We start from the raw sequence: 96473 nt of genomic DNA on the forward strand, positions 1-96473 counted from the left end.
TCTTCCTCCTTTCTTTGCTGCATCCTCGCAAAACCCGCCGTTTTTCTAATTAAAGCCCACCAGTCTCCTTGCCACGTTGTAAGCCAGAGAAGAAATCTTCCTTCCGGAGCTTCCGGGAATGTTCATCGTCTGCCCCAAAATCCCATAACGGATCTTAAAATAAGTACGCAGATCCTTTCGTTTCAGATACTGCCACAATTCCTTTTTTTTCTGCAGATTTTCTTCATCCTTGGATCGGATCAAAAGAATGGAGGAGATGGTCATCATGATCGCCAGATAGTTGGTCATATACCGCCGCAACTTTTTATTTCGGATTTCCCCCATCTCATATTGATCGATCATGGACTTGGTCACAAAGATCTGCTGATCCACACGCCGGATCATGTTTGCCTCATTGACGGACTGGTCCTCCCGTCCGATAAAATACCGATAAAAATCCACATCCAGATAATACATCCTGCGTACCCATGGTAGCGGATAATACACATAGATATTATCCACGTAAAACGTGTGCTTGGGCAGTCTGAGCTGTCCTACCTTCAAAAGATCTGTCCTATAGATCACGGAGTGCATCAGAATATACTGATCCAGGCGGAACCTGTTGGTGTCCTCCCACTTAAAGAAGGTGTCCTGAGGCAGAGCATTTCTGTAATGGATGACCTTTTTCCGGGGCGCACCCTCTTTTTCATACACATAGTTGGAGATCAGCATATCTACCGACTGTCCGTTTGCTTCCAGCTTCCTGAAAAAGTCCAGGATCGTAAAAAGGCTGTATTCATCTACCCAGTCATCGCTGTCAACCACTTTAAAATATTTTCCTGTTGCATTGTCAAGACCTGCGTTTACCGCATCCCCATGGCCTCCGTTTTCTTTGTCGATCACCCGGACGATTCCCGGGTAGTCTGCTTCATACCGATGCGCGATCTGCGAAGTGTTATCTTTGGAGCCGTCATTTACGATAATGATCTCAACCTCTTCCCCTCCTTTGAGAATACTTTCGATTGCCTTTTCCATATAAGCTTCTGAATTAAAGCATGGAATCGCAAATGAAATATACTTCATACCTTTCCCCTCTCTCTTCTTGTTCTGTCAAAGCCTGTCCCGCTCAGGGACATCCTTTCCCCGACGCCTGTATTCTTTTCATACAAGGTGTCTCCGTTTTCTGCTCCTGCCGAAACTGACGTCTGCTTCCATGACAGTATAAAACATTTTCTCTTCCTTTCCAATCCCCATGAAAAAGATTTGTCATTTTTCCCTTCTTCCGTTATAGTAGAGGACATAATGCAAAACAGGAGGATTCTTATGAAAAAGAATATGATCGTAGGTCAGTCCGGCGGTCCCACCGCCGTCATCAACAGCAGTCTGTACGGAGTGATCACCGAGGGACTAAAAAGCACTTCTCACATTGATAAGATCTATGGAATGATCAATGGGATCGAGGGGTTTCTCCACGACACCGTTGCAGATATCCGGAAGGAGGAACATCTTCATCAGCTGGATCTGATTCGCACCACTCCCGGCGCTTATCTTGGTTCCTGCCGGTATAAGCTTCCGGAGGATCTCACCGACCCTGTCTATCAAACATTGTTCCAGAAATTTTCTGCCCTGGATATCGGATATTTTTTCTATATTGGCGGCAATGATTCCATGGACACAGTGAGCAAGCTTTCAAAATATGCCGCTTCTGTGAACAGCACCATCCGCTTTATCGGTATCCCCAAGACTATAGACAATGATCTGATGGAAACAGATCATACGCCGGGGTACGGAAGCGCCGCAAAATATGTAGCCACCACCGTCAGGGAAATTGCTACGGACGCTAACGTCTATGATAATCTGAAATCTGTTACGATCGTGGAGATCATGGGACGGCATGCCGGGTGGCTGACCGCCTCCTCCATCCTTGCCAGAAAATTCAAGGGAGATAATCCTGTGCTGATCTATCTGCCGGAATCGGACTTTTCCACTGAAGATTTTGTAGCAAAAGTAGAAGCTTCCTTAGCGTCTACGCCTAATCTGGTGGTCTGTATCTCCGAGGGGATCCATGATAAGAACAAGACCTTCATCTGTGAATATACCCAGAGTGCAGGCGTAGATTCCTTTGGCCACAAGATGCTTGCCGGCGCGGGAAAATATCTGGAAAATCTGATCCGGGAGAGATTGCATGTCAAAGTACGTTCCATTGAACTGAACGTCTGCCAGCGCTGTTCCTGCTCTCATCTTTCCCGCGTAGATCTGGACGAAGCAGAAAATGCCGGAATTTTTGCACTTCACTGCGCCCTCCAGGGGCAAACCGGAAAAATGATCACCTTCTGCCGGAACAGAAGCATCCCTTATGAACTCTCCTATGGGACTGTCGATGTAAATCTGGTATGTAACCGGGAAAAATCCGTTCCTTCCGAATGGATCACCCAGGATGGCTCTGACATCAGCGATTCTTTTATCGACTATGTCCGCCCCTTAACCCAGGGCTATGTGGAGCTTCCTACAAAAAACGGGATCCCGCTTTTTGCCTATAGAAAATAATATCTTTTTAATTGAAAACAATTCTCAATAACTCTTTTTTATGCTATACTTCCCTCAAGGAGGGAAGCATCATGATTAAGATTACAGATTTACACAAATACTATGGAACCAGCAAAAATCGTGTAGAAGTATTAAAAGGACTCAACCTGGAACTCCCCGATGGGAGGCTCATCTGCCTGCTTGGACCTTCCGGCTCCGGAAAATCCACTCTGCTGAATATTCTTGGCGGAATCGAAGAGATCGATGCCGGAAGCGTCCAGGTAAACGGGGAATCTCTGGAACATATGACCCGGAAAGAGCTGAGCCTATATCGCCGAAGGCATCTGGGCTTCGTCTTTCAATTCTATAACCTGGTCAGCAATCTTACCGTGAAAGAAAATATCGAGGTAGGCGCCTATTTGTCCGACTCTCCGCTTCCTCTGGATCAGCTGACCGCTTCTCTGGGGCTGAAGCAGCACCTGTCTAAATATCCGAATCAGATTTCCGGCGGACAGGCTCAACGGACTTCTATCGGAAGAGCCATGATCAAAAACCCTTCTCTTCTTATCTGTGATGAGCCCACAGGCGCACTGGATTACGAGAGTGCAAAAGAAGTTCTCCGCCTGCTCGAACATCTAAATCAGACCTATCACACCACCATCATCATTGCGACACATAATGTCCAGATCGCAAATATGTGTCATCTCATACTAAAGCTTCATGACGGAACTCTTCAGTCGGTTTTGCAAAATGACCATTTGATTTCAGCGAACGAGGTGAATTGGTAATGAAAAATCCTGTAAATAAGAGAATCCCCCGAATCTTCCTGACCCAGCCCGGAAGATATTTCCCTATATTTTTCCTGCTGTTTTTAACCACGGTAATGATGTCATCCTTTTTTATCGTCCAGGGCTCCATCAAAAAATTGTATGAGCGAGATCTCCGGGAGAAAAAAGTGGAAAGCGGCCAGTTCACTGCCGCGCAAGAGCTAAACTCCGATACGATTGCTTCTCTGGAAAAAGAAAACATCCGCCTGTATCAAAATTTTTATGTAGAAGAAGCTTTTTCTCCAAATAAAGTCCTGCGGATCTACCAAAACAGAACTTCCATCAACCTGCCGTCTCTTTTTCAGGGAAGACTGCCCAAAAAGGCGGATGAAATTGCCATTGCTCAAAATATGGCTGCCGCCAACCACCAGCGCATCGGCGATACCATAAAGCTGGCAGGAAATTCCTTTAAGATCGTAGGATTTTTCTCTGTTCCGGATTACAGCTCTCTGCTGAAAAACCGTTCGGATCTGGTCATGGACACCGGCTATTTCGGGATTGCTCTGGTATCTGCCTCCGGCTTTCGCACCTTTGATCCCGCTTCCCTGAAATATTGCTATTCCTACCACACACAGGAAAAGCTCTCTGCTTCCCAGGCACACGAAAAGCTGAATACCTTAACAAAGATTGTTCACCAAAGCACCGCCGTTACAGACGGTGTGACCCGGTTCGACAATAAGTGTATCACCTATGTCATGGATGATATGGGAGGGGATGTCCCCATGATGATCACACTGATGACTCTGATTCTGATCTCTATATCTTTTGTGGTCACCATGCAGGCCAGAACTCTGATCGAAGACGAAGCTCCTGTGATCGGTACTCTCCTGGCTTCCGGCTATACGAAAAAAGAACTTCTTTTTCACTATCTTTGTATTCCTCTTTCCCTGACCATTCTTGCCTCAGCTTTGGGGAATCTCCTTGCTTACACCAAGGTCTATCATCTGTTTTCTGCTTTGTATTACAATTCCTTCAGTCTGCCTCCGTTTACTCCTGTATTCAGTCTGCGCGCATTTATCCTGACGACTGTCATTCCCGTTTCCATTATGTTTTTTGTGAATCTGCTGATGCTGTCCCTAAAGCTGAACCTGACTCCTCTGCGATTCCTGCGAAAAGAATTTGTAAAACAGAAAAACCGGAAAACCCTCTCTCTGGAAAAACTGGGCTTTGTTCACCGGTTCAGGATCCGCGTCCTTCTGGACAACAAACTGAATATCCTGACGCTGTTTTTGGGACTGTTTCTTGCAAATGTCATGTTGATCTTTGGACTGTCCTTTAAACCGATCTTTCACAAATACACGGATGATATCCAAAAAGAAATGAAATATAATTATATCACTTTGATAAAATCCCCTCAGCCGGTTCAGGAGGATGCAAAAAAAGCTGTCGTTGCCAAACTGGATCTGGATTCTCTAGGGAAAGAAATCTCCTTCTATGGGATGGAATCCGGCAGCAAATACGAATCCTCCGCCCATATCCGACGGCTGGCTCCCGGAGAAGTTGCTGTTTCCAGAGGATTTTCCAGAAAATACCAACTAAAAACAGGCAGTCGGATCCAGGTGAAGATTCCCTACACCTCCCGATCGGAAAAGTTGAAGATCGCTGTTATCATGGAGGACGTCCACGCCGTAGAGGTCTATCTCCCCTTGAAACACCTGAATCGCCTTCTTGGAAAAGATCCCTCTTATTACAACGCATATTTTTCTGATACGAAACTGTCCCTCAACAAAGACCTTCTGATCACAGAAATTGACAGAGCCGGCCTTTCCAAATATATGGATCACTTTTTGGATTCTTTCCAGTCAGTCAGCACAACTTTACTGGTAGTCTCCCTTTGTTTCTATCTGATCCTGCTTTATGTGCTTAGTAAGCTGATCCTGGATAAGTCCCGCACCGACATTTCTTATCTGAAGATCTTCGGGTTCCAGACCGGCGAAATTTCCCGGATCTATATTGCTTCTGTCAGAAATGCGGTGATCCTATACCTGCTCCTTCTGATGCCTTTGCTGGATATTTTTACAAAAAAATTGATACAGATTTCTTTCCGTAAACTGGACGCATACATTGAGGCTTCTATTCCCTTTTATATGTATCTGATCGCCTTTGTTCTTGGCATCGCCGTCTATGTGCTGGTACAGTTTTTACAGGCCGGAAAAATCTCAAGGCTGAATATGGCGGAAAATCTGAAGGAAGTCAGCGGATAAGCTTCGTTCACACTTTGTTCATCTTTCCTTTAAAAAACTTTCATTTGTAAAACACTTTTTTTTCATAGTTGCTCTTTATACTGAACGTATCAGTTAAGATTGATTTCATTCTTCTGATACGTTCTTTTGACCACTGACCAATAGTGCAAACTATTTTTCGAATAAACTTTTTCATAATACGTGCCGGGTGTCGCAAAGTCGATTACCCGGCATCCTCCCTTTTATGAGCCGGTTTTTTTCTCTTTTTATAAAGAACCGTTCCCCAGATCCCCCAAACCAGTGTACAGATTCCTGCAGTCCAGACAATTTTATTCCATTTTCTTTTGACAGGCTTTCCTGTTTTTCTGTTTGAGTTCTTATTTTCCTGCCAGACTTCCTCCCCTTTCGAATATTTCAGGCTGCGAATCGTTCTTTTCAGCCACCCTGCTCTTTGGACCACTGAAAATGACCGTGTCTGGACGGAAGTATTGCCTGCTGTATCCTCCGCCTCCACAGTCACCTTATAGGTCCCCGGATCTTGAAACCGCAGATCTTCTCTTTCTTTTTTCCCTTTTCTTTTTTGAAGTTCTCCATTGATCCAAACCCTTCTGATCCGGTCTGCCATCTTTTCTGTCCGGATCTTCAGATTTACTGCTTTTTCGTAAATCCCTTCCTCGTTTGCCCCTTCCCAGATTACGACGGGCGGTGTATGATCTATCATAAACTCTGCCTGTGCTTTCCCTGTGTTGCCGGCGGCATCCACCGCTGTTACCGTCAGTCTGTGCCTTCCTTCTTCCGTCACTTCCTCGCCTGCTGCATAGACTCTTTTGTCCAGTTCCATCACGTACTGAACACTGGTCATATCTTCTATCGTATCTTCTATGGGATATTCCCACACAAATTTTTTCCGGCAGCTTCCATTTAGCTGATCCACATATCGGATCACCGGATTTTGGCTGTCCAGGATCACGTGAAGTTCCTTCTTTGCCTGATGCCCTGCCAGATCCTCTCCCCAAAGCCTTATCTGATACTTTCCGTCTTTTTCCAGCCGGACACAGGTTTTTGTATCTTTTTTGTTTGTTTTCCAACCTTCTATTTCTACTTTTTCCTTTTGCTCTTTTCCTTCCTCTCTTTCCAGTACGCCTCCTGCTTCTTTCAGCCGGTTTTCTTCCGTGATCGTGCAGGTCAGCTCCAGCGCCCTGCTGGTGATCGTATAGTCCTCTCCTCCTTCGATAGTGATGGTCGGCGGCTTCTTGTCAACATAGGCCTCTATCCCTTTTTCCTGGATATTCCCCGCCAGATCTTCTGCTCTTATCAGGATCTGTATCGGTAATCCTTCCACCGACTCCCCTGTGACCATCCCTTTCACTTCCTCTCTCCCTCTTTTAATCTCCTTCCCGTTTTCAAAACAGATGGTTGTCTCTACCCCGCTTCCGGTGTCTCTGCTGTACGCCGTAAATGCAAACGGTTCCTTGCGCCACCCGTAAAGCTCCGGCTGCGGCAGCAGCCGTATCTGGGGCGGAACCGTATCTATCAAAAATTCTCTCTCCCATCTACCCGTTTCTTTGGAATTTCCTTCCTCTTCTGTTCCCTCTTTTTCTGTGCTTTCCTTGTCTTCTCTCCAAAGGATCAGGGTCTGCCTCCCCTCTTCCCATTCCTGCTGCGGAAATTTCATTTCTGTCAGCGCCCCCTCGCCCCCTTCTGGGATCTCTCCTTCCTTTTCCGTTTTGTCCTCCCTTATCAACCGATATCGGATCGTTCCTTCCCGGGTCTGCCTGCTTATCTTTACCTCCGGCAATGTCCGGTAATATCCGCCCTTTCCATCCGGCAAAGACGCCTCCACCACAAGCTCCTTCTCCCTTTCTTTCGCTTCTTCCTGATTTTCTTCTTCCTGATTTTCTTCTTCCTGATTTTCTTTTTCCTGCTCTTCCTCTCTCCCCTCCCCTTCCTTCCGGTCTTTTTCCTCCTGCCAATCTTCTTTTCCGGTTTCGATCCCCGACGGCTGTTGTCTCAAATCTTCCTCTAAAACCTCCATCCGGTTCCTCCCGGCAGAATCGCTACCACCCATTTCTCCCGTCATCTCCCCGCTTTTCACCACTCCTTTTCCTTCTGCTCCCAGGCTCATCAAAAAACAGACTATGATGCAAAAAATCATTCCTGCTTTTTTCCAGACGCCCTCTCTTTTTTTCCCATGTGGCGCTCTTATTTTTCTATCCATATCTTCTCTTCCTCCTCTCGTATCCCGTACTCTTCCTGCAGCTTTTGAAATCCCCTGTCCTCTCTTAACTCCGGACAATCTTGCAAATATTTTTGGATCACACCGGCACAGTCTTCCCTGGTTTTTTCCTTGCTGTCACAATACCATTTAATGTGAAGGTTCCGTAATTCCCTGGAGGTTTTCAGTTCCTCCGTGCCTTTTTCCAAAAGCTTTCCCCTCTCCTCTTCCTGCCCGGTCTGACGCATCAAAAAATCCACTTTCTTGTACAGACTTTCTTTTTTCTTTTCCTCCTTTGTCAGGCCGATCAGATTTTCATACACCTTTGCCGATTTTTCTGTTTCTCCCAACTCCTCCCAGGCAATCGCCATGGCTTCCATGATTTCCCACATTTCTTTTTCACTCCATGTTTCCTTCTGGCACTCCCGTCCGATCTCAATAACCTTTTCATATCCTCTTGTACTTTTTAACTGCAGATACCCCTGGATCAAAAATCGTCGATAATATCTGCTCCTGCTTTGCTTTTCTTGTCCTTCCAGTCTTTTTAAACTTGTTTCTATCTGTTTTCCTCCCTTTTTCCTTCGGATCCCCTCCGCTACAATCTGAATGTCTTTCCCCGTTCTTCCTCGCTCTGCCAGCATCCTTAAATACGCTTTTCCCAGCTCCTCATTCCCTTGCTCCAGCACATATGCTATCGCCATATCCCTTTCCACTTCCTGTCCGGCGTCTTTCTTCTTTTCCTTCTGTCCGGCTCCTCTGCCTTTTCTGTCTTCTCCCCTTTTTGGGTTTTGTGTTCCTGTTTCATCATTTTCTCTTACTGCCGCTTCCTTCTCTTCTCTTTTTTCAAAGCCGACCGCCTGCGGGATAAAAAGCCATCCTGCCAACAGGATGAGAAGGATCCCTCCTCCTATCCCGATAATTTTTCCTGCTTTTTTCCTCCTGGGAGAAACCAGTTTTCCTTTTTCATGCGGTATCTCTTTTTTTATCTTAGAAGAGCCCGATGTTTTTCGATGATTTTTCAATTGCCTTTTGTTTTTCCGGCTCAGCCCACTGATCCTTCGCTTTATCCGAAACAGCGCCCCATATGCAAATGCCGGAGACGGATGCAGACAGGCAGAAATGATCTTACGCAGCTGCAGTTCCTCTCTCTTCCCAAGTCCCGGTGTGATCTGTCCATAGGTCAGGATATATTGTAGCGTCCTGCCCAGTCCAAACAGATCCAGCGCCAGGCTGGGTCTGTCGTAATATGTGCTTCCTTCCGGAAGAAAAAAGTTTCGGATCTTTCTTTGATTGATAAAAAGAATAGTTTTGTGATTGGTTTCAGAGGAGTAATCTAAAAGAAACAACTCCCGGGATGTGCTGATGATGATAGAATAAGGATTTAAAAATTGATAGCAGGGCTCTTCCCTGTCTTTGTACAACTGATCCAGCTGTTTTGTCATGGTTTCCACCCACGAAAAGAATTCTTCCTTGGAAATCTCCTTTTCTTCAGACAGAAGGTCTGTCAGCCGCCTTCCTCTGACGCTGTCCATTCCTCTGTGACATGTTTTCTGACACTGGATCAGACGAAGTACATCAAATCTTCGACCTGTCTGCAAATGATACACCTCTCTGTTAAAACAATGTAGTGAGATCAACTGTCTGTCTCTCTGCTAAAATATCCCAATGCTGCAAAAGATATCGTCTCCCTCTCAAAATAACACAATGCGGCCAAATATATGCCGTTTCGCCAAAACCTTGTAAGGGGAGCAACTGTATACTGCTTTTCCAAAACCTTGTAATGAGAACAACTATACGCCGCTTCGCCAAAACACTATATTGGGAGCAACTGTATACTGCTTTGCCAAAACCTTGTAATGGGAACAACTATGCGCTGCTTCGCCAAAACACTGTGATAGGAACAACTGTACGCCGTTTCGCCAACCCAATACAAGGGGAACCAGCTATACCTCTTCATTAAGATCATGCAATGGGAACAATGATGTGCCGCTTCGATGGATCATACGGCAGGATCTGCTGACAAGCAGATAGACGCAGGTTTCCCTGCTAAGAATGAATTCATAGTATATGATTTTTTGTAAAAACACAAGGGAATTCCAGGATTTGTCAATTTTTATGAATGTTTTACAAAGGATATAAAAAAGGAATCGGCATTGACTTTGTAAAAAAAGCTCCTTCTCCCAAAGCAACCCGATCCCTCTAAATAAGTCGCCCCCCAAATGCCATGTGCACTTTGAGGGGCAATTGATCCGTCAGCGTCAGGACTTTCTGAAATGACTGCTTTCGATCCGTCCTGTTTCTTCTCTATCTGTGACTTAATTCCTTGGGAGTATACAGGTGTCTGGGGATCCCGTCTACCATAACAGGGGAAACATCTCCCTGAATCAGCGGTCTTACATAGGATATAAATTCTCCGGTCACGTAGGTTCCTTCCTCATTGACCCATGCTCTGGGAACCAGTTTTTCGTCATTGGCGATCTTGTGGACATCCTTGACCTCTGTACCGCACTGATACGGATCGTCTGAAAGTCTCTGCAACACTACCATTTTTCCGGAGTCGCCTTCATCCGCCGCCTTTACCGCTGCTCCACCCACCTGATACGCCTCCAGGATATCCACTCTGGACGCCGCATGGGAGGCTGATCTTTGCAGGGTGCTAAGCTCGATGGCTCTGGTCTTGCATCCTACTTCTCCCGCGATAAAGCTTGCCAGATAGGAAGCGGTCCCGGACAGCTGCTTATGCCCAAAAGCGTCTACAAAGTCAATGCTGCTTCCCATCTCGCAGACATACCTTCCGTCTGCCACACGGATCCCTTCGGATACGGCAACCACAATAGACGTTTTCTCCTGGAGAAGCTTCTTCACCTTCCCGCAGAATTCTTCCAGGTCAAATACGATCTCCGGAAGATAGATCAGATCCGGTCCTTCGCAGTCCTCTCCCTTGGAAAGCGCCGTTGCACCCGTCAGCCAGCCGGCATTGCGTCCCATGATCTCTACGATCGTCACCACGCCTTTTTCATATTCCAGACAAAATCCATCCCGGATGATCTCCTTCATGGAGGTTCCGATGTATTTTGCCGCACTTCCGTATCCCGGCGTATGATCCGTCAGCGCCAGGTCATTGTCGATCGTCTTGGGACATCCTACGAAGCGTGTGGAATGTCCGGTGATAATGGCATAATCCGACAGCTTTTTGATGGTATCCATGGAATCGTTTCCTCCGATATAGATAAAGGCTTCTATATCCAGCCTGTCCAGAATTTCAAAAATCTTATCATAAACCTCCCTGTTTTCATGGATCTCCGGAAGCTTATAGCGGCAGGATCCCAAAAAAGCCGCCGGTGTACGCTTCAGAAGCTCTGCATCCAGCTCCGTTTTAATATGATCTGACAGATCTATATACTTTTCCTGAAGAAGTCCCTGCACCCCGTGCAGCATCCCGTATACCTTGTTTGCACCTCTGTCCTTTGCTGTGCGGTACACTCCCGCCAGACTGGAATTAATGGCGGCAGTCGGTCCGCCCGACTGTCCTACGATCACATTTCTCTTCATGACAAACTCCCTTCCTTCTTTTCCTGTATTTTCTGATTTCATCTCTATTATTTTAGTATATTTTTATAGAAATGTCCATAAAACCGAACGTTTTTTTATTCATTTTTATCAATATGTTCCATCTGTTTTGCACGCTCTGATGCCCGGGCAAGCCCTCTCATGCAGCCGTTTCCCAACAGCTCCACCACTTCTCCCTTTTCCGCCTTTCCCCGCATTTCACACTGATTTCTACAGGCGGTGCATGTCATTACAAATTCTTCCACTTTCTCTCCTCCTTCTGTTCTGTCTGTTCTCTCGTACCCGGTCTCTTCTATCCCGTTTCCGGTTTTTATCCTGCTTCTATATCCTGTTTTTCGTTTTAACGTATCATGCTGCGGCGGATCGCTTTTGCCACACGGTTTCATACCGCTGCAGCGCGGTCCTGACAGAGTATTTTCTGTGATATGACAAAAGAGCCTACACCGGTAGGCTCCTTCCTCCTTAAAGCGTTCCGCTCCAATCGTAGGGCGTCGCCTGATACACATAATAATTCAACCAGTTCGTATACAGATTGTTGGCCGCCGCCCTCCAGGTGAGCAGCGGTTTTTCCCTGCTGTCATCCTTGGGGTAATAGTTCACCGGCATCTGAATAGCCAGCCCTTTCTCCAGATCCCTTTTATATTCTGCATCCAGTGTCACTCTGTCATACTCCGGATGTCCCATAACGAAGATCTGCCGTCCTTCCTTCGCCGTAGCGATAAACAGCCCCGCTTCTTCTGATTCTGCCAGCACCGTCAGCCTTTCATCCTTTCTGATTTCCTCCATGGGAACCTCTGTATGCCGGGAATGCGGCGCAAAAAACACATCGTCAAAGCCTCTGACCAGAGGGATTTTTCGATTTAGGACCCTGTGCTGAAATACGCCAAACATTTTCTCTTTCAGCGGAACCTTCTGGATCCCGTAGTGGTAATATAAGCCTGCCTGCGCGCCCCAGCAAAGATGCAGGGTAGACGTCACATGCTCATTGGTCCACTCCATGATCTCCTTTAATTCTTCCCAATAGTTCACTTCCTCAAAAGGCATCTGCTCTACCGGCGCTCCCGTAATGATAAAGCCGTCAAACTTTTCTTCCCGGATCTCATGAAAACGCTGATAAAACTTATTCAGATGACTGGTAGGAGTGTTCTTCGCCTTATGGCTTGCCACATTGACAAACACCACGTCCACCTGCAAAGGTGTATTGGAAAGAGAACGAAGAATCTGCAGCTCCGTGTCCTCCTTCAATGGCATCAGATTCAAAAGTCCGATCCGGATAGGACGAATATCCTGATGGACGGCGCGGTGTTCATCCATCACAAAAATGTTTTCCTGTTCCAAAATCTCTTTGACGGGCAAATCGTTCTGTACTCGAATTGGCATGTTTTCCTATTCCTCCATTTTGCTGTCCTTTTTGTCTTTGCCGTCTGCTTCTAAGTGCAGTCCTTTTTTTCCTTCTTCATGAAAATACTGTCCGGAATCATCCACATAGCTTTTCATATCGTAATAGTTAGAATCCAAAGGCAGTTCCTTCTTTTCCAGCCGCCCTTTGATCCACATATCGGCAATGTAGTACAATACCGCAAAGGTGGGCACTCCCATGATCATTCCTACAAATCCAAACATTCCGCCTCCCAGAAGAATGGATACCACCACCCAAAAAGCCGACAGGCCGGTAGAATCTCCCAGGATCTTGGGCCCCAGGATATTTCCGTCAAACTGCTGGAGTACCAGAATGAAAATGATAAAATACAGTCCCTTCATGGGATCTTCCAGCATGATCAAAAAGGCGCTGGGGATCGCTCCGATATAAGGTCCGAAAAAGGGGATCACATTGGTAGTTCCCACGATCACACTTACCAGTATAGCATAGGGCATCTTCAATACGCTCAGTCCGATAAAACACAAGACCCCTATAATGGCAGAATCAATTACCTTACCGATAATAAATCCTCCGAAGATCTCATTACTTTTTGTTGTGATGTGCAAGATCAGGTTCGCCTGTCTGAACGGGAAAATGGAATACACTGCTTTTTTGGACTGCTTCGCAAATGTTTCTTTTCCGGACAATAGGTATACAGAGATAATGACTCCCACTAAAAACTTAAAGATTTCGTTGAGGATGTTGAAAACTCCTACCGTTAAATTGGACATCACGGCATTGGCACGGCTGAGAAGATCCGTCCGGATCCACTTCTGGAACATCTGCGTTCCTTCTGTGATCCCCGTCTTCAGCAGTTTTCCCGTGGTAGAATCGTCCAGCTGGATCTCACTGACCTTCCTGACCAGCAGGTTCATTTGCCCCGGGAGATTATAAGCCAGCTTCAGGATACTCCTGTAAAGCTCCGGGATCAACAGGTTAAACAGCGTAATCACCACCACTACCATGATCAGCAGCGCCAAAAAGATTCCGGTCCCCCTGGAAAGCTTTTCTGCCCTCTTTTTGTTTTTCATCGTCTTTTCCAGAACGGGAAGCAAATACTTGTCCGTCTGCTTTACGATGGGATTGAGCAAATATGCCACCACACATCCGTAAATGACCGGCTTTAATACTTCTGCAATTTTTCTGGTCAGATCTGAAATATTGGTAAATCTAAGCAGTGCAAAATAAAACAGGATACTGGCTGCGATCACCAGAAAATAGGTCATACCTCTGGCAAACTGTTGCCGAAGCTTGGAAGGTTTTCCCCCTCCCAGCTTCGGCTTTGCCGTATAATAAGCCTTTTGCTCCTCCTGTGTCTGTTCCGTCATTTTTTTATCTTCCTGCATATCATCTCCGTTCTTCTCTATTCGTCCTTCTGAACTTCTCTTTGGATCTTTCCTTCAATTTCCTCCAGGATCCCGGATATAAAAGCTTCTGTTGATCTCTGTCCCTCGTCTCCGGCAAACCGGCTTCTTACTGCTACCAGACCTTCTTCCTCTTCCTTGGCTCCCACCACCAGCATGTACGGAACCTTGTTCATCTGTGTCTCCCGGATCTTATAGCCAATCTTTTCTGCTCTCTCGTCGATCTCTCCACGAATGCCTGCCCGGTTCAGCTGCTCCAGCACGCTTCTTCCGTATTCCACATACTTCTCCGAGATCGGCAGAACCCGCACCTGCACCGGCGCCAGCCAGGTAGGAAAGGCTCCTGCAAAATGCTCTGTCAGGATTCCGATAAACCGTTCAATGGATCCAAACGCCACTCGGTGGATCATGATGGGACGATGCTTTTCTCCGTCCGCTCCGGTGTATTCCAGTTCAAATCTTTGGGGCAGCTGCATATCCAGCTGGATGGTTCCGCATTGCCAGGTCCTTCCGATAGAATCCTCCAGATGGAAGTCGATCTTCGGTCCATAAAAAGCTCCGTCTCCTTCATTAATGACATAGTCCCGTCCCAGGTCGTCTAACGCTCCCTGTAATCCTTCTGTTGCGATCTCCCAATCCCTGTCGTCTCCCATGCTGTTTTCCGGCCTTGTGGAAAGCTCGATGTGGTATTTAAATCCAAATAGACTGTAAACCTCGTCGATCAGCCTGACCACTCCCTTGATCTCCTCTCGGATCTGCTCCGGAGTCATGAAAATATGGGCGTCATCCTGTGTAAAGCAGCGTACACGGAACAGACCGTGAAGGGCTCCCGACTTTTCATGACGATGCACCAGTCCCAGTTCTCCTGCACGCAGCGGAAGATCCTTATAGGAGCGGGGTTCCGATTTGTAGACCAGCATTCCGCCGGGACAGTTCATCGGTTTGATGGCAAAGTCTTCTCCGTCGATCTGAGTGGTGTACATGTTTTCTCTGTAATGATACCAGTGTCCTGAAGTCTCCCACAAATGTCTGCTTAGGATCACCGGAGTGGAAATCTCCACATATCCGTTGTCCTTATGCAACTGTCTCCAGTAATCCAGCAAGGTGTTTTTCAGCACCATTCCCTTGGGAAGGAAGAAGGGGAAGCCCGGTCCCTCCTCACACATCATAAACAGCCCCAGCTCTTTTCCCAGCTTTCTGTGATCTCTCTTTTTGGCCTCCTCCAGCCGGTGAAGGTATTCTTCCAGCTGCGCCTTCTTTGGGTAGGAGATTCCATAGATACGGGTCAGCATTTTATTCTTTTCACTGCCTCTCCAGTAGGCCCCTGCCAGACTGGTAAGCTTTACTGCCTTTACTGCCTTTGTTGACATCAGATGAGGCCCTGCGCACAGATCTACAAATTCTCCCTGCTGGTAGAAACTGATCTCCTCTCCTTCCGGAAGATCCTGAACCAGTTCTACCTTGTAGTTTTCTCCCTTTTCTTCAAAATATGCGACCGCTTCCTCCCGCGGCTTTGTAAACCGCCGGATCGGAAGATTTTCCTTTACGATCTTTTTCATTTCGGCTTCTATTTTTTCCAGATCCTCCGCTACAAAGGGAATCTCTCTGTCTACATCATAATAAAATCCATTCTCAATAGAAGGTCCGATAGCCAGCCTGGTATCCGGATACAGCCGTTTAATCGCCTGTGCCAGAATATGAGAAGAAGTATGCCAGAATGCTCCTTTTCCTTCTTCCTGCTCAAATGTCAGGATCTCCAGCTGACAGTCTTCCCGGATCTCTGTCCGCAGATCCACGATCTCTCCGTCTTTCTTCCCTGCTGTCGCTGCCCTTGCCAGCCCCTCGCTGATATCCTTTGCGATCTCCAGCACGGACATGCTCTGCGCATATTCTTTTACTTCTCCGCCTTTTAATTGTACTTTCATGGCTTCTTCCTCTCTTTCTTTTTATGTGTTCGGCTGTCTGGGATCTGATCCTTCGCCGTCCTGTAATGTCTGCTTTAGCTTCCTTCCGCAAAATATCGTTCCCACCGGAAGCTTTCTTGTTTCACAGGGTCTCTCTTTCTTATAAAACAAAAAAGCCCCTTACAGCATACTGCCGTAAGGGACGAGTTGACTTCTCGCGGTTCCACCCTGCTTGCACCGGAAATTCCGGTGCCTCTTCATTGTGACGATAACGGTGCCGCCGGGCTGTTTTGCAGCCACTCAGAGGTGGTTTTCAAATGGTTCCTGCCTAAGAAGCTCTCAGCCTGCGGCTTCTTCTCTCTGTAAAGATTTCCCATCCTACTCTTCGCTCTTCAACGTGTTTTCTTTTATACAGGATTATATAGGACTCATTATAGCACCGTTCCCATAATTGTCAACACCTTATTTTCCGCAGCATTTCTTATATTTCTTTCCGCTGCCGCAGGGACATGGTTCATTTCTTCCCACCTTCTTTTCCTTGCGAATAGTGCCGGACTCCTTCTGTTCCTTGTACAGTTTCTTCCGTTCTTCTTCCGTATAGATCCTTTCCCACTGGGGCAGTTCATACAGCCAGTCTGCCTTTGCTGCCACCATATTCTTATACAGCTTTTCCGTGTCAAATGCCAGGCTGACTTTTGTATCCTCGTCCATGGTCTCGATCGGATTTTCCGTTTTCAGACTTTCATTGATCCCATCCAAAAAACCTACCATGGTCAGCACTTCCTGCCCGTATTTTTCTGCCAGTTCCTTTACGCTTCCTTCGACTTCCTCCTCCGGATGCTCCAGCAGCTTTTCGTAGATCTCCTTTTCTATCTGAAAATAGGATCCCCAGAAATTCTGAAGCTGTCCCTTATCTGCCGTCTCATCATAGGCAATGCCTCTCCATTGCTCCAATAGTGTCTTGCTCATCGCTTTTTCTACGGCGGCGGTCGCCTGCCGTATCTCCTTTCATCTATTTTCTGTAAATAATGTCGTTCCTTCCCGGTCCGTTGGATACCATGGTGATCGAATACCCGATCTGCTCCTCCACAAATTCAATGTACTCTCTGCAGAGTCTGGGAAGCTTTTCATATTCCCGGATGCCGCTGATGTCACAGTTCCATCCCTCCAGCACCTTCCAGACAGGCTTTGCCTTTTCCAGCAAATGTGTGGTAGGAAATTCGGTGGTCACCTCTCCATTGATCTCATAGCCGACGCAAACAGGGATTTCTTTCAAATATCCCAAGACATCCAGCACCGTAAACGCTACGTCTGTGGTGCCCTGAAGTCTGCACCCGTACTTGGAGGCCACACAGTCAAACCACCCCATCCTTCTGGGACGTCCTGTGGTCGCTCCGTACTCTCCGCCGTCTCCGCCGCGTCTTCTCAGCTCGTCTGCTTCTTCTCCAAAGATCTCGCTGACAAATGCCCCTGCTCCTACTGCACTGGAATAGGCTTTGCATACCGTGATGATCTGCTTGATCTCATAGGGAGGGATTCCCGCTCCGATCGCTCCGTAGGCTGCCAGTGTAGAAGAGGAAGTCACCATAGGATAGATCCCGTGATCTGTATCCTTCAGGGAACCCAGCTGTCCTTCCAGCAAAACTTCCTTTCCTTCCTTCAGCGCTTCATGCAGATACAAAGACGTATTGCACACATAGGGTTCTATCATCTTTTTGTATCCTTTGAGTTCTTCCAGCAGATCCTCCGGTGTGATCGCCGGTTTGTGATACAGGTTTTCCAGCAGTACATTTTTCTGCTCTGCCACACGGACCACTTTTTCTTTCAGCAGCTCCTCATCAAACAGCTCGCTGACCTGAAATCCTGTTTTTGCATATTTATCCGAATAGAAAGGCGCGATCCCGGACTTGGTGGATCCAAAAGATTTGCCTCCCAGCCTCTCCTCCTCATAGGCGTCCAGCGCCTTGTGGTAGGACATGACCATCTGGGCTCTGTCCGATACCAGAATCTTTGGCATGGGAACCCCCTGCTCCACGATGGACTGGATCTCTCCAAACAATACGGGAATATCCAGAGCCACACCATTGCCTATGATACTTGTGGTATGTTCATAAAACACTCCGGACGGAAGGGTATGCAGCGCAAATTTCCCATAATCATTGATGATGGTGTGTCCCGCATTTGCTCCTCCCTGGTATCTTACGATGATGTCAGCCTTTTTTGCTAGCATATCGGTGATCTTCCCTTTTCCTTCATCTCCCCAGTTCGCTCCCACGACTGCTTTTACCATATTATTCCTCCTGCATCACTGCCTTGTTCCTTCATCCTTTGACTCAACGTGTGCATTATACTACATATTATTTCATCTGTAAAACAAAATTTCTCTACATCAGCGGCGCTGTCAGCCGCAGGATCCGCCCCGCTATTTTGGAAAACAGACTCATATTTTTTACTTCCATCAGCGTTACTTTATGACACTTCAGAAGTGTCCGCCCGAAATCCTCCTCGATTTTTTCAATCTCGGAATTGTTGTACAAAAAGGTTCCGCACTCAAAATGAAGATACAGACTCCTGTAATCCAGGTTGATGGTTCCCACCGTCGCTGTATCGCCGTCAGATACAAACACCTTGGCATGGACAAAGCCCGGTCGGTATTCGTAGATCTGCACGCCGCTTTCGATCAGTTCTTTGTAGTAGGTTTTTGCCAGCATAAAGGCATACCACTTATCCGGGATGGAGGGCATGATGATGATCACTTCAATCCCACTTTTAGCCACCCGAGTCAGCGTCCGCATCATCTCATTGTCCAGGATCAGATAAGGCGTCATGATGTGCACATATTTCTTGGCATGGTTCAAAATGTGGAAATACACTTCCTCGCCTACGTTTTCGTTGTCAAACGGACTGTCTCCGTAAGGGATCACATATCCCCATTCCCGCCGGAGTCCGGCGCTTTTCGGCGACAGATAGGCCTCATAGTTCTCCGTAGTCTTCTCGTCTACGTTCCACATTTCCAGAAACATCATGGTAAAGCTTTGTACCGCCTCTCCCCGCAGCATCACCGCCGTATCCTTCCAGTGACCAAACCGCTCTTTCCGATTGATATACTCATCCGCCAGATTCACGCCTCCGGTAAATGCCACCTTTCCGTCAATCACACAGATTTTTCTGTGGTCCCGGTTATTCTGAATGGTAGACAGGAAGGGTTTCAGCTTGTTTACGATCTTGCAGCGGATCCCGTACTGTTTCAGCTGGGACGGATAGTCGTATGGCAGCATGGAGATGGAACACATTCCGTCATACATAAACCTCACTTCTACGCCGGCCGCCGCCTTCTTCTTCAGGATGTCCAGCACGCAATTCCACATATATCCTGTTTCCACGATAAAATATTCCAGAAAGATGAATTTCTTCGCCTTTTCCAGTTCATGGAGCATTGCCGCAAATTTTTTCTCACCGGAAGGAAAGTATCTGGCCTCCGTGTTGCGGTAGGTGGGAAAGCCCAGACGGTTTGACAGATAGTAGGAAAGCTGGGCATTGGCTGACCGGCTTGCCCAAAGTGCTTTTACCACTTCCTCCTCCTGCCTGGTGTACTCTCCCGTCTCGATCTTCAGGGTCGTCAGTCTCCGTTTTAGAAACTGGCTTTCCAGCTGCGATTTTACAAACAGGTAAAACAGCGCTCCGAACACCGGAATGATCAAAACCACCAGCATCCAGGTCATCTTCGTCTCCGGATTCCCGCTGGAATTGATCAACTGGATCAGCACCACTACTTCCACAATGATCAATGCTCCATAAATGTACGGCGCATACATTTTCAAAAAATAGATACTGCCCACAAAGATCCAGATCTGAAGCAGAAGGAGAACGGCCATGATCCCGATACGGCTGAACACAACACGAAGCAGACCGCTTTTGGCCCGTTTCTTCATATCCTTTTCCTTTTTTCTTCCTTGTCTCTTCCTTCTTTCCATCGGTTTTTATTCCTCTTTCCAACAATCTTTCAGTCTTCGCACCGCCTGCCGGATTTCTTCTTCCGTTAAGGTCGCGTAGCCCAAAAGCAGCACGGCTTCCGTTTCTTTTTTCCTCCCGATATAAAATCCGGAAAGTCCATAGACCCGGATTCCTTTTTCCCCGGCTTTTCGGATCAGCTCTTCCTCCCTGTAGCCTTCCGAGAAACGTAGCAAAATGTGTACCCCGCTGTGTTCCCCTTCCACCTTGCATACCGGGAGCAGCGCCTTCATCTCCTCCAACAGCACGTCATGCCTGCCTTTATAGGCGGCGCGCATTTTATTTAGATGTCTCTCGTAGTATCCTTCCTCTAAAAATCTCTGCACGATCATCTGATCCACTTTGGAAACGGTAGACTGTATAAACCGGGCTTTTTTCCGGTATTCTTCTAACACCGGTTCCGGCAGGACCATGTAGCTTAACCGAATCGCCGGAGCGATGGATTTTGAAAAAGTGCCCAGATAGATCACTCTTCCTTGCCTGTCGTATCCCTGCAGAGCCGGAATCGGTTTCCCCTTGTAGCGAAATTCACTGTCATAGTCGTCTTCTATGATGTATCTTCCTTCCCGTTCTCCCGCCCATTTCAGCAGCTCCATCCGTCGTCCCAGCGGCATAATAACTCCTGTGGGAAACTGATGGGAGGGGGTCACATATGCCGTGTCCGCCTTCGTCTGCCTTAGTTTGGATACCTGCATTCCCTGCCTGTCCATTTCCACGGGAATCGTGTCATAATCCATACCTTTCGCCAGACGATAGGCCTGTCGGTATGCCGGATCTTCAAAGGCTATCACCCGATCTCTCCCCAGGATCAGGGAAAGGATCAAAAGCACACAGTCGCTTCCCGCTCCCACGATCACTTGCTCCGGTGTACATACCACGCCTCTTGCCTGATGCAGATATGTACAGATCGCTCTGCGAAATCCCGGTTCTCCCTGAGGATCTCCCACCCGGAACAGTTCTGCTCTGGCATCCAGCAGCACTTCCTTTGACAGCTTTCTCCATACCGAATAAGGAAAGCTGTTTAGATCCACGCCACTGGGGGAAAAATCAAACTCCACCGTTTCTTTTTTCTCCAGCTTCGTCCGGAAGCGGACTTCCTTTGTCGAAAGCTGATAAAGTCCCTCTATTTCTGCTACAAAAAACCCTTTGCATGGCCGCGATTCAATATATCCTTCCGACAGAAGCTGTTCATATGCCAGCACAACGGTGCTTCTGCTGACTTCCAGATACTGTGCCAAAGCTCTGGTAGAGGGCAGCCTTGCCCCAACGGTAAGCTGCCCTCTTTGAATATCTTTGCGGATATATTCGTAAATCTGTTCATACAGCGGCGCTGCTTTTTCCGGATTCAGATTTATCGTCAATTCATTCATCATCTTATTTTGGTAATTTAAAAGAAGACTTCAGGGATACGATCCTGTTAAAGACCAGATGCTCTTTTCGGGAATCTTTTGCGTCGATGCAGAAGTATCCGTTTCTCACAAACTGGAAGCTGTCATAGGCTTTTGCCTCCTCGAAGCTGTCCTCCACGTAGCACCTGCGTACCTGCAGGGAATTGGGGTTCAGGTTCAAAGAGCCGTCTTCCTTGTTGTAGACACCCTTTTCTTCGTCCACCAGATTCTCATACAGACGGACTTCCGCCTCCTTGCAGGAAGACGCCGGCACCCAGTGGATGGTCCCCTTTACCTTCCTTCCTGTAAATCCGCTTCCGCATTTGGTTTCCGGATCATAGGTACAGTGCACCACCCGGATCGTACCGTCATCATCCGCCTCATAGCCGGTGCAGGTGACAAAATATCCGTGCATCAGGCGGACTTCGTTCCCCGGAAACAGGCGGAAGTACTTCTTTGGCGGCTCCGCCATAAAGTCTTCCCGCTCAATGTACAACTCCCTTTCAAACAGAAGCTTTCTGGTTCCCAGCTCCGGATTTTCCAGATTGTTTTCCACACAAAGCTCCTCTGTTTTCCCCTCGGGATAATTATCGATCACCAGCTTGATGGGATCCAAGACTGCCATCATCCTGGGTTTCTTCATTTTCAGATCTTCCCGGATGCAGTACTCCAGCATAGCATAGTCCACAGAGCTGTTGCTTTTGGATACCCCGCACAGTTCTACGAACATCTTCAGGGATTCCGGCGTAAATCCTCTCCTGCGAAGCGCCGCTATGGACACCAGCCTCGGATCATCCCAGCCGTCCACGATCCCGTCTGTCACCAGCTTTTTAATATATCGTTTTCCGGTTACCACATTGGTCAGATACAGCTTGGCAAATTCGATCTGTCGGGGAGCCGGAGAGAATTCACATTCCCTGACCACCCAGTCGTACAGAGGTCTGTGATCCTCAAATTCCAAAGTACAGATAGAATGCGTGATCTTCTCCACCGCATCCTCGATGGGGTGTGCAAAATCGTACATGGGATAAATGCACCAGGTATCGCCCGTATTATGATGGGTCAGGTGCGCTACCCGGTAGATCACCGGATCCCGCATATTAATATTGGGAGAGGACATGTCGATCTTGGCACGCAATACCTTCTCTCCGTCCTTGTATACTCCCCTGCGCATTTCTTCAAACAGCTTCAGATTTTCTTCTATGCTCCTGTCACGATAAGGGCTGTTCTTCCCGGCTTCCGTCAGGGTACCGCGATACTGCCGGATCTCTTCTGCCGACAGATCACATACGAACGCCTTCCCTTTTTTGATCAGCTTTACGGCGCACTCATACATGGCCTCAAAATAATCGGAGGCAAAATAAAGGTGCTCTTTCCAGTCGGCCCCCAGCCACTCCACATCCGCTTTGATGGACTCTACAAACTCCATATCCTCTTTTAAGGGATTGGTATCATCAAATCTCAGATGGAAGGTTCCTTTGTATTTCTGTGCCAGCCCATGGTTCAATAAAATGGATTTGGCGTGTCCTATATGAAGATATCCGTTGGGCTCCGGCGGAAATCTGGTACACACGGTATCGTAGACTCCTTCTGCCAGATCCTTGTCGATCTCCTGCTCGATAAAATTTTTGGAAACTGCTGCTTCTCCCATACTTTTCCTCCTGAATCTCATTACTTACTGGGATTTATCTTACCACAGAAAAAAGCGTAAGACAATCTTTCCGGGATTTTTCTTGTCTTGTGAAACCTCAAAAAAATAAAGCCTCCTTCTTACGAAAAAGACCCTACTTTTGCAAGCTGCCTAGCGGACTTGAACCGCCGACCTCCGCCTTACCAAGGCGACGCTCTACCGACTGAGCCAAGGCAGCACATATGAAATCTGCAACAGTAGTACTATACAATAAATATCCGGGATTTGTCAATATCCTTTCTTTTATTTCATCTGACTTTCTTCTATCTGGTTGATTTTTTCATAGTTTCTGCCCGTCTGCTCACATGAAAACGGCACTGTCACACAGATCCCTTGCCCGTCTGCGCGACAGTACCTGTTCTCTTGTTTCTTACGATGTTTGCCAATCTGCTCTTATCTTATCTTTTCACTAATCGTATTAATTCTATTCATGGGAACAGCTTCATCTGTATCCATCCTTTTCTTTTAAAGCTCCATTGGCAGATTTCTCTTCTTCCCACTATCTTCTCCGCTATCCTAGTTCTGCAATATCCACCAGATCCATCTGCCCTTTTGTGGTACTTTCCAGGCTTCCGATCAGAGCCTCTGCCGTGTCAATGGCTGTCAGCACGTGAACTCCTGTTTCAATGGCACTTCGCCGGATCAGGAATCCATCCTCCGACCGGTCTGCTCCCTGCTGGGGCGTATCAATGATCAGGTCGATCCTGTGTCCCAGGATCAGATCCATCAGGTTGGGGGATTCCTGCTCGATCTTGTTGATCTGATCTGCCTTGACTCCCCTGTCTCGCAGGGCTTCAGCTGTTCCTCTGGTGGCAAAGATCCGATATCCAAACGCTTCAAACCTCTTTCCCAGCTCTGCTGCCTTTTCTTTGTCTGCATCCCTGACTGTTATGATCATATTTTTGTACTTGGGAAGGCGGATTCCCGCTCCCAGAAACGCTTTATACAAAGCCTCGTCAAAAGTCGGCGCGATCCCCAGACATTCTCCGGTAGACTTCATTTCCGGTCCCAGACTGATTTCCGCACCTCTGATCTTTTCAAAGGAAAATACCGGCATTTTGACCGCCACATAATCTGCTTCTTTTTGCAGGCCCGCCGTATATCCCAGGTCTTTTAACCGGTGACCTGTCATGGCTTTTACTGCCAGCGGCACGATAGGGATCCCCGTTACCTTGCTGATATAGGGAACTGTCCGGCTGGATCTTGGATTCACCTCGATCACATATACCTCTTCTTCGCACACAATAAACTGAATGTTGATCAGACCCACCACATGCAGGGATTTTGCCAGTCTCCTGGTATACTCTCCGATCTTCTCCTTTGCCTTTTCTGAAAGACTCTGTGCCGGGTAGACGGAGATACTGTCTCCCGAATGGATTCCCGCCCGTTCAATATGCTCCATGATTCCCGGGATCAGGATCTCCTCTCCGTCGCAGACCGCATCTACTTCGATTTCTTTTCCCTGAAGATATTTGTCTACCAGAATGGGATGATCCTGTGCGATCCGGTTGATGATCCCCATAAATTCTTCGATGTCATGGTCATTAATAGCAATCTGCATCCCCTGTCCTCCCAGCACATAGGAGGGGCGGACCAGCACCGGGTACCCCAGCCTGTTTGCCACTTCTTTTGCCTCTTCTGCCGTAAATACCGTTCCACCACTAGGCCTTGGTATCTCACAGTCTTCCAGGATCTTGTCGAACAGTTCCCTGTCTTCGGCAGCATCCACATCTTCGGCGGAAGTTCCCAGAATAGTCACTCCCATTTCCATCAACGCCTTCGTCAGCTTGATGGCGGTCTGCCCTCCAAACTGTACCACCGCTCCATCCGGACGTTCCAGTTCCACCACGTTTGCCACATCTTCCGGCGTCAGCGGCTCGAAATACAGCTTATCTGCAATGTCAAAGTCCGTACTTACCGTCTCCGGGTTGTTGTTGATGATGATGGTCTCATAACCTTCCTTTGCAAATGCCCAGGTACAGTGCACCGAGCAGAAATCAAACTCGATCCCCTGCCCGATCCGGATAGGTCCGGATCCCAGCACCAGCACCTTCTTTTTTCCGGATTCTGCTATCGCCTCGTTGTCACTGCCGTACACCGAATAATAGTAAGGTGTTTCTGCCGCAAATTCTGCCGCACAGGTGTCTACCATCTTGTAGGCGGCGGTGATCCCCATCACTTTCCTCTTTTGCTCTATCTCTTTTACCGTTACTCCCCGTAATGCGGCGATCACGGAATCCGGAAATTCTACCCGCTTGGCTTCCCTTAATAGTCCTTCTGTCAGTTCTTCTGTTCTCAGCCGATCCTCCATCTCCACCAGGCAGGCGATCTTGTCCAAAAACCACCTGTCCATCTTTGTAGCTTCGTAGATCTGATCCTTTGAAATTCCTCTTCGGATGGCCTCTGCGATCTTCCAGATATGCCGGTCGTCCGTGGTCCTCATGGATTCCATCAGTTCTTCCGTTTCCACCTCTGAAAAATCATAGGACAGCAAGCTGTCTACGTGTTGCTCCAAGGAACGGATGGCTTTCATCAAAGCTCCTTCAAAATTGTCACAGATGCTCATGACTTCTCCGGTTGCCTTCATCTGCGTAGACAGGCTTCTTTTGGCATTTAAAAACTTATCAAAAGGAAGCCGCGGCATTTTTACCACACAGTAATCCAGCATCGGCTCAAAGCTGGCGTAGGTCTTTTTCGTTACGGCGTTTTTGATCTCATCCAGGGTATATCCCAAGGCGATCTTGGCGGCCACCTTTGCTATGGGGTAGCCGGTTGCCTTAGAAGCCAGCGCAGAGGAACGGCTGACTCTGGGATTCACCTCGATCACACAATATTCAAAGGTGTCCGGATGCAGCGCATACTGAACGTTGCAGCCGCCTGTAATGTTCAGTTCACTGATGATGTTCAGGGCAGAACTCCGAAGCATCTGGTATTCTTTATCTCCCAGCGTCTGGGAGGGCGCCACCACCACACTGTCCCCTGTGTGTACGCCCACCGGGTCCAGATTTTCCATATTGCAGACGGTGATGCAGTTGCCTTTCGCATCCCGCATCACTTCATATTCGATCTCCTTCCAACCGGAAATACAGCGCTCCACCAGCACCTGCCCTACCCGGGAAAGCCTGAGTCCGTTTGCCAGGATCTCTTCCAGCTGCGCCCGGTTGTGTGCGATCCCGCCCCCACTCCCCCCCAGGGTATACGCCGGACGAAGCACTACCGGATATCCGATTTTTTCGGCAAAGGCCGCTCCCTCTTCCACCGACTCCACCACCAGGGAAGCTGCGCAGGGCTCCTTGATTTTTTCCATGGTTGTTTTAAATTCCAACCGGTCTTCCGCTTTTTTAATGGTTTCCGATGTGGTTCCGATCAGACGCACCTGATTTTCTTCCAGAACTCCCTTTTCCTCCAGCTCCATCGCCAGGTTCAAGGCCGCCTGGCCCCCCAGCGTCGGCAGGATGCTGTCCGGTTTTTCTTTTTTGATCAGCTGCTCTACGACTTCAAACGTCAGCGGTTCAATATAGACATGGTCTGCAATGTCTTTATCCGTCATGATCGTAGCCGGATTGGAATTTAGAAGAACGACTTCGATTCCCTCTTCCTTGAGAGAACGGCACGCCTGCGTTCCCGCATAATCAAACTCCGCCGCCTGTCCGATCACAATGGGTCCCGATCCCAGTACCAGTACTTTTTTAATGGATGCTATCTTTGGCATGACGTTTCTCCTTTCATTCTCTCGATGAATCTGTCAAACAGGTAATCCAGATCCTGCGGTCCCGGACAGGCTTCCGGATGAAACTGGACGGTAAAAATGGATTTCCCCACATACTCCAGTCCTTCATTGGTTCCGTCGTTGACATTGCAGAAGGATTCTTTCGCGATCTTTGGATCCATGGTATCCGGATCTACCGCATATCCGTGATTTTGGGCAGAGATATAAACCCTCCCGGTACTCAGATCTTTTACAGGATGGTTGCCTCCGCGGTGTCCGTATTTCAATTTGTAGGTGCTTGCCCCGTTTGCCAACGCCATCAGCTGATGTCCGAGACAGATTGCAAAAATGGGAATATCGGTATGATAGAGTTTTCTGACTTCCTCGATAATAGATGTATAAGACTCCGGATCGCCAGGTCCGTTTGATAACAGGATCCCGTCCGGATGATTTTGAATGATGAGCTCTGCCGGTGTAAATGCCGGATATACCGTCACCTCACACCCTCTTTTCTTTAAGGAACGTATCATATTTTCCTTGGCTCCGAAATCCATCAAAGCCACTTTCAGTCCTTGTCCCGATACCGTGTAGATCTCCTTGCAGGTAACCTGCTCCATTACAGAATCTATCCGGTGTGTTCTTAGCTGCCCGACCACCTCTTCCAGACAATAGGAAGAATCTGTAGTGATCATCCCGTTCATCGTCCCTTTTTCTCTTAGAAGCTTCGTCAGGCTGCGGGTATCTACTCCTGCAATTCCCGGAACGCCTTCTTTTTCCAAAAACTCCTGAATGCTTCCCTCACTCCGGAAATTACTGTGCGTTCTGGAAAGTTCTCTGACGATGTATCCGTCCGGCCATGCCCTCCCGGATTCCATGTCCGGCGTAACTCCGTAATTGCCGATCAGAGGATACGTCATAATGACTGCCTGCCCTGCATAAGAGGGATCTGTCAAAACTTCCAGATAACCGGTCATGGAGGTATTAAATACGATCTCACTGATCACGTCCTTTTTCGCCCCTATGGCCGTCCCTTCAAACACAGTTCCGTCCTCCAGTATCAGAAATGCTTTCATTCCTTCACCATTCCTTTCTGTTGTCTCCTGTTTTTCCCTAAAAGAGAATCCTGCAAGACAGGATCCTCTGCCTGCGGCAGACCATTTTTTCTAACCAGCCTGTTCCGCCGTGCCCTCTCCCCGCGGAGTCCTTTTTCACAGGGGATACTTTTCTGCAAAATAAAAGGCAGTCTGTGCAGACACAAAACCGCCTTATCCTTCCGGATGCTTCTCTGAAACAGTTATATCTGCCCAAATTGTAGAGATTATACTATAAAGCGTTTTCTTTTTCAATAGAATTTTTGATTTTTCCAAAAAACAATTTCCAAATCGCTTCCAGGCAATTTCTAAGCTGTTTCCAACAGCTTCTTCTTTGCCCACTCTCTTGTTTGTGGTATGATGGAGATAATCATAACAGGGAGGTTTTTAACATGAAAAAAGTATTAAAATGGCTGGGGATCGCCATCGGTATCCTTGTGCTGACCGTCGCAGGATACGTCGCCTACGTTTTCTTATCTTACCACAGGATTCCGGATCATCAGGACCTGACACCGGAAACAGCAGAGAGCCCCCAGTCAGAAACTGTTCTGACGGCGGGAAAGGAATATACGGCGGTAACCTACAATATCGGTTTCGGCGCTTATCTTCCCGATTACAGCTTCTTTATGGACGGGGGAAAATACTCCTGGGGAAAATCCAAAGCCAGTGTCACGAATGCCGTAAAGCAGGCCGGCGCCCTGGTAGGAGACATCCATCCGGATTTTGCCCTGATCCAGGAGATCGACCTGGACGGAACCCGCAGCTACCATGTGGATCAGTATCAGCTTTTAAAACAGGCTCTGCCGGAGTATCACAGTGCATTTGGGGTCAACTATGATTCTCCTTTTCTGATGTATCCCCTGCAGCAGCCTCACGGCAAAAACAAAGCAGGTCTGTCCACCTTCTCCAGATACGGCATTCTTTCTTCCGAAAGAAGGAGCCTTCCCATCTCCACAGGCTTTTCCAAGCTGTTTGATCTGGACCGGTGCTACACCATTTCCCGAATCCCGGTAGACAACGGCAAAGAGCTTGTCATTTTCAATCTCCATCTGTCTGCCTATGGAAACAGCGATGAGATCCGTACCGCTCAGGTAGGGATGCTCACAGAAGACATGAAGAAGGAATATGCAGCCGGCAATTATGTCCTGTGCGGCGGAGATTTTAACCATGATCTTAAGGCTGAGGAAGGACAGGCAGAAGATCGCGCCTCCTGGGCTTATCCCTTCCCCAGAACCAGTCTTCCCCGGCATTTTTCTTTCTGTATGGATACCCTTTCTTCTCAGGAGAAGGAACGCCTTTGGAACAGCGCGCGAAACGCCGACATGCCTTATGTGGAAGGGAAAACCTACACCGTCACTCTGGACGGTTTCATCATCTCGGACAACATCACCTGTATTACCTACGAGAATAAAAATACCGGATATGCCTACTCGGACCACGAACCGGTGGTCGTTACATTCCGGTTAGAAAACTAGCCGTTCAAAAACGCCCTTTCTCCGGATCCTGCATCGACTGCGGTTTCCGGAAAAGGGCGTTCTTTCAGGTTTCCTCCTGCTCCTTCCTGATTCAGTATGTGTGATCGAATATACGATTTTCTTTTCCTGTTCAGGAAAGATACCAGTTTTGTATCTGTTCTCCAAAACAAAATCCCAGGAAGATTCCTACACTCAAAAAAGGAACAAAAGGGATCTCTTTCTGTTCCCGGAAGGAAGGTGACAGAAGAAGCGCCACTCCCGCCGTCAAAATCGCTACAGCCAATCCCACGCCTGCTCCCACCGGCCCCAGCGACAGCCCCGCCGCTGCGTACAGCTTCACATCGCCTCCTCCGAAAGCGCCCGGAAACCACAGAAGGATCAGCACAAACAGCAGGAAGGCAACGCAGCCTCCCAGCAGGACATCCCACGCTTCCTTCCCCTCTCCCAGCCAGAGGCGGCTTATCCCTGCTCCTGCAATACACCAGATCCAGCCCTCCCGGACTCTTCTGTCTCGCAGGTCTTCATAGGACGCCATGCCCAGGCAGATCCACACAACAGCAAAGATGTGATTCTCCAATCGTCCTCCTTAAAAAAATATCCGGTAAATATCCTGAAACAGAACAAAGATCATCAATCCCAGAAGAAGAATGATCCCTACCAGGTGAACATACCCCTCTTTTTCCGGAGCGATCCGTTTTCCCCGTATGGCTTCCAGAATCAGAAACACCAGTCTTCCTCCGTCCAGAGCCGGAAGCGGCAAAAGATTCATAACGCCCAGGTTGGCAGACAAAAGGACTGCAATGCTCAGCAGCTGCGCCGCAACTATCTTTATCCCATAGGATTTGCTCTGTTGATAGGTATTATCTACTACATTTACGATTCCCACCGGTCCGGACAATTCTTTTACGCTAAGTTTTCCCGTAAACAACATTTTCAGGCTTTCCAGCGTATTGGAAACGCTGAATCTTACTTCGTACCAGCCATACTGGAACATGGTCCGCAGATTGGCTTTCTGGACGGCGCCTCCTCCGATTCCGATGCGGTAATACCCTGCCTCTTCGTCCAGCTTCGGCGTCAGCTGTGCCTGTTTTTTCTCCCCCTTTTGCAGATAAGTGACCGTTACCGTTTCTCCCTGATGGAAGCGGTTATAAATAGGGATCTCCCGATACAGATGGATGGTTTTATCTCCCATCTTCAATATGGTATCTCCCGCCCGGATCCCCGCTTCCGCTGCCGGATACCCCTCTTCCACCGATTTTATCACCGGCCTGTCGTAACCGGATATTCCCACCAGCACCACTGCAAGGATCATGGCAAGGATAAAATTAAAGAGAGGGCCTGCCGCAATGACCAGCATTCTGCCCCATACGGATTTCTCTTGAAAATTTCCCTGAAGCTCTGAATCGCCTTCATCCTCTCCCATCATGCAGGAGCCTCCAAAGGGCAGCGCCTTCAGACAGTACTTTGTCCCCTTGTATTCTTTGGAAAGCAAGGTAGGGCCCAGTCCCAGAGAAAATTCAAACACTTGGATCCCCTGCTTTTTGGCCGCCAGAAAGTGTCCCAGCTCATGAAACAATATAATAAAGCTAAAGATTAAAATTGCCAAGATGATTCCCAAACGCTCTGTCCTCCTTCTATCTTCCGATCCGTCTTTCCACCTCTTCGTGCGCCCATTTTTCTGTTTCCAAAATCTGTGCAAGATCCGGATCTTCTATGAATCTGTGACATGCCATACAGCCTTCGATCAGATCCGCAATGTCCAGATACCCTATCTTTTTCTCCAAAAACCGTGCAACCGCCAGCTCGTTCGCCGCATTCAGCACGGTAGGAAGGCTTCCTCCTCTTCTTCCGGCCTCGTATGCCAGCCTCAGTCCCTGAAAGGTCTCCAGATCCGGTTTTTCAAAATCCAGTCGGGAAAGCGTCCAGAAATCCAATCTCTCTCCTGAAAGCTCCCACCTGTGAGGATAAGAAAGGGCGTACTGGATGGGAAGTCTCATATCCGGCGTACCAAGCTGCGCCATCACAGAGCCGTCCCTGTATTCTACCATGGAATGGATCACGCTCTGCGGCTGGACCACTACCTGTATGTTTTCCGGCAGGACGTCAAACAGCCATCTTGCCTCTATCACCTCCAGACCTTTATTGATCATGGTAGAAGAGTCTATGGTAATCTTCCTGCCCATCTCCCAGTTGGGGTGGCGAAGAGCATCTTCCACTTGAATATGTCTCAGTTCCTCTCTTTTTTTCCCGCGAAAAGGTCCGCCCGACGCTGTCAGGAGGATCTTTTTCACCTCCTCTTTTTCATTTCCCTGCAGTGCCTGGAAAATAGCGCTGTGCTCACTGTCCACCGGAAGGATGGAAACCTGTTTTTCTTTTGCCAGGGGCATAATGATATGACCTGCCGCAACCAGCGTCTCTTTGTTGGCCAGTCCGATATCCTTTCCCGCTTCTATGGCTGCAATGGTGGGACGGATCCCGATCATTCCCACGACTGCCGTGAACAAAAGCTGTATCTCGGGCATCACTGCAACGGCGCAAAGCCCTTCCATTCCACTTTGGATCTCCACATCCAGATCAGCCGTCCGCTCTCTGAGATCTTTCGCCTTTTCTTCCTCCCAGACTGCCACCAGCCTGGGACGAAATTCTCTGATCTGCTGCTCCAGCAGCCTGATATTGCCCCCTGCCGCAAGTCCCCATACCCGGATATCGTTTCTGCTGCGTACCACTTCCAAGGTCTGCGTCCCTATGGAACCGGTAGAGCCTAAAATCCCTATCTGTTTCATTGCTTCTCCTTTATCTGTCCCGCCTTGTTTTTGTTTCCGGAAGCCGTCTTCCGTCTCCTCCTTTTCGGACATTGGAACGTTCTTTCTTCTGATACATCCGCTTCTGTCCTTCCCCTATCTTGTCAGGATGACCAGCAGGTAAAAAATAACCGGTGCCACAAAAATCACGCTGTCAAACCGGTCCAGAATGCCTCCATGTCCCGGGATCAGTGTGCCATAGTCCTTTTTTTCATAATTTCTTTTAATGGCAGACGCCGCCAGGTCTCCAATCTGGGAGATCATGCCGCCTACCCCGCAGATGAACGCACAGTGGAGAGGATCTACCCTGGATACCCCCAGCCTGATGGTCACATACCCGTACAAAAGTCCCAGAAGCGCAGCTCCTGCCACGCCGCCGATCCCGCCTTCCACAGATTTTTTGGGACTGAGTTTGGGCGCCATTTTGTGCTTTCCAAACAGTACGCCCACACAGTATGCACAGGTGTCACATCCCCAGGAGCTCAGAAAGATCAGCCATACCATCGCTTTTCCCATATGCGGGAACATTCGTGTCTGGTATACAAAGGAAAGCAGCACCGCCACATAGAACACTCCAAAAAAGGCCATTGTCACCTGATCCGCCCGGAATTTCGGGAAAGAAAAAACATAAACACCCAGTATCATTACCAGGGAAAGCACCAGAAAAAATGCCATAAACCTGGTTCCAAAGCGATACAGCATTCCATAATACAAAAGCGCCGATGCGTATCCTGCACAGGACAGAAGGCTTCGCTCCATGTCCGCCACACGATACAGCTCCCACATCCCCGTGAGACTGATCACAAGAAGGGCCCCGAATAAAATATTCCCCCCGTATCCTACCACTCCGATCAAAAGCAGCACCAGCACGATCCCGCTTAGCAGTCTTGTTTTAAACATCTCCTATTCTTCCTCCTTCACCCCGCCGTAGCGTCTGCTTCTTTCTTCATAAGCCCGGACAGCCTTCTGTAGCTCCTCTTTGGAAAACGCCGGCCACGGAACCTGGGTAAAATAGAATTCTGTGTAAGCCAGCTGCCACAGCAGATAATTGGACAAACGTAATTCTCCGCTGGTCCGGATCAAAAGATCCGGATCCGGGATCCCCCTGGTATCCAGACAGGAAGATACCGTCTCTTCCGTAATCTCCTCTGCCTTCAGATTTCCCGTCGCACAATCTGCTGCTATTTTTCTGACAGCCCGCACGATCTCATCACGGCTTCCGTAGTTGATGGCGATCTGGAATTTCAGTCCTGTATTTTCTTTCGTTGCCTCTTCCAATTCCCGGATCCGTTCCCGGATATCTTCATCCAGTCTGCTGATATCCCCGATCACACGAATCTTCATGCGGTTTTTTTCTGCCGTTTTTAGGCAGGTCTTCATATACCCTCTGAGAAGCTTCATAAGGGCATCCACCTCTTCTTTGGGGCGGCTCCAGTTCTCTGTGGAAAATGCATATACCGTCAGATATTCGATCCCCATGCGGTATGCTTCCTCACAGATTTTTTCCACATTTTTACTTCCCTGGGCATGTCCGTAGTTTCTCGGCATCCCTTTTTGCTTTGCCCATCTTCCGTTGCCATCTAAAATAATCGCCACATGCTGCGGTATACTCATACGCCTCTCCCATCTTTTTCATTGCCGGAGGTGATTGCAAAAACGAGGACAGTGCCGCACACTGTCCTGTCCTCCATCCTCTTTCCTATACAGTCATGACTTCCTTTGACTTCTCTTCTACAGCCTTGTCTACGTTCTTTACAAACTTGTCCGTCACTTTCTGCAGTTCGTCTTCCATATCCTTGATCTCATCTTCTGATACGTCCGAGCCTTTCAGTTTTTTCAGATGGTCGTTGCCATCTCTGCGGATGTTGCGGATCGCCACCTTGGCAGCCTCCCCTTTTTTCTTTACATCCTTTACCAGTTCTTTTCTTCTTTCCTCTGTCAGCTCCGGAAACACCAGACGGATCATCGTCCCGTCGTTGGTAGGATTGATCCCCAGATCCGAAACCTGGATCGCCTTTTCAATGGCTTTTACCATGCTCTTGTCCCATGGCTGGATCTGGATCATTCTTGCCTCCGGAACCGATACGTTAGCCACCTGCTGGATGGGCGTCGGACTTCCGTAATAGTCCACTACGATCTTATCCAGTACATGGGGATTGGCGCGTCCGGCTCTGATAGCCGCCAGCTCTCCTTCCAGATTCCCCATGGTTTTTTTCATCTTTTCCTCATATACCTGCAATTTCTCGTTCATTGTCCGCTCTCCTTCCTCGTCTGCCTATACAGTCACCTTCGTCCCGGAAAACTTTCCCGTCATCGTTTCCGTAATACTGTCAGGCTCATTCAGTCCAAATACCAGCATGGGCATCTTCTGCTCCATACAAAGAATCGATGCGGTCAGATCTACCGCCATCAACTGCTTGTCCAGTACCTCCTGTATGGAGATCTCCTCGTATTTCTTTGCATCCGGATTGACCTTGGGATCACTGTCATAGATCCCGTCGATAGCTTTTGCCAGAAGCATGGCATCCGCTTCTATCTCGATCGCGCGCAAAACGGCTCCTGTATCTGTAGAGAAGTACGGATGCCCGGTCCCTCCTGCAAAAAAGATGACCTTTCCGCTCTCCAGAGCCTCTACTGCTCGGTCTTTGGAAAACAACGTGGTAAACGCCCCGCATACGAAGGGAGTGAATACCTCCGTCTTCATTCCTGCAAATCTGAATATATCCGAAACATAAATACAGTTCATGACCGTTGCCAGCATTCCGATTTGGTCTGCCTTTACCCGGTCGATAGTCTCGCTGGTACGTCCGCGCCAGAAGTTCCCCCCTCCGGTCACGATCGCCACCTGGATTCCCTGATCTGTCAACTCCTTTACCTGCCGTGCCACTTCCAGACAGGTCTTCTCGTCAAACCCCGTCTTCTTTTCTCCGGCAAGCGCTTCCCCGCTGAGTTTCAGTAATACTCTCTTCATCGTCCTACTCCTTGGTCTTTTTTTCATTTTATCTGTAACAGAGTATACCATACGGAAAAGAAAAAGGGAATATTACTTATTTCTTTGGTGTAAAATTTCAAAGGCCAGCACGCCTGCCGCCACAGATACGTTGAGAGAATCAATATTTCCCTTCATGGGGATAGAAGCCTTAAAGTCGCAGGTTTCTCTTACCAGCCGGCTGACCCCTTCTCCCTCGTTTCCCAGTACCAGTCCCAACGGTCCTTTTAGATCCACCCGGTACATGGAATCTCCTTCCATGTCCGCACATACAAACCAGAGTCCTTTCTCCTTCAGCTCTTCCATGGTTTTTTTCAGGTTGGTCACTCTTGCCACCGGCGTATAGCAGACTGCGCCCGCCGAAGCTCTTGCCGCCGCTGCCGTCAGCCCTGCCGCCCTTCTTTTCGGTATCACGACTCCATGTGCTCCCGCCAGATTTGCCGTTCGGATGATCGCCCCCAGATTATGAGGATCTTCTACGCCATCCAGAAAGATCAAAAAAGGATCCTCCCCTTTTTCTCTTGCCGCTTCCAGCATCTCCTCCACCTCTTTATAGGGGTAGGCCGATACATAGCCTAAAACGCCCTGGTGCCTTCCCGTTTCAGACAGCTGATCCAGTCTCTGCCTGGATACCTGTTGTAGCGGTACCTGCTGCTTCTTTGCTTCCCGCAGGATCGTCATAACCGGACCGTCCTTGCACCCTTCCAGAACATAGAGCTTGTCCACACTCTGACCGGAGCGGAGCGCCTCCAGGACCACGTTTCGCCCCTCTATCAGGTTTTCCTGAACCGGAAGGGGTTCTTTCTGTTCTCTTTGTTTTTCCATTTCTATCCTTCTTCCTCCAAAAAGTCTAATCCCTGTTTGATTAGCAGCAGCAGCCTTTTCCACTCTCTTTTCAGATAGAGATAGCCTATCAGGGCTTCAAAGCCTGTGGCTCTCCTGTAATCTGTCACAGACTGATTTTTTGCCGTGGAAACGCTGCGGGTATTTCTTCCCCGCTTGTATACTCCTCTTTCTTCTTCCGTCAGCTCTTCCTGCAGGATCCGCATCATCTTGGACTGGGCAGACGCCTGTACCAGACGGCTGGTATCCTGATGCAGCTTCCCTACCTGCCTTCCTCCCCGGTTCAATACCAGAGTTTTAATGATAAGGTCATATACGCTGTCTCCAATGTAGGCCAGAGCCAAAGGAGAGTATTCCCGGATATCCCTGTCTTCCAGGGAAAATATCTCCTTCATGCAGTCCTCCAGCTGCCACTCTACGCTTTTTTCCATTTTACACCCTCTCTGGTATCCTCCAGGATGATCCCTTTTTCCAGTAGCTGATCCCGGATCCCGTCTGCTTTTGCAAAGTCTCTGTTTTTACGCGCCTGTTGCCGTTCCTCGATCAGCGCCTCGATCTCCTCTGCCAGAATCTCTTCTTCCTGTACCACGATCAGCCCCAGAACGTCTGTCAGTTTCAGGATCTGTTCCAGGATCTCCCGGATATAGGAAGCAGTGCTGTCTTCCGTCACGGTAGTATTGGCATGCTTCACCAGCTCAAACACAGAAGCAATGGCGTCCGCCGTATTAAAATCGTCTTCCATTGCCGCCTCAAATCCTGCGCTGTATCCCCTTGCCGTTTCCAGTAGCTTTCCTTCTTCCTCCGTCAGTCCTTCCTTCTTTGCATGCTTTGCCGAAAATTCCAGATTGCTCACAGCATTTTTGATCCGCTCCAGACCGTTTCCTGACGCTTCCATCAGATCTGCACTGAAATTCAGCGGACTTCTATAGTGAGCGTTCAGCATAAAAAACCGCAGCACCTGAAGGTCATACTGCCGGCTGATCTCCCGTACCGTTCTGAAATTCCCCAGTGATTTGCTCATTTTACGATTGTCAATATTCAGGAAGGCATTGTGCATCCAATATCTGGCAAAGGTCTTTCCGTTTGCCGCCTCGCTCTGCGCGATCTCATTCTCGTGATGAGGAAATACCAGGTCTTCCCCTCCGGCATGAATATCGATCTCCTCTCCCAGGTATTTTTTCGACATTTCCGAACACTCAATGTGCCAGCCCGGGCGTCCGTCGCTCCAGGGGGAGGTCCAGAAAGGCTCTCCTTCCTTTTTCGGCTTCCACAGTACAAAATCCAGGGTATCTTCCTTCTCATCCTGGCCGCTTACCAGAAGGGAACGTTCTCCGCTTCTTAGATCATCCAGGTTTTTGTGGGAAAGCTTCCCGTATTCTAAAAATTTTCTGGTCCTGTAGTACACTGTCCCATTCTTTTCATAGGCGTATCCTTTATCTATCAGATTTCCTATCATAGACAGCATTCCGCCGATCTCTTCCGTTGCTCGGGGATGCTTGGTGGCTGGTTTGATGTTCATGCCTTCCATGTCTTTTTTACATTCTGCAATATAGCGTTCAGAAATCTCGTCACAGGATACTCCTTCCTCGTTGGCCTTCCGAATGATCTTATCATCCACGTCCGTGAAATTGGAAACGTAGTTGACCTCGTAGCCTTTGTATTCAAAATATCTTCTTACCGTGTCAAACACGATCATAGGTCTGGCATTCCCAATATGAATAAAATTGTATACGGTGGGTCCGCAGACATACATCTTTACCTTTCCTTCCTCTAACGGGATAAACTCTTCTTTTTGCTTAGATAATGTATTGTATATTTTCATCATTTCCTCCTGTTTTCCCGGCATCTGTTCCTGACGCTCTTTTCTGTCATTTCTTTCTGCCGTTTCTTTTTCTGCTCTTTTCTTCTCCGGGTTTTCCCCCGGCCTATTCTTCCTTGGGAAGTCCGGTGCTTTCTGTGGCACGCCGTTTCTCTTCTTTCAACTGACTTTCCAGCTCTCTTACCCGCATACACAAAGTCTGATTGGATTTTCTCAGATGGTCGATATCACTTGCAATAGGATCGGGCAGGTGGATCTGATCCATCTCCATCCGGGGGATCTTCTTGTCTTTCCTCCGGACGATCCTTCCGGGCACTCCCACCACCGTGCAATCCGGCGGAACTTCCTCCAGTACCACTGCCCCCGCTCCGATCTTGGAATTTTCTCCGATGGTAAAAGAGCCCAGTACCTTCGCGCCTGCACTAACCATCACATTATCCCGGAGGGTAGGATGGCGTTTTCCCTTTTCTTTTCCCGTTCCTCCCAGCGTCACTCCCTGATATAGGGTGATATTATCTCCCAGTTCTGCCGTCTCTCCGATGATCACTCCGCTTCCATGATCGATAAACAGCCCCTTTCCTATGGTTGCTCCCGGATGTATTTCGATCCCCGTCTTGCGGACGCCTCTTTGGGAAACCCAGCGGGCCCAAAAGTATCTCTTTCTTTTATACAGCCAATGTGCCACTCTGTAGTGCAGGATCGCTTTAAAGCTAGGATATAAGATCACTTCCCAATTGGACTTGATGGCAGGATCCCGCTCCCGGATCACCTGGATTTCATCTCTGATGTAAGAAAGCACTCCCATTTTCTTCTCTCCTCTGTCCCAAACATTCTAGTCTCGGAATCCGCACTGTCACTTCTTTCGCACAGGACTTCTTAAAAGTTCCATAAAACAAAAAAATCCCGCCTCTTGCCTGAAGAGACGGGGTTCCCGCGGTTCCACTCTTTTAGAGAATCTGACATTCTCCACCTTAAGACACGTAACGTGTGTAACCCGTATCCGACTACTCGAAAATCCATCCCTTTCATCAGATCAGCTTGCGGAGGCACTTCACAGGTTTCCTCTTGGAGATGCTCTCAGCCGGCGGCACTTCCTCTCTGTCAGATTTCACGCTGCTACTCTTTCCGTTCAACGCCTTTCCCATTTTCAACATCATACGGTAAAGCGCTGCTTTTGTCAATTCTTGTGTTTGAATTGTTCTCTTTCTTCCGTTTGAAAAACAGAGAATAAATCAGCCACGCGATCAAAACACTTTGCACCAGAATACTGATCAGGCTTCCCTCTACCCCAAAGCTGCCTCCCGATATCCAGGAGTTTCCGCCGGGAGTCACTTTGATAAATGCTTCTCCCACTGCCGTCCCGCTGACCGGAAAGGCAAAAACGTTTCCCTGGAAGCAGTTCCATGCCGCGTGAAAGCCGCTGATCCCCCAGATGTCTCCTGTTTTCATCCGGTACAGCGCAGCAAAAACACCAAACAGGAACAGATCTAACAGAGGCAAGAAGGAAATTCCGTCATTGCCCAAATGAAGGACCGTAAAAAACACTGCCGAGACCAGGATCGCCAACCATATCCCGTTTTTTCTGGCCACGGAAGAAAGCAGCCATCCTCTTGCCAGTACCTCCTCTGCGTTTCCCTGAATGGACCAAACTACCAAAAGAGGCACAAGCTGCAGCACCATTCGAGGTGAGATCTGTATGCCGGTGATCCTGACGCCTCCCAGCAATATCATCAGCAGAACACAACCGGTCAGAACCGCAGCTCCTGCCGCCCATCCCAGCAAAAAGTGTTTCAGGCCTGACTTTTTTACAAATCCCAGCTCTTCCCAGGAAATTTTCTCTACTTTTCGCGCCCACAAAAGCGCTGCCATCGTAATGAACAAAAACCCGGACAGTTCAACGAGCGTTAGGATCCAGTCAGATGCCGGCAGCAGATACAGCAGAGCCATACTGTAGATGACGGTGACGATTTCCGCCAAAAACAGCAGGACTCCTCCTACCAGCGGCAAATATAAAAACCCCAGTTTATGATACTTTTTTTCTTTTATCCTTGTAAACTCCATAATTTTCTCCATTCTGCCGCTTCTTCTCTCACAGCATACGTCTTTTTATCTCCAGAAATAGAAAATGATCGAAAGTCCCACCATGTCTGCGATGGCATGCGCCAGGAAAAACGGCAGCAGATTTGCCGGTTTCATCTTCCGGTACAGCACATAGAAAATGCATCCCAGGAGAATCCCAAGCGCGATCCCGTTCCCCAGTCCCTGATACGTATGGAAGCTGCAGCGGATCACCAGTGAATACAAAAACGCCCATTTTGTGTACTGAGGCTTCACCGCCAAACAGATTCCCAAAAAGAAGATTTCTTCATAAAACCCATTTAGCAAAGAATATAGGAGTAACGACAGATCTGGCACCGAAAACAGTTGTTCCATGCTTGGTGTGACCGGTACCGCCAGGCTGAGACTGGCAAGGTAATACAGGTCCATTGCCAGTGCAGACACGGCAAAAAGTCCTATAACCTGCAGAGGGAGCCAGGGAGTCAGCCGGATTTTTTCCCGAAAGATTGAAAAGTCCACATTTCTGAAAAGCAGATACATCACGGCAAGAAACAGCCAGAGAGATTGCATGGCCAACGCCTGATAATTTTGCATGGTAGAAAAGCTTACATTTTCTTCCAGCGTTGTCGTCTGGTCTGCCAGTGCAAGATACTGCATGGTGGAATTATAAATTCCCTCTCCAAACATGATGATCGTCACGATCAAAATGTCAAACCAACGTAAGGTTGTCAGTTGTTCCCGTTTCATTTCTTTTTTCGACTCCTCTCCTTCTGATCGGCTCCGCTGCTTTTCTGATTTTTGCCTCTTCTCTGCCGTATTCCTTTGATTTCCGGAATCCTTTTCCCTTCCGGCCATTTTTCTATGGAGCCTATTCTATCAAAGCCGGCTGTCCTCCTTCTAACCACCGTCTACTTTTTTTCTGTTTTTCCCTCTTTTTTCCAGGCGGATTCCCCTTCCTTTCTGGCAAAGTCCTTGCAGATCAAATAACGAAACGGCAGAGAATTCTCCCTGCCGCCTTTTAATCGATCCAAACTCCTGTTGCCATCTACCACTTCTGTTTCCATCTGCCAGTGTGGTTTCTCCTGACAATCTGCTTTTTTCCTTTTTTATATCCCTATACCGTTTCATTCAGAAATATCCGGGAAACCGGCACAATGCTTTGTAGCCCGTCTATGGTTTCCTGCGTAAATCCTGCCTCCCCTGCCCAGCTTTCCAGGGACATTGCTCCAAACAGATAGGCTCCCAGCTCCTCGATTTTCACTCTGTCTTTCCCGGCCTTGTCACCTGGTTTGACCTGCAGCAGCCCTCCTTTTTTCCCGGACAAATACACGCTTCCGCAGTTTGCCTCGATCCAGGGATCCTCTATTTCCAAAACAAAGTCTACGTCCTGCCTCAGATACAGGGTCTCCAAAAAGCGGAGAAGATGTATGATCCGGATCATAATCTTTGGCTTCTTCAATGGCACAGGCTCTGTTTTGGGAAGAAGGATCCCATAGTCTTCCAGAATTCCATGTTTCCTGTACAGAATCAGCGCAGCTCCGTCGCTTTTATATTCCCGCAAAAGTCTCCTGTAATATCCCTCATCCCGTCTGGCATATATCTGATACCGTTCTTCCAGGCAGGCATTCACCCTTTCTGCCATTTCCCGGCAGTCCTTTTCTTCTGCAGGCTCTCCGGCTTTTGCCTCCTCCTCTGTCACATATTTTTTACATTGCTGATATACCGTACGAAATCCATAGGGAACATAGATCTTTTCCGAAGCCGGCATCAAAAACGTAAAGGATTCCCCGGATTGATACATCTCCTCCATTGCCTTTTTCAAAACCATGCCCATATAGCCCCTTTTTCGGTACGCCTTTTCCGTAGCAACCGCCACGATATAGTGAAGTATCTCCTGTCTGGGACCCACCTGCATACGATAAGGATTTAAATGCAGCATCGTCCGGATTCCTCCGTCTTCTTCCAGCACATACATCTGGTTCTCCTTTGTCTTTTCCTTGTAGTAATAGTCCACAAAAGAACTACTGTCCTCTGAAAAGACTGTTTCATACAGTTTCCTGGTTGTTCCATGCTCTTCTTTTTCTAATCTGCGCAGCCGCATCCTTCTTCTCCCACTCTTCCTGTCGTTTCCTGCTACACCTTTTTTACCGTTTTGGACAGCCGCATCCTGTACAGCCACCGCATGCCTGCCGGGGATCCACTGCATAGCTATAATTTTCCACAGTCTCCAAGCCTGCTATTGCCTGGGCGGAGATGCCTTCTTCTGCCCCGGTAAATCCCAGCCCCTCTTCCGTGGTCGCCTTAATATTGATCTGGGAGATCTGGATCTCCAAAGCTTCTGCCATGGTTTCCCGCATTGCCTGTACATATGGTTTTACCTTTGGCTTCTGCGCAATAATGGTTGCGTCAATATTGCCAATGATATACAGATTTTGATCCAGCAGCTCTCTGACATGCTTTAACAGCATCAGACTGGATATTCCCTTATAGGCCGGATCCGTATCGGGAAAATGTGTCCCGATATCTCCCAGCGCCGCCGCTCCCAGCAGGGCGTCCATCACTGCATGTACCAGTACGTCTGCGTCCGAGTGTCCCAAAAGACCTTTTTCCCAGGGGATCGTCACTCCCCCCAGTATCAGAGGTCTGCCTTCCACCAGACGATGAACGTCATAGCCCATTCCTATCCGCATCTTCTTCCTCCTTTTCTATCTCCAAGGCTCTGTTGTAATGATTTCCCATAGACTTTCTGCGCCTTCCATCTCCTTCTTTTCCGGCAGATTTTCCCGCAGGTTTCGTCATCAGTCCTCATCTTTTCTGGAAATCAGGTCTTTCACAGAGATCCCTATGGCCCAGATCCCCACCGCCACGCAGACCCCGCTGGCGATCAAAAAGAACGTGCTGTGTGCCGGATGGCTGGCCAATACCTTTCTGGCCAACTGAACCCCTGTAAAAATCAAATATCCTCCTGCCAGTATCCTAAGTAATTCTCTTCCCTTATTTGGCATAATATCTCCTCTTTCTACTTTCTTCTTTCTACTTTCTTCTTTCTTCTTTCTTCTTTCTTCTTTCTTCTTTCTCCATTCTATCTGTTTCTTCCTGTTTTTGCAATCGCTTCTCCTGTTGCCGGAAAAAAGGATTCAGACACGCAAAAAAATAAGAGAAACGATACCGTTTCTCCGAAAGTAGCGGGAACTGGATTTGAACCAGCGACACTACGGGTATGAACCGTATGCTCTAGCCAACTGAGCTATCCCGCCATATTGAAAAGATATGGGACCAATAGGGCTCGAACCTATGACCCTCTGCTTGTAAGGCAGATGCTCTCCCAGCTGAGCTATGATCCCATATACACAGTTCGTCTCCGAACCGACTCCGTAATTATACTATGGAGACTTTCTTTTTGTCAATCCCTTTTTTTCATTCCTGAGATTTTTAAACTGTCAAGTGTTAATGCGCACTTTCTTTCTGTCTTCTTGAGATTTGAGATTTCCTTAGATTTTTTAAAGGTCTGGATTTTTCAACTTGAAAAAGTGGGTTTCTTTCACCTACAGCCCGCATAGGAAAAGGCGTTTTTTGCTCTACAAAGAAAAAGCCCCGCAAACACCGGATTTACAGGACTTTCTTCTGTCATTCTTCTATCAAAAGCTTTCCACTAGCAGATTCCCTGCGCCAGCATCGCGTCCGTTACCTTCTCGAATCCTGCGATATTTGCTCCTACCACGTAGTTTCCTTCTGCTCCGTAACGCTTGGCGGCATCTGCCATGTTGTGACAGATATCTACCATGATCTTCTTCAGCTTACTGTCTACTTCCTCAAAGGTCCAGCTCAGTCTCTCACTGTTTTGCGACATTTCCAAAGCAGATGTTGCGACTCCGCCGGCATTGGCAGCCTTTCCCGGGGCAAACAGTACCTGATTGGCCTGCAGATACTCGGTAGCCTCCAGTGTGGTAGGCATGTTGGCTCCTTCCGCTACCGCCAGGCATCCGTTTGCTACCAGCTGCTTTGCATCCTCCAGATCCAATTCGTTCTGAGTTGCGCAAGGCAATGCAATATCCACCTTCACGGACCATACGCCCTTTCCCGGATGATATTCTGCATTGGGACGGTAATTCTGGTACTCTGTCAGTCTTGCCCGCTTCACCTCTTTGATCTCCTTCAGCGCCTCCACGTCAATCCCTTCTGCGTCATATACCCAGCCGGTGGAATCACTGACCGTCACAACCTTTGCTCCCATCTGCGTCGCTTTCTCTGCCGCATAGATAGCCACATTTCCCGATCCTGAGATGGATACCGTCTTTCCCGCCATTTCCTGTCCGTTTAACTTCAGCATTTCTTCCGTCAGATACAGCAGTCCGTAGCCGGTCGCTTCCTTTCTTGCCAGGGAACCTCCGTAGCTCAATCCCTTTCCTGTCAGTACTCCCTCGTATACTCCGCGGATCCTTTTGTACTGCCCGAACATATATCCAATCTCTCTTGCACCTGTTCCAATATCTCCTGCCGGAACGTCTGTATCCGCTCCGATGTATTTACACAGTTCTGTCATAAAGCTCTGGCAAAACGCCATCACTTCTCTGTCTGATTTTCCCTTTGGATCAAAATCCGATCCGCCCTTTCCTCCGCCGATGGGAAGTCCTGTCAGAGAATTTTTAAAGATCTGCTCAAATCCCAGGAACTTGATGATCCCCAGATTCACGGAAGGATGCAGACGCAGCCCTCCCTTGTAGGGTCCGATGGCACTGTTAAACTGTACCCGGTATCCTGTATTTACCTGTACGTTTCCCTTGTCATCCACCCAGGGTACCCTGAATTTGAACTGTCTCTCCGGCTCTACCAGTCTCTCCAGCAGGCCTTCTCTTCGGAATTCCTCTTCCCGTTCTTCTACCACCACGCGAAGAGATTCCAATACCTCTTTTACCGCCTGATGAAATTCCGGCTCCGCAGGATTTTTCTCTACCACTCTTTCCAAGACTTCATCCACATAAGACATAACTGTATCCTCCTAAAGTATGTATTTTGCAAAAAACAAGGTGCATGCTGTTTTTCTGTGCCTTATTGTAAAGGATTCCTGTGAAAAACACAACGAATTTCCTTCAAAAAACACATTTTTCTGCAACACGCACCTGTCATTCTTTCATTTTGCCTGTTTTTTTGGTTGTTTTTTACAGTTTTTATGTCATTATTGAAGCATTTTTATTTTTATGTTTCGTTTTCTTTTTCGCTCTACCTACTTAAAGTACAAAACTCCCGACTCAAATATCTTAAGATCCTGTTCTCCGTAAATATTTTTTGCCACGGACCGGCCTCTTCTTTCCGAATGCGCCATCTTGCCCAGCACTCTTCCATCCGGACTGGTGATCCCTTCGATCCCGCAGTAAGATCCGTTTACATTCCACTCTTCCTCCATAGACAGAACGCCTTCTGTATTGCAGTAAGCCGTAGCAACCTGTCCGCACTCTATCAGTTCCTTCAGACACGCTTCGGACGCTACAAAACGCCCCTCTCCGTGGGAAGCCGGATTGGTATAGACCCCTCCCAGCTCTGCCCCCGCCAGCCAGGGAGATTTGTTACTCATCACCTTCGTATAGACCATCTTGGAAACGTGTCGCCCTATGGAATTGTAGGTCAGCGTAGGCGATTCCTCCGTCTGTCCCGCCACTTTTCCATCGGGAACCAGTCCCAGTTTGATCAGTGCCTGAAAACCGTTACAGATTCCAAGGATCAGTCCGTCTCTCTTCGCCAGAAGATCTTCCAGCGCCTCTTTCAGTTTTGCATGCTGAAATGCCGTTGCAAAAAATTTGGCGGATCCGTCCGGCTCGTCTCCCGCGCTGAAGCCTCCCGGAAACATGACGATCTGAGCCTCTCTGATGCTTTTTTCAAATACGGCAACGGAATCCTTGATGTCCTGGGCGCTCAGATTCTTAAAGACCTTGACGTTGGTCTTTGCCCCGGCACGCTCAAAGGCTGCCGCACTGTCGTATTCACAGTTGGTTCCCGGAAATACCGGAATAAATACTTCCGGCACTGCCACCCTGTGTCTGCATACATAGACGTCTTTTGTGTGATAGAGAACCAGCTCCGGCACTTCCTGCTTCGGTGCTTCCTCTGACGCAGTAGGAAATACCCGCTCCAGGGTCCCCGTCCAAAAAGCCTCTGCCTCTTCCAGGGAAATCCTCTCTTTTCTATAGAGAAACTCCGGCGCCTCCGTAACCTGTCCGATCCTTCTTCCTCTGGAGCACAGCTTTTCCCCGGCTCCCTGTGAAACTTCCAGGATCAGATCTCCAAAGGCGGGTGCAAACAGTTCTCCCGTTTCCAGCTCGGCGTCTAAGCGCACGCCCTTCGCATTTCCAAAAGCCATTTTACTGATGGCTGCCACGATTCCGTGACGATCCACGGCATAGGCAGATATGACTCTGTTTGCCCGAATGTCTTCCGTCACCCTACGATATGCCTCTTTTACCTTTTCATAAACGGGCAGGTCGTTCTCATCTCTTGCGATCCGGATCCAAAGCAGCTCATTTCCTGCCTCCTTCAATTCCGGCGTAATGATCTCCCCTTCCCTCGCCACATCTACCGCAAAGGAAACCAGTGTGGGGGGAACGTCGATCTCTTCAAAGGTGCCCGACATACTGTCTTTGCCTCCGATGGAGGGAAGTCCGAATCCCAGCTGCGCCGCATAGGCTCCCAAAAGAGCCGCCACCGGCTGACTCCACCTTCTGGGATCTTCCGTCATCCTGCGGAAATATTCCTGGAAGGTGAACCGGATGTTTTCCGGATCTCCTCCTGCCGCCACGATCTTGGCTACCGACTCCGTCACGGCATAGACAGCTCCATGGTATGGGCTCCAGCTGGACAGATAGGGATCAAATCCATAACTCATCAAAGTAACCGTATCGCAGTCGCCCTTCTGCACGGGAAGCTTTGCCGCCATCGCCTGCACTTCCGTCTTCTGAAATCTCCCTCCGTGGGGCATCAGTACCGTTCCTGCGCCGATAGAACCGTCGAACCGTTCCACCAGTCCCTTCTGGGAGCAGACATTTAAATCTGCCAGTGTTTTCAGCCACCTGTCCTTCACTGCTCCTTCCGGTCTTTCCCGGAAAAGGCTGTCCTGCCTTTTGGGCGCCTCCACGATCACCTTCGTTTCCTGATGGGCTCCATTGGTATCCAGAAATCTTCTGGACAGGTTGACGATCTCCTTTCCTCTCCAGAGAAGTACCAGCCTCGGCTCCTCCGTAACCACCGCCACTTTGGTAGCCTCCAGATTCTCTTGTGCCGCATACTGCATAAACGCTTCTGCCTGTGCCGGATCTACTACTACCGCCATACGCTCCTGGGATTCTGAAATGGCGATCTCTGTTCCATCCAGTCCCGCATATTTCTTCGGCACCTGATCCAGATCGATCCGCAGGCCGTCTGCCAGCTCTCCGATCGCCACCGATACTCCGCCTGCTCCGAAGTCATTACACTTCTTGATCAGCCTGCTGACTTCCTCCCGGCGGAACAGGCGCTGGATCTTGCGTTCCGTAGGTGGATTGCCCTTTTGCACCTCTGCGCCGCAAACCCGGGTAGACTCTTCCGTATGAACCTTGGAGGATCCGGTTGCTCCGCCGCACCCGTCTCTTCCTGTACGTCCGCCCAGCAGGATGATCACATCCCCCGGGTCCGATGTTTCCCGGATCACGGCCCTTCTTGGGGCTGCTCCCAGCACTGCTCCGATCTCCATTCTCTTTGCCACATAGTCCGGATGGTAGATCTCTTTTACCAGTCCGGTGGCCAGACCGATCTGATTGCCATAGGAGCTGTATCCGGCAGCCGCCTCCCTCACCAGCTTTTTTTGAGGCAGCTTGCCTTTTCTTGTCTCTTTTACAGAAACGGTGGGGTCTGCCGCCCCCGTCACACGCATTGCCTGATACACGTAAGTACGTCCGGACAGGGGATCCCGGATGGCTCCTCCCAGACAGGTGGCGGCCCCGCCAAACGGCTCGATCTCCGTAGGATGGTTGTGGGTCTCATTCTTGAAATTCACCAGCCACTCCTCTTTCTCCCCGTCTACCTCCACCGGCACTACAATGCTGCACGCGTTGATCTCTTCTGATTCTTCCTGGTCGGAAAGCTTCCCTTCTTTTTTCAGCTTCCGCATAGCCATCAGCGCCAGGTCCATCAGGCAGACAAATTTATCCTTTCGTCCCCCAAAAAGTTCTTCCCTGTCCGTCAGATACTTCCGGTAGGTACCCTCCATCACTTCCCGGTAGTCCCCTTTTTCAAAACAAACCTCCGTCAGTTCCGTGGAAAAGGTGGTGTGACGGCAATGGTCGGACCAGTAAGTATCCAGCACACGGATTTCCGTCATAGACGGATCTCTCTTTTCTTCGGCAGCAAAATAGGTCTGAATATGTGCAAAATCCTTCAAAGTCATGGCCAGTCCCAAGGACTGATACAACTCCTTTAACTCTTCCGGATCTCGTTTGCAGAATCCCTCCAGGATGCTCACGTCTTCCGGCTCCTCAAACACTGTAACCAGCGTTTCCGGTTTGGTCTCCTCCGTCTGCCTGGAATCTACCGGATTGATACAATGTCCACGGATGGCGTCCATATCCGCCTCGGACACGTCTCCGCCGATGACGTAGGTCACTGCCGTCTGGATCACCGGCTTCTCCTCTTCCTTGATAAACTGTATACACTGTACTGCCGAATCTGCCCTCTGATCAAACTGCCCCGGCAAAAACTCTACGGAAAACGCCTTTTCTTTCTCTTCCATCGGAAACTTCTCCCGATAGACCGTATCCACCGGAGGTTCCGCAAACACCCCGCAGCAGGCCTTTTCAAACATCTCTTCTGTGACATGTTCCACATCGTATCGGATCAGTACCCGAACAGAGGTAACCTGTTTGATTCCCAGATAATTTCTGATTTCATGTTTCAGTTCCTTTGCCCGAACGGCAAACTCCGGTTTCTTTTCCACATAGATTCGCTTTACCTGACTCATTTTGTTCCTCCACTTCTAAACCACTGCATCTGTTTTCATTGTAGCATAAGGAATTTTATTATTAAAGTTAATATAACTTAATATTTTTATAACTTATACTTATTTATTGCTCCTCACTTTTTGTGGTTTTTCTGCAGCTCCCCCTGCGCTCTTTGCCAGATTTTTTCCTTCCTTCCGTCTGTACAACCAGGCTGCCAGATAGATGCCTCCAAAAAACAGGAAAAAGATTCCTCCGATCCGTTTTACCATATCAAAAAAGAAACCTTCCGGCAGCATTTGGATCATGTAATCAGTTTCCGGGTCAAACAGCCACAGATCGTTCCGAAAAAACAGCTTGTGAAAGATCACAAACACCTGGCTGAAATCGACGGCACACCAGACGGCAAGAATTATCGCTGCGCCTCCCAGCAGCCAGGCTGCATTTCGATACCCCACTGCTATCCGCCTCTTCCACTCCCTTTCTTGGAACCTGATCCACAGGCATCCCAGAAGCGCAAGGATCAAGCAGATGTTCTGAAGCCTCAGCCCTCCCAGAAACAGTCTTTGTACGTCTTCCATGTGGAGCCGGTCCTGGTCATTAAAAAAATCCTGCCGCTTTCCGTCTACTGTCGTCTCAATGGACAGCTTTTCCTCTTTGCCTATGAGATAGTCCATCATGTAGACCGTCACTTTTTCCAGGTCTTCTTCCCTCATATCCAATTGATCTGCCACCTGATATTTCCTGTATTCTTTTTTAAAAAACCCATATCCCCCATCTCCGTACATGGCGATCTGAAAGCTGGTAAGAAGCATGGCAAAAATCACCAGGACCATGCTTCCTGCTGCAACGCTTTTTGATAGTAGTTTCATTGCTTCCCCTTTCTCTCTTCTGCTTCCTTTTGTCCTTTTAAGACTCCCGAATGCTTTTCCACACTTTTTTCGGCTACCATTTTATCACAAACCCGGTTGTAATTCCCCGATTTTTCCCTTATAATGCATATTAGTTTTATAAGGAGGACTTATCATGGATATTAATTACGAATTATATAAGGTCTTTTATCACGTCGCTTCCACCCTGAGCTTTTCCGAGGCTTCCAAGCAGCTGTTCATCTCCCAGTCTGCCGTCAGCCAGTCTATAAAAACCCTGGAAAAAAAGCTGGATCAGACTTTGTTCATCCGAAGCACCAAGAAAGTACGCCTGACCTCGGAAGGGGAGATCCTGCTGCGCCACGTGGAGCCTGCCATGAATCTGATCCAGCGGGGAGAATCCCAGCTTCTGGATACCGGAGCCAACCGTGGGCAGATCCGCATCGGAGCCAGCGATACCATCTGCCGCTATTTTCTGGTTCCTTATCTGGAAAAGTTCCACCGGGAATTTCCCAGGGTACATATCAAGGTTACCAACGCCACCTCCATCCACTGCGTAGAGCTGCTGGAAAGCGGAGTGGTGGATTTCATCGTAGTAAATACACCCAACGCCCACCTGGGAAATGTTGTGACCACCAAGAAGATCCACAGTTTCCGGGATGTATTCGTCGGCGGGTCTTCTTTTTCTCATTTAAAAGAAAAACCGCTTTCCCTGAAACAGCTGTTGGACTATCCGCTTTTGATGCTGGACAAAAAAAGCACCACCAGTGAATTTCTTCATTCCCTGTTTCAGCAGCATCAGCTGGATCTGGTTCCGGAGATCGAGCTAAGCAGCAACGACCTTCTCATCGACCTTGCTCGGATCGGACTGGGGATCGCTTTTCTTCCGGATTACAGTCTTCCGAAAGACCAGAAGGATCTGTTTGTCGTTCCCACAAAAGAGGTGCTTCCCATGCGCAGCCTGGTGATCGCCCAAAACAGCCAGATGCCTTCTTCCAAGGCGATGGAGGCTTTCCTTTCTTATTTTTAGGCAGATTCCTTCACTTCTCCGTAGTTCCTGTCACTCACAGAGCATAAGGACAGCGGCTTTTGCCCGTCCTTTCTGTGCCTACAGCAGCTTTCCTGCACAAAAGGCTGCCCCGCAGGCCGCTTCTTCCCGATACCGTGGGATCTCCAGCTTTAGCTGAAACAGTTCTTCCGCCATTTTCTGCATCAACGGATTTTGCCGGAGACCATTGCCGGAGCCTGCCAATCGGCCGGCCCTTCTTCCTGTCAGCCGACACATACTCTCATACTGCTGATAAAGTTCCTCTAAAATCCCCCGGATCACTCCTACCGTCATAGCGCCCGGATGGAAGTTTTTGACGGTGATCCCGCTGATTTCTCCCGTCTGTCCGGGATCCTTTCGGGTTCCGGAAAAAGTCGTCCGCACCTTCCAGGCCTGTTCCATCCCCTGTTCCTGAAGAAACGTTTCAGCATCCCGGTACATGGTTTCATAGCAGCTTTCCTGCCGATTGCCTGTCACTTCCCGATAAAACTGCTCCAGCAATGCGTAAGCCCGTCCCCCACATAAGGAGGATCCTGCCAGGAGATACCCATCTTTCATGCAGGGACGAAGCTCTATTGTCCCGTCTCCCTCCACATAGTTCCTGGAAACAAAGGAGATCTGACTGCCTGTTCCCACGTTGATCAAAACAGTATCGTAAACATCCTCTACCGCTCCTAGAAAGCTTGCCTGATTATCCCCGATGGCTCCCATCACAGGAATCCCTTCCCTGGTTTTTCCCACAAGGAACTGCTCTTTTTCTACCCGGGGAAGGTAGCTCAGATCCATGCCTGTCTGTGTCAGTTTCTCCCTGCAAAACTCTCCTGCTTCCAGCTGAAAGCCTCCCCAACTTGCCGCCATATCCATCCCAATGGCAGGTTCTGTCAGACCGCAAAGCTTCATGGCCACATAGTCGCTGATTCCGGCGATCCTTTTCGCCTGTCCGGGGATCTGCCCCGTCTTTTGCAGATACAGGTGGGTGACCAGTCCATAGCCGGCCGCTGCCGACCCTGTTGCCTCCCGCAGGATATCCACGCTGCTTTTTCCTTCTTCCAGGGGCCTAAGTCCCCTCTCATCCTGCCAGGTATACAAGGGAGTGACCGCTTCTCCTCTGCCATCCACATAGAGGATTCCATGCATTTGTCCTGTCAGCCCTATCGCCTCCGGCTGCCCCTGTTGACAGATCAGCTCATCCAGCGTTTCTTTTACCAGACGCCAGATCTTTTCCGGATCCTGTATTTTTTCTCCTGGTTCTTTTCCCTCCAAAAAGGACTGATGATGGATCGTCCTGCTTGCAAGTAACTCCCTTTTTTCCCAGTCTATCAGTACCATGCTGATACTGGTCGTTCCTATGTCAATTCCTATGATTTTCACGATATCACCATCCTTTTACTTTCGTATCCCATCTGTTTTTCCACTCTTTCTCATTCACTATCGCATCAAACACAGACTCAAGGAATGTCTGGATTTCTTCCATGACGAGTGGAAGTTTAAGTATCCACGGAGCAGGAAATCGACATCAATTGTTGCTCGGCTTTCAAAATTCGTTAAAGTATAAATGAACAATCCCCCTTTGTGTATGAGCGTATCCTCACATCCAGCTTTTGATAGCTTTCTCAAAAATTCTTCTTGCACAAAAAGCTGCAAACATTGCTGGTAATTGATACCGGAAGCTTTTGCTTTATTTCTCAGCTTTGCCAAAACGGAAGCCACAATATCTGCCATTACAACCACACTCCAATCAATTCTTCCGCCTTTTTCTGCACACGCAGTTTTTTTGCATACCTCATAAGGTTTGGTATATTCTTTCTCGGGTCATTCACATACCCTCGTATTGCTTTATTGAAAATTTCTTTATCCATTTTGCTCATATTTTTCAGAACATCACAAATTGTTCGGTCACGGTCATAAATTCGCACTTTTGTGAAATCAATCTCCCCTGTTGCTTCACCAAGCGTAACCAAATCGGACTCAAGGCGATATGCTTTAATGAATGGGTACTCTATGTTGGTTCGTAATTTTGAAACATTCCTGTCTATGGCAAAATTCCACTCAGTGGGGTTCCTATCGCTGTATGCATAATAGAATAGTGCAGTTTCCATACAAAGAACCGCATCGGGAAACAAGCTATTAATGATAACGATTTCTTTGACTTCGCAGTTTTCAATCCAGTGATAATACCCTCGTCGTATTCTTTCAATAAAACCTTCCTCTAAAAGTTGTTTAATGTCTGCATAGTATAGCTTGGCTTCAAGAAGTTCGGCAGTAGTCATAACATAGTGATGCCGATTGAACAGCTTTCTCACACTTTTAATATCGTTTTCACGAAGCATTTCTCCACCTCTGTTTCATTGCCTCAAATTCATTCATTGATTGGGTACTTTACTATATTATGTGCGATTTTCATATAGAAAGTCAATAGTAAACTGCCCACTCAGAAGCAAATAAGTGGGCAGTTTGCTATAAAGAAACATCTTTTTATATGGCATTATTAGAAATAGAAATTGTAAAAATGTGTTTTTTAAGTCTCAATATTTATTTAAATCTCCATACTTTCCGGATTAAGAAGAAAATCATAAATACTCATTACCAATATGCCGTCTTCATTATAAAGTGGTGCCACAGCATCCTTTGTAATAATAATTTTTTTAAATCCATCTCCTGTCCTTACCAATGAGCGTTGCTCCTGTTCCATCTTTTCTTGATCAGGTAGCGCATAGGCGGATTGAATATAAAATCTCTTTGATCCCTTATTGCAAACAAAATCCACTTCCAGCTGTTTTCTGATTTTCTTACCATTCTTATCTACTTCATTCATAACAACAACGCCTACGTCCACATTATATCCACGAACTTTCAATTCGTTGAATATAATGTTTTCCATAGCGTGAGTCTCCTCCATCTGCCTAAAATTAAGTCTCGCATTTCTAAGTCCAAGATCGGTAAAGTAGTACTTTGATGGAGTATTAATGTACTTTTTACCTTTGATATCATATCGAATTGCACTATCGACAAGAAATGAGTCTTTAAGATAATCTATATATTTGATTATTGTATCTTTGCTAATGGTCTTGTTCTTAACACTTTTAAATGTCGCTGATAGTTTGCTTGGGTTTGTTAAGGAACCAATAGCCGAAGATAAAATATTTAGAAGCTCTTCTAATTCAGTCTTATTACGTATGTTATTTCTTCCTGTAATATCAGAAATATAGGTTTCCTCAAACAGAGATTTTAAAAAATCGGATTTCTGATCAGCAGTTTCAAAGCTCAGTACAAGCGGTATTCCACCAAACAGTACGTAATCTCTCCATCCTTGTTGTCTATCACCCTCATATACGCTCATAAACTCGCTAAATGTTAGCGGATACATATGAACTTCATCCCCACGTCCACGAAATTCCGTAACAATATCCTTTGACAGAAATTTTGCATTACTTCCCGTTACATATACATCTACATTTTTCTTTCTGCCAAGGCTATTAAGAACTGATTCAAAATCATCAAGCATCTGAACTTCATCTAATAGAACATAATACATTCCATCATCAGATATTTTTTCCATTAGATGTGGAAATAAAACCTCTGGATCTCGATGCTTTTTATTCTCAAAAGAGTCGAATGCAATCTCAATAATATGATTTTCAGAAACCCCTTCGTTTGTCAGATACTCTTTAAAAAGATTAAACAAAAGATATGATTTTCCACATCTTCGCATACCTGTCACAACCTTAATTAATCCGTTATGCCTTTTTGAAATAAGCTTATTCAGATATATGTCTCTACGTATCTCCATAATGTATCACCTCATTGATTATTGAACAAAATTGCGGAATCCGCACTTTTGTTCAATAGAATTATACATCACAATAAAGCCCTAATCAATACTTTAATCGACATTTTTGCGGAATCCGCAGTTTCGTTCACCTCAGTTGTTTTGATACTATTAAACATTGAACCTTCGTCCTCAAGAATCTGAATCTGCTTCAGCATAGCAAGTGCAGACTTCTTTGCCTTATCAGTTTTCAGATTATTGAGAATCTCTATTGCTTCATTCACAATAGGATCAAGATTATCCGGTGCATCACCGTTTAATATATAATCAGCAGATCCTTCTTCATAATCCGCACTCTTTCCGGTGCCTTCCAAAACAGAAGCAAACCGAAAAATGAGCGCAAGAAAAAAGAGGCACCCTTCAGCCAGTTTCTGACTTTCCGGATGCCTCTACGGCTATGCCTTATTTCACTCTGTTTCAGGCAAAGACTATTTGCCTGCCTTGATAGCTGCCTGTGCGGCTGCCAGTCTTGCGATCGGAACACGGAACGGTGAGCAGGATACATAATCCAGTCCCAGCGTGTTGCAGAACTCTACGGAAGTCGGATCTCCTCCGTGCTCTCCGCAGATACCTACATGAAGCTTGCTGTTTGCCGGCTTGCCCAGCTGAATGGACATTTCCATCAGCTTTCCAACGCCTGTCTGATCTAATTTTGCAAACGGATCATTTTCAAAGATCTTTGCATCATAGTATGCATCCAGGAACTTTCCTGCGTCGTCACGTGAGAATCCAAACGTCATCTGTGTCAGGTCGTTTGTACCGAAGCAGAAGAAGTCTGCTTCTTTTGCGATCTCATCTGCTGTCAGGGCAGCTCTTGGGATCTCGATCATGGTTCCCACTTCGTACTTCAGCTCTACGCCTGCCGCTGCGATCTCAGCGTCTGCTGTCTCTACCACAAATTTCTTCACATATTTCAGCTCTTTCACTTCTCCTACCAACGGGATCATGATCTCCGGGCAGATATTCCATTCCGGATGAGCCTTTTTCACATTGATCGCTGCACGGATCACTGCTTTTGTCTGCATTTTTGCGATTTCCGGATAGGTAACTGCCAGACGGCATCCACGATGTCCCATCATCGGGTTGAACTCATGGAGAGAGTCAATGATCGCCTTGATCTGTGCAACAGTCTTGCCCTGTGCATCAGCCAGCTTCTTGATATCTTCCTCAGAAGTCGGTACGAACTCATGAAGCGGAGGATCCAGGAAACGGATGGTTACCGGATTGCCTTCCAGTGCCTCGTAAAGTGCTTCAAAGTCTCCCTGCTGCTCCGGAAGGATCTTCTCCAGCGCTGCTTCTCTTTCTTCCAGTGTCTCAGAACAGATCATCTCACGGAATGCGTCGATTCTGTTGCCCTCAAAGAACATATGCTCTGTACGGCAAAGTCCGATTCCTTCTGCTCCCAACTCTCTTGCCTTTCTTGCGTCCTCCGGAGTATCTGCATTTGTACGAACTTTCATGGTTCTGTACTTGTCTGCCCATGTCATGATACGTCCGAACTCGCCTGCGATCTGTGCGTCTACTGTAGCAATGATGCCCTCATAGATATTTCCGGTAGAACCATCCAGAGAGATAAAGTCTCCCTCTTTGTATTCTTTGCCGCCCAGTGTGAACTTCTTGTTTGCCTCGTCCATCACGATATCTCCGCATCCGGACACACAGCAGGTTCCCATTCCACGTGCCACTACGGCTGCATGAGAAGTCATACCACCGCGGACTGTCAGAATACCCTGAGCCGCCTTCATTCCTTCGATGTCTTCCGGAGAGGTCTCCAGACGAACCAGGATCACCTTCTCGCCCTTCAGATCCCACTCTTTGGCGTCGTCTGCTGTAAATACCACCTTACCGCAAGCAGCTCCCGGAGATGCTCCCAGCGCCTTTCCGATCGGAGTTGCTTTTTTCAGCTCTGCCGCGTCAAACTGCGGATGCAGCAGTGTATCCAGGTTTCTCGGCTCGATCATGGCTACTGCTTTTTCCTCTGTGATCATACCTTCGTCTACCAGGTCACAAGCAATCTTCAAAGCAGCCTGAGCCGTTCTCTTACCATTACGTGTCTGCAGCATGTAAAGCTTTTTATCTTCGATGGTAAACTCCATATCCTGCATATCTCTGTAGTGATCTTCCAGCTTGTTGCAGATACCGATAAACTGCTCGTATACTTCCGGCATGATCTCCTTGAGACCTGCGATCTTCTGTGGAGTACGAACACCGGCAACCACGTCTTCTCCCTGTGCGTTCATCAGGAACTCGCCCATCAGCGCCTTCTCTCCGGTAGCAGGATCACGTGTGAATGCAACACCGGTACCGGAAGTATCTCCCATGTTACCAAATGCCATCATCTGAACGTTTACCGCCGTTCCCCAGGAGTACGGGATATCATTGTCACGACGGTAGATGTTTGCTCTCGGATTGTCCCAGGAACGGAATACTGCCTGGATCGCTCCCATCAGCTGCTCCTTGGGATCTGTCGGGAAATCAGAACCGATCTTGGACTTGTATTCTGCCTTGAACTGCTCTGCCAGTACCTGCAGATCTTCTGCGGTCAGATCCACGTCTTCTTTTACGCCTTTTTTCTCCTTCATCTCATCGATGAGTTCTTCAAAGTATTTTTTGCCGACTTCCATAACAACGTCGGAGTACATCTGAATAAATCTTCTGTAGCAATCCCATGCCCAACGCGGATTACCGGACTTCTCAGCCAGTACCTTTACCACTTCCTCGTTGAGTCCCAGGTTCAAAATCGTATCCATCATACCAGGCATGGAAGCTCTTGCTCCGGAACGAACAGATACAAGAAGCGGATTTTCTTTATCCCCGAACTTCTTCTCTGTGATAGCTTCCATCTTCACGATCGCTTCCATGATCTGATCCATGATCTCCTGATTGATCATGCGACCGTCCTCATAGTACTGTGTACAAGCTTCTGTTGTCACAGTAAATCCCTGAGGCACCGGAAGACCAAGCTTTGTCATTTCCGCAAGGTTCGCACCCTTTCCGCCAAGAAGGTTCCTCATTGTTGCGTCACCTTCTGTAAACATATACACCCATTTTGCCATGTTTCATGACCTCCTAAACAAAATTTTCTAAGTTGCACATAACATTTTACTGTTTTTGCCTATTTTCGTCAAGCTTTTCGGCAGAATACATAAAAGTCCCCCGGACCGCCTCCCAAAAGGATATCCGAGGGACTTTTTCCGGCAATGGCAAGCCGGAATTTCCTTTTATTTTTCTAATTGCAGACATAGAGGATATAATATTTGTCTTCCCCGATCTCCAGCTCATAATCCCTCTCTTTCGCTCTCCATTTGTAAAGATGGCCCAGCTTCTTTTCCAAGAGGATCTTTTGTCCATTACGACTGATTTTTACTTCCTGGTTTCCCAAGTATAAAAGGTAAAGGTATTTCGCCTCTCCACCATGCCGATGCTTGGTGTTGCTTAGATCATAGTGTCCATCAAATATCTTTACTTTTTGGATGTCCACAAACCCGCTTTTTTCGGTAAAGGCGATTGGCTTTGACAGCTTCACTCCCAACCATACCAATATCGCCAAAACAGAAAAAAGCAGTAGCATTCTTTTTAATTTTTTCTCCATATCTCCTCTTAAAATCGAACAATAATGCAGGTACTATTATTAATATCAATACCATCCCAGTCTTCGTTGTATCGATCCCCCGTATGCTGTGAAACATAAATTTTTCCGTTTGATTTACTCTGTACAAAAGTCACATGCCAAATCTTATAGTCCTTTTTATCCATGTAGCCTATAAGATCTCCCGGCAATGCGTGTCTTTTCGCATCCGCTTTCGTTAGGTAAGCTCCCCCATTATATCCTCTTTCCAGTGTCCAATACTCTATAAAATCATGTGCTACATTCCAACATCTACGTGCCTGCTCCGTTCCATTCCATTGCCATTGAGTTCTAATCGGAGTCATTCCTGCCCAATGAACAATCTGTGATGCAAAATTTGTACAATCGTACTCATAAGCAAAATAAGCCAGATTTCTCGTTAACGCAAATCTTTTGCATAATCCTGCGCTGCAGACACATTATACCCCTCTGCCCGTAATATGCTGTTCTGATTTGCTCCTTCTTCTAATTTTCGAAACTTCTCCTGGTTTCTCAGTCTTTCTTCCTGTATGGTACCATCCAGATCCATTCCTATACTTTCTGTATCTCCTGTCTCTCCCGGGCTTTCTACTTCTCTCCGCTGGTATTCTGTCACATACACCGCTGCATATGCCGCGAAATATTCAGAAACTTCATCGGAAATGGCCGGCACTTCGTTATACAAAATAGCATACATAAAATCTACATACGCTTTGGAATGTAGCGGAATATTTAAATGTCTCTCCTGAATCAACTGTAATATCTCTGCCTCAACTTCTCCAAACGTAACCGTCTCATCAAAACCTTGTGGCAATATTCTACTTTCGTAAATCTCTTCTTCCGATGCAGAGCTATTGCCTGCCAAAAACACCACAAGCATCAAAATCAGCCCTGCATGCATACATCTCTTTCCCACTTGCTTCTTCCTCCTTTTTTCCTTTCTCTACTCAGTAATAAGTAGTAGGGATACATTTTCCGGCTAACTTCTCTTCCATTTCAAGCTTCAACTTTGCTGTGTTCTTCATTGATTAAAATATATAATTATTTTTTGTCAATCTTTTGACTTTTCTTTGGCAGAGCAAAAAAGGGACTCCTGCGAATTGCCAATTCTGGTCTATTCACTGGGAATCCCTGATTTTAAGTCCGTTTCTATCCTCTTATTTCTGCGTTCCCGACTGCAGCGCCGATCTCTCCCTCTGTCCTGCATGAGAGGGCAGATGCAACGTCTGCCATTACAGGGAAGCTGCCTTCATCTCTTCCCGAACCTCCATAAAGCACTTCAGGATAAAGTCGATGTCCTCCTTCGTGTGGCTTGCGCACACCTGGGTACGGATCCTTGCCTTCCCCTTCGGAACGACCGGATATGAGAATGCCACTACATACACTCCCTTTTCCATCATTCGTTTAGCAAATTCTGCCGCCGTCTTTTCATCATAAATCATGACAGGCACACAGGGGTGCGTTCCCTTGATAATATCGAACCCGTTCTTTTCCAGTTCCTCTCTGTAATATTTTGTAACCTCTTCCAGATGATCCCTGAGAGAGGTGCTTTCTTCCAGCATATCCAGAAGCTCAATGCTGGCTCCCGCAATGGCCGGAGCCAAAGAATTGGAGAATAGATATGGACGGCTTCTCTGGCGGAGAAGATCAATGATCTCCTTCCTGCCTGACGTATATCCGCCTGACGCTCCTCCCAGCGCTTTCCCAAGGGTTCCGGTAATAATATCCACTCTGTCCTGCACGCCGCAGTATTCCGGCGTTCCTCTACCCGTCTTTCCTACAAATCCTACCGCGTGGCTGTCGTCTACCATCACCAGCGCGTCATACTTATCCGCCAGGTCGCAGACTCCTTTCAGGTTACAGATGATCCCGTCCATGGAGAAGACTCCGTCGGTAGCGATCAGCTTGATCCTTGCCCCTGCCGCATCTGCTTCCTTCAGCTTCTCTTCCAGATCTGCCATGTCGTTGTTCTTATAGCGAAAACGCTTTGCCTTGCACAGACGGACCCCGTCAATGATGGAAGCATGGTTCAGCTCGTCGCTGATCACCGCATCCTCCGCCGTCAGAAGGGTTTCAAACAGACCTCCGTTTGCGTCAAAACAGGAAGAATACAAGATGGTATCTTCTGTTCCCAAAAACTCTGACATCCGTCTTTCCAGTGTCTTGTGGATATCCTGTGTCCCACAGATAAAGCGCACGGAAGCTACGCCGTACCCCTTCTCGTCATAGGTACGCTTCGCCGCCTCGATCAGTCTGGCATTGTTCCCCAGTCCCAGATAATTGTTGGCGCACATACAAAGCAGTTCCCTTCCGTCCTCCATCCGTACGCGGGAGCCCTGCGGAGATACAAAAGGCGCCTCTCCCTTAAACAGTCCTGCTTCTTTGATCTCTTCTACCGTCTTTGCATAAAGATTTAATATTTCTGCCTTATTTGCCATGATTTGTCTTCCTCTCTTTTCTTTCTCCTTAGTCATGCAGATGTGTCCAGTCCAGCACTACCTTCCCGGACTGTCCGGAGATCATTGCTGCAAATCCTTTTTCATAGTCCCGCACGTCAAATCTGTGGGTAATGATCTCGTGTATATCCAGTCCTGCCTGGATCATCGTAGACATCTTGTACCAGGTATCCCACACCTTTCTTCCATAGATTCCGCGGATATTCAGTCCGTTAAAGATCACCGTCTCCAGATCCACCACTGCATCTGTCCGCTGCAATCCCAGAAGTGCAATGTTTCCGCCATGCTTCATGTTGTGGATCATGTCGTTTAATCCTGCCTGGGATCCGGACATTTCCAATCCCACATCAAACCCTTCCTGCATACCGATCTCTTTCATAACGTCCTGCAGCTTTTCTTCTTTCAGATTTACCGTTCTGGTAGCGCCCAGCTTCTTAGCCAGATCCAGACGGTAAGGATTCAGATCTGTTACCACGACATGCCTTGCTCCGGAAAACTTTGCAATAGCAGCCGCCATACAGCCAATGGGACCCGCTCCGGCCACAAGTACGTCTTCTCCCAGCATATCATAGGACAGCGCCGTATGGGTGGCATTGCCGAAGGGATCGAAAATCGCATACATTTCCTCCGGAACGTTAGGGTTGCACGGCCAGACGTTACAGGACGGAATCACCAGATATTCCGCAAAAGCCCCGTTCCGGTTGACTCCCACTCCCTTTGCGCTGCGGCAGTTTTCCTTGTGCCCCTCCAGGCAGTTCCGACATTTGCCACAGGTGATATGTCCTTCTCCCGATACCAGATCTCCCGGTTTAAATCCTCTGACTGCGCTTCCTACTTCCACCACTTCTCCCACATACTCATGACCGACTGTCATTCCGATGGGGATGGTATTCTGCGCCCACTCATTCCACTCATAAATATGTACGTCCGTCCCACAGATAGCCGTTTTTCTGATCTTGATCTTGACGTCGTTTTCCTTGACTTCCGGCACCGGAACCTGTTTCATCCAAAGGCCCTTTTCTGATTTTTCTTTCACCAGCGCCCACATTAAGTCTTTTGTTTCCACACTCATTTTGTCTCCTCCCTGACTTCCTGCAGAGGTTTTCCTTTATCGTCCCCTGCTTTTACATTTTCTTCGTCCATTATACCATACTCCCGCTTTTTGAGAAGAAAATTTCACAGGAAATTGACAAAAAAACAGCAGATTTTTGTCAATCTGCCGTCTTTTTCATTTCTCTTGTACTTTTTTCCTAAACGATCAGCATGGCGTCTCCAAAGGAAAAGAACCGATATTCCTCCCTGACAGCCTCCTGATACGCCCGAAGTACCTGGTCTTTTCCTGCCAGCGCCGAGATCAGCATGATCAAAGTGGATTCCGGCAGATGAAAATTTGTCACCAGCCCATCCAATACCTGAAAGGTGTATCCGGGATAAATGAAAATATCTGTCTCTCCCTTTCCCGGTCGGACCTTTCCTCCTTCTGCCGCCGATTCTATGGTCCTGCAGCTGGTGGTTCCCACACAGATCACCCTGCCGCCTCTTTCCTTGGCTTCATTGATGGCCTGTGCAGCCTCCCGGCTGATCTCATATGTTTCCGCATGCATGTGATGTTCCAGAATATTGTCTACTTTTACCGGCCGGAAGGTTCCCAGTCCCACATGAAGCGTTACCCTGGCAATGGTTACGTTCTTTTCCCTGATTTTTTCCAAAAGCTCAGGAGTAAAATGCAGACCCGCCGTAGGTGCGGCTGCCGAACCGGTATGTCTGGCATATACCGTCTGATAGCGGTTTTTGTCCTCCAGCTTGTGCGTGATATAGGGCGGCAGGGGCATTTCTCCCAGCTGATCCAGCACTTCCTCAAAAATCCCCTCAAAGGAAAATCGGATCAGCCGGTTGCCCTCTTCTGCCACGTCGATGATCTCTCCCGTCAACAGATTTCCGCCAAACTCGATCACTGCTCCCGGTCTGGCCTTTTTCCCCGGTTTTACCAGAACCTCCCAGACGTCTTTGGATTTTCTTTTTAACAGCAGAACCTCTACGTGCCCTCCTGTCCCTTTTTTCTGTCCCAGCAGCCTTGCCGGAATCACCTTCGTATCGTTGATCACCAGACAGTCGCCTGCCTCCAGATAGGATAAAAGATCCGGAAATTTTTTGTGAGAAGTCTCCCCCGTCTTTTTGTCCAGCACCAGAAGCCTGGAATCCGAGCGGTTCTTCAGGGGATCCTGTGCAATAAGCCGTTCCGGTAATTCATAATAAAAGTCCTGACGCTTCATAGAGCCTCCTCTTTGATCTGTATTGTTTCTCCTGCTTGTTTTTCTTTCTTTTTTTCATTTTGCATCGACGCCATCTCTTCTCTCACCGGTTTCCTGCAGCTTGACAGCGATTTTCTGCGCGGCTTTACCGCAATCGCTGCAAGCCTTCTCATACGGCTTTGAGGTCGCTTTTGGCCGTCTCTTCTGCCGCTTTACAGCGTCTATTTTCGCAGTTCCACGCCAATTTCTTCCAACTGGCTTAGGATCTTCTCCATTGCTGTCGATACTTCCGCCTCTTCCAGTGTCTTATCCTTTGCCCGGAAGGTAATGGAGTAGGCCAGAGACTTGCAGCCCGGCTTGATCTGAGATCCCTCATACAGGTCAAACAGGTGGTAGCTCTCCAAGTACCTTCCTCCCTGTTTTTCTATGATCTCTTCGATTTCTCCTGCCAGTATCTTCTTGGGTACCAGGATACTGATATCCCTGGTCATTGCCGGAAATCTTGCAATACCGGTATATTTTCGCTCAAAGGTTGCCTCTTTTACCACCTCCGGCATATCCAGGACTGCCACATACGCTCTCGTCCCGATGCCATAGGTTTCTGCCACCTCCGGATGTACCTCTCCCAGATATCCCAGTTCTCTTTCCCGGTATAGCAGCTTTGCCTGCCGTCCCGGATGAAGGAAGGGTTTTCCGGCCTCCGGCTGGAAGGAAAGCTTTTGATCCAATCCCACCTTCTCCAAAAATTCTTCCACCACACCTTTCATCGTGTAAAAATCTCCCTCCCCGTACATACCCAGGGTAAACTGCATCCGTTCCTCCGGCAGTTCTGTCAGGGGAAGTTCTTTCGGCAGATAGATATTTCCCAGTTCATACAGGCGAACATCCTTGTTTCTGCGGTTATAATTGGTTGCCAGAGAGGTCAGCATCCCATTTAGCGGAAGGGTTCTCATAATGCTGTAATCCTCTCCCAGCGGATTTAAGATCTCCACTGCTCTTCTCCCCGCATCATCCTTTTCCAGCCTTAACCGGTCAAATACCTTGGGACTTTCAAAAGAATAGCACATTCCCTGATGGAAGCCGCAGTACTCTGCCATATCCCGTGCAATCTGCTCGATCCGCAGCTTAAACGGAAGCTTGCCTGTCGTCGCCTCTCCTCTTGGGAGGGTGGTGGGAATATTGTCATACCCAAAGAACCTTGCTACCTCCTCTGCCACATCGGCGCTGCGCAGGATATCCTGGCGGAAGGTAGGCGCTACGATCTCTTCCGTTTCCGAATCCAGGCGCAGTTCCACTCTTTCCAGATAAGCCAGCATTTCTTCCCTGGTCAGGGAAGTTCCCAGCAGCCGGTTAATGCTGTCAGGCCGGAAAGGAACCCGGACTTCTTCTCTTTTCCGGGGATAAACATCCACGGCGCCTCCCACCACTTCTCCTGCTCCCATCTCTTCCAGAAGCTGGCAGGCACGATCCATGGCTGCCATGGCGTTATTGGGATCCAATCCCTTTTCAAATTTTCCGGACGCATCTGTCCGAAGTCCTACTTTTTTTCCGGATTTCCGGATATTGGTTCCATTAAAATTGGCTGCCTCCAGCAGAACAGTCTGTACGTTCTCCGTGATCATGGAATTTTCCCCTCCCATGATCCCTGCGATCCCAATGGATTTTTCTCCGTCACAGATCATCAGAACGGAAGGATCCAACTTTCTTTCCTGCCCGTCCAGGGTCACAAACGTTTCTCCTTCCTCTGCCCTTCTTACCACGATCCTTCTTCCTGCAATGGTATCCAGATCATAGGAATGCATCGGCTGTCCGTACTCTTCCATCACGTAATTGGTAACATCCACCAGATTGTTGATGGGGCGGATCCCCACTGACGCCAGCCTTCTTTGCATCCAAACCGGAGAAGGCCCTATTTTTACATTCTTTACCACTCTGGCGCAATATCTGGGACACAGCTCCTCTTCCCTGACCTCCACCGTAATATACTCGTTTGCATCTTCTTCATTTCCGGTGGGCGTCACCTGCGGCGGACAAAAGCTGCATCCAAAAGTAGCCGCCGCCTCTCTTGCGATCCCGGTCACACTGAAGCAATCCACACGGTTGGAAGTCACTTCATACTCAAACACCACGTCCCGAAGGCCCAGCAGCTCCACTGCGTCCTCTCCCGCTTTGGCATCCTCCGGGAAAATATAGATCCCGTTTTCCGGAGCTTCCGGATACATTTCCCTGGTTGCTCCCAGCTCCTCGATGGAGCACATCATCCCGAAGCTTTCTACGCCTCTCAGTTTTCCTTTTTTGATCCGGATTCCATTTGATTCCGCCCCTTTTTGATGTCCTGCCGCCACTGAACCTCCGTCCAGAACTACCGGAACCTTATGGCCTTCTCTCACGTTGTCCGCCCCTGTTACGATCTGGACGGTCTGCTCTCCCACATTGACCTGACATACTATCAGCTTGTCGGCGTCGGGATGTTTTTCAATAGACAGAATCTCTCCTACTACGATCTTCTCCAGATGCGCATCCATCTGCCGGTATCCTTCTACCTTTGTCCCTGAAAGTGTCATTGCATCCGTATATTCCTGTGCCGTTACAGCAAGGTCCGGCACATATGCTTTTATCCATGATAATGATGTATTCATTTTGATCCTCCTCTTTTCTGGTCTGTTTCTTTACTTTTTGGCCCGGTCGGCCGGGAGCCGCCTTTTGTCTGACGGCAACCCTGTTTCCCTGCCCGGCCGGCTGTCCTGTTTAAAACTGCTTCAAAAATCTTACGTCATTTTCATAGAGCAGACGCATATCATCAATCTCATATTTCAACAGTGCGATCCGCTCCAGTCCCACACCAAAAGCAAATCCTGTATATTCCTCTGGATCAATTCCGCACATTTCCAGCACTCTGGGGTGTACCATTCCACACCCTAAAATTTCAATCCAGCCTGTCCCTTTACAGAACCGGCATCCCTTCCCCTTACATTTGAAGCAGGTCACATCCACCTCTGCGCTTGGCTCTGTAAACGGGAAATGGTGGGGGCGGAATTTGGTCTTTGTGTCCTCCCCAAACAGCTCTTTTGCAAAGACTTCCAGCGTTCCCTTGAGATCGGAAAAGGAGATCTGTTTGTCGATCACCAGTCCTTCGATCTGATGGAAGGAAGGAGAATGGGTAGCGTCCACCTCATCGGAGCGGAACACTCTTCCCGGTGCGATAATACGGATCGGCGGCTTTTCTTTTTCCATCACACGCGCCTGTACCGGAGAAGTCTGGGTCCGCAAAACGATATCCTTTGTGATATAAAAGGTGTCCTGCTCATCCTTTGCCGGATGATCTGCCTCAATATTCAGCTTTTCAAAATTGTACAGGTCATACTCTATTTCCGGGCCTTCCACCACTTCATAGCCCATTCCCACAAAGATCCTCTCCACCTCTTCCAAGGCGATCATGTTGGGATGGCGGTGGCCGATCTGCTGCTTTTTGGACGGCAGGGTCACGTCGATCACTTCCTGTCTCAGCTTCTCCTCCAGCATAACCTTATCCATTTTTTTCTTTGTTTCTTCCAGAAATGCCTCGATCTCCTCCCGCACTTCGTTGATCATCTGACCCACCTGCGGTCTCTCCTCCGGCGGCACGTCCTTCATTCCTTTCAGCACCGTCGTCAATTTTCCCTTTTTTCCCAAAAATCTTACCTTGGCGTCATTTAAGGTACCCGGCACATCCGCCGCCTCGATCATCCTCATTGCATCCTCTCTGATCTGTTCCAGCATTTCTTTCATAATGTTTCCTTCCTTCCACTTTCCATGAATTAGGGTTCTCCCCGTTTTCTCCCATTTTCCTTGCTATCAGTCTTTATTTCACAGGATGTACTTTTCTATAAAACAAAAAATCCCCATCCCTGAAAAGGGACGAGGCTCACCCGCGATACCACCCTGATTCCCGCAATTATCTGCGGACACTCCAATCTGCGTAACGTGCAGTCTGCGTCATCTCTTACTGTATCGGTTCGGAGATGCGGCTCAGGTGGGAACTTGGATCATCATCTGAACCGAAAAGAACTTCCAGCCAATGGTTCCTTCTCTCTGTCGGAAAATGATTCTCTACTAACACCGTCTTTGCCTTTTATGATTCCTACTCATTGTACCACAAAGTCTTTTTCTGTCAAGCCGGATTTTCCTCTCCTTCGGGACTCTCTTTCGGGTACTCATTTTCCCTTTTTTTCGAAGAAGTCATTCCCTCTCCGGACAGGTTTCCTCTGCTACATGAGCGTTTTATTCCCCCTGGGCGGAAGCGTCCTTCTCTTTTCCCTTTCTCTCCTGCAGCACCCGGTTCAGATTTCCGCCCAGCAACACGCAATACATACAGAAATACATCCAGAGCATGATCAGAACGATCGTTGCCAGGCTGCCGTACATATCTGAAAACCCTTTAAAAATGTCCAGATACATGGAAAACACCCAGGACACTGCCATCCAGCCTGTGGCTGCCGCAAAGGCCCCCACGATCTGTTCCCGGATCCTGTGCTTTTTATTGGGTAAAAATTTGTAGATCATAAGAATAAACAGGATCAGCACCGGAAATGTAATCACTTCTCTCAGTTGGATCCACTTCGTTGCCATCCGTTCCATGACCGGTACATGCTCCTGTACCACCATCTGCAAAAGATTTCCAAATACTCCCAGTACCAGAAGGGAGATAATGACCAGCAGGAAAAAAATCGTATAGATGGTAGAGCGGATCCGAATCACCACATAATTCCTGGTTTCCCGGCACCGATAGACCCCGTTCAGCCCTGTTGCCATGGCCATGACTCCCTTGCCCGCCGACCACAACGCTACCAGCACCGTCAAAGGGATGATGGCTCTGGAACGGTTGTATACCTGATTGATGATAGAAGTGATCATCGTGTGGACGGAGCTGGGAAACACCTGCATGGCCGCCGTCATCACGTCCGCTTTAGTTACCGGCGTATACTGCACCATCGTGATCATCAGCAGTAAAATAGGGATCAGACACAGCATAAAAAAATAGGCAGACTGCGCGGCATAAGCTCCCACATGATTGTCTGCAATTTCCCGGGCGATCCCATCCAACTTTTCCAGCAGCCTGTTCCATACCTTCATGTCTGTTCTCCTCTCCCGTCTTCTCCTCATAGGAAAAGACAGCCAAACGACTGTCTTTTTCTTGTTTGTATCCCGAAATGCCGGTTCCTGTATTTTGACTCCTAGCTGGCGCCAGGTGGGTGTCCGCATCTGATTTTCTGTCTTCCACTGCAAAATCGGAGGCCTGACATATTACAGAGATATAAGAGTCCCGTTTAAAGTAATGTAGGTTCAAAATAACAGGAGTATCGCGCACCCCAGGTTCGTACCCTCAGTATATAATATTTTTACAAATTTGACAAGCCTTTTACAGGTCGGCCACCGGCAGGTCAAATTAAGCCAGTTCTTCCACCAGTTTTTTCAGTGCCTCCACTGCTTCCTGCGGGAGCTTGTCATAGCCGCCTTTTGCTTCTGCAAAACGCTCTACTTCGTTGACACGATCCTGCATCCGTGCTTTCAACTGCTCCCTGTAGGATGCATCTTCCAGATCCGGAACAAATCCTTCCCAGTCCATGATCTCAATGTCGGAGAAGGGGCCCCACTGTTTGAACTCTGCCTTCTTTTCCACGATCGCCTCCAGGATTCCCAGCGTGTCTGCCGGTTTTACCTTTTTGCCCATGAAGTCTCCTGTATTGATGATGTAGCAGTCTACCTGCTTTTCCTCTACCAGTTTTTTAAATTTCTCGTAGTCATTGACCAGCGGATATGTCCGGAAAGGATTCGCATAAGGCACCACCACCAGCTTATTGGGATCTACTCCCGGCGCCAGACGCTCTGCGGAAGAACGCTTGGTTGCCAGCGTTGCTCCCATGACAGACGCCAGCGCTGCTCCTTTTAATTTCACTACCGGCGGGATCGTAGGATCCTTCATGATCCAGAAGATCGCATTGACCGGAGCTTCGATCTTGTCCACACGGTTCGGAGACCACAGCTTGGACTTGATGGCACGTCCGTTTCCGTTACGGATATCTTCTGTAACCAGCTGCACCTTTCCGTCCTCGTCCAGCGTTGCCGAACAGTTCTGCGCAGTCAGAAGGTATTGATTATCCGGGCATCCCGTAGGATAGTCGGAGGTTTTGTCAAAGTAGGTCGGCTCAATGGCGATGGAAGCACAGGTGTCTGTATTGATGATAAATGCATCGTCATGCAGCACCTTGATCTCATATTTTCCACCGTGCTTTGCATGGGTCAGAGTGGATTTTCCGGATCCGGACAGTCCGTAAACGGAAGCTACAAACTTGGATCCGTCTGCCAGCAGATACTCTTTCTGTCCGCCGTGACAGGAAGCATATCCGTTTCTGTTGGCGATGGCCCATACCATGGTAAGGGTTCCCTTCTTGTGCTCTCCAAAGTAACGCATTCCCAGGATACATGCACAGTTTTGATCTGTGTTAAAGTAGCACAGGGTCTTGGGGTCGCTCAAACAGTCAAAGCTCACTCCCGGATTCTCCTCCGGCGTCCACTGCGGGTCTGAGAAAATATAAATATCCGGCTCTTTTCCATCTCCGATCAGCTTGGATTCTTTGTACATCTTCACGTACTCATCGGACATATACTGGAAGTTCAGCATCCAGGAATACATGATGTTTTCTTCTCCCTCCGGGATCAGAAGATGAACTCTTACCATAAATTCGGGATCCAGGCCTGCGTATACCGTTGCATGGTACATCGTCTTCCAGCGGGAGGTATAGATCGCATCCATTGCCACTTTGTCCAACGCCTCGCAGTCCACTCCCGGTTCTCCTGCGATCCTTCTTGCCGCAGCATAACGGCCGGTAATAGCGCCGTCGTTAAACAACAATACCTTGGCGTCCCGGTCAAGACCGAACTCTTCTCCTCTATATACTGGCATATCCGTAACGATCGTACCCGGCGAATTTTTCGCCAGCTCATATGCCTCCTTCAGTGTCTCCACTTTTACTACATTGTTTCCATAAAACGCAGCCTCGATGATAGAACGGGTTTTGGAAAACCCAGTCTTTCCCGCACCGATCTCGCTGATTGGATAATACGCTTTTGTAGCCATAGACCTTCCTCCTTCAAAGTTCAAAATTTTTTTCATTATGCCACTTTTCTCCGGAAAAGTCAACGATTTATCAAAAATTTAACAATATTTTTGAAGGTTTTTCTCTTCTATTATTCAGTTTCTGCGTTTCGTTTTTCCTCTAAAACATAAAAATGCAGGATTTTCATTCTGATCCTGCATTTTTATGTTTATTCTTTTCTATACGCTCGTCCGACCCTGTCATTTCCCGCCGTAAAACTTCTTTGCTTCGTCATCTCCCCGGATCCGTCTAAAAATATTTTCGGTTCGTTTTTCCCAGGCAGATGGTAAACGCTCCAAGGCCCACCATGCAAAGAACCAGCATGACTCCTAAAAGCCTGCCTCCCTGCCCTGTAAATGCGTGAAACAGTTCCACTGCCCCATACACCAGTAAAAGCACTCCCATCCCTCCCATGGGCAGCAGCATTTCCTTGATGTACTGCTCTTTGTTTCTGCAATTGTCAGGATTTGTGCCTTTGGGCAACAGGATACTGTGGCTGATCCTTCCCTTAAATTTCATATTGTAAAAGCTGACCATCCAGTAAGCGCTGCAGGCTACCGCCAATATTCCGTACAATTCTTTCATCTTTCTGCTTTCCATCCTCTCATTTTAGCCGATCCCTACACTTCCAGGATCTTTCTTACCGTTTCTTTCATTTCATCCCGGTCACATTCCATCGTATGCAGCACCGTTGCCTCCAGAATCTCCTTGACCGCCTTCGGCATGGCCGTCCTTGAAACCTTCTCTAGCTGGTACAGCAGAGACAGTTCATCCCCCTTCTCCTCTTTTCCCAGTGCAGCCAGGACACTTTTTACAAATTTATACGGGCTGGCAGTCGAGGCGATCAGGCAGGGGCTTTGTGCCTCTTCCCGGTACCGTCCGCATACAGTGGAAGCAACAGCCGTATGGGTATCCATAACATAGCCTGTCGCCTCATACACTCTGCGGATCTCCGCGGCGGTTTCCTCTTCTGTGGCATATCCGCCCTGAAACTCCCGCAGGTTTTTGCGCATCGTATCCGATATCCTATAGGAACCCTTTTCTTTCAGCTCCTCCATGCACACCCTTACTGCCTCTGCATCTTCCAAAGAAGCATGATACAGCAGCCTTTCCAGATTGCTGGAGATCAGGATGTCCATAGAAGGCGAGGTCGTCAGGATAAACTCCCTGTTTTTATCATAGCAGCCGGTTTCAAAGAAATCATACAGCACCTTATTTTCATTAGAAGCGCAGATCAGTCTGCCAATCGGCGCTCCCATCCGTTTTGCATAGTAGGCTGCCAGGATATTCCCGAAGTTCCCTGTGGGAACTACCACATCCAACGTCTCCCCGGGTTGTATCTCCTGATTTTCCAACAGCTTCGCACAGGCGTACACATAATATACTACCTGAGGAAGCAGTCTTCCGATATTGATGGAGTTGGCCGAAGAAAAACGGTACCCCTTTTTCTTTAGTTCTTCCGCCATTCTCCGATCCTCAAACAGTGCCTTGACTCCGCTTTGTGCATGGTCAAAATTCCCGTGAAGCGCCACTACATCCACATTTGCACCCTTCTGCGTGACCATCTGCAGCTCCTGCACTTTGCTGACTCCGTTTTTGGGGTAAAACACGATGATCCGCGTCCCTTCCACGTCTGCAAAGCCAGCCATGGCAGCTTTTCCGGTATCTCCTGAGGTTGCCGCCAGGATCAGGATCTCTTCTTCCACCTGCTGTTTTTCCGCCGACACTGTCATCAAATGCGGAAGGATCGACAGAGCCATATCTTTGAATGCGATCGTTGCTCCGTGGAACAGTTCCAGGTAATACTCCTTTCCTATCTTGACCAGAGGAGCGATCTGCGAAGTATCAAATTTGTCATCATAGGCTTTTTCCACACAGCCTCTTAGCTCTTCCTCCGTAAAATCTGTCAGAAAAGCTCTCAGGACCGCATAGGCAGTCTCCTGATAATCCATTTTTCCAAATTGTTCCATGGTGTATGGGAGGGGCGGGATCTCTTCCGGAACATACAGGCCGCCGTCCGGAGCCAGTCCTCTCAGGATCGCCTGAGACGCCGTTACCTTCTCTCTGTCCCCTCTCGTGCTTTTATAATACAATTGTTTCTTATTTTCTTCCATCCTGTCCTTCCTCTATCTCCTGCTTCCTGCCGTTGGTGTAGTTCACCAATCCGCCAGCCTGGATCAGCTTCTGCATAAACGCAGGAAACGGCTGTCCCTGAAAGCTGGTTCCCTTGGTTCGATTATAGATCTTTCCACTGTCAAAGTCTACCTCTACCTCATCTCCTGCTTCAATCCCTCTTGCCGCCTCCGGACACTCAATGATGGGGAGTCCGATATTGATGGCGTTTCTATAAAAAATCCGCGCAAAGGTCTCCGCAATGATGCAGCTGACTCCGGCTGTTTTCAGGCAAAGAGGCGCGTGTTCCCTGGAAGAGCCGCAGCCAAAGTTCTTGTTGGCCACGATCATATCTCCTGGCCTTACGCTTCCCGCAAATTCCGGATCGATATCTGCCATGGCATGACTTGCCAGCTCCTGCGCATCGAAGGAATTCAGATATCTTGCCGGAATGATCACATCCGTATCTACGTTGTCTCCATATTTGAAAATACGTCCTGCCGCTTTCATGTTATACACCTACTTTCTCTGGATTTGCAATATAACCAAACACTGCGCTGGCTGCCGCCACTTCCGGCGACGCCAGATAGATCAGGGACTCCACATGTCCCATCCGTCCCACAAAGTTCCGATTAGTGGTGGAAACACAGCGCTCTCCCGCCGCCATGACTCCCATGTGACCGCCCATACAGGGGCCGCAGCTGGGGGTATTGACTGCACAGCCTGCATCTACAAAAATATCCATCAGTCCCTCCTGAATGCACTGCTTGTAGATCTTCTGGGTGGCCGGAATGACCATGACTCTCACATCCTGATGTACCGTCCGTCCCTTCAAGATCGCCGCTGCTTTCCTCATATCTTCGATCCTGCCATTGGTACAGGAGCCGATCACCACCTGCTGGATGTAGATGGGATCCATCGCCTCTACCTCGTCAATCGTTCTGGCATTTTCCGGCAGATGTGGAAATGCCACCGTCGGACGCACCTGATCCAGACAGACTTCTACCACTTCGTCATAAACGGCGTCCTCATCCGCCTCATAAACGGTGTACGCTTTCTTGGAATGCTCCGCCATATACGCTTCCGTCTCCCGGTCTACCGGAAAGATCCCGTTTTTTGCCCCCGCCTCAATGGCCATGTTAGCAATGGTAAACCGGTCTGCCATGGAAAGCTGGGAGACTCCCTCTCCCACAAACTCAATGGACTTGTAAAGCGCTCCGTCCACTCCTATTTTCCCAATGAGATGCAGGATCACATCCTTCCCGCTGACATAGGGGGGAAGCGTCCCTGTCAGAACGCACCGGATGGCCGACGGCACCTTGAACCAAAGCCTTCCGGTTGCCATACCGGTAGCGATATCTGTCGTTCCCACGCCTGTAGAAAACGCCCCCAGCGCTCCATAGGTACAGGTATGTGAGTCTGCTCCTATAATGCACTCTCCCGCCGTGACCACTCCTGCTTCCGGAAGTACCGCATGCTCTACCCCTGATTTCCCCTGCTCAAAAAACCACTTCAGTTCCTGCTGCCTTGCAAACTCCCTGATAGCCTTGGAATTCTCTGCAGATTTAATATCTTTATTGGGTGTGAAATGATCCGGAACCATTACCACCTTATCTTTGTCAAATACCTTCTGTGCCATTTCCTTAAAAATCGGAAGTGCCATTGGCCCCGTGATATCATTGGCCATGACCACATCCAGTTCTGCCTCTATCAACTGACCTGCTTCTACCTGATCCAATCTCGCATGAGCTGCCAGGATTTTCTGTGTCATCGTCATTCCCATTCCAACTTCCTCCTGTCCTAAAGCTTTGGCTAGTATTCTAACATAGATCCACAAATTCACGCAAGGAAGAATGCCAAACAGCCTTTTCTCATCAAAGGTTGATTAAATTATGCAAAAGAGACTCCCAAAAGCAAGCTCCCACCTGCCCTTAGAAGTCTCTTTGATGTTTTATATCAGTTTCGTGTCAGTTTCGGGGAATCATCGGATCCTTATTCAATCCTTATCCGATCCATGCTCCGCTTCCGGCAAAGCGATAGTTGGTCCCACCTACATTGATCACGGTGCCGGCTGCCATAGAGCCGTCTGCTTTCAGATAGTACCAGGTATTTCCCTGCTGCAGCCAGCCGGTCTGCATGGCTCCGCTTTCATTCAGGAAATACCAGCTTCCTCCCGTCTGTACCCAACCGGTCTGCATGGCTCCGCTTCCGTTTAGGAAATACCAGTTGCCACTGTCCTGTACCCAGCCGGTCTGCATGGCTCCGCTTCCATCCAGGAAGTACCAGGTATCTCCGTCTTTGGCCCAGCCGATCCGCATCGCTCCGTTTTCTGCCAGCAGATACCACTTTCCGCCGTCCTGCAGCCAGCCGGTCTTCATGGCTCCGCTTCCGTCCAGGAAGTACCAGCTTCCTCCTGTCTGTACCCAGCCGGTCCTCATAGCTCCGCTTCCATCCAGGAAGTACCAGGTATCTCCATCCTGTACCCAGCCGGTCTGCATCTTAGCAGTCTTTTTATCGAAGAAATACCAGCTTCCTCCGATTCCTGCCCAGCCCTTCTGCGCCTTGCTTTCAGAAGTCAGATAATACCAGTTGCCATCTGCCTGTACCCAGCGGCAGCACTCCAGATATCCCTGGGCATTAAAGTAGTACATTTCTCCTTCAATCTCCGCGATCTGCGCCTTTGGATAAGTCCCATCCGCATACCGGTACCATTTTCCAACGCTGTCTTCTCTCCAGCCGGCCTTTTCTTCTTCTTTTTTCGGCTGTGTCACTTTACGCAGGAAAGTCTGCGCCCCCTCTGCCTTTAATGCTACGGTAATACGATATTCCAGTTCCTTTCCGGTTGTATTTGCCGGAACACGCACGATCACCTTCTCCGGTTTCTCGTGTCTTTCTACTTTTACAGAAACGCCGTCCACCTTATTTTCGGTATCTTTCTCATAAACTTCCACCACTGCGTCCCAGTTATCCTTTGTCAGATGATCGCCCACTGCCGTCACAATGATAAAGTCTTCTTCTGCTTTTACCTCTTTGCAGCAGGTCTTTACGTCACGGATCACCGGAACCTGTGCTTCCTCTTTCGCCTTCACCACGATAGTTGCCTGTTTGGATTCCCCGCCTGTTTTCGGTGCCACAGTGATCGTGTAGGTTTTATCTTCTTTCGTATCATTTTTCGGGCATTCAAATGTAATGGTCACCTTCTGGGCCGTTGTCATAAAGTCAGGTATCAGCTCTCCGGAGGGATCTGCCTTAATGGTAATATTGTCCGGCATATCGAAGTGACTGATCCCGAGGCTGTCCAAAGCGGTTCCTTCTATCTCCAGGACTGCCTGTCCGCCCTCTGCCGGAAGCTCTGCACCGGATTTTACCGTTACACCCGTTACTGTAGTCACTTCTTCTACATACCCATCCTGCAGGATAGATACCGTCTTTGCTTCTGCGCCTTCTTTCACAGATGTTACGATCAGACGATATTCTCTTTCTTTCTCTGTCCTGTTTTCAGGAATCGCTATCATGCCTTCTGTAGCGGAAATCATGATTGTCTTTGCTGTCAGATCTTTTTTCTCTACTCCGTCCTCAAAGACCTTCACTTCCCTTGTGTAGTTCTCCGTTGTCAGGTTTTCTCCTTCCACTGTAAAGTCTACACGCTCTCCCTTTGCACTTACACGGGTTTTGTCTGCCGTTACTTTTGTGATCACAGCATCGACCGGCTGAGGCGTAACCTCTTCCTTCCCTTTTACTACAATGGTAACCTGTTTGGATTCTCCGCCTGTTTTGGGTACTGCCGTAACGGTATAGGTCTTATCTTCTTTCGCCTCGTTTGCAGGCAATCTCAACGTGGCCACTACCTTCGTCTGTTTTGTCGTATAGGCAATCTCTGCAGATGGATCCACTGATACTGTAATTCCATCCGGTTCATTGGTATGTTCTTCTTCCCGGCTGTCCAGGTCGGTTCCCAAAATATTGACAACAGCCGATCCGCCCTCTGCCGGAAGCTCTGCGCCGGATTTTACCTGCATTCTCTGAATCTCAGCCTTGGCCGGTTCCGGTATGGGTTCCTCCGTCCCTTCCCCTTTGGCCTGCTTGACAACTGCTGTCTGCCCTGACGCTCCTTCTATCGTCGGTGTTACGGTCAGACGATATTCCCTTTCCTTATTGGTCTTATTTTCGGGAATCGCCATTACTCCGTTCCCCTTCGTCCCGTTATTTTCAACGTTGATCTTGATAGGGCTTACTACCACTGCGGAAGTTTCTGCTCCATCTTCAAATACCTTCACTGCCGCTGTGTAGTTGTCCTTCGTCAGATTTTCTCCCGTTACCGTAAAGTCTACCGGCCCTCCTTTTGCTTCTACGTTGGCCGGATCCACCTCCACCTTCGTGATTACCGGAAGTAGTACCGGCTCCGGTGTCACGTTTTCCGCCTTTTTCACTATCACCGTCACCGTCTTGGACTCTCCCCCCGCCTTTGGCGTTGCCGTAATGATATAGGTTTTGTCCTGATCCGTCTTGTTTTCCGGAAAGACAGCATCAAACATTACATACTTTGCAGACGTCATCCATCCACTCAGCTCCACCGCCTCATCCGATGCAGAAATCTGAACGCCGTTGGGCGCCTCACTGGTCATCAGACCGTTGTTACTGTTATCCAGATCTGCTCCTCTTAATCTCAGATTTCTAAGGCCGCCTTCATGTGTGATCTCCACCGTCTCTTTACCGGTACCTACATCCACGAAACCGGTTAATACGGATTTAGGGATTTCTACGGCAGAATTTGTACCTTTTACTGTGATTTGAACGGATTTTGCTTCTCCCCCATCCTTTGGCGTTGCCGTAATGGTATACACTTTATCCGCCTCTTCTGTATTGGCCGGAAGCTTCGCCGTAAACACCACTTTTGAGGGACGCACCTCCCACGCAGAGAAGGTAACTTCCTGAGAATCCGCCGTAATATCCAGTTTGTCCGGCGCCTCAAAAGCTACTCCCGTTCCTTCTTTTAGCTTTTCTCCCGTGATGGTAATATCCACATTACCTCCCGCACTGGGAACTACCGGAAGGCCGCTGGTAATGGTCGTTACTTTGGTCTTGTCATCCACCGACGGCGCAGGCAAGTTGATCGTTTTCTGAAACGCCCGGTACCCGCTGGTGTCCTCTGTCGGCCAGAACTGCACGGCATAATTTGCCGCATAAATGTCTGTGTTCTTAGGCACCACCACCGTCACCGTCTTCTCCGTGTCACTTCCGGTCTGCTGGATAGAGCATTCTTCCGGCGTAAACTCTCTGCCGTTGGCACTGATCCTTGCTTTTACACCGATGGCTCCAAGATTTGTTCCGGTAACCGTGTACACCACCTGTACTCTTTCATCAGACAGCGTCGTTCGCTCCTTTTCCTGCACATCCGTAAGACTGGCGATCGCACGCACCTCTCCTGCATTCTCCGGGGGTGTATCGTCCCCTCCTGCTGCAAATACCAGACTTCCCTGTGAAAACACAAGGGCTCCTGCCAGCAGCAGACTGATGATCTTCTTTTTCATTCTCTCTCCTCCTGTTTTGTCTTCTTGAATTTCTCGCTCTGAGAACTTCTTCCATTATACTGGATTCTTTGACCCCTCTCCACCGTTTCAATGCATTTGCTTATTGGTTTTTTTTGTATATCAGCTTATTTATTTGTATTTTCTATATGTGGGGTTGTTCTTTTTTGAAATGCCCCAACAGGTGTCCCAGGAAACGTTTTGTAAAATATCTTTTTTGATTGATTGACGCTTTTCCCCCTTATTCTTCTCTTCTATTCATTTCCATTCCGAGTAATAAAAAAACAACAAACCATTATGATTTGCTGTTTCATTTATTCCGGACATGGTAAACTTGCGGTTGTTTGTATGATCAGCGTTAGAATATCGCTGAATAAAACGGAATCAGCATATGAAGCAGAATGATCCCTAGTCCGTATATCCCACCCATCAAAGCTCCGACTGTACAAAGCAGAATGACAGTCAGATTCATAATGATAGCCGCATACTTATAAATCTTTTCTTTGGAAAAAAATGCGAGCAAAATACAGCCATAGAAGCCACACCACAACCCATATTTCAATCCGTTTTTGTAGATCTCGCCTATCCCGCTCCTACCGATGCCACTTCCTGTTTCTGGCATACTCTTTTAATTCGTTCAACATACTCTGATGCTCTCTGGACTGCATCTTCGGAAAAGCTTTCAGCAGACGGTTCCCCACCTTGCTTCTGTAATCCATCATCTCCTGGTAGCGCTTCCGCAGCTCGGCCTGCGCATCCTCCAGCTTCTTTCTGCCCTCCAGCTGCATTTCTTCCAGTTTCTTTCTTCCTTCAGCCTGCACATCCTCCAGTCTCTTCTTCCCTTCCTTTTGCACTTCCAGCGTATCCAGAACATTTTCCGAAAGACTTTCTCCTACTTTATTGGACAGCACCTTCAATTCTGCCGCGATCTTTTCCATGGCTTCCAGCTTTTTATTCAGCTTCAGGATGCCCGCCACCGTCACATACAGGTCGGCTAACAGCGCACCTGTTAACAGTACCAGCAACACCAGCCCTACTGTGGTGGGGATTAACTGAACGCCTTTTTGTATCACCGGATGGATCAGCAGGACGATCGCCACCAGTGCTACTCCCCAGATCAGGGAAAACAAAAGGCAGACATATCCGCCGATATTGAAGGGACGATTGGAATAATCCCACCACTTGTGATGGAACAGCTTGTCCAGCACATAGCCCGTGATCCCTTCAATGACAGTCACCAGAACCGTCCCCACTATGTATAAAAGTAAAAGATTCGTCCGCAGTGGTTCTAAAAACAGCAGCACCACCGCAACCCCCACTCCATAGATGGGACAGATAGGGCCGTTTAAAAATCCGCGATTGACAAATGTCTTCTGTACGACTGTGGCATACATGACCTCCACACACCACCCCAGGATCCCGTAAGCAAAAAAATACCAAATAAACTCATATACCCTCATGAACAACTACTCCGCTTTCTTGTGTTTTCCATTTTCAAGAAGAGGGATCTCTATGGGATCGATGGCGTTCAGCGGATTTTCTATCTCACCTTTTTGCCTTCTTTTTCTCCTTTTAATGATTTCCCCCATTTTATTGTAGATCCAAAAAGAATAAACCAAGATCTTATTGGCCCTTCCCATCTTGTCTTTTGTCGTTTTTCCGTACAGCCTGCCTCCTGCCTCAACAGGCGCCTTTTCCCTGATCAAAGAGATCAGCTCGGTTTCACAGGTCACCCTCCGGGGCAGTATGGTATAACCTGTACCGATACAGTCCGGCCGATGTGAATCACTTCCTCCGATGCCCACCTTTTTGTATCGACTGGCAAGCCTGGAGGCTCCTTCGTTGGATTCTTTTGATTCGCAGGCATTAAATACTTCAAAGAAATCAAACCGCTTGGCAATCTCCGGCGCCCTGAAATACCTCTTGGTCGTGGCAAAGCTAAGATACTTCTCTCCACAGGGATGCGCCGGTCCTAAAATACCGCCGTGCCTGTGTACGATATCGATCAAAATAGACACTGGAAGCCCCCTCAGCTCCAGGATCCGCATCTTCACCTCCTGTGGCATGATGCATAAGATATGCCCCGCATCGCAGGTGTCGTATTCAATCCCTTTTAACACCACAAAATCTTTGTGGCGTTTCCCCTTTATATGTTCCTTCCAATAACGGTAACCTTTATAGGTGTCATGGTCTGTGATCAGCATCCCGTCAAATCCACAGTCTTTCAATGTGGAAATATATTCTTCCAGACCAACTTTGCTGTCAACGGAACCTTCTTTTACATGACAATGCATATCTATTTTCATGAACGGTTCCCCCTTTCCTCTTCTGACATGCGTATTCTAGTCATCCAGATCAAAAATGACAAATTCTTCTTCCTGGCTCTCCTTCTCTCCCGCTTCTTCTTTCCCCGCCTTTTTCTTGCGGGTCTTCTTTTCTCCTTCTACCCCTTCTTTTTCCTCTGCTTCCTCTTCTGACCATACTGTCTTTTGTTCCAGCTCCTCCCCTTCCAGAAGGAGAATCTCCTGGGAATCTTCAAGGCTTTCCTCCTCTGTGCCGTCTTCCTCCAGGATCCTTCTTGCCTGTTCAATTTCCGACTCTCTGGATTCTTCCTCTTTGATCTTTCTGGCGTAAACTTTTTCGTGCCGTCCTACTTTCCTGGAGTGCAGGATAAATTGAATCCAGATTCCGAGAATTGCCAGAATCCCTCCTACCGCATATCCTACGATGGGCTGCAGAGTGATGTCCAAAACCTGTTCTGCCAAAAACACCAGTGAAGTGCCTGTCATGAGTCCGCCGGCAATACCTGTCACCGTCATGATCATAGGTGTCAGAAAGATTGCCGCCAGCACAGCCAGCACCGTGATGATCCCCGCTCCGATCAAAACGACGATCTCAGCGCTCCTTCCGAAGAACATCTGTATGGCGGCTACCGTCGCCATTCCATAAACGCCCGTAAGGACAAAGGCTCCGATCCTCCGAAACACTGCACAAAGTATGCACAGCAGTACGCTGCTGCCCAGGATCACTGCCGTAGCTGTGGTCCCTTCCAGATTCATCAGCAAAACAACTGCGCTCCCTGCTGCCATTCCTGCAATCAGGCCCGACAAAGCAGCAAAGATACGGAAAAGCTTATATCCAAAAAAGCACAACAACAATCCCACTACAATGCTTATGATTGCAGATGCCAGTACGACCTGTGTGAAAGTTCCTCCTATGCTGCGGCTGGACGGAACCAGCTCAAACAGCAAAGACTTCCCTTGTTCTATCATTTGATCCATTTCTATTTTCTCTCCTTTGTTCCTCCGGCTTTTACGCCGTCCTCTTATAATTTCTTTTGTTGAAACGCCATTATACCATTATCCGGAGATTTTTTCCATGAAAAAAATCAGTCTGTGCTTTTTACAGATGTATGATCCGGTCTGCCGCACACGCTTTTTCTGCCATCCCTATCCCAGGTATACCACTTCCTGCTCTGGTTTTCTTGCCGGTTTTATCTGTAAAAGATGCAGGATCGGCTGGTACTGGCCCCCTTCTCCCGTCGGCTGGAAATCGTACCTTACCCGTACCCGCACCCACTTTCCGTTTTTTATGGAAACCTTTCTGTCGTATCTGCAGGGATATCCATAAAACCTCACGTCTGCCGCGCAGCAGGTCATGATCTTACGCACAGGAGCAAAGATTCCCTCTGCCATTCTTTCCGTTCGGAAGCTCTGTGCTGTAAACTCGATTTCCTTATCCTGATACCGCTCCGGATGATCATAGGCGTCTGCATACCAGATGCCAAAGTCATCATCCTCCACAACGATCCTGGACCCGTCCGTCCTGTAAGGAAGATCTTCTTTTGTTTCCTGAATGATCTTTCCGTCAAGATCCTCAAAGATCACCTGGGTCGCAGGATTCTGGATCCTCACAGCCCGGCGGAAGCCCGAACGGTTGACCTCTTTTCCGCACCGGTTTACCACCACCAGATCGGACAGCAATAACTGCTCCATTAGAAGATTCCGCATATTATCCAGATACAGCTGCAGCGTCTGACCGTTGACTGTTGAATAGACTCCCTGCAGTTCCCAGTTCTCTGGAAATGGCACAGCCGTCAGATTTTTCAGACTCCACATTCCATTAAACTCCAGAATCACCTGTACCGGCTCCTGCTCTCTGTCCCATTTTTTCAGCATCTCCGGTGTCAATTCCGAAAAATCCCTGACTCTTACCAGCGTGATCTCTTTTTCCTTCTTGTACGCTTCCGGGTAAGACACTTCTCCTTCTTCACAGAGAATCAAAAGCGTCCTGCCTTTTTCCATCCATTCCTGCTCCATCAGAGTTTCTCTGATCAGCGTCGTCTTCCCGCTGTCCAAAAACCCTGTACATACAAATACCGGTTTTTTCATCGTTTCCTCTTCCCTCTGCGTTACACACAGAACAGTCGTCCCAGCTCTTCTTCTGCCAAGCCTGTTCCGATCACGCAAAATCTGCCCGTATAGTCTGCTTTTCCTTCTCTTACTTCATACTCTCCCGGAATCAGGTCAAACTGCTTCCACCCTCCGTCTTCCATCTGTAAGATTCCTTTGGCCCGCAGGATCGTCCCATATCCTTCCGCCTCCGAAAGCGCTTTCAAAAGGAACTCCAGTTCCGCCTCTGTGTATCTGTGTACTGTCTCCTTCCCCCAGCTTGTGAACACTTCATCTGCATGATGATGGTGGTGATGGTGATGATCGTGCGCATGACGGTGGTGATGGTGGTGTCCATGGCCACAGCACCCCTGCTGCTCTTCCGAATGTTTGTGATCACATGCTCCTTCCGAGTGATGGCGACCATTCCCACAGCATCCCTTCTGCTCTTCCGGATGTTTGTGACCGCATGCTCCTTCCGAGTGATGGTGCCCATGCCCACAGCATCCTTTCCCGTGCTCTTCCAAGTCATGCTCTCCCTTGCAGGTACCCGTTTCTCCCTGTCCATGGCCACATGCTTCTGCATGAAAATGCCCTTCGTGTCCGTAGCTGCAACACTCTCCGTGCGCATGTGCCTCCTCTGCTCTCAGAAATCCTTCCGGCTCCCGATTCCCTTCCAGCGCCCCCAGCAGTGCATCCTTTCCCAATTTGCTCCATTCTGTGGTGACAAAGGGCGCCTCTCCGTTGATGCGGCGCAGAACGGATACACATCTTTTGACAGCTTCCTCTTCCATCATCTGTGTACGGCTCAGTACCACTGTTGTTGCATGTCTCACCTGATTTTCATAGAATTCTCCGAAATTTTCCAGGTACAGCTCTGCCTTTTTCCCGTCTACGACCGCCACAGCGCCCTCTATTACAATCTCGTCCTCTTGCAGATTCCTTACCGCTTTTATTACATCCGACAATTTTCCCACACCGGACGGTTCGATCAGGATCCTGTCCGGTGCGTAGGTATCCATCACCTGCCGCAGCGCCTTTCCAAAATCACCCACCAATGTACAGCAGATGCACCCGGAATTCATCTCCGTGATCTCAATTCCCGCATCTTTTAAAAATTCTCCGTCTATCCCGATCTCTCCAAATTCATTCTCGATCAAAACCAGCTTTTCCCCCTGAAAGGCTTCCTGAATCAGCCGTTTGATAAAGGTGGTCTTGCCTGCTCCCAAAAATCCTGAAATGATATTTACCCGAATCATAAAAAACTCTCCTTTTGCCATTGGTTACTTGATACTAACTTTATGGTGTGACATAACTCATTTTACCACAAATCTTCGACACTGTACGATTCTTCATGCTTTTTTCACAATCCTTTTAGAATCCCGGAAGAATCTCCTATCCTGGCAAAGCGTCCGGTAATGAGAGATTCCCCATCTGCGGCGGCCCGATTTTGCGGTATAGTTTTACACGGTCGCAGCGCAGTTTTCCCAGAACCAGGTTTCCACGGAAGGTAATTTCCCGCAAAATGCGCAAGACCTCCGGGAACAGCTCCCGAAGGTCTCGTATTTTTCTTCTCTTTTTTTCTTTCATCTGTCCGGCAAAGCTGCCACGTATTTCTGCCGCTTGTCCCGATATCTTTCGCCGTCCTACAGGATTCCTCCTATACTTAAAAACAGTGGTGCAAATACCAGAGAAACGATGGTCATTAGTTTGATCAGAATATTGATGGACGGTCCTGAAGTGTCCTTGAAAGGATCTCCTACCGTATCTCCTACAACCGCCGCCTTATGCGCTTCGCTTCCCTTTCCGCCGTGGTTGCCTTCTTCGATGTACTTTTTAGCATTATCCCAGGCTCCTCCGGCATTGGACATAAATACAGCCATCATAACTCCGGTCACCAGAGCGCCTGCCAGAAGACCTCCCAATGCATTGGGGCCCAAAAGCAATCCTACTGCCAGAGGCGCCACTACTGCCATAATCCCCGGTACCAGCATTTCTTTCAGCGCTGCCGTCGTGGAAATGGCAACACAGGACTTATAATCCGGCTTGGTCTTTCCTTCCATGATCCCCTCTATGCTCCTAAACTGTCTGCGCACTTCCTCGATCATCTGATAAGCCGCCTTTGATACGGATTCCATCGTCATGGCAGAGAACAGGAACGGAAGCATCCCTCCGATAAACAGCCCGATGATAACTCTGCTGTCCAGAATGTCAATGTTTTTCAGCTTTACAGACTCCGCATAAGATACGAACAACGCCAAAGCCGTCAAAGCCGCGGATCCAATGGCAAACCCTTTTCCCATAGCCGCCGTCGTATTTCCTACGGCATCCAGCTTGTCAGTGATTTTTCTGACGCTCTTATCCAGTCCCGCCATCTCTGCGATCCCGCCTGCATTGTCTGCGATGGGGCCGTACGCATCTACCGCAACTGTGATCGCCGTAGTAGACAGCATCCCTACCGCTGCCAATGCGATCCCGTAAAGCCCGCAGAACTGATAGGATAAAAAGATCCCGGCACAGATCAGAAGGATCGGAATGGCTGTGGATTTCATTCCCACTGCAAGTCCGCTGATGATCGTGGTTGCCGTACCTGTTTCAGACTGCTCTGCGATCTGCTTCACCGACTTATAATCTCCCGATGTATAAACCTCTGTAATGATTCCGATCAAAACGCCTACCACCAATCCGGATACGATAGCAACCGCTGCCTTGAAGTCTCCAAATAACATCCGGCTTAGTACAAAAGCTGCTACTAGTACCAGCGCGCTGGATACATAGGATCCCATTTTCAATGCCTTGTGAGGATCCGAATTGTCATCGCCCCGTACAAAAAATGTACCCAGAATAGAGGCTAGAAGTCCCAGTCCGGCAATCGCCAGAGGGAAGATGGCTCCCTCGCCTTTAAAATATACGATTCCCAATGTCACGGCAGAGATCAGCGCTCCTACATAGGATTCAAACAGGTCTGCTCCCATTCCGGCAACGTCTCCTACGTTGTCGCCTACGTTATCCGCGATCACCGCCGGATTTCTCGGATCGTCCTCAGGAATTCCCGCTTCTACCTTCCCTACCAGGTCTGCTCCCACATCGGCTGCCTTGGTATAGATCCCGCCGCCTACACGGGCAAACAGTGCGATCGAAGACGCTCCCAGACTGAATCCGGAAAGCACCTCCACGTTCCCGGTCAGGATATAGATAGCGCTCACTCCCAGAACCCCAAGTCCTGCCACGCACATCCCCATGACTGTTCCGCCTGCAAACGCAATGGACAGGGCCTTGTTCATGCCGCCCTCCCGCGCCGCATTCGCCGTGCGCACATTGGCCTTGGTAGCCACATTCATCCCACAGAATCCTGCCAGTGTGGAAAATACAGCTCCTCCCACGAAGCAAACTGCCGTTACCCAGTTGCCGATCCCCAGTCCGATCAGCAGGAACAGCACTACCACAAAGCAGACCAAAATCTTGTATTCTGCCATGAGAAAAGCCTGCGCTCCCTCGCTGATCGCCTTGGCGATCTCCTTCATCCTGTCTGTCCCCGCTCCCTGTCTGCCGACTTTGACTGCAAGCATCCCTGCAAACGCCAAAGCGATCAGTCCCAGAAAGGGGACTACCTTCAGTAACATTTCCATTTTTTTCATCCTCCCACAGATTTATTGTACTATTATTCTATCATAAAACTTACTTTTGCAAAGATTTTTTCTGTTTCTTTTTCAGTCCATAAAAAATTCTGTCAATTTTCACAAAAAGAGAAAAAGCCCTTATCTGGACTTTTCTCTGGCCAACAGCATGGCTCCCCTTGCACCTGCGTATCTTCCCTTCTCCGTAGGTTCCACCGGATAGTTTAATTTTTCACTTAAAATTTGGGCAAAATATCTATTTTCGCTGAGTCCGCCGGTCAGGATCACTCTGGCCGGAAGCGTCTTTTTTCCCACCAGCTGGCTTACTTTCATTGCTACAGAATCCACTACTCCCGCCGCAATATCCTCTCTGCTCCTTCCCTCTCCGATATAGCTGATCACTTCGGATTCTGCAAATACGGTACAGAGGGAGCTGATGGGCGCTACTTTTCCTTTTTGTGCCAGATCAAACAATTCTTCCAGCGTGATCCCCAGACGATTTGCCATCACCTCCAGGAACTTTCCCGTCCCGGCAGAACATTTATCATTCATGATAAAATCCTTTACCATTCCATTTTCCACCAGGATCACTTTAGTATCCTGCCCGCCTACATCGATGATCCCGCAGTCTTCCCCCGCCAGTTCGCGTCCGCCTCTTGCGTGGCAGGTGATCTCCGTGATCACATGGTCTGCAAAGTTCACCGCAACCCGTCCATATCCTGTCGCCACCACTTTGCTGTCTGCTGCTTCCACCTCGATCTCTTTTTCTTTCAGAATCTGCCGGATCTTTTCCGTCGTCTCCCGGCTGTTCCATCCTGTCGGCAAAACGAAATAACAAGTCTCCTGCCCTTCCTTTTGTGCCACCACCTTGGAGGCCGTGGATCCGATATCGATCCCCACGTAATTCACCGTCTTCACCTCTTTCTTCGCCGGACTACCGGCCTTTTTTGATTCTTCCTGATTCCTCTTGCGAATCGTAGCAGATTTCTTCCAGCACCAGCCCTTCCGGCGGAGCTGTAACACCTGCCTCCGTCCGCAGCTTCTGCTCCAGGATCTCTCCCACTCTTTCCGGCGGATAAAAGCCACGGCCTACCCGGATCAGTGTACCGGCTATGATCCGAACCATATGATACAAAAATCCGTTTCCACATACCTGGATCGTGATCTCAGAGCCTGCTTTCTGAATCCGGATCTCATCGATCCTCCGGACGGTATTTCTGACCTGGGTGTGAATGTTGCAAAAGCTTGCAAAATCATGGGTCCCCAGCAGATATCCTGCTCCCTGTTCCATTTTTTCAATGTCCAGCGGAAACGAAACATGGGCGCAGTATCTGGATCTCAATGGATCGATCCATGCTGCATTCCAAATATGATAAGAGTATCTTTTAAGGATCCTCTCCTGGTATCTGGGATGCCAGGAAGGCTCCACTTCATCCGAATGTCGGATCACGATATCCTTTGGCAGCTTCCGATTGATCGCATGCGCCATCCTTTCCGGCGGAATGGTGGAGCAGGTATCAAACACCGCCACATTTCCCCGCGCATGCACGCCGGAATCCGTCCTGCTTGCTCCGATCACGCAACAGCTTTCTCCCGTAACCTTCTCTATCGTTTTATTCAGTACTTCTTCCACGGTAATGCCATTTGGCTGAATCTGCCATCCACAGTAGTCCGTTCCGTCATAGGCGATCACCAGTCTGACTCTTTTCATGTCTGTCCCTTCTAAAATATCCAAAGTCGTAAGGGCAAAAAGCGCCCTGCCGCAATGGCCGCAATCATATACGCACACACGATCCCATATGCGATCCCATCCCATTTTCTGTACTGCAGCGGTTTCATCTTTGTTCTCCCCGCTCCTCCCCTGTAGCATCTTGCTTCCATTGCCATAGCCAGATCATTGGCGCGCCGAAAAGCGGATACAAAAAGAGGCACCAGGATCGGGATCATATTTTTTGCCCTTTGCAGGATGTTGCCGTTTTCCAGATCTGCTCCTCTTGCCAGCTGCGCTTTCATGATCTTGTCGGTCTCCTCCAGCAAAATGGGGATAAAACGCAGGGCAATAGACATCATCATAGCTATTTCATGTACCGGAACCCGGATCTTATTCAGAGGGGATAATAACCTTTCGATCCCATCCGTCAGCTCATTGGGTGTAGTCACAAACGTCATGATAGAGGATCCCACGATCAAATAGATCAGCCGAACTGCCATATAGACTGCCGTCCTCAGGCCTTCGTCTGTGACGGTGAAGATCCACCAATGAAAGAGGATCTCCCCCTGGCGGCTCAAAAACAGATTGAACAGCACTGTGATAAGAAGCAGCATCACAACCGGCTTCAGCCCCTTTACAATATAGAAAAAAGGGACCCTGGAGCACCGGATGATCCCCCACAAAAACAGTGTGGCAACCAGATATCCCGGTATATTCCGAAACAGAAACAATGAAATTAAAAACAACATGGTAGATACCAGCTTCACTCTGGGATCTAACCGGTGCAGCGGACTGTCTGCCGGATAATACTGTCCTATGGTAATATCTCGAATCATGCCTTCTTCTCCAATGCCTTTAGGATCTCCTCTGCCGCTTCCTCCACCGTCGTTACATCCGGTGAAACAGAAAGTCCTCTTCTTTTCAGCTCTCCCATAACGTAGGTCACCTGAGGAGCCAGAAGTCCTATCTTTTCCAACTCCCTATAGTGGGAAAACACCTCCTGCGGCTTATCGTTATAGCAGATCTCACCCTGGTTCATAACCACGATCCGGTCTGCGTACTCCGCAATATCTTCCATGCTGTGAGATACCAGAATGACGGTCAGGTTTCTGTCCCGGTGAAGCTTTCTTATTTGATCCAGGATCTCCTCTCTTCCCCTGGGATCCAGTCCTGCCGTAGGCTCGTCCAGCACCAGTACCTTCGGCTGCATTGCCAAAACTCCTGCAATCGCCACCCTTCTTTTTTGCCCGCCCGAAAGATCAAACGGAGAGCGCTGGTAATACTTTTCTTTCAGGCCTACAGACCTTAGCGCCATCAGTGCTCTGTCTTTGCATTCCTCCTCCGTCAGCCCCTGATTTTTCGGGCCAAAACAGACGTCTGTCAAAACATCGGCCTCAAACAGCTGATGCTCCGGATACTGAAACACCAGCCCCACCTCCGTGCGAAGCCGCTTCATATCATATCCATCTTCGTAGACATTCTTTCCCTCATAATAATAGCTGCCGCCAGTCGCCCGTATCAATCCGTTCAGATGCTGTATCAAGGTGGATTTGCCCGATCCGGTATGTCCGATGACTCCCACAAATTCACCTGTTTGGATCTCCAGGCAGATATCTTTCAATGCTTTTTTTTCGTATGCTGTTTTCTGCCCGTAAACATACTCTATATGTTCTAGTCTGATTGACATAATGCTTCCACCAATTCTTCCCTTCGCAGGATCCCATGCGGTATATCTATTCCCTTTTTCCTCAGTTCCTCTGCCAGTATCGTCACCTGCGGAACATCCAAACGGTATTTTTTCAGCAATTCCACCTGCGAAAAAATCTCCCGGGGCGTTCCTTCCATGACCACATGGCCATGATCCATCACCCAGATCCGGTCTGCATCCACTACTTCTTCCATATAGTGTGTGATCAGGATCACTGTCACACGTTTTTCTCTTCTCAGACGCTGTACCGTCTTCAGAACTTCCCGTCTTCCCACCGGATCCAGCATGGCCGTAGGTTCATCCAGTACAATGCATTTCGGCTCCATTGCCACCACACCTGCGATGGCCACTCTTTGCTTCTGTCCTCCCGACAGCTTGTTGGGAGAGTGATGCCGATAGTTCAGCATTCCCACGGATCGAAGGCTGTCCTCCACCCTTGTCCATATCTCGTCCTTGGGGACTCCCAGATTTTCCGGGCCAAACCCCACGTCTTCTTCTACCACCGTTCCAATGATCTGGTTGTCCGGGTTCTGAAAAACCATGCCGGCCGTCTGTCTGACATTCCACAGTTCTTCCGGTTTTCTGGTATCTCTGCCGTCCACCCAGACACTTCCCCCCGTGGGAACCAAAATAGCATTCAGATGCTTTGCCAGCGTCGATTTTCCCGATCCGTTGTGCCCTAAAATAGCTACGAAGCTTCCCTCTTCCATCCGGATATTGACGTCATCAATGGCTCTGGATACTTGGGTTACGTTTCCTTCTTCATCCTGCTTTTCATATTCAAAAATCAGATGCTCCGTTTCTACTATCGGTCTTTTTTCCCTTTGCGTCATGTGTTCTATACTCTCTCCGGCTGTGGGTATTCGATTCCCTTTGTATCTACTGTGATGGTTTTGATCTTCTGCTCTTCCAATGGCCGGTCTCTGAAATCAGTCTGGACTCCCGCGATTTTATTCACAACCTCCATCCCTTCCGTGATCCTTCCAAATGCAGCGTAAGCCCCATCCAGATGCGGCGATGTCTGATGCATGATAAAAAACTGAGAACCGGCAGAATCCGGCACCATCGTCCGCGCCATGGAAAGTACTCCCGGCTCGTGCTTCAGCTCATTCTTGAAACCATTCTGTGAAAATTCTCCCTTAATACTATAGCCGGGACCTCCTGCCCCGCTTCCGTCCGGACATCCTCCCTGGATCATAAATCCGCTGATGACACGGTGGAAAATGATTCCGTCGTAATACCCCTTATTGATCAGGGATATAAAATTGTTTACCGTATTGGGAGCCACATCGGGATACAATTCTCCTACCATCTTGTCTCCATTTTCCATTTCAATCGTAATAACTGGATATTCCATCATTTTTCTCCTTTTCTCTTTTCAGTAGTTTTCTTCGTGTATGCACTATTGTAACGGATTTTCCGTTTATCGTAAAGAACCGACTTCTTTTTCCCTGAAAGAATACCGGATCATCCCTCCCTTTTCCTCACTGCCTGTATTCCACAGTTTCCAAAAAGGTAATCTATGTTTTTTGCCGTAAGTAGCTGCCAAAAGATAGATCCCTTCCGGGCTTTCCTCGTAGCCTGTGATCAGAAACCAGTGCCAGATAAAATCCCGAAACAGTGCTTTGTCCTTGTGCTGTAGCATCAGATACGGAATAGGAAGTTCCTGCTCCAACTGGCTTTTCACCATCTGTACGGCTTCCTCGTAGGAGCGGTCCCCCGAAAAGCCCTCCAGCGCCAATCTTCGCCCATCTGTCTTCCTCTGATGATCCTCTATATATTTTTCCATTCCGTCTATATACCAGCTTAATCTTTTCACCCCTGACATTCTCGGTCTGATATAGGGCTTCATCTTCTGACTGAATGTTTTATAGGCTTCCCGATCCAACCGATCTACCTCTCCCAGCGGATAGAGACTGGAAAGTCCTTTTTCTTTTGCAAAATAAATACAGCTGTCACAAGCAGTCGCCGCTGCACAGCCGCCTATACGCATGACTATATTGGTGAACCAATCCTGATTCCCTCCGTAGCTGTTCCCAATGGTAAAATATCTTACTTCCTTTTTCATATACGTCCTTATCCAAAATTTTTATCGATCAGCCTGCAGTATTCCTCATAGGCAGCCACTCCCTGAAAGTCCCCTCTCAGCGCGTCTCTGACCCCCTTATAGTACCAGCCGATCACTTCTTTTTCCTTCATCCGGAAACGGTTCCAGAGTTCCTCCCCTGCAACCGGATAATCTCGGTCTATATCCCGCATATTTGACAGCTTATCCGCCAGAGCGATCATCTTCACTTCTTTTTCACATTCCGCCATGTGCCTGATGGTAGCTTGCTTTCGTTCCATCCATCCCTTTGTCTTATCTTCACTTTCACTTGCCACCAGATCCGCTATCCGCTTCGTAAATTGGTCACGGAGCACTTCCCAGGTAACTCCCTTACAGTCTTCTATCGTATCGTGCAGAAGAGCCGCACAGATGACTTCTTCGTCTTCCGTCATCGTTTGCACGATTTCTCCTACTTCTATGGGGTGTACGATATACGGTTTTTTTGTGCCTTTTCTAACCTGCCCTGCATGTGCTCTCGCCGCAAAATCCAGCGCTTTTTTTAACATCTTGCACCTCTTTCTTTTGATCCTGACCGGACTGACAGATAAATCATATCACTTAGGACTTTAATTGGCAATGATTCCGATATATAATGGTAGAGAATCCCTGCAAAGAGCCCTCCTGCCACATCCGGCGGATTTTTCTCTGCTCTGGATCTACGATGGAAATGGCGTATGGCAGAAAAGAAAGGATACCTCTATGAAAGAAAAATTTGTATTGATCACAGGAGCCTCCGGCGGCATCGGCTATCCTACCGCACTCCTGTTTGCTGCAAAAGGATATCACGTCATCGCCCATTGTCACAAACACCCAGATCGACTGCTTCAACTAAAAGAGGAACTGTCGAATTCTTACGGAGCCCCCTGTCATATCCTGTCTGCGGATCTTAGCTGCCGGCAGGACGTACAGTCACTTTTTCAAAAGGTTTATGAAATCTGTCCTGCTTTGGATGTTCTGGTAAATAATACCGGAATTTCTTATGTTGGCTTGTTTACTGATATGGCCTCCGAAGATTGGGAAACTGTTTTACATACCAACCTGTCTTCTGTCTTCTATTGCTGTCAGGAGGCGCTTCCCCCCATGATCCGTCAAAAACGTGGAAAAATCATAAATATTTCTTCTATCTGGGGGAGCACAGGCGCTTCCTGTGAAGTAGCTTATTCCGCAGCCAAATCCGGCGTCAACGGACTGACCCGTGCCCTGGCAAAGGAACTGGCTCCCAGCAATATCCAGGTAAATGCTCTGGCCTTCGGCGCCATCGACACTTCTATGAACCATCATCTTTCCGAGGAAGAGCGGATGCAGCTTCAAGAAGACATCCCCATGGGACGATTTGGCACTCCCGAAGAGGCTGCTCTGGCCATCTATACGCTGGCAGAAGCTCCTTCTTATCTGACGGGGCAGATCATTGGGGTGGATGGAGGATTCTGTTAGACATTCCGTCTTCAGCTTCTCCTCCATTTCCTCTCAGCAAAAAGGAGGCTTCAGCCGCACGACACTTCTCTTCCGTTCTTGTTTCTTCTACTTTTGAACCTCGCAAAATCTACACCCTGTCCGATGCATCTTCTATCGGTTCATTGGGGTGGACAATCTTATGTACCCATTCTTTTTTGATCTCCCAAATATTTCCACAAACCCTGAAAATACTCCATTCCTCGATTTCAAAAACCCTCTTCCAACTGTCTATGATCCGTTTTTCTTCCTCCGGATATAAGCCTTTATACCTACCTTCAAAAAATTCAAATCGGCTCTTAAATCCTCTTTCCTTCAATTCCTGCTTGTACTTTGCATCATCTTTAGCATCTTTGGGAAGGTAGATTCGATTTAACACATAATCCCATTTCACTTCGTCAAAATACACAATTTGATTTTTGGGAACATCCAGCACATAAACGACTGTTCCGTCAATTGGTTTCAAACAGTTCTGTGCACTGATAGAACACCAGATAGAGGCCTGCGCATATTCCGGCTTGGGTACGATCTTTTGCGCCTCTTTCGTGAACCAGTCATAGCTCTCCAGAAACAAAGGTGCAATGCTGCCAAAATGCATTTCCACATAAGCTCTGTGATTTAAAATTCTTCCGTCTCTTTCTAGGGCTCTCAAGGTTTTATCATTCTGTCTGGTATACAGACGAACCGTTTCTTCCATGTATTCTCCTTTCTTTTCTCTTTCCTTTTTCTTTTTTGCCTTCTCGCTGTTTTTAACAGTATAGTCCCATCTGACCTTCTCCTCAAGGGAAATTTCTTTTCCTTACCCCTTCCCTTCTGTTGTCTTCTTTTTTAGTATGCGGAACTAGTATATAGAAAATCAAAAGATCCTACAGCTTTATCAGATACCTCATAAAATTACACAAAAAATCCTGCAGACAGATATCTGCAGGACAAAACTCCCCGAGTTGGGTTTGAACCAACGACCCTTCGGTTAACAGCCGAATGCTCTACCGCTGAGCTATCGAGGATCATTCTTCTATTCTCCATGTACCTTCAAAACCACATACAAGTTAAGCATCCGTCTTCTACCGATTCCCTTTCGGTCATGCCCTCGACCGATTAGTAGCAGTCAGCTCCATACATTACTGCACTTCCACCTCTGCCCTATCTACCTCGTCGTCTTCAAGGGGTCTTACTACTTTCGTAGGGATATCTCATCTTGAGGGGGGCTTCACGCTTAGATGCCTTCAGCGTTTATCCCGTCCCGGCTTGGCTACTCTGCCATGCACTTGGTAATGCAACAGATACACCAGCGGCCAGTCCATCCCGGTCCTCTCGTACTAAGGACAGCTCCTCTCAAATATCCTACGCCCACGCCGGATAGGGACCGAACTGTCTCACGACGTTCTGAACCCAGCTCGCGTACCGCTTTAATGGGCGAACAGCCCAACCCTTGGGACCTACTTCAGCCCCAGGATGCGATGAGCCGACATCGAGGTGCCAAACCACTCCGTCGATGTGAACTCTTGGGAGTGATAAGCCTGTTATCCCCAGGGTAGCTTTTATCCGTTGAGCGATGGCAATCCCACTTTCTACCACCGGATCACTAAGTCCTAGTTTCCTACCTGCTCCACCCGTCGGTGTCGCAGTCAAGCTCCCTTCTGCCTTTGCACTCTTCGAATGGTTTCCAACCATTCTGAGGGAACCTTTGAGCGCCTCCGATACCCTTTCGGAGGCGACCGCCCCAGTCAAACTCCCCACCTGACATTGTCCCCAGACCGGTTCACGGCCTCTGGTTAGAAATCCAATACTGCAAGGGTGGTATCCCAACAGCGACTCTGTGACAACTGGCGTCATCACTTCCTCGTCTCCCACCTATCCTGTACATACAATACCGAATCCCAGTATCAAGCTGGAGTAAAGCTCCATGGGGTCTTTCCGTCCTGGCGCAGGTAACCAGCATCTTCACTGGTATTTCAATTTCACCGGGTGCATTGTTGAGACAGTGCCCAAATCATTACGCCTTTCGTGCGGGTCGGAACTTACCCGACAAGGAATTTCGCTACCTTAGGACCGTTATAGTTACGGCCGCCGTTTACTGGGGCTTAAGTTCAAAGCTTCGACTTTCGTCTAACCTCTCCCCTTAACCTTCCAGCACCGGGCAGGCGTCAGCCCATATACCTCACCTTTCGGTTTTGCATAGACCTGTGTTTTTGCTAAACAGTTGCTTGGGCCAATTCTCTGCGGCCAGATTCCTCTGGCACTCCTTCTCCCGAAGTTACGGAGTCATTTTGCCGAGTTCCTTAACAATGCTTCTCCCGTCGGCCTTAGGATTCTCTCCTCATCCACCTGTGTCGGTTTACGGTACGGGCGCGATGAAAACAATAGCGGCTTTTCTTGACACATGGCTCACATACTTCCCTACTCTTCTTCGGTACGCGTCACGTCTTCAGATTGCTGTACGGTTTTTCCTTTACAGCTCCTACCTCGCTTGCGCCGGTCTTTCCATTCCCGGCTTATGCTTTCCACGTGTGTCCCCACAGTTCTGTCCCATCGCGGTACAGGAATCTCTACCTGTTCTCCATCGACTACGGCTCTCGCCCTCGCCTTAGGCCCCGACTTACCCAGAGCAGATCAGCTTTACTCTGGAAACCTTGGATATTCGGCCGGAAGGATTCTCACCTTCCTCTCGCTACTCATTCCGGCATTCTCTCTTCCTGATACTCCACAGCTCCTTCCGGTACTGCTTCTTCACATCAGCAATGCTCCTCTACCAATCAATTCTTCATTGATTCCTGAGCTTCGGTAGTGTGTTTCAGCCCCGGACATTTTCGGCGCAGGACCTCTCGACTAGTGAGCTATTACGCACTCTTTGAATGTATGGCTGCTTCTAAGCCAACATCCTAGTTGTCTTTGAAATCCCACATCCTTTTCCACTTAACACACATTTTGGGACCTTAGCTGCAGGTCTGGGCTCTTTCCCTTTCGACTGTCCAACTTATCTCGTACAGTCTGACTCCCGTTCATCATCTACGCGGCATTCGGAGTTTGATATTCTTCGGTAAGCTTTGACGCCCCCTAGGAAATTCAGTGCTCTACCTCCGCAAGACTTGATTCGAGGCTAGCCCTAAAGCTATTTCGAGGAGAACCAGCTATCTCCGGGTTCGATTGGAATTTCTCCCCTATCCACACCTCATCCCCACCCTTTTCAACGGATGTGGGTTCGGTCCTCCATTGCCTTTTACGGCAACTTCAACCTGGACATGGATAGATCACCCGGTTTCGGGTCTACTCCGACTGACTCTTTCGCCCTCTTCAGACTTGGTTTCCCTTCGGCTCCGTCTCTTCTAAGACTTAACCTCGCCAGCCAGCGTAACTCGCCGGACCGTTCTACAAAAAGTACGCGGTTCATCTCTTATGGATGTTCCACAGCTTGTAAACATATGGTTTCAGGTTCTCTTTCACTCCCCTCCCGGGGTTCTTTTCACCGTTCCTTCACAGTACTATGCGCTATCGGTCACTAAGGAGTATTTAGCCTTACGGGGTGGTCCCCGCTCCTTCCCACAAGGTTTCTCGTGTCTCGTGGTACTCTGGATCCCGCTGCCGTCTCCTTCTCTTCGCTTACGGGGCTTTCACCCTCTCTGGCTGGCTTTCCCAAAACCATTCTGCTCAAGTTGAAGTTCAGCTTCTGCGGTCCGAACCCGCCCGTGCTCGCACGGACGTTTGGGCTCTTCCGGGTTCGCTCGCCGCTACTTCCGGAATCACGTTTGTTTTCTTTTCCTCCGGCTACTTAGATGTTTCAGTTCACCGGGTTCCCTTCCTGACGTTATGTGTTGGCGTCAGGATGAC

77 protein-coding genes, 4 tRNA genes, 1 rRNA gene, 1 other RNA gene, 1 pseudogene and 3 other annotated features (1 of these 87 cut by a window edge) are annotated in these 96473 nt (G+C 48.4%); of the genes and pseudogenes, 6 read left to right on the top strand and 78 right to left on the bottom strand.

The window, feature by feature from the left end; genetic code table 11:
• Window positions 1–45 precede the first annotated feature (45 nt).
• Window positions 46–1062, bottom strand: a complete 1017-nt coding sequence (locus FYJ34_RS02305; RefSeq protein WP_154475913.1) for a glycosyltransferase family 2 protein — start codon at window positions 1060–1062, stop codon at window positions 46–48.
• 240 nt (window positions 1063–1302) lie between these two features.
• Between FYJ34_RS02305 and FYJ34_RS02310 the strand changes: the two genes are divergently transcribed.
• From FYJ34_RS02310 to FYJ34_RS02320, 3 genes are all read left to right on the top strand, one after another.
• Window positions 1303–2526, top strand: a complete 1224-nt coding sequence (locus FYJ34_RS02310; RefSeq protein WP_154475915.1) for a 6-phosphofructokinase — start codon at window positions 1303–1305, stop codon at window positions 2524–2526.
• A 68-nt stretch (window positions 2527–2594) separates the two neighbouring features.
• Window positions 2595–3293, top strand: a complete 699-nt coding sequence (locus FYJ34_RS02315) for an ABC transporter ATP-binding protein (protein WP_334296364.1) — start codon at window positions 2595–2597, stop codon at window positions 3291–3293.
• A gap of 167 nt (window positions 3294–3460) precedes the next feature.
• Window positions 3461–5536 carry an FtsX-like permease family protein gene (locus tag FYJ34_RS02320; RefSeq protein ID WP_173017045.1) on the top strand — a complete coding sequence of 692 codons (2076 nt, stop codon included), beginning with the start codon at window positions 3461–3463 and terminating at the stop codon, window positions 5534–5536.
• 202 nt (window positions 5537–5738) lie between these two features.
• Here FYJ34_RS02320 and FYJ34_RS02325 read toward each other — a convergent pair whose 3' ends face one another.
• The 16 genes from FYJ34_RS02325 to FYJ34_RS02400 form a co-directional block, all read right to left on the bottom strand.
• A complete protein-coding gene (locus FYJ34_RS02325) occupies window positions 5739–7733 on the bottom strand; it encodes an Ig-like domain-containing protein (RefSeq protein ID WP_154475921.1) in 1995 nt (664 codons plus the stop codon).
• Window positions 7718–9328 carry a hypothetical protein gene (locus FYJ34_RS02330; RefSeq protein ID WP_154475923.1) on the bottom strand — a complete coding sequence of 537 codons (1611 nt, stop codon included), beginning with the start codon at window positions 9326–9328 and terminating at the stop codon, window positions 7718–7720. The genes FYJ34_RS02325 and FYJ34_RS02330 overlap by 16 nt, the downstream gene beginning before the upstream one ends.
• Before the next feature lie 706 nt (window positions 9329–10034).
• Window positions 10035–11282 (bottom strand): 6-phosphofructokinase, encoded by a 1248-nt coding sequence (locus tag FYJ34_RS02335; protein WP_154475925.1) that lies wholly within the window; start codon window positions 11280–11282, stop codon window positions 10035–10037.
• Window positions 11283–11377: 95 nt separating this feature from the next.
• Window positions 11378–11545 carry a hypothetical protein gene (locus tag FYJ34_RS02340; RefSeq protein ID WP_154475927.1) on the bottom strand — a complete coding sequence of 56 codons (168 nt, stop codon included), beginning with the start codon at window positions 11543–11545 and terminating at the stop codon, window positions 11378–11380.
• Window positions 11546–11762: 217 nt separating this feature from the next.
• Window positions 11763–12680, bottom strand: a complete 918-nt coding sequence (gene metA, locus FYJ34_RS02345) for a homoserine O-acetyltransferase MetA (RefSeq protein WP_154475929.1) — start codon at window positions 12678–12680, stop codon at window positions 11763–11765.
• A 6-nt stretch (window positions 12681–12686) separates the two neighbouring features.
• A complete protein-coding gene (locus FYJ34_RS02350) occupies window positions 12687–14048 on the bottom strand; it encodes an AI-2E family transporter (protein WP_235899192.1) in 1362 nt (453 codons plus the stop codon).
• A gap of 35 nt (window positions 14049–14083) precedes the next feature.
• Window positions 14084–16009, bottom strand: a complete 1926-nt coding sequence (gene thrS, locus FYJ34_RS02355; RefSeq protein WP_154475933.1) for a threonine--tRNA ligase — start codon at window positions 16007–16009, stop codon at window positions 14084–14086.
• A gap of 174 nt (window positions 16010–16183) precedes the next feature.
• Window positions 16184–16393: a binding site (T-box leader), on the bottom strand.
• A gap of 57 nt (window positions 16394–16450) precedes the next feature.
• Window positions 16451–16957: an SEC-C metal-binding domain-containing protein gene (locus tag FYJ34_RS02360; RefSeq protein ID WP_154475935.1), complete on the bottom strand. Its 507-nt coding sequence runs from the start codon at window positions 16955–16957 to the stop codon at window positions 16451–16453.
• Window positions 16958–17000: 43 nt separating this feature from the next.
• Window positions 17001–18278, bottom strand: coding sequence for an adenylosuccinate synthase (locus FYJ34_RS02365; protein WP_154475937.1), 1278 nt, complete (start codon window positions 18276–18278; stop codon window positions 17001–17003).
• 94 nt (window positions 18279–18372) lie between these two features.
• Window positions 18373–19920 carry a cardiolipin synthase gene (cls, locus tag FYJ34_RS02370; RefSeq protein ID WP_154475939.1) on the bottom strand — a complete coding sequence of 516 codons (1548 nt, stop codon included), beginning with the start codon at window positions 19918–19920 and terminating at the stop codon, window positions 18373–18375.
• Between the two features lie 48 nt (window positions 19921–19968).
• Entirely contained in the window at window positions 19969–21369 is a 1401-nt protein-coding gene (gene pdxR, locus FYJ34_RS02375; protein ID WP_154478781.1) for a MocR-like pyridoxine biosynthesis transcription factor PdxR, read from the bottom strand.
• Between the two features lie 4 nt (window positions 21370–21373).
• The gene (locus tag FYJ34_RS02380) at window positions 21374–23038 is read right to left on the bottom strand and encodes a glutamine--tRNA ligase/YqeY domain fusion protein (RefSeq protein WP_154475941.1); all 1665 of its coding nucleotides are present in this window, start codon (window positions 23036–23038) and stop codon (window positions 21374–21376) included.
• Window positions 23039–23182: 144 nt separating this feature from the next.
• A tRNA-Thr gene (locus FYJ34_RS02385) sits at window positions 23183–23255 on the bottom strand.
• 333 nt (window positions 23256–23588) lie between these two features.
• On the bottom strand, window positions 23589–26789 hold the full coding sequence (gene carB, locus FYJ34_RS02390) for a carbamoyl-phosphate synthase large subunit (protein WP_154475943.1): 3201 nt from the start codon (window positions 26787–26789) through the stop codon (window positions 23589–23591).
• Window positions 26777–27859, bottom strand: a complete 1083-nt coding sequence (locus FYJ34_RS02395; RefSeq protein ID WP_154475945.1) for a carbamoyl phosphate synthase small subunit — start codon at window positions 27857–27859, stop codon at window positions 26777–26779. The genes carB and FYJ34_RS02395 overlap by 13 nt, the downstream gene beginning before the upstream one ends.
• A gap of 192 nt (window positions 27860–28051) precedes the next feature.
• Entirely contained in the window at window positions 28052–28219 is a 168-nt protein-coding gene (locus FYJ34_RS02400; RefSeq protein ID WP_154475947.1) for a hypothetical protein, read from the bottom strand.
• A 50-nt stretch (window positions 28220–28269) separates the two neighbouring features.
• Here FYJ34_RS02400 and FYJ34_RS02405 point away from each other — a divergent pair, with 50 nt between their 5' ends.
• On the top strand, window positions 28270–29352 hold the full coding sequence (locus tag FYJ34_RS02405) for an endonuclease/exonuclease/phosphatase family protein (RefSeq protein WP_154475949.1): 1083 nt from the start codon (window positions 28270–28272) through the stop codon (window positions 29350–29352).
• 130 nt (window positions 29353–29482) lie between these two features.
• On the opposite strand, the gene FYJ34_RS02410 is transcribed toward FYJ34_RS02405, so the two are convergent.
• From FYJ34_RS02410 to FYJ34_RS02515, 22 genes are all read right to left on the bottom strand, one after another.
• The gene (locus FYJ34_RS02410) at window positions 29483–29929 is read right to left on the bottom strand and encodes a prepilin peptidase (protein WP_154475951.1); all 447 of its coding nucleotides are present in this window, start codon (window positions 29927–29929) and stop codon (window positions 29483–29485) included.
• A 9-nt stretch (window positions 29930–29938) separates the two neighbouring features.
• Window positions 29939–30970 carry a M50 family metallopeptidase gene (locus FYJ34_RS02415; protein ID WP_154475953.1) on the bottom strand — a complete coding sequence of 344 codons (1032 nt, stop codon included), beginning with the start codon at window positions 30968–30970 and terminating at the stop codon, window positions 29939–29941.
• 16 nt (window positions 30971–30986) lie between these two features.
• Window positions 30987–32135 carry a 1-deoxy-D-xylulose-5-phosphate reductoisomerase gene (dxr, locus tag FYJ34_RS02420; RefSeq protein WP_154475955.1) on the bottom strand — a complete coding sequence of 383 codons (1149 nt, stop codon included), beginning with the start codon at window positions 32133–32135 and terminating at the stop codon, window positions 30987–30989.
• 114 nt (window positions 32136–32249) lie between these two features.
• The gene (locus tag FYJ34_RS02425) at window positions 32250–33053 is read right to left on the bottom strand and encodes a phosphatidate cytidylyltransferase (RefSeq protein ID WP_154475957.1); all 804 of its coding nucleotides are present in this window, start codon (window positions 33051–33053) and stop codon (window positions 32250–32252) included.
• 3 nt (window positions 33054–33056) lie between these two features.
• Window positions 33057–33767 (bottom strand): isoprenyl transferase, encoded by a 711-nt coding sequence (locus FYJ34_RS02430; RefSeq protein ID WP_154475959.1) that lies wholly within the window; start codon window positions 33765–33767, stop codon window positions 33057–33059.
• A gap of 85 nt (window positions 33768–33852) precedes the next feature.
• On the bottom strand, window positions 33853–34404 hold the full coding sequence (gene frr, locus FYJ34_RS02435) for a ribosome recycling factor (RefSeq protein ID WP_154475961.1): 552 nt from the start codon (window positions 34402–34404) through the stop codon (window positions 33853–33855).
• Between the two features lie 24 nt (window positions 34405–34428).
• Window positions 34429–35124 carry a UMP kinase gene (gene pyrH, locus FYJ34_RS02440; RefSeq protein WP_154475963.1) on the bottom strand — a complete coding sequence of 232 codons (696 nt, stop codon included), beginning with the start codon at window positions 35122–35124 and terminating at the stop codon, window positions 34429–34431.
• Window positions 35125–35196: 72 nt separating this feature from the next.
• Entirely contained in the window at window positions 35197–35967 is a 771-nt protein-coding gene (gene rlmB / locus FYJ34_RS02445) for a 23S rRNA (guanosine(2251)-2'-O)-methyltransferase RlmB (protein ID WP_154475965.1), read from the bottom strand.
• Between the two features lie 2 nt (window positions 35968–35969).
• Window positions 35970–36416: a Mini-ribonuclease 3 gene (locus FYJ34_RS02450; protein ID WP_154475967.1), complete on the bottom strand. Its 447-nt coding sequence runs from the start codon at window positions 36414–36416 to the stop codon at window positions 35970–35972.
• The gene (gene cysS / locus FYJ34_RS02455) at window positions 36401–37807 is read right to left on the bottom strand and encodes a cysteine--tRNA ligase (RefSeq protein ID WP_154478783.1); all 1407 of its coding nucleotides are present in this window, start codon (window positions 37805–37807) and stop codon (window positions 36401–36403) included. The genes FYJ34_RS02450 and cysS overlap by 16 nt, the downstream gene beginning before the upstream one ends.
• A 103-nt stretch (window positions 37808–37910) precedes the next feature.
• The gene (gene epsC / locus FYJ34_RS02460) at window positions 37911–38609 is read right to left on the bottom strand and encodes a serine O-acetyltransferase EpsC (RefSeq protein WP_154475969.1); all 699 of its coding nucleotides are present in this window, start codon (window positions 38607–38609) and stop codon (window positions 37911–37913) included.
• Between the two features lie 110 nt (window positions 38610–38719).
• Window positions 38720–38946: a binding site (T-box leader), on the bottom strand.
• Window positions 38921–39877 (bottom strand): CPBP family intramembrane glutamic endopeptidase, encoded by a 957-nt coding sequence (locus tag FYJ34_RS02465; RefSeq protein WP_206671417.1) that lies wholly within the window; start codon window positions 39875–39877, stop codon window positions 38921–38923. (Overlaps the previous feature by 26 nt.)
• A 33-nt stretch (window positions 39878–39910) precedes the next feature.
• The gene (locus FYJ34_RS02470) at window positions 39911–40609 is read right to left on the bottom strand and encodes a CPBP family glutamic-type intramembrane protease (protein WP_154475971.1); all 699 of its coding nucleotides are present in this window, start codon (window positions 40607–40609) and stop codon (window positions 39911–39913) included.
• Window positions 40610–40770: 161 nt separating this feature from the next.
• The gene (locus FYJ34_RS02475) at window positions 40771–40926 is read right to left on the bottom strand and encodes a hypothetical protein (protein ID WP_154475973.1); all 156 of its coding nucleotides are present in this window, start codon (window positions 40924–40926) and stop codon (window positions 40771–40773) included.
• Between the two features lie 50 nt (window positions 40927–40976).
• Window positions 40977–42041 (bottom strand): GNAT family N-acetyltransferase, encoded by a 1065-nt coding sequence (locus tag FYJ34_RS02480; RefSeq protein ID WP_173017046.1) that lies wholly within the window; start codon window positions 42039–42041, stop codon window positions 40977–40979.
• The gene (gene ispF, locus FYJ34_RS02485; protein WP_154475977.1) at window positions 42007–42552 is read right to left on the bottom strand and encodes a 2-C-methyl-D-erythritol 2,4-cyclodiphosphate synthase; all 546 of its coding nucleotides are present in this window, start codon (window positions 42550–42552) and stop codon (window positions 42007–42009) included. Before ispF ends, FYJ34_RS02480 begins: the two co-directional genes overlap by 35 nt.
• A 108-nt stretch (window positions 42553–42660) precedes the next feature.
• Window positions 42661–42867, bottom strand: coding sequence for a hypothetical protein (locus FYJ34_RS02490; RefSeq protein ID WP_154475979.1), 207 nt, complete (start codon window positions 42865–42867; stop codon window positions 42661–42663).
• A gap of 178 nt (window positions 42868–43045) precedes the next feature.
• Window positions 43046–43119, bottom strand: a tRNA-Met gene (locus FYJ34_RS02495).
• A gap of 14 nt (window positions 43120–43133) precedes the next feature.
• A tRNA-Val gene (locus tag FYJ34_RS02500) sits at window positions 43134–43206 on the bottom strand.
• A gap of 308 nt (window positions 43207–43514) precedes the next feature.
• Window positions 43515–44849: an NADP-specific glutamate dehydrogenase gene (gene gdhA / locus FYJ34_RS02505; RefSeq protein ID WP_154475981.1), complete on the bottom strand. Its 1335-nt coding sequence runs from the start codon at window positions 44847–44849 to the stop codon at window positions 43515–43517.
• Window positions 44850–45086: 237 nt separating this feature from the next.
• Window positions 45087–48845, bottom strand: coding sequence for a phosphoribosylformylglycinamidine synthase (locus FYJ34_RS02510; protein WP_154475983.1), 3759 nt, complete (start codon window positions 48843–48845; stop codon window positions 45087–45089).
• A gap of 99 nt (window positions 48846–48944) precedes the next feature.
• Window positions 48945–49694, bottom strand: a complete 750-nt coding sequence (locus FYJ34_RS02515) for a TIGR01906 family membrane protein (RefSeq protein WP_154475985.1) — start codon at window positions 49692–49694, stop codon at window positions 48945–48947.
• A 154-nt stretch (window positions 49695–49848) separates the two neighbouring features.
• Here FYJ34_RS02515 and FYJ34_RS02520 point away from each other — a divergent pair, with 154 nt between their 5' ends.
• Window positions 49849–50721 (top strand): LysR family transcriptional regulator, encoded by an 873-nt coding sequence (locus tag FYJ34_RS02520; protein ID WP_154475987.1) that lies wholly within the window; start codon window positions 49849–49851, stop codon window positions 50719–50721.
• Window positions 50722–50799: 78 nt separating this feature from the next.
• On the opposite strand, the gene FYJ34_RS14115 is transcribed toward FYJ34_RS02520, so the two are convergent.
• The 36 genes and pseudogenes from FYJ34_RS14115 to FYJ34_RS02705 form a co-directional block, all read right to left on the bottom strand.
• A complete protein-coding gene (locus tag FYJ34_RS14115; RefSeq protein ID WP_154475989.1) occupies window positions 50800–52110 on the bottom strand; it encodes a sedoheptulokinase in 1311 nt (436 codons plus the stop codon).
• A 114-nt stretch (window positions 52111–52224) separates the two neighbouring features.
• Window positions 52225–52461, bottom strand: a pseudogene (locus tag FYJ34_RS02530) (nucleotidyl transferase AbiEii/AbiGii toxin family protein); the annotation flags it as partial.
• Window positions 52461–53069 (bottom strand): type IV toxin-antitoxin system AbiEi family antitoxin domain-containing protein, encoded by a 609-nt coding sequence (locus tag FYJ34_RS02535; protein WP_154475991.1) that lies wholly within the window; start codon window positions 53067–53069, stop codon window positions 52461–52463. The gene FYJ34_RS02535 and the pseudogene FYJ34_RS02530, both read right to left, overlap by 1 nt.
• A gap of 206 nt (window positions 53070–53275) precedes the next feature.
• Window positions 53276–54529 (bottom strand): ATP-binding protein, encoded by a 1254-nt coding sequence (locus FYJ34_RS02540; RefSeq protein ID WP_154475993.1) that lies wholly within the window; start codon window positions 54527–54529, stop codon window positions 53276–53278.
• 68 nt (window positions 54530–54597) lie between these two features.
• On the bottom strand, window positions 54598–54882 hold the full coding sequence (locus FYJ34_RS02545; protein WP_154475995.1) for a hypothetical protein: 285 nt from the start codon (window positions 54880–54882) through the stop codon (window positions 54598–54600).
• Between the two features lie 114 nt (window positions 54883–54996).
• Window positions 54997–57624, bottom strand: coding sequence for a pyruvate, phosphate dikinase (ppdK, locus tag FYJ34_RS02550; RefSeq protein ID WP_154475997.1), 2628 nt, complete (start codon window positions 57622–57624; stop codon window positions 54997–54999).
• 173 nt (window positions 57625–57797) lie between these two features.
• On the bottom strand, window positions 57798–58160 hold the full coding sequence (locus FYJ34_RS02555; protein WP_154475999.1) for a hypothetical protein: 363 nt from the start codon (window positions 58158–58160) through the stop codon (window positions 57798–57800).
• A gap of 8 nt (window positions 58161–58168) precedes the next feature.
• A complete protein-coding gene (locus FYJ34_RS15550; protein ID WP_154478787.1) occupies window positions 58169–58567 on the bottom strand; it encodes an amidase domain-containing protein in 399 nt (132 codons plus the stop codon).
• A gap of 8 nt (window positions 58568–58575) precedes the next feature.
• The gene (locus FYJ34_RS02565; protein ID WP_154476001.1) at window positions 58576–59091 is read right to left on the bottom strand and encodes a hypothetical protein; all 516 of its coding nucleotides are present in this window, start codon (window positions 59089–59091) and stop codon (window positions 58576–58578) included.
• Window positions 59092–59407: 316 nt separating this feature from the next.
• The gene (locus FYJ34_RS02570) at window positions 59408–60613 is read right to left on the bottom strand and encodes a glycine C-acetyltransferase (RefSeq protein ID WP_154476003.1); all 1206 of its coding nucleotides are present in this window, start codon (window positions 60611–60613) and stop codon (window positions 59408–59410) included.
• Window positions 60614–60641: 28 nt separating this feature from the next.
• Complete coding sequence (tdh, locus tag FYJ34_RS02575) at window positions 60642–61703, bottom strand: L-threonine 3-dehydrogenase (protein WP_154476005.1); 1062 nt, start codon at window positions 61701–61703, stop codon at window positions 60642–60644.
• Window positions 61704–61881: 178 nt separating this feature from the next.
• On the bottom strand, window positions 61882–62904 hold the full coding sequence (gene queA / locus FYJ34_RS02580; RefSeq protein WP_154476007.1) for a tRNA preQ1(34) S-adenosylmethionine ribosyltransferase-isomerase QueA: 1023 nt from the start codon (window positions 62902–62904) through the stop codon (window positions 61882–61884).
• A 200-nt stretch (window positions 62905–63104) separates the two neighbouring features.
• Window positions 63105–65522: a phenylalanine--tRNA ligase subunit beta gene (gene pheT, locus FYJ34_RS02585; RefSeq protein ID WP_154476009.1), complete on the bottom strand. Its 2418-nt coding sequence runs from the start codon at window positions 65520–65522 to the stop codon at window positions 63105–63107.
• A 109-nt stretch (window positions 65523–65631) separates the two neighbouring features.
• On the bottom strand, window positions 65632–66651 hold the full coding sequence (gene pheS / locus FYJ34_RS02590) for a phenylalanine--tRNA ligase subunit alpha (protein WP_154476011.1): 1020 nt from the start codon (window positions 66649–66651) through the stop codon (window positions 65632–65634).
• Window positions 66652–66773: 122 nt separating this feature from the next.
• Window positions 66774–66997, bottom strand: a binding site (T-box leader).
• Window positions 66998–67143: 146 nt separating this feature from the next.
• A complete protein-coding gene (locus tag FYJ34_RS02595) occupies window positions 67144–67995 on the bottom strand; it encodes a YihY/virulence factor BrkB family protein (protein ID WP_154476013.1) in 852 nt (283 codons plus the stop codon).
• Between the two features lie 65 nt (window positions 67996–68060).
• Window positions 68061–68241: non-coding RNA, 6S RNA (ssrS, locus tag FYJ34_RS02600), on the bottom strand.
• Window positions 68242–68308: 67 nt separating this feature from the next.
• Entirely contained in the window at window positions 68309–70000 is a 1692-nt protein-coding gene (locus FYJ34_RS02605; RefSeq protein ID WP_154476015.1) for a phosphoenolpyruvate carboxykinase (ATP), read from the bottom strand.
• A gap of 268 nt (window positions 70001–70268) precedes the next feature.
• On the bottom strand, window positions 70269–70604 hold the full coding sequence (locus tag FYJ34_RS02610) for a hypothetical protein (RefSeq protein WP_154476017.1): 336 nt from the start codon (window positions 70602–70604) through the stop codon (window positions 70269–70271).
• Between the two features lie 35 nt (window positions 70605–70639).
• Window positions 70640–72133 (bottom strand): threonine synthase, encoded by a 1494-nt coding sequence (gene thrC / locus FYJ34_RS02615; RefSeq protein ID WP_154476019.1) that lies wholly within the window; start codon window positions 72131–72133, stop codon window positions 70640–70642.
• Window positions 72120–72641, bottom strand: coding sequence for a 3-isopropylmalate dehydratase small subunit (locus FYJ34_RS02620; protein ID WP_154478789.1), 522 nt, complete (start codon window positions 72639–72641; stop codon window positions 72120–72122). The genes thrC and FYJ34_RS02620 overlap by 14 nt, the downstream gene beginning before the upstream one ends.
• A 1-nt stretch (window position 72642) precedes the next feature.
• Window positions 72643–73914, bottom strand: coding sequence for a 3-isopropylmalate dehydratase large subunit (leuC, locus tag FYJ34_RS02625; protein WP_154476021.1), 1272 nt, complete (start codon window positions 73912–73914; stop codon window positions 72643–72645).
• Between the two features lie 220 nt (window positions 73915–74134).
• Window positions 74135–77662, bottom strand: coding sequence for an N-acetylmuramoyl-L-alanine amidase family protein (locus FYJ34_RS02630; RefSeq protein ID WP_154476023.1), 3528 nt, complete (start codon window positions 77660–77662; stop codon window positions 74135–74137).
• A gap of 590 nt (window positions 77663–78252) precedes the next feature.
• A complete protein-coding gene (locus FYJ34_RS02640) occupies window positions 78253–79119 on the bottom strand; it encodes a putative ABC transporter permease (protein ID WP_154476027.1) in 867 nt (288 codons plus the stop codon).
• Between the two features lie 6 nt (window positions 79120–79125).
• Window positions 79126–79965, bottom strand: a complete 840-nt coding sequence (locus FYJ34_RS02645) for a PHP domain-containing protein (protein WP_154476029.1) — start codon at window positions 79963–79965, stop codon at window positions 79126–79128.
• A gap of 36 nt (window positions 79966–80001) precedes the next feature.
• Complete coding sequence (locus FYJ34_RS02650; protein WP_154476031.1) at window positions 80002–80940, bottom strand: ABC-2 transporter permease; 939 nt, start codon at window positions 80938–80940, stop codon at window positions 80002–80004.
• A 168-nt stretch (window positions 80941–81108) separates the two neighbouring features.
• The gene (locus tag FYJ34_RS02655) at window positions 81109–82050 is read right to left on the bottom strand and encodes a TIGR03943 family putative permease subunit (RefSeq protein ID WP_154476033.1); all 942 of its coding nucleotides are present in this window, start codon (window positions 82048–82050) and stop codon (window positions 81109–81111) included.
• 20 nt (window positions 82051–82070) lie between these two features.
• Window positions 82071–83309, bottom strand: coding sequence for a CobW family GTP-binding protein (locus FYJ34_RS02660; protein ID WP_154476035.1), 1239 nt, complete (start codon window positions 83307–83309; stop codon window positions 82071–82073).
• 387 nt (window positions 83310–83696) lie between these two features.
• Window positions 83697–85679, bottom strand: a complete 1983-nt coding sequence (locus tag FYJ34_RS02665) for a sodium-translocating pyrophosphatase (protein WP_154476037.1) — start codon at window positions 85677–85679, stop codon at window positions 83697–83699.
• A gap of 129 nt (window positions 85680–85808) precedes the next feature.
• A complete protein-coding gene (locus tag FYJ34_RS02670; protein WP_330582506.1) occupies window positions 85809–86576 on the bottom strand; it encodes an acyl-CoA dehydratase activase in 768 nt (255 codons plus the stop codon).
• 25 nt (window positions 86577–86601) lie between these two features.
• Window positions 86602–87378 carry a tRNA pseudouridine(38-40) synthase TruA gene (truA, locus tag FYJ34_RS02675; RefSeq protein ID WP_154476039.1) on the bottom strand — a complete coding sequence of 259 codons (777 nt, stop codon included), beginning with the start codon at window positions 87376–87378 and terminating at the stop codon, window positions 86602–86604.
• 11 nt (window positions 87379–87389) lie between these two features.
• On the bottom strand, window positions 87390–88214 hold the full coding sequence (locus tag FYJ34_RS02680; RefSeq protein ID WP_154476041.1) for an energy-coupling factor transporter transmembrane component T family protein: 825 nt from the start codon (window positions 88212–88214) through the stop codon (window positions 87390–87392).
• Complete coding sequence (locus FYJ34_RS02685; RefSeq protein ID WP_154476043.1) at window positions 88211–89065, bottom strand: energy-coupling factor transporter ATPase; 855 nt, start codon at window positions 89063–89065, stop codon at window positions 88211–88213. Before FYJ34_RS02685 ends, FYJ34_RS02680 begins: the two co-directional genes overlap by 4 nt.
• Window positions 89050–89919: an energy-coupling factor transporter ATPase gene (locus tag FYJ34_RS02690; RefSeq protein ID WP_154476045.1), complete on the bottom strand. Its 870-nt coding sequence runs from the start codon at window positions 89917–89919 to the stop codon at window positions 89050–89052. The genes FYJ34_RS02685 and FYJ34_RS02690 overlap by 16 nt, the downstream gene beginning before the upstream one ends.
• Window positions 89920–89924: 5 nt before the next feature.
• Window positions 89925–90443 carry a peptidylprolyl isomerase gene (locus FYJ34_RS02695; protein WP_154478791.1) on the bottom strand — a complete coding sequence of 173 codons (519 nt, stop codon included), beginning with the start codon at window positions 90441–90443 and terminating at the stop codon, window positions 89925–89927.
• 66 nt (window positions 90444–90509) lie between these two features.
• Window positions 90510–91154: a hypothetical protein gene (locus tag FYJ34_RS02700; protein WP_154476047.1), complete on the bottom strand. Its 645-nt coding sequence runs from the start codon at window positions 91152–91154 to the stop codon at window positions 90510–90512.
• 8 nt (window positions 91155–91162) lie between these two features.
• The gene (locus FYJ34_RS02705; RefSeq protein ID WP_154476049.1) at window positions 91163–91699 is read right to left on the bottom strand and encodes an HD domain-containing protein; all 537 of its coding nucleotides are present in this window, start codon (window positions 91697–91699) and stop codon (window positions 91163–91165) included.
• Between the two features lie 193 nt (window positions 91700–91892).
• Between FYJ34_RS02705 and ymfI the strand changes: the two genes are divergently transcribed.
• A complete protein-coding gene (gene ymfI, locus FYJ34_RS02710) occupies window positions 91893–92627 on the top strand; it encodes an elongation factor P 5-aminopentanone reductase (RefSeq protein WP_154476051.1) in 735 nt (244 codons plus the stop codon).
• Window positions 92628–92736: 109 nt separating this feature from the next.
• Here the strand turns inward: ymfI and FYJ34_RS02715 are convergent, their stop codons facing one another.
• The 3 genes from FYJ34_RS02715 to FYJ34_RS02725 all read right to left on the bottom strand — a co-directional run.
• The gene (locus FYJ34_RS02715) at window positions 92737–93342 is read right to left on the bottom strand and encodes a DUF3841 domain-containing protein (protein WP_154476053.1); all 606 of its coding nucleotides are present in this window, start codon (window positions 93340–93342) and stop codon (window positions 92737–92739) included.
• Window positions 93343–93580: 238 nt separating this feature from the next.
• Window positions 93581–93652: transfer RNA gene (locus tag FYJ34_RS02720), tRNA-Asn, on the bottom strand.
• Between the two features lie 71 nt (window positions 93653–93723).
• A 23S ribosomal RNA gene (locus FYJ34_RS02725) occupies window positions 93724–96473 on the bottom strand (it continues 145 nt past the right edge of the window).

Source organism: Suipraeoptans intestinalis (genome assembly GCF_009696485.1).
Lineage (GTDB): Bacteria > Bacillota > Clostridia > Lachnospirales > Lachnospiraceae > Suipraeoptans > Suipraeoptans intestinalis.

What these genes read in the sequence shown, in the direction of transcription:
- FYJ34_RS02305 (WP_154475913.1), bottom strand. Translation starts at nt 1,062, where the DNA reads ATGAAGTATATTTCATTTGCGATTCCATGCTTTAATTCAGAAGCTTAT.
- FYJ34_RS02310 (WP_154475915.1), top strand. Translation starts at nt 1,303, where the DNA reads ATGAAAAAGAATATGATCGTAGGTCAGTCCGGCGGTCCCACCGCCGTC.
- FYJ34_RS02325 (WP_154475921.1), bottom strand. Translation starts at nt 7,733, where the DNA reads ATGGATAGAAAAATAAGAGCGCCACATGGGAAAAAAAGAGAGGGCGTC.
- FYJ34_RS02335 (WP_154475925.1), bottom strand. Translation starts at nt 11,282, where the DNA reads ATGAAGAGAAATGTGATCGTAGGACAGTCGGGCGGACCGACTGCCGCC.
- metA (WP_154475929.1), bottom strand. Translation starts at nt 12,680, where the DNA reads ATGCCAATTCGAGTACAGAACGATTTGCCCGTCAAAGAGATTTTGGAA.
- FYJ34_RS02350 (WP_235899192.1), bottom strand. Translation starts at nt 14,048, where the DNA reads ATGACGGAACAGACACAGGAGGAGCAAAAGGCTTATTATACGGCAAAG.
- thrS (WP_154475933.1), bottom strand. Translation starts at nt 16,009, where the DNA reads ATGAAAGTACAATTAAAAGGCGGAGAAGTAAAAGAATATGCGCAGAGC.
- FYJ34_RS02360 (WP_154475935.1), bottom strand. Translation starts at nt 16,957, where the DNA reads ATGAGCAAGACACTATTGGAGCAATGGAGAGGCATTGCCTATGATGAG.
- FYJ34_RS02365 (WP_154475937.1), bottom strand. Translation starts at nt 18,278, where the DNA reads ATGGTAAAAGCAGTCGTGGGAGCGAACTGGGGAGATGAAGGAAAAGGG.
- cls (WP_154475939.1), bottom strand. Translation starts at nt 19,920, where the DNA reads ATGAAGAAACGGGCCAAAAGCGGTCTGCTTCGTGTTGTGTTCAGCCGT.
- pdxR (WP_154478781.1), bottom strand. Translation starts at nt 21,369, where the DNA reads ATGAATGAATTGACGATAAATCTGAATCCGGAAAAAGCAGCGCCGCTG.
- FYJ34_RS02380 (WP_154475941.1), bottom strand. Translation starts at nt 23,038, where the DNA reads ATGGGAGAAGCAGCAGTTTCCAAAAATTTTATCGAGCAGGAGATCGAC.
- carB (WP_154475943.1), bottom strand. Translation starts at nt 26,789, where the DNA reads ATGCCAAAGATAGCATCCATTAAAAAAGTACTGGTACTGGGATCGGGA.
- FYJ34_RS02395 (WP_154475945.1), bottom strand. Translation starts at nt 27,859, where the DNA reads ATGAAAGCATTTCTGATACTGGAGGACGGAACTGTGTTTGAAGGGACG.
- FYJ34_RS02405 (WP_154475949.1), top strand. Translation starts at nt 28,270, where the DNA reads ATGAAAAAAGTATTAAAATGGCTGGGGATCGCCATCGGTATCCTTGTG.
- dxr (WP_154475955.1), bottom strand. Translation starts at nt 32,135, where the DNA reads ATGAAACAGATAGGGATTTTAGGCTCTACCGGTTCCATAGGGACGCAG.
- FYJ34_RS02425 (WP_154475957.1), bottom strand. Translation starts at nt 33,053, where the DNA reads ATGTTTAAAACAAGACTGCTAAGCGGGATCGTGCTGGTGCTGCTTTTG.
- FYJ34_RS02430 (WP_154475959.1), bottom strand. Translation starts at nt 33,767, where the DNA reads ATGAGTATACCGCAGCATGTGGCGATTATTTTAGATGGCAACGGAAGA.
- frr (WP_154475961.1), bottom strand. Translation starts at nt 34,404, where the DNA reads ATGAACGAGAAATTGCAGGTATATGAGGAAAAGATGAAAAAAACCATG.
- pyrH (WP_154475963.1), bottom strand. Translation starts at nt 35,124, where the DNA reads ATGAAGAGAGTATTACTGAAACTCAGCGGGGAAGCGCTTGCCGGAGAA.
- rlmB (WP_154475965.1), bottom strand. Translation starts at nt 35,967, where the DNA reads ATGGAAAAACAAAGAGAACAGAAAGAACCCCTTCCGGTTCAGGAAAAC.
- FYJ34_RS02450 (WP_154475967.1), bottom strand. Translation starts at nt 36,416, where the DNA reads ATGGAAAAAAGCGTAGAGTGGCAGCTGGAGGACTGCATGAAGGAGATA.
- cysS (WP_154478783.1), bottom strand. Translation starts at nt 37,807, where the DNA reads ATGAAAATATACAATACATTATCTAAGCAAAAAGAAGAGTTTATCCCG.
- epsC (WP_154475969.1), bottom strand. Translation starts at nt 38,609, where the DNA reads ATGGGAGTGCTTTCTTACATCAGAGATGAAATCCAGGTGATCCGGGAG.
- FYJ34_RS02465 (WP_206671417.1), bottom strand. Translation starts at nt 39,877, where the DNA reads ATGGAGAAAATTATGGAGTTTACAAGGATAAAAGAAAAAAAGTATCAT.
- FYJ34_RS02470 (WP_154475971.1), bottom strand. Translation starts at nt 40,609, where the DNA reads ATGAAACGGGAACAACTGACAACCTTACGTTGGTTTGACATTTTGATC.
- FYJ34_RS02475 (WP_154475973.1), bottom strand. Translation starts at nt 40,926, where the DNA reads ATGGAAACAGAAGTGGTAGATGGCAACAGGAGTTTGGATCGATTAAAA.
- ispF (WP_154475977.1), bottom strand. Translation starts at nt 42,552, where the DNA reads ATGCGGATAGGAATGGGCTATGACGTTCATCGTCTGGTGGAAGGCAGA.
- FYJ34_RS02490 (WP_154475979.1), bottom strand. Translation starts at nt 42,867, where the DNA reads ATGCCAAATAAGGGAAGAGAATTACTTAGGATACTGGCAGGAGGATAT.
- gdhA (WP_154475981.1), bottom strand. Translation starts at nt 44,849, where the DNA reads ATGTCTTATGTGGATGAAGTCTTGGAAAGAGTGGTAGAGAAAAATCCT.
- FYJ34_RS02510 (WP_154475983.1), bottom strand. Translation starts at nt 48,845, where the DNA reads ATGAGTCAGGTAAAGCGAATCTATGTGGAAAAGAAACCGGAGTTTGCC.
- FYJ34_RS02515 (WP_154475985.1), bottom strand. Translation starts at nt 49,694, where the DNA reads ATGAAACTACTATCAAAAAGCGTTGCAGCAGGAAGCATGGTCCTGGTG.
- FYJ34_RS02520 (WP_154475987.1), top strand. Translation starts at nt 49,849, where the DNA reads ATGGATATTAATTACGAATTATATAAGGTCTTTTATCACGTCGCTTCC.
- FYJ34_RS02535 (WP_154475991.1), bottom strand. Translation starts at nt 53,069, where the DNA reads ATGCTTCGTGAAAACGATATTAAAAGTGTGAGAAAGCTGTTCAATCGG.
- FYJ34_RS02540 (WP_154475993.1), bottom strand. Translation starts at nt 54,529, where the DNA reads ATGGAGATACGTAGAGACATATATCTGAATAAGCTTATTTCAAAAAGG.
- ppdK (WP_154475997.1), bottom strand. Translation starts at nt 57,624, where the DNA reads ATGGCAAAATGGGTGTATATGTTTACAGAAGGTGACGCAACAATGAGG.
- FYJ34_RS02555 (WP_154475999.1), bottom strand. Translation starts at nt 58,160, where the DNA reads ATGGAGAAAAAATTAAAAAGAATGCTACTGCTTTTTTCTGTTTTGGCG.
- FYJ34_RS02570 (WP_154476003.1), bottom strand. Translation starts at nt 60,613, where the DNA reads ATGGCAAATAAGGCAGAAATATTAAATCTTTATGCAAAGACGGTAGAA.
- tdh (WP_154476005.1), bottom strand. Translation starts at nt 61,703, where the DNA reads ATGAGTGTGGAAACAAAAGACTTAATGTGGGCGCTGGTGAAAGAAAAA.
- queA (WP_154476007.1), bottom strand. Translation starts at nt 62,904, where the DNA reads ATGAAGCGTCAGGACTTTTATTATGAATTACCGGAACGGCTTATTGCA.
- pheT (WP_154476009.1), bottom strand. Translation starts at nt 65,522, where the DNA reads ATGAATACATCATTATCATGGATAAAAGCATATGTGCCGGACCTTGCT.
- pheS (WP_154476011.1), bottom strand. Translation starts at nt 66,651, where the DNA reads ATGAAAGAAATGCTGGAACAGATCAGAGAGGATGCAATGAGGATGATC.
- FYJ34_RS02595 (WP_154476013.1), bottom strand. Translation starts at nt 67,995, where the DNA reads ATGAAGGTATGGAACAGGCTGCTGGAAAAGTTGGATGGGATCGCCCGG.
- FYJ34_RS02605 (WP_154476015.1), bottom strand. Translation starts at nt 70,000, where the DNA reads ATGGCTACAAAAGCGTATTATCCAATCAGCGAGATCGGTGCGGGAAAG.
- FYJ34_RS02610 (WP_154476017.1), bottom strand. Translation starts at nt 70,604, where the DNA reads ATGAAAGAATTGTACGGAATATTGGCGGTAGCCTGCAGCGCTTACTGG.
- thrC (WP_154476019.1), bottom strand. Translation starts at nt 72,133, where the DNA reads ATGGAAGAAAATAAGAAACAATTGTATTATAAAAGCACGAGAGGGGAC.
- FYJ34_RS02620 (WP_154478789.1), bottom strand. Translation starts at nt 72,641, where the DNA reads ATGAAAGCGGCAGGACGTATTTTCAAATATGGAGACAACGTAGATACG.
- leuC (WP_154476021.1), bottom strand. Translation starts at nt 73,914, where the DNA reads ATGGGAATGACGATGACACAGAAAATCCTGGCAGCTCATGCGAGATTG.
- FYJ34_RS02630 (WP_154476023.1), bottom strand. Translation starts at nt 77,662, where the DNA reads ATGAAAAAGAAGATCATCAGTCTGCTGCTGGCAGGAGCCCTTGTGTTT.
- FYJ34_RS02640 (WP_154476027.1), bottom strand. Translation starts at nt 79,119, where the DNA reads ATGAGGGTATATGAGTTTATTTGGTATTTTTTTGCTTACGGGATCCTG.
- FYJ34_RS02645 (WP_154476029.1), bottom strand. Translation starts at nt 79,965, where the DNA reads ATGAAAATAGATATGCATTGTCATGTAAAAGAAGGTTCCGTTGACAGC.
- FYJ34_RS02650 (WP_154476031.1), bottom strand. Translation starts at nt 80,940, where the DNA reads ATGGATCAAATGATAGAACAAGGGAAGTCTTTGCTGTTTGAGCTGGTT.
- FYJ34_RS02655 (WP_154476033.1), bottom strand. Translation starts at nt 82,050, where the DNA reads ATGAAAAAACCGGTATTTGTATGTACAGGGTTTTTGGACAGCGGGAAG.
- FYJ34_RS02660 (WP_154476035.1), bottom strand. Translation starts at nt 83,309, where the DNA reads ATGATTCGGGTAAATATCATTTCAGGATTTTTGGGAGCAGGCAAGACC.
- FYJ34_RS02665 (WP_154476037.1), bottom strand. Translation starts at nt 85,679, where the DNA reads ATGGAAATGTTACTGAAGGTAGTCCCCTTTCTGGGACTGATCGCTTTG.
- truA (WP_154476039.1), bottom strand. Translation starts at nt 87,378, where the DNA reads ATGAAAAGAGTCAGACTGGTGATCGCCTATGACGGAACGGACTACTGT.
- FYJ34_RS02680 (WP_154476041.1), bottom strand. Translation starts at nt 88,214, where the DNA reads ATGATTCGAGATATTACCATAGGACAGTATTATCCGGCAGACAGTCCG.
- FYJ34_RS02685 (WP_154476043.1), bottom strand. Translation starts at nt 89,065, where the DNA reads ATGTCAATCAGACTAGAACATATAGAGTATGTTTACGGGCAGAAAACA.
- FYJ34_RS02690 (WP_154476045.1), bottom strand. Translation starts at nt 89,919, where the DNA reads ATGACGCAAAGGGAAAAAAGACCGATAGTAGAAACGGAGCATCTGATT.
- FYJ34_RS02695 (WP_154478791.1), bottom strand. Translation starts at nt 90,443, where the DNA reads ATGGAATATCCAGTTATTACGATTGAAATGGAAAATGGAGACAAGATG.
- FYJ34_RS02700 (WP_154476047.1), bottom strand. Translation starts at nt 91,154, where the DNA reads ATGAAAAAGGAAGTAAGATATTTTACCATTGGGAACAGCTACGGAGGG.
- FYJ34_RS02705 (WP_154476049.1), bottom strand. Translation starts at nt 91,699, where the DNA reads ATGTTAAAAAAAGCGCTGGATTTTGCGGCGAGAGCACATGCAGGGCAG.
- ymfI (WP_154476051.1), top strand. Translation starts at nt 91,893, where the DNA reads ATGAAAGAAAAATTTGTATTGATCACAGGAGCCTCCGGCGGCATCGGC.
- FYJ34_RS02715 (WP_154476053.1), bottom strand. Translation starts at nt 93,342, where the DNA reads ATGGAAGAAACGGTTCGTCTGTATACCAGACAGAATGATAAAACCTTG.